Origin of the sequence: Micromonospora sp. DT228 (genome assembly GCF_049841595.1) — a bacterium.
Classification (GTDB): domain Bacteria; phylum Actinomycetota; class Actinomycetes; order Mycobacteriales; family Micromonosporaceae; genus Micromonospora.
Genome location: NZ_JBNCKO010000015.1, coordinates 57,672 through 148,220, shown reverse-complemented (window position 1 = coordinate 148,220; position 90,549 = coordinate 57,672). Strand labels below are relative to the sequence as shown.

The window sequence follows — 90,549 nt, the reverse complement described above, 5'->3', positions numbered from 1 at the left end:
GCAGGCCCTCGACCACTACCACCAAGCCCTCCCCATCCGGCGGGAGGTCGGCGACCGGGCCGGCGAAGCCACCACCCTCAACAACATCGGCCTCGTGTACAACCGGTTGGGGGACCGGCAACGGGCCCTCGACCACTACCACCAAGCCCTCCCCATCCTGAGGGAGGTCGGCGACCGGGCCGGCGAAGCCACCACCCTCAACAACATCGGCCTCGTGTACGACCGGTTGGGGGACCGGCAGCAGGCCCTCGACCACTACCACCAAGCCCTCCCCATCCGGCGGGAGGTCGGCGACCGGGCCGGCGAAGCCACCACCCGCTACAACATCGCGATGGCCCACCGGGCGGGCGGTGACCTCGACCAGGCGATCCGGGAACTCGAACACGTCGTTGACCTCGACCGGCAGGTCGACCACCCCGACCTCGAAGCCGACACCGCCATCCTCGAACAACTCCGCCAACAACGCGCGGAAGGCCGGTAAGGGATGACCTCCTGTCAGTTGCTTTCGGCACAGGAAGGGTCCCAACCCGGCCGCCACCTGACCCACGGGCCACGAGCACCACGACCGCCACCAGCGCCCAGTCGGTCAGCGGCACCAAGGACTTCGGCCTGCGGCTGCGGTTCCGGTACGGCGTGACGCACTCCTGAAACGAACGTCTCCGAAACCCCTCGACGCAGCAACCCCGGCCCGCCGGAGATGGGAGCCGGGGCAGGTCACTGTCTCATCCAGTACGGAGAGGCAGCGTCAGTTGCTCTTGAGGGAGTCGATGAACGTGCGCCAGCCCTGGGCGTCGAAGGCCAGCGCCGGGCCGGCCGTGTCCTTGCTGTCTCGGACGGCCACCCCGTCACGGAGGTCCGCCACCTCGACACACGCGCCGCCGTTGCCGTCGCTACGGGTGGACTTCCGCCACATCGCGCCGGTGAGGTCCGGATTCGTCATGTCTTCCTCTACTTCATCTCGCCTGCGATCCGCAGGATGAGCCTGCGGGATTCCGCCGGCCCCAACGCCGCAGCCCGGAGACGGTCCCAGTGCCGATTGTAGGCCCGGATTGCCTCGGGGCTGTCGAGGTAATCCGCGTCCGTGAACGTCTCCAGGTAGACGACGTCCGACGCGACCTCCTCCCCGAATCGGAGGATGATGAAGTTGAACGAGGAGACCACGTACGTCTCGGCGTCAAGCGGAAACACCTGGATGGTGACGTTCGGGCGGTTGGCGAGCGTGGCGATATGGGATAGCTGCTCCCGCATGGTCTCCCGATCGCCGAGGTTCCGCCGGAGCGCGGACTCGCTCAGGATGAAGTTCAACTCCGGCCCGTCCGGGCGATCGATGACCTTCTGTCGCTCCAGGCGCACTGCGGTCTGCTGCTCCACGTCCTCCCTGTCGATGATCGCCCGGATGTAGGGCTCGATCTGGAGAACGCCGGGGATGACCTCGGATTGGTACCAGCGGATCTCCGCCGCGTCCGCCTCCAGGTCGAGGTACTGCCGGAACCAGTCCGGCACCACGTTCCGGTACCCGCTCCACCGGCCCCGCTGCCTGCCGGCGCGGGCGAGGTCCCGCAGCGGTTCGGCCTCCTCGGTCGGCACGCCGTAGAAGTCGAGCAGCAGCTTCAGGTCGGTGAGCCGGATGCCGGACTGGCCCAGCTCCAGCCGACTGATCTTGCTCGATGCCGAGTCGATGACCTCCGCGGCCTCTTCCTGGTTCTTGCCCGCCGCCTCGCGAGCTCGCTTGAGGGCGTTGCCGAGGCGCCGTCTCTGGATCGTCGGGGTGACCATCCGCCGAGTATCCCGCCCCTCCGGCCACCGGTCCGGCGACACGCCGTGGATTCCCAAAACAGGTATCAGGCCCTAGCCTTCCTTTCTAGGTTCCTATTTTAGGTAACTGGAGGATTCCTCGGGAGGTCTCATGGCTCGGCATGCGAAGAACCCGACGCGCCCCGGTTTGCTGCGAAGGCTCTGGCCGTGACGACGCGGCGAACGTCGGATTGCGAGGACCGGGGCGAGCAGATCCAGGCGGCGGAGCATGAAGCGGCGCGGCAACGGCTTCTCGACCAGGCCGAGGCGGAGCGGATACCGCCAGAGGAGACGACCCGGGCGGTGCCGGATCGGCGGTGGCGGCGTGGACAGCAGTGAGCTGCTGCCGATCGGCCGGCGGGTGGCGTACTGGCGGAGGCGGCGGGGGTTGTCGCAGCAGGTGTTCGCCGATCGACTCGGCAAGTCGAAGTCCTGGGTCGACAAGGTCGAGCGGGGCGTCCGGGCGCTGGACAAGGTGTCGACGTTGCGGGACATCGCCGCTGCCCTACGGATCGACACCGCCGTCCTGCTCGGCCGGGACGTTCAACCCGCGCTGGTGGCCGAGCGGGTCGAGGGGGTGGAACGGATCCGGGAGGCCCTGTCGGCGTACGACATTGTTTTGGGGCGGCCGGCGGCGCGCGGCGTGGTGCTGCCCGCGGACCGGTTGGTCCGGGATGTCGAGCATGCGTGGGTCATGTTCCAGCATGCCCGGTATCCGCAGGTGGTCGCCGTGGTGCCGGGACTACTCGCCGGGATGCAGCGTGCCGTCGCCGACGATCCCGGGTGGGGTCGCCCGCTGCTGGTGGAGGTGTACCGGTTGGCCGCGTCGCTGTTGGTGAAGCTTGGCGAGGTCGAGCTGGGCTGGCTGGCCGCCGACCGGGCCATGGCCGCCGCGACCGGCGATCCCGTGCTGGTCGCCGCCGCCACGGTGCAGCTCGGCCAGGTGTTCCGCGCTGCGGGGCGGGCGCGGACGGCGCAGTCGGCGACGCTGGCCGCCGCGTACCGGATCGCCCCACCCGATCCGAACGACAGTGCACCCGGCGCACTGTCGTTGTGCGGGACGTTGCTGGTGCAGGCCGCCCTGGCGGCAGCCCGCCGGGGCGACGACCACGCCACGGCCGAACTCCTCGACGAGGCCGCCGGCATGGCCGCACGGGTGGGCGAGGGCCACGATCACCACCGGACGGCGTTCGGGCCGACGGCGGTCGACCTGGCCCGTGCCGCCGCAGCCCTCGACCTGGGCGACGCGGGCGAGGCGGTGGCCTGGCACGAGAAGGTGACCAAGCGGGACGCCTGGCGGTGGCTGCCGGTGGAGCACCGGGCAGCGCACCTGGTCGATGCCGCCCGCGCCTACCTCCAGGGCGGCGACCCGGTCAGCGCGGGCCGGGCACTTGTCGACGCCGAGCGGATGGCGCCGGCGGAGGTACGCCACCGCCCGGCCGTCCGCGAGGTGCTCGCCCAGGTGGCCCGCGACCCGCACGCCCCGGGCACGATCATTCAACTCGCCGTCACCCTCGGGGTGACCTGACCATGACCGCGCCGTTCCTGCCGTTGGCGCAGATCCGCAACCGACTGACCCTCACCGCCCGAGCGGTCCTCCGCGCCCACCGGGCCGGCCCGGACGGTCACTGCAGGGTCTGCCGGATTCCGGATTGCCGGTTGTCCACCGCAGCCCGCAACGTCATCGAGGCCGCCGCTGCTCGCGCGGCACCACCCAGCCAGCGGTGCCGGTGACCACGCCGGCCGGCAACGGCGTCGGCCCGCCCTCACCCCGCCCGCGCCCGCGCCCGCGCCCGCGCCCGCGCCCGCGCCCGCGCCCGCGATCTTGCACTTACTGTCCCCGCATATCGGGCATTCCACAGGTATCGGCGACAGAAAGTGCAAGATCGGCGCGGTCAAGCACACCCGCGGCGCGGTCAAGCACACCCGCGGCGCGGTCAAGCACACCCGCGGCGCGGTCAAGCACACCCGCGGCGGGACGGGTTCAGACTTTGGTGGGGGTTCGGGCTACCCCGGCGTAGATGTCGATGAGCTGCTTGGTGACCACGTCGGGGTGGAAGGTGCGCTCGTAGCGGGCGCGGGCGGCCACCGCCAGTCCGGCCGCGCCGGCGCGGGCGACCGGTAGTGCGGCGGCCAGCGCGGCCGGCTCCGGTGCGACCACCCAGCCGGCCTCGCCCGTCCCGATGCCGGCGGGCATTGGCGACCCGCCGCCGACGACCGCGGAGGCGACCTCGGCCGGGCCGGTGCCGGCGGGCTCGTGCGGGGCGTCGGCTCCGACCAGGTACGGGATGCCGCCCAGCGCCGTGCCGAGCACCGGTCGACCGCTCGCCAGGGCCTCGATGATCACGGTCGGCAGCACGTCGTGCCACATGGAGGCGGCGATCACCACCGCGCTCGCCTCGACCGCGGCCTGCACGCCGGCCCGGTCGAGCTGACCGAGGTAGACCACGTCGGGTCGCTCGGCGGCGGCGGCCTCCACGAGCGGGCGCAGTTCGCCGTCACCGGCCACCCGCAACGTGCCCAGGGCACCCACCGGGTGCCGGCGCCAGGCGTCCAGCAGCAGGTCGACGCCCTTCTCCGGGGAGAGCCGAGCCATGTAAAGGAACCCGTCACCCAGCGGCGCCGGCCGACCCGGGTCGGGGACGGAATTCGGCTTCACCACGATCCTGTCGTCCGGAATGCCGTAGTCGCGGAGGTGGTCGGCGATCGCCGAGGTGAGCGCGATGTACCGATCCACCGACCGCCAGGTCCCCCGGTGCACGGCCAGGGTGGTCGCCATCAACGCGCTCTGCACCGCCGAGTCGCGGTAGCAGCGATGCTTGATCGCCGGCACACCCAGCGCCCGCCCCTTGCAGTCCTGACAGATCACGCCGTCGCGGAAGTAGATCCCCGACGAGCAGACCTGCCGGTAGTTGTGCACCGTCTGCACGACCGGCACGCCGTGGCGGTGCGCGGTCCGCACCACCCAGGGCGACAACAATGGGTACGGGTTGTGCAGGTGCAGAACGTCCGGCCGGTGCTCGGTGAGCAGCCGGCTCAGGTCGTGCTGGGCGCGCGGAGCCCAGATCGGCGAGATCGGCAGCAGCGCCTTCGCCGCCTTCGACATCGACGGGATCTCGTCCGAGCTCCGGATGAAGGGCAGCACCTCGACGCCAGCGGCGGTGAGCTGAGCGATCTCCGAGTCGACGATGGTGTTCTCGCCGGACGGTTGGGCTTCCCGGTACCGGTTGTGCGCCACCACGATTCTCACGGGAAAGAAGGCTACCGTTGACCGGTGCCCGAACTACCGGAGGTTGAGGCGCTCGCGGGTTATCTGCGACAGCGCGCGGTGGGCCGGCGCGTCGATCGGCTGGAGATCGCCGCGATCAGCGCCCTGAAGACGTACGAACCGGCACCGACAGCCGTCGCCGGCCGGGCGGTGGTTGACGCCAGCCGGCACGGCAAGTTCCTCGACGTGCTCTTCGAGGGCGACCTGCACCTGGTGGTGCACCTGGCCCGGGCGGGCTGGCTGCACTACCGGGAGGCGTTCCCGGCCACCACGCCGCTGCGCCCCGGCAAGGGTCCGATCGCGCTGCGCGTACGCCTGGACGACGGCTCCGGGTTCGACCTCACCGAGGCCGGCACCCAGAAGAAGCTGGCCGCGTACCTGGTCACCGACCTGGCGGCGGTGCCCGGGGTGGTCAAGCTGGGTCCGGACGCGCTCGCCGCCGATCTGCCCACCTTCGCCGAGCGACTGCGCAGCCGGCGGGGGCAGGTCAAGGGGGTGCTGACCGACCAATCGGTGCTGTCCGGGGTGGGCAACGCGTACTCCGACGAGATCCTGCACGCCGCGAAGCTGTCGCCGTTCGCGATCACCGATCGGCTCACCGACGCCCAGATCGCCACCCTGCACGCGGCCACCCGGCAGGTCCTCGGCGACGCGGTCGAACGGTCCCTCGGTCAGCGGGCCGCCGAACTGAAGGGCGAGAAGCGCTCCGGGTTGAAGGTGCACGCCCGCACCGGGCTGCCCTGCCCCGTGTGCGGGGATTCCGTGCGTGAGGTGTCGTTCGCCGATTCCAGCCTCCAGTACTGCGCGACGTGCCAGACCGGCGGCAAACCGCTCGCTGACCGTCGGTTGTCCCGCCTTGTACGGTGAGTAATCCCACTCGACGACTACGGAGCGGAATCGCCCACGCTGAGCGGAAGCTCCGGTCCGCCGTTCTGGTCACGCGCGTATCCATCGGTATAGTGGCCCGGTCCCCGGCTTCTGAAATGGTGCGGAGCCGGCCAGATCGCACCGGCACCATCGCTCGCCAATCTCCTTCGGGGCGGCGACCGGTCGGAGCTTGCGTGGGAGACTGGGACGGTGGGCGACCCGGGCCCTCACGCCGAGTGAGCGGCCCGTGTCATGCGGGAGGACATGGGTGAGGTGACGGCAAGCCTCCAGCGCCCGGTATCCAACGAAGGCCGGAGCAGACTCGTGCGGCACGTCGACAGCTTCGAGATCCAGCCGCCGACGCCGCCGTCTCACAACGGCGTCCCCCGGTCGGCGTGGACCAGGTCGCGTCGCCGGGTCTCCCGCTGGCACCGCCCCTACATCGCCATCCTGCTGCTGCTCGACTTCGGCGCGGCGGCGTTCGCCAGTTGGATCGCGATCCAACTGTTCGACCAGGCCGCCTCCGGGTTCTCCGACCTCAAGCAGGACCCGACCTGGTTCCACACCGTCTCCTACCTGCTGCTCCCGCTCGGCTGGGTGGTCATCCTCTGGAGCAACCGGGGGTACGACCGGCGCTACCTGGGGCTGGGTCCGGACGAGTTCAAGCGGGTGATCCGGGCCGGCGTGACGGTCGCCGCGAGTGTCTCGTTCCTCGCCTTCGCCACCAAGACCGAGTTGTCCCGCTGGACGGTCGGCACGGCCCTGCTCGGGGCGCTGCTGCTGATCCTGTGGGGCCGGTTCGTGGCCCGCTGGGCGCTGCACTACATCCGGCGGCGGGCCGGCCAGGCCGCCCACCGAATGGTGCTGGTCGGTACCCTGCCCGAGTGCCTGGAGGTCTACGCGGCGGTCACCCGCAGCCCGGCCGCCGGGCTGATGCCCGTCGCCATCCACATCACCGACGGGTACGCGGCGGCCCGGGGCATGCCGACCCCGGTTCCGGTGTACGCCGGCCGCGACGTCCTGGCCCTGGTCCGTGAGGTCGGCGGGGACACCATCGCCGTCTGCGGGTCGGCGAGCGCCGAGCCGGGCGAGTTGCGCCGGCTGGCCTGGCAGTTGGAGGGCTCCGGCGTCGACCTGGTGGTCGCCCCGCAGTTGACCGACATCGCCGGCCCTCGGGTGCACATCCGCCCGATCGAGGGTCTGCCGCTGCTGCACGTCGAGGAACCGACCCTCTCCGGGCCGGCGCTGCTGGCCAAGAACCTGATGGACCGGGTCGCCGCCGGCCTCGGCCTGCTGCTGCTGGTCCCGCTCTTCCTGGCCATCGCCGTGGCGATCCGGATCTCCGACCGTGGGCCGGTCTTCTTCCGCCAGCCCCGGGTGGGGCACGAGGGGCGCACGTTCCGGGTGTGGAAGTTCCGGACCATGTACGTCGACGCGGAGGATCGGCTGGCCAGCCTTGTCGACCGCAACGAGACCGACGGCATGCTCTTCAAGATGAAGCAGGACCCTCGGGTCTTCCCGGTCGGTCGTTTCCTCCGGGCCACCTCGCTCGACGAGCTGCCGCAGTTGATAAACGTGCTCTGGGGCGAGATGTCGCTGGTCGGGCCCCGCCCGCTGCCGGCCGACGACGGTGACTTCCTGGGTGACGTGCGCCGCCGCCTGCTGGTCCGCCCCGGCATGACGGGTCTCTGGCAGGTCTCCGGCCGCTCCGACCTGTCCTGGGACGAGTCGGTCCGACTGGACCTCTACTACGTCGACAACTGGTCGTTGGCGTACGACCTGAGCATCCTGTGGCGCACCGTCGGGGTGGTGCTCGCCCGCAAGGGCGCGTACTAGGGTCTTGGCGCGCCGGCTCGCAGGGGCGAGGATCCCTGCGTGGCTGCCAACCTCTCCGCCGTGGTCGGCGTCGTCTCACTCGTCACCGCGCTGACCGCGGCCCTGTTGGCGGTGCTGCGGCTGCGGGCCCGCCGTGGCATCGCCACCGCCACCCAGCGGGCCACCTACGAGGTGCTGCACACCGCCGGCCTGGCCGCCGAGCCGCTGCGGGCGGGGCTGAGCGCGGCGGGCGCGGCGAAGGCCGTACGTCATCTGCGGGCCCTGGTGGGCGCGGTCGGGCTGGCGCTCACCGACGCCGACCAGCTGTTGGCCCTCGACGGGCGCGGCACGCACCACGGCGACCAACTGCTCGCGGCGGCCCAGCGGACGGTGGGCGCCGGGCGGTCGACGGTGCTCGGCGAGCAGGAACTGCACTGCGACCGGGTCGACTGCCCGGTCCGCGGTGCGGTGGTCGCGCCGTTGCAGGGGGCGGACGGCCGGGTGGTCGGCGCGCTGGTGGCGATCGCCGACAGCCCGCCCCCGCCCGGGTTGGTGCAGGCCACCCTGGAGACCGCGCACTGGGCCGGCAACCAGCTCGCCCTTGCCGAGCTGGACTCGTCGCGGGAGCGGCTGGCCCGCGCCGAGATCCGCGCGTTGCGGGCGCAGATCAGCCCGCACTTCATCTACAACGCGCTGACCGCCATCGGCTCTTTTGTCCGCACCGACCCGGAGCGGGCCCGGGAGCTGATCCTGGAGTTCGCGGAGTTCACCCGCTACTCGTTTCGGGCGCACGGGGAGTTCACCACCCTCGCGGAGGAGCTGCGCTCGATCGACAGGTACCTGACGATCGAGCGGGCCCGGTTCGGCGACCGGTTGCAGGTGCGGTTGCAGATCGCCCCGGAGGTGCTGCCGGTGACGCTGCCGTTCCTCTGCCTTCAGCCGCTCGTGGAGAACGCCGTCCGCCACGGGTTGTCCCGCAAGCCGGGCACGGGCATGGTGAGCATCGAGGCTCGGGACGCGGGCGCCGAGTGCCACATCACGGTGGAGGACGACGGAGTGGGAATGGACCCGACCACGCTGACCGCCGGCATCGCCGAGCTGGCCCGGGGCACCGGTGACCCGGGCGACGACCCGGGTCAGCACGTCGGCCTCTCCAACGTCGACGAGCGGCTGCGGTCGGTCTTCGGGGACCGGTTCGGCCTGGTGGTGGAGACCGGGTTGGGCTCGGGCACGAAGGTGAGCATGCGGATCCCGAAGTTCCACCCGGGCGTACGGGCAGGCTCGTGACTACTGGCTTTCTCCGGGTCCTGGCGGTGGACGACGAGCCGCCCGCGCTCGACGAGTTGGCGTACCACCTGCGGGCCGATCCCCGGGTGGCCCGGCTGCACACGGCCGGGGACGCCACCGAGGCGCTGCGGCTGCTGCGAGACGGTGACGTGGACGTGGTCTTCCTGGACATCCGGATGCCGGGCCTGGACGGGATGGAGTTGGCCCGGGTGCTGCGCCGGTTCGCCCGGCCACCGGCGATCGTCTTCGTCACCGCGTACGACGACGGCGCGGTGGATGCCTTCGACCTGGGTGCCACCGACTACGTGCGCAAACCGGTGCGTGCCGACCGGCTGGCCGAGTCGCTGCGGCGGGTGATCGGATCGCGGGTGGTGCCGTCGCATCCGGCGGCGCTGGCCCGCGCGGAGGAGGATCCGACGATTCCCATCGAGTTGGCCGGCACCACCCGGATGCTGCCCCGCTCGGCGGTGCGGTGGGTGGAGGCGCAGGGCGACTACGCCCGGTTGCACACCTCGGACGGGTCGCACCTGGTGCGGGTGTCGCTGGCCACGCTCGCGGAGCGGTGGGCCGATGCCGGTTTCGTCCGGGTGCACCGGTCGTACCTGGTGCAGTTGAAGTTGATCGCGGAGCTGCGGCTCGTCAACTCCGGCTATGTGGTGGTGATCGACGCCACCGAGCTGCCGGTGAGCCGGCGGCACACCCGGGAGCTGAAGGACAAGCTGGTCCGGGCGGCGAAGCAGGACTGGGGCCGCTGACCAGGCTTCCCCTCGTCGTGCCGGGAATAAGCGCGCTCCCCCGTACGTAGTACGGTACGTTGCTTATCGACGAATGGAGCTGCCGTGTTCGACGCCGCCACCGAGTTCGACAGTCAACTCGACCGCCTGGTGCACCTCGGCTACCCCGCGCTGGCAGGGCTGCCCGAGAGTGCCTTCCGCGAGCTTGTCGCACCGCTGCGAGCCAGGGCGATCGAGGGTGCCGCCGGCCTGCCCGCCCCCACCGACGCCCGGGTGCCGTTCCTGTTGGTCATCACCCGGGACCTGATCGGGGTGGTGGAGCGACTGGAGCTCACCACCCTGGCCGGCAAGCGCAAGCCCGGCGTCCTCGACCGCAACTACGCCGACGACGACCTGCCCCGCTTCGACCCGATCAAGGAGCTGGAGGTGCCGACCGGGCCGGCGTACCTGCTCTTCGACGTCGACCGGGGCGAGGAGTACCGCAATCTGGCCCCGGCCACCGCCATGGAGGGGATCACCGCCCAGGGCCGGCTGCCGCTCAGCATCGACGAGGGTCTCGCCCTCGTCACGCTGCATCCGGCCGCGCTGGCCAGCAACAGGTGCTTCTCGCTCGTCGGTTCCCGCTGCGGCGACAAGCGGGTGCCGGCGATCTGGATCAGCCAGGGGGCGCCGAAGCTGGGCTGGTGCTGGTACGGCAACCCGCACACCTGGCTCGGCTCCGCCTCGGCCCGGCCGGAGCGCGTCGGCCCGGAGTGACCGTCCGCTGAGGAGGATGACCGGTCGTCCGAAACCGCCCGACCGGCTCTGCCGACACATATCGCCGTTGGCCTATTCTCCTGCTACCGATTCCCGTACGGGGCGCAGGGTCGGTGTGGGCGAAGCCTGCTCAGGTCGCCCCACCACCCTCACATTGGGACATCGATGCAGCTAACCACAGCTCGCCGCGCCCTGCTGGCCGGTGCCCTCGTGGCGGCACTCGTGCTGCCCGGCGCCACCCCGGCTCAGGCCGCCGCCACCGGTGCGATCAGCGGACGACTGACCACAAGCACCGGTGCCGCCGCCGCCGAGGTCCAGGTGCTGGTCTACGACCCCGACAGTTACAACTACGTCGACGACACCAACACCGACGCCGACGGCAACTTCACACTCGCCGGGCTGCCCGCGGGCCCGTACCTGGTGGGCTACTTCCCGCTCGAGCAGCCTGGGCAGTACTACCGCCAACAGGCGACGATCTGGACCGCCGATCCGGTGACCGTCACCGCCGGTGGCACCGCCAGGGCCGACGACCAGCTCTTCGCCGTCGGCACCCTCACCGGTCAGATCGTCAACACCGCAGGCGACCCGTTGCCGAACCTGTTCGTCAACGCCCGCGAGGTCGACACGGGCGCCGCGACCGGCGGCCGGACCGACGACCAGGGTCGGTACACCTTCGCCACCCGGCCGGGCCGCTACGTGCTGAGCCTCAAGCCGATCGAGGGCGTCGACCAGGTGCAGTACGTGCCCGGGAAGCTCGACCAGGAGAGCGCCACCGTCTTCCAGGTGAAGGCGGACGAGGCCACAGTGGTAAACGAGACCGCGCTGCCGACGGGCACCCTCAGCGGCCGGTTCACCACCGCCGCCGGTGCCCCGCTCGCCGACGCCCAGGTCAGCATCAGCACCGGCGGCGGCGCCAGCGGGGCATACACGGAGACCGACGCGAACGGTGAGTTCAGCGTGCAGCTACTGCCGGCCTCCTACCTCGTCGGCCTGTACGCAGGTGATCGCCAGCAGTACTACCGCGGCAAGTTGACCTCCGAGGACGCCGACCGCGTCGAGGTACGCGGCGGGCAGCAGACGAGGATCACGGACAGCCTGCTCGGCACCGGTTCGGTCACCGTGCGGGCGGTCGACTCGGTAAGCGGAGCCCCGATCGCCAACTTCTGCGCCCAGTCGGTCTGCAGCAACGGCACCGGCACGGTGACCGTCACCGGCCTGCCGCAGGGCACCCACACCATCTACCTGGACGCGGAGGACCGGCTGCACTTCAACCGCGAGGTGACCGGGGTACGGGTGAAGGCGGACCGCGACACCAAGCTGACCGTGAAGATGCGGCCCGGCGCGCTCATCAGCACCACTGTCGTCGACCGGCAGACCGGCACGCCCGTGCCGGACATCTGCCTGGACACGTTCCTGCCGAAGCAGGCGAAGCTCTCGGACGGCTACGGCTACTGCAGCGACCAGACCGGCAAGATCACGGTGGGGCCGTTCGCCGCCGGCAGCTACAAGCTCTTCGCGGTGCCGCGGGACAGCAACTACGGCCGCCAGTGGGTGGGCGTCGACGGCGGCAGCGGCGACGAGCGGGAGGCAGCAGTCGTCACCGCGACCGCCGGCCAGGTAGCCACCGGCCCGCAGATCAGGCTGGACCGGGCCGGCACGGTCACCGGTGTGGTCACCGACCCGGCCGGCAAGCCGGTGCCGGACGCCAACGTGTCGGTGCTGACCGCCCACCCCGGGGTCGGCGCGCAGGACGCCCGCACCGACGAGCACGGCGTCTACACCCTCGAACGGCTCGGCCCGTACGCTTGGCCGGTGGTGGTCGGCGCCTACCCGTACGCGAGCGAGTGGTCCGGCGACAAGCCCAGCCGGTTCACCGCCACCCCGGTGCCGGTGACCGCCGGTGCGGCCGCCACCCACAACGTCCAGCTCGACCAGGGCGTGCAGGTGACAGGCACCTTCCAGACGCCCGACGGCACCCCCTTCACAAGTGGGTTCGTCCTCGCCCGCAGCGTCGACACCGGCGACATCGCGGGCAGCGGCTGGCTGACCGACGGGCGGTACAACTTCCGCCTCAAGGGGCCGCAGCAGGTCTTCTTCACCTACAACGTCTCGCTCGGTGAGAAGCAGTTCGAGGGTCGCTACCTGACGACCCAGCCGGACGGCACCCGCAAGCTGGCCCGGTTCCCAGTGCCGGCAAGCGGCAGCATGACAGTGGATCTGGTCGTACCGACAAGCTGACGGTTCGACGCAGCGGGGCCGGTGGCACGACGCCACCGGCCCCGCCCCGTACCCGCGCTCAGTCCGGGAGCGGGAAGCGCGTCCAGGATGCGCCGTCGCCGGTGACCTGCACGTGGTCCGCACCGCCTACCGCCAGGTCGTCCCGGCCGTAGAGCCAGGCGTATCCGGGCGCGGCACCGACGCGCCCGTCGCGCCGGTCGTACTCGCGGACGGTCTTGAAGTGTCGCCCGGCATCGAAACTGATCATGGCCGTGGACCTGTTGTTGGAGGGCTCCCTGTTTCCCGTCTCGACGAGCAGCAGGGAGCCGTCCGAGCCGACGACCAGGCACCGGTTCTCCAACGCGTGGGGCAGGTTGGTGCCCACGTCAGCCCAGGTGCGCCCCCCGTCCGTGGTACGCAGCAACTGCGATGTGCCCTCGGCCTCCGTCGGCTGGGGCCCACCCGGTGGTGGCAGCGCGATCAACAGGTACGCCTCCTGCGCGCTGACCCCGGCTATCGCGATCACGTTCGCCCCCTCGTCCGACTGCCAGGTTGTCCAGGTGGCTCCCCGGTCCACGCTCCGAGCCACCACAAAGGCGCTGCGGTAACCCGGCCAGTAGGTCGCCCAGATGGTTCCGTCCACACTCGGATAGATGTTCGCGGGTGGATAGGGCGACGGCGGCTCGCCTTCGAGCCGGTAGACAGTTCCCGTCGGAGAGACCGCCACCGGTTCACGGAGCGCCCCGCAACCCTGGCTCCACTGACAGAAGACCGGCTGCGCCTTCGCCGGAAAGGCCGGCACCGTCACCATCGCCTGCTCGGCGTCCCGCCAGGTGCGGCCGTAGTCGGTGGAGAGCCGGAGCTGGTCACCATCCCGGACCAGGTAGGAGCGCTGGCCCAGCACCGAGAACTCCGGGTTGCTCAGCGGATTTCCCTCGGCGTCCTTTCCGCAGGTGCTGGTGCGGTAGCGGGTCATCTCGTCATCGGTCCAACTCCGCCCGCCGTCGTCGGTGTGCCGGAACCGCACCGTGAAGCAACCGTCGTCGGCGTCCCACACCCCCGCGACGACTGCCGACTCCGGCCCGGTCAGGAAGAGCTGGCCGCCGCGGTCCGGCGTGACCGGCGGCTGGTCCGGACCTGTCCACCCACCCCGGCCGGTGGTGCCGAACAGCGGCAGCATCGCCACTCCGGCCACGGCGACAACCAGAACAAGCGCCACCCCGCTGGTACGCCGCCGACGTCGGGCCCGCGCTGCCGTCCGCATGTCGTCCAGGGGTGGCTGGCGGACCGCGTCGGCGACGGTGTCGACGTCGAATCCCGTGAACTCACGTGTGGACATCGATCCTCCCGATGATCATGCTCTCGCCGATCTCTGAGTCGCTGAGCAGCGCTTTCAACGCCTGCCGGCCCCGGGACAACCGGGACTTCACAGTGCCCGGCGAAACGCCGAGCGTCGCCGCCACCTCGTCGATCGGCAGGTCGACCAGGTAGTGCAGGGCCAGCGCGTGCCGCTGCCCCGCGGGCAGTTCGCGCATCGCGGCGAGCAGCGCCAGGTGCTCGGGCGAGCGGTCGGCAACCGTCGGAGGCGGACCGATCCGACGCAGCAGCCGGTCCAGCACCCGCCGCCGCCGGTGACGACTACGCGCGACGTTCACCGCGACCCGGCGCAGCCACGCCTCCGGGTTGTCGAGGCGGGCGAGCCGACCGGGCGCCGTCAGCGCCCTGGTGAACGCCTCCTGGACCGCCTCCTGCGCCTCGCACAGATCGCCGGTCACCGCGTAGAGCTGCACCACGAGTCGTCGGAAACAGCCCGCGTAGAGCTCGGCGATCAGATCAGCGTCGGACACCCTCACCACCCCTCTTCACCTGTCCCACTCCTGGGCGGAGGGAAAGGTTCCGAGCGACGGTCAGAAGATGTCGGCCAGCGGCAGGGCGAGAGGGAACGGCTCCTCGGTGCGGTAGGCCTCGCCGAGGAGGAGAACGGCCTGCTCGCGGTAACCACCAGCGCCGTTCGCCAGCACGGTCAGAGTCTGCTTACGGGGCTCGACCAGCCAGTAGAGCGGGATGCCGACGGCCGCGTACTCGTGACGTTTGAGCACCAGGTCGCGGCCCGCGTTGCTCGGTGAGATCACCTCGACGACGAGGAGCACGTCGGCCGGGTCGAGCGCGGCACCGCCGCTGTCCAGGGCGCTCTCGCTTGCCACGAAGAGATCCGGCACGAAGTACGACGAGCGCTTGGCACTGACGCCGATGTCCTGACCGACGAGCACACCGGCGGGGGCCTGCCGGTCGAGGATCCGGCGGAGGCGGTTGGCGACCGCGCCGTGGAAGACGTCCGCATGGGGGGACACGAGCAGGCTCCCGTCGAAGATCTCGTAGACCTGGTCGTCCGCGGGGAGGCTCTGGAGGTCGTCCACCGTCCAGGCGTCGCCCCAGCCGGGCCGGGCAGGGTTCGTCACCGTCACACCTCCTCTCTACCGGACCACCCTGACAGCTCGGTCGGTCGTCCACAACGAGCCTCGGGAGTTCCCGCTCCCCAGCGGGCTTGGTGGCGGAGTTATCCACAGGCATGAGCGGTTCTCCACAGGTTGTTCACAACGCGACCCACTGATCTCCACGGCCGCTCCCTACAGTCGGGACCCATGAAGGAACGTCGGATACTGGTCGTCGAGGACGAGCGGACCATCGCCGATTCCATCGCCGCCCGTCTGCGGGCCGAGGGTTTCACGGTGCAGGTCGCGGCGGACGGGCCCAGCGCCGTCACGCAGTTCCGCACCGGCCAGCCGGATCTCGTCGTCCTCGACGTGATGCTGCCCGGCTTCGACGGCCTGGAGGTGTGCCGCCGGATCCAGGCCGACCGGCCGGTGCCGGTGCTGATGCTCACCGCCCGGGACGACGAGACCGACCTGCTGGTGGGGCTCGCGGTCGGCGCGGACGACTACCTCACCAAGCCCTTCTCGATGCGAGAGCTGGCCGCTCGGGTGCACGTGCTGCTGCGCCGGGTGGAGCGGGCCGCGGCCCCGACGCCGCCCGCGATCCGCCTCGGCGACATCGAGATCAACGAGGCCGAGCGGCGGGTCCGCCGGGCCGGCGTCGACGTGCACCTCACGCCGACGGAGTTCGACCTGCTGGTCCACCTCGCCGGGCGGCCCCGCACGGTGCTTCCCCGGGAGCGGCTGCTCGCCGACGTGTGGGGATGGGTCGACGGCAGTGGCACCCGCACGGTGGACAGCCACATCAAGGCGCTGCGCCGCAAGCTCGGCGCCGACCTGATCCGGACCGTTCACGGCGTCGGGTACGCCCTGGAGGTGCCCGCGTGACCGGCCGGCTGGTGGACTGGCTGGATCGGGCGTTACCCCGTCCACTGGACCCGGTCCGCTCGATCAAGATGAAGCTCGGCGTCCTGCTTGTCGCCTCCTGGGCCGTGGCCTTCGGCTACTTCTGGTACGGCATCGGTTGGCTTCCCACCGGTACGTCGATCACGGCGATCTGCATCGCGCTCGTCACCTCGCAGGTGCTCGCCCACGGGATGACCTCGCCGCTGCGCGAGATGACGGCGGCGGCCGGCGCGATGGCCCGTGGCGACTACACCCGGCGCGTACGCGCCACCTCCCGGGACGAGGTCGGCGAGCTGGCTCAGGCGTTCAACAAGATGGCCGAGGATCTGCACGCCGCGGACCAGCGCCGACGTGAGTTGATCGCCAACGTCTCGCACGAGCTGCGGACACCGATCACCGCCTTGCAGGGCGTGTTGGAGAACATGGTGGACGGGGTCGCCGATGCCGAACCAGCGGCGCTGCGCTCGGCGCTGTCCCAGACCGAACGGCTCGGGCACCTCGTCGCCGACCTGCTCGACCTGTCCCGCCTCGACGCCGGGGTGGTGCCGCTGCGCCGGGTGCGCATCGACGTAAATGACTTCCTGGACGAGGCGGTGGAGCACGCCACCGCCAGCGCGTCCGGAGCGGCGCTCGACGTGCGCTTCGAGCTCCGCGAACTGCCGGCACCGCTGACCGTCCACGCCGACCCGTGGCGGCTGCACCAGGTCTTCGCGAACCTGCTCGACAACGCGGCACGGCACAGCCCACCCGGCGGCACGGTGCGGCTGAGCGCCGAGGAACACGCCGACCAACTCCGCTTCGAGGTCAGCGACGAGGGTCAGGGCATTTCACCAGGCGAGCGGTCCCGGGTCTTCGAGCGGTTCACCCGCGGCGATCGGGCCGCCGGTGGCGGGACGGGGCTCGGCCTGGCCATCGCTCGCTGGGTCGTCGAACTGCACGGTGGCCGGATCGCTGTCCTCGACCCCGTCAAACCGCACCGGGTCGATCGGCCCGGCTGCCGCATCCAGGTCACCATCCCGAGCGACGGGCCACATCGGAAAGAGGTCGCATGACCAGCCCTGGCACCACCCCGCTTCCGGCCACCAGGCCGACCGGACCGACCGGACCGACCGGACCGACCGGACCGACCGGACCGACCGGACCGACCGGACCGACCGGACCGACCGGACCGCAGGTCCTTCCGAGCGTCAGACCGGGCCCGACCGCCGGCCCTCCCCAGGCATGGCCCGGTGCGCCGGCCGTACCCAGGCCACCGTCGGCGATCGCGCGGCGCTGGCCGGGGCCGTCCGGCTCCGCCCGTCCACTGGTTCTGGCGGCGTTGACGGCGGCGGCGGTCGTCGGCGCGGCCACGCTCACGATGGTGCGTCCCGGCCTCGGTTGGCTGGTGGCCACGCTCGCCGGCGCGGCTGCCGTGGTCACCGCTTGCGTCGTCCGTTCCAGGCCATCGCCCCCGCCGACAGGCGTCAGCGCGCCGGCCGCGCCCAGCGCAGCGGCGGCCGGGCCGACGACGCCGACCACCACGCCGGCCCCACCCAGCGCCGCAGCGGCCGGGCCGACGACGCCGACCACCACGCCGGCGGCTACCGCGACCACGCCAGCACCGCCGCCTGCGGTGGCGGCCGTCCGTCCCGGTGCCACGGGGGCACCGGGGCGGGCGGCACAGGTCGCCTGGGCCGTCGCGACGATCGCGTTGGTCGCCGTCGGCACGGTCCGGGCCGCCGGCTGGCTCTTCGCGCTCTGCCTCGTCGCGGCCGCGGTGACCGGGACACTCGCGGTGACCGGCGGGCGAAGCCCGCTCGGGATGCTTGTCGCCGCGACGCTGCCGCCGGCCGCGACGGTACGGGCGCTCCCCTGGGCGGTACGCGGACTGGGCGACACCCGCCCAACCGGGGCGGGGATCGGCGTCGGGCGCATCCTGAAAAGTTTGGCGATCTCCGCTGGCCTGCTGATGCTGTTCGGCCTGCTCTTCTCCTCCGCCGACGCGATCTTCGCCGATCTGGTCACGGGTCTCCTGCCCGACATCTCGCTGGCTGGTGTCGTCGGCTGGCTGCTGCGTCTGGTGCTGATCGGCGGTGGTCTGCTCGGTGCCGCGTACCTGGTCAGCCGACCCCCCGACCTGGAGGGCCTGCGGCCGGGGCCGGCCCGACCGGCCCACCGGCTGGAGTGGACCCTGCCGCTGGTGCTGCTGGACGCCCTGTTCGCGGCGTTCGTGCTGGTCCAGCTCACAGTGTTCTTCGGCGGCGCGGATCACGTGCTGCGCACCGGCGGGCTCACCTACGCCCAGTACGCCCGTGGTGGCTTCTGGCAGTTGCTCGCCGTCACCGCGCTCACCCTGCTGGTGATCGCGGTCGCCGCCCGCCGGGCGCCGACGACCACACGCGTGGACCGGCTGCTGGTTCGCGCGCTGCTCGGCACGCTCGCCGCGCTCAGCCTGGTGGTCGTCGCCTCCGCGCTCTACCGGATGCAGGTCTACGCCGACGCGTACGGCGCGACCCGCCTCCGGCTCTTCGTGACGACAGTCGAACTCTGGCTCGGGCTGCTCTTCGTCCTGGTCGGGGTGGCGGTGGTGCGGCTGCGGGCGGCCTGGCTGCCCCGGCTTGTGGTCGGCACGGCGGTGCTGGCGCTGCTCGGGTTGGCGCTGGTCAACCCGGATCGGCTGATCGCCGACCGGAACGTCGACAGGTACCTGGAGACCGGCCGACTGGACGTCAGCTACCTGTCCGGGCTGTCGGCGGACGCCGTACCGGCCCTGACCCGGTTGCCCGAGCCGATGCGCGTCTGCGCGCTGGGGCAGATCGCCGCCGAGCTGCCCCGGGACGGTCTCTGGGAGGCGAACCTCGGCCGGGAGAGGGCACGCCGGGACCTTGCTGCGATCCCGACGACCAGCGCGCTGACGGACTGCCCCGGTACGCGACGCTGGTGAGCGACACCGCTTGACAATCCGGCGCGGCGGGCCAGACTGCCGGGGTGGCCAAGCAACTCCCTGACGTGGGGTCGGGCGGTAAGGTGCCGCCGCCCCGGCGGGCCCGGATCGTGCTGGCCGAGATCAGCCGGCAGGACACCCGTGCCGAGCGGACCCGCGCCGAGCTGGCCCAACAGACCCAGGTCGGCGAGGCGCTGGTCCGCGGCCTGGTCCGGGCGCAACTCGCGCTGGCGCTGCGGCTCTCGCTCGTGGTGGCCATCGGGTTGGGTGGGCTGCCCCTGCTGTTCGCCATCGCGCCCTCGCTCGGCCGGACCACGGTCGCCGACGTCAACCTGCCGTGGCTGCTGCTCGGGGTGGCCTCGTTCCCGTTCCTGATCGGGGTGGGCTGGGCGTACGTGCGGTTGGCCGAGCGTAACGAGCAGGACTTCACTGATCTGGTGCAGCGGCCGGAGCGCTGAGGTGGGCAACGAGTTCGTGGTCCCGGCCATCGTCGCGGTCACCCTGGTCACCGTCGGGATCGGCTTCTACGGGCTGCGGTTGGCCCGGACCACGTCCGACTTCCTGGTGGCGTCCCGGGCGATCAGCCCGACGTGGAACGCCGCCGCCATCGGGGGTGAGTACCTGTCGGCGGCGAGCTTCCTCGGCATCGCCGGTCTGGTCCTCAAGTACGGCGTGGACGTGCTCTGGTACCCGGTCGGTTTCGCCGCCGGCTACCTGGCCCTGCTGCTCTTCGTGGCGGCGCCGCTGCGCCGCTCCGGCGCGTTCACCCTGCCCGACTTCTGCGAGCTGCGGCTGGGGTCCCGTCGGCTGCGCATCCTGGCCACCGCATTCGTGATCTTCATCGGTTGGCTCTATCTGGTGCCGCAGCTCCAGGGCGCGGGGCTGACCCTGGCCACGGTCGCCGGCTCCCCGTACCCGGTCGGCGCCCTGCTGGTGTCCGCCGTGGTCACCGCGAACGTGGCGCTGGGTGGGATGCGGGCCATCACCTTCGTGCAGGCGTTCCAGTACTGGCTCAAGCTGACCGCGCTCGCCGTACCGGTGATCTTCCTGGCGTTGCAGTGGCAGGCCGACGGCCGCCCGGCGGTGACGCCGCCCGACGGGCCGACGTTCCGGACCGCGACCACCGTCGTGGTCGAGCACCGCGCGACCCTCACCCTGCCCGACGGCGACATCCGCGAGGTACGCCCCGGCGACGAGCTGACCTTCGCGGCCGGCGACCCGGTGCCGGACGTGTCCGGGGTGGCCACCGCCGCCAGCGACTGGCTGCTGCCCAGCGCCGCGGGCAACGACGACCGAGGGCTGTTCGCCACGTACTCGCTGATCCTGGCCACGTTCCTGGGCACCATGGGCCTGCCGCACGTACTGGTCCGCTTCTACACCAACCCGGACGGCGCGGCGGCCCGCCGGACCACACTTGTCGTGCTGGCCCTGGTCGGCGCCTTCTACCTGCTACCCACCCTGTACGGGGTGCTCGGGCGGATCTACACGCCGCAGTTGCTGGTCAGCGGGCAGACCGACGCCGTGGTGGTGTTGCTGCCCGGTGCGGCCCTCGGCGACGGCGCAACCGGGCGACTGCTCACCGCGCTGGTCTCGGCGGGCGCGTTCGCGGCCTTCCTCTCCACCTCGTCCGGGCTGCTGACAAGCGTCGCCGGGGTGATCTCGACGGATGTGCTCGGCCGGGGCTCGGTGCGCGGCTTCCGGTTGGCGACGGTGATCGCCGGAGCGGTGCCGACGCTGCTGGCGCTGCACGTCTCCGGACTTGACGTGTCGCAGGTGGTCGGGTTGGCCTTCGCGGTCGCCGCGTCGAGTTTCTGCCCGCTGCTGGTGCTCGGCATCTGGTGGCGTGGGCTGACCGACGTGGGCGCCGCCGCCGGTGTGGTGGTGGGCGGCGGGGCGGCGATCGGGGCGGTGTTGCTCACCGTGCTCGGCCCACCGCTGTCCGGCTGGCCGGCCACGCTCACCACCCAGCCGGCCGCCTGGACGGTGCCGCTGGCCTTCACCGTGATGGTCGCGGTGTCGATGGCGACCCGGCGTCGTGCCCCGGCCGACGTCGCGGCCATCATGCTGCGCCTGCACACCCCCGAAACCGTCCGCCTGTGAGGACCGCTGTCCCCCCTGGGTATGACGGCGCGTCCGCCTGCCGCCGGAAGGCACAACTGGCGGGCGACGGATAACGTCAGCTCCATGACTGTTGCGCACCCCGCGCTCGCACTGCGTGGCCTGGCCAAACGCTTCGACGGCACGATCGCGGTGGCAGGTGTCGACCTGGACGTCCCCGCCGGCTCCTTCTACGGCCTGCTCGGCCCGAACGGCGCCGGCAAGACCACCACCCTGTCGATGGCGGTCGGGCTGCTGCGGCCGGACGCGGGATCGGCGTGGGTGCTCGGGCACGACGTCTGGCAGGACCCGGTGGCCGCCAAGAGGCTGCTCGGCGTGATGCCCGACGGGGTTCGCCTGTTCGATCGGCTGACCGGGGCGGAGCTGCTGGCGTACAACGGGTTGTTGCGCGGGATGGACCCGGCGGTGGTCGACCAGCGGGCCGCGGAGTTGCTCGACGTGTTGGCGCTCGGCGACGCCGGTCGGACGCTCGTGGTGGACTACTCGGCGGGCATGAAGAAGAAGATCGGTCTGGCCTGCGCACTGTTGCACGGGCCCCGGGTGCTGGTGTTGGACGAGCCGTTCGAGGCGGTCGACCCGGTCTCCGCCGCGCTGATCCGGGACATCCTCACCAGGTACGCGGCCGGCGGCGGCACTGTGGTCTTCTCCAGTCACGTGATGGAGGTCGTGGAGCGACTCTGCTCGCACGTGGCGATCCTCGCCGGCGGCACCATCAAGCGGGTCGGCACGCTTTCCGAGGTGCGCGGGGAGCGCTCGCTGGAACAGGTCTTCGTCGAGGTGGTCGGGGGTCGCACCGCGACTGGTGAGGAGCTGTCGTGGCTCTCCCAGTGAGCGTGGCCGCCGAGCCGTCCGCGCCGGTGCGGCAGGTCTCGGCCCGGCACTTCGTGCGGCTCAAGCTGCGGGTGATGGGCAACAACTTCCGGGGTCAGGGTTGGCGGATCGCCCTGTTCATCGGCGGGGCCCTGATCGGGCTCTGGTTCGCCGTCGCTGGCTTCTTCCTCTTCGCCGCGCCCGGCCTGGCCGACAACGGCCAGTACGCGGTGCTGGTCGCGGCGGCCGGCGGCGCGCTGCTGGTGCTCGGCTGGCTGCTGCTGCCGCTCGTCTTCTTCGGCGTGGACGAGACGTTGGATCCGGCCCGGTTCGCGCTGTTGCCGCTGTCCCGTCGCACGCTTGTCACCGGCCTGCTCGCCGCCGCTCTGGTCAGCGTGCCGGTGCTGGCGGTTCTCGTCGCGTCGCTCGGGTTGGTGCTCACCGCCTGGTCGTTGGGCGGTTGGTCAGCCGGCCTGGTGGCTCTCCTCGGGGTGCTGGCTGGGCTGCTGCTCTGTGTGGCCGCGAGCCGGGCCCTGACAAGTGCCTTCGCCAGCATGCTGCGTTCGCGCCGGGTGCGTGACCTGGCAGCCGTGCTGCTGGCGGTGATCGCCGCGCTGCTCGGGCCGTTGCAGGTGTTCGGTCTCGCGGCGCTGCGCGACGCGGACTGGGACCGGCTGACCGGGGTGGCGACGGTCGTCGGCTGGACTCCGTTCGGGGCGGCGTGGACCGCAGGCATCGACGTGGCGCAGGGCCGGGTCTGGGCCGCCCCGGTCAAGTTGCTGATCACGGTGGTGGCGATCGGCGCCCTGCTGCTCTGGTGGTCCCGGTCGCTGGAGTCGGCGATGGTGGGTGCGGCGAACGCCGGCAAGGCGCCGGCACAACGCGCGGCCACCGGCGGCGCGGTCGGTCAACTGTTTCCGCGACTGGCCGGCTGGGCGCGGCGGGACCGGTTCGGCGCGCTTGTCGCCCGGGAGACCCGCTACTGGTGGCGGGACGCCCGCCGCCGGGCCAACCTGATCACGATCGCGGTGGTCGGCATCTTCGTACCCGTGTTCGTAAACGTCACGGGCGGGGACTTTGCGGCCATGGAGAACGGCGGGTTGACCGCGGCGGCCAGCGACAGCTCACCGGTGGTAGTCACCATCTCCATGGTTCTCGTGGGCGTACTCGCCGCGGCCACCCTGGCCAACCAGTTCGGCTTCGACGGCAGCGCGTACGCCGCGAACGTGGTGGCCGGGGTGCCCGGTCGGCTGGAGCTGCGGGCGCGGATGACGGCCTTCTCGCTTTACGTGCTGCCGATGCTGGCGTTCGTGTCGGTGGTGCTGTCGGTGTTGCTCAGTCGACCGGGTTGGATCGGGCTCACCTTCGGCAGCCTGGTCGCCACCTACGGTGCCGGGCTGGCGGTGAACAGCCTGGTCTCCGTGCTCGGGGCGTACTCGCTGCCGGAAACCAGCAACCCGTTCGCGATGAACAGCGGTGCGGGCCTCACGAAAGGGCTGCTCACTCTGCTGACCATGATCACCTCGGCGGTCGCGGCGGTGCCGATGGTGGTGGCCGCGGCACTGCTCGGTGACGCCTGGCTCTGGTTGGCCCTTCCGGTGGGCGCGGCGTACGGGTTGGGCGCGGCGTTGCTGGGCGCGTACCTGGCCGGCGACGTGCTGGACCGGCGTCAGCCGGAGCTGCTGTCCACGGTCACGCCACGCCGTTAGCCGACCGCCGTCAGTCCACCCGGATCCGGTAGACCAACTCGTACCGACCGCGCGGGAGCACGATGTCCGCCGTCTCGACCGGCACGCCAGCGGCGTAGTACGTCCGACTGATCTCGTACACGTCCGCCGGCCGGCCGGGCAGCCCCAGCGCTTCCGCCTCGGCGTCCGACGCGGGCCGGGAGTTGATCCGCTCTTCGAACTCGTCGACGTGCTTTCCGATCGCGTCCATCCGAGCGACCACACCGACCGCGGCTCCCGCCTCCGGCCACTCCACAGGTGTGCCACCGGTGACGCCCAGCGGCTCATACGACGTCGACAGCTGGATCGGATCGCCGTCGCTGAGGAACCGGTATGCCGTGCGCATCACCGGCGCTCCCGGCTCCACGCCGAGCCGCACCGCAATCAGGTCGTCGGCCAGGTCGTGGCGGCTGTCGTGTTCCCAGGTGGCCTGCTGACCCGCGCGGGCCGCGTCCCGGGCGAACGGCGATGTAGGGCCCGGGCCGCCGCGCATATCGCGGCCGTGAGCGTGTCGAACCAGTTGCCGGGCGGCCCGGACGTAGACGCCCGACCCGGCTCGCCCCTCGACCAGCCCCTCACCCTTGAGCACGGCAATCGCCCACTTCGCGACAGTGCGGCTCACGCCGAACTGGTTCATGAGCGTGGTTTCGCTGGGAAGCTTCGCGCCGGCCGACAGCGTGCCGGACTGGATCTCCGCGCGCAGCTCCGCTGCGATCGCCAAATAGGCAGGCGTCTTAGCCATGGGGTAAACCTCCGGTCAGCCCACCCAGTCGATCACAGACAACCTGGTGTGCCAAGTTTGCGCGACACCCTTGCCCGACCAAACCTAGTGTACTAGCTTTTCGGGTAGCTCCCCGCTATCGCTCGGCTCCGGTCAGCAACCACTGCTGGCGGTAGCGGGGAGTCCCAGACGCCGCGCAGTCGGCCAGCAGCTCGCCCCGCCGCGGCTCATCCACTCGGAAGGGATGTCGATGTGGCGCAACCTGATCAACCGCATCTCCCGCATGATCCGCCGGCGGCGCGGGCCCTCCGCGAGCCAGGCTTGGGAAGCCGCCGACCGCCTGGCCGCTCACCAGCGACTGCTCGACCAGGCGCGGCACAGATCGGCCGCGCACCGCTACGACGACAGGCCGGCCTGACGGTGGTCGAGGAACCCACCATCGTCCAGGCGGCCATGAACAGCCGATACGAGCAGGCCCTACGGGAGATCGCCGCGGTCGAAGCCCGTCTCGCGGACCAGCACGTGCCGCGCCGTCCCGAGTGGACATGCCAGTCGTGCGAGCCCGACACCTCCTGGCCGTGTGTCCCCGCGCAGGTACGCCTGGCCGAGCAGTACCGCAACGACCGAATCGGCCTGTCGATGCACGTCGGCAGCCTTTACTACGTGGCCGTCAACGAGCGCCCGGACGAGGACGCCGCCGTGCTGTACGAGCGGATCGTCGGATGGATCCGTGAGCCGTAGCCCAGCAACCCGTCCACGATGGAGTTGCTGGCCACGGCCACGCCCCGCCGTTAGCCGACGCGCTGACCGAGGGCCTAAGCCATGTTGGCGAAGAAGCCACGCCAGGCGGCCGACGCGGAGGTGAGCGCGGTGGTCGTACCGGAAAGGAAAGCCGGCGGGACCGGCGGCAGTGCCGGGCACGGAGAACTCGACGGGCGCGCCCGCTCGGCCGCCCGTGCCCGACGCTCGTCCCAAGATCCGCGCAACATCAGGGTTGTTGGTGTCTCCCGCGTATCGGAGGCAGCAACATCGGGGAAGTCGCTCGGATCTTGACGTGGGCCTGACTCCTCCTGCCGATGCGCCCGCTCTGGCGGTGTCGCGGCTGCGGCGCGCACTGGCCGTGCCAGCCGGCGCGGCTGACGCTGCTAGCCGAGTACCGGCACGATCGCGTGGCGCTGCTGATCTACCTGGGCGCCCTGATGACGGAGGCGGGTGATCAGCTTGCCCGGCTCGGTGGCCGACCCACCGACCTGCACGAGCGCTTCGTGGGCTGGGCGCGGGGTCGGGGCGGCACAATGTTTCACGTGAATCATCAGCCGGGTGCCGAGATCCATTCCACCGATCCGTTCGCGGTGCCGAGCGGGCAGCGGTCGCCGGTCCGCCGACTGCGCGGCCGGCTCGCCGCGCCGGTGACGCTCTGGACGGCGCCCGGCCCGGCCGGGCTGACGGTGTCGTCCACGCTTGTCGCCGAGGGGGAACCCGACCGGCTGCTCGGGCTGATCGACCCGGAGTCGGACCTCTGGGCGGCGGCGGAGGAGGCGGGCCGGTTCGCGGTCACGCCGCTCGGCCCGCCGCACCGACAGCTCGCGGACCGGTTCGCCGGCCTCTTCCCCGCTCCGGGCGGGCTCTTCGCCGGCGGCGAGTGGATCGACACGCCGTACGGGCCGGTGCCGGGGGACGCCGGCGGCTGGGCCGGCTGCCGACTGGACAACGCCCGGGAGTACGGCTGGGGCCTGCTGGTGGAGGCCACCATCGAGGCGGTCGAGCTGACCGGGGAGGCGGCTCCGCTGCTGCACTACCGCGGTCGGTACCACGAGCTGCCGACCTGAGCGGGCGCTCGCCCGACCCGACCGGTCACCGGGGTGATCTGGGTCACTTGGCGCACGCAACCAACCGCTCGGCGCAGTCGCCTACCGGTGTCGATCTCAGCCTTCCCTGTCGGGGGAGCGCGCTCCTACGGTGCGCGAAACTCCTCTGACGCCTGTGAAGGTGGTGATCCACAGATGTCCACGGACACACCCGCTCCGGCCGCTTCCCAGTCGGACAAGTACCTGGCCGTACAACGGTCGGACGAGTTCGCCGGGCTGCGGCGTGCGCTGCGCGGCTTCGTCTTCCCGATGACCGTCGCGTTCTTCCTGTGGTATGCGCTCTACGTCATTCTCTCCGCGTACGCCCGGGACTTCATGGGCACGAAGCTGTTCGGCAGCAACATCAACGTCGCACTGGTCTTCGGCCTGCTCCAGTTCGTCTCCACGTTCCTGATCGCCTGGCTCTACTCCCGGTACGCGGACCGGAAGATCGACCCCATCGCCGACCGGATCCGCGCCGAGATCGGGGAGGTGACCCATGAAGACGGTCCACGCGGTTGAGACGGTCCTCGCGGCCGAGGCGGGCAACCACACCGCCCGCAACCTGACCATCACACTGTTCCTGGTCTTCGTGGCGGTGACCCTGGCCATCACGATCTGGGCCAGCCGGCAGACCAAGACGGCGACCGACTTCTACGCCGGCGGCCGGTCCTTCTCCGGTTTCCAGAACGGCATGGCGATCGGCGGCGACTACATGTCGGCCGCGTCGTTCCTCGGCATCGCCGGCATCATCGCGCTCTACGGCTACGACGGCTTCCTCTACTCGATCGGCTTCCTGGTCGCCTGGCTGGTGGCCCTGCTGCTGGTCGCGGAGCTGCTGCGTAACTCGGGCCGGTACACGATGGCCGACGTGCTGGCCTTCCGGATGCGTCAGCGTCCGGTGCGTACGGCGGCGGCGGTCTCCACCATCACGGTGTCGATCTTCTACCTGCTCGCCCAGATGGTGGGTGCCGGCGCACTCGTCGCGCTGCTGCTGGGCATCCGGCCGGGGACGACGTTCCTCGGCATGGACGCGTCCACCGCGAAGATCGCCACCATCGTCATGGTCGGCGCGCTGATGATCATCTACGTGACCGTGGGTGGCATGAAGGGCACCACGTACGTGCAGATCGTCAAGGCGTTCCTGCTCATGGGCGGCGCGCTGCTGATGACGATCCTGGTGCTGGCGAAGTTCAACTTCAACCTGTCGGCACTCCTGGGCCAGGCGGCCGAGGCGTCCGGCAAGGGCAGCGCGTTCCTCGAACCCGGGTTGCGTTACGGCGTCGAGGTCGCCGGCAACTCGACGCAGACCTTCTACAACAAGGTGGATCTGCTCTCCCTGGGCATCGCCCTGGTGCTCGGCACCGCCGGTCTGCCGCACATCCTGATCCGCTTCTACACGGTGCCGACCGCGAAGGCGGCCCGCAAGAGCGTGCTCTGGGCGATCGGCATCATCGGCACCTTCTACCTGCTCACCCTGGCCCTCGGCTTCGGTGCGGCGGCGTTGGTGGGCAGCAAGGCGATCACCGCCCAGGACAAGGCCGGCAACACCGCGGCGCCCCAGCTCGCCGAGGCACTCGGCATCGAGTTCTTCGGCGGCGACCTGGGCGGGGCGGCCCTGCTGGCGATCATCGCAGCGGTCGCCTTCGCCACCATCCTCGCGGTGGTGGCCGGGTTGACCCTGGCGTCCTCGTCCAGCCTCGCGCACGACTTCTACGCGAACGTGCTGAAGAAGGGTGAGACGTCGGAGCGGCAGGAGGTCCGGGTCGCCCGGATCTCCGCCCTGGTGATCGGCGCGGTGTCGATCGCCCTGTCGATCTACGCGCAGAACCTCAACGTGGCGTTCCTGGTGGCGTTGGCCTTCGCGGTCGCCGCCTCGGGCAACCTGCCGGCGATCCTCTACAGCCTCTTCTGGCGGCGGTTCAACACCTCCGGCGCGGTGTGGGCGATCTACGGCGGTCTGCTCTCGGCCGTGCTGCTGGTGTTCTTCTCGCCGGTGGTCTCCGGCGCGGCGACGTCGATGTTCCCGGACCACGACTGGCAGTGGTTCCCGCTGTCCAACCCGGGCATCCTCTCCATCCCGTTCGGTTTCCTGTGCGGGTGGATCGGCACGATCATCTCCAAGGAGCACGACGAGGACAAGTACGCGGAGCTGGAGGTGCGCGCCCTCACCGGCGCCGGCGCCCACTGATCCGAGCGCTTGTCACGAGGAGGCCCCCTGTGCGCAACAGGGGGCCTCTTCGTGCAAACCCGTGTCGGTAGGCTGACCGGCATGAAGGTTGCTGAGCGCTTCGGTCCTGGTCACCGCGTTCTCGTCACCGGCGGCGCCGGTTTCGTCCCGTCGCACCTGGTGGATTCGCTGATCGCCCGGGGCTGCACGGTGGTGGCGCTCGACAACTTCGTGACCGGCTCCAAGGAAAACGTCGCCCACCTGCTGGACCGGCCGACCTTTACGCTCGTCGAAGCGGACATCTCCGATGGTCTGCCGGCCCACCACCCGGCGTTGGCCGAGCGGTTCGACGCGATCCTGCACATGGCCTCGCCGGCCAGCCCCACCGACTTCGCCCAACTGCCGGTGGAGATCCTCCGGGTCGGTTCGGTCGGCACCCTGCACCTGCTGGAGCGCGCGGTCGCCGACGGCGCCCGGTTCCTGATGGCCTCCACCTCCGAGGCGTACGGGGACCCGAAGGAGCACCCGCAGCGCGAGACCTACTGGGGCAACGTCAACCCGATCGGGGTCCGCAGCGTCTACGACGAGGCGAAGCGCTTCTCCGAGGCCGCAACGATGGCGTACCACCGCTACCGCGGGCTCGACGCGGCCATCGTCCGGATCTTCAACACGTACGGGCCGCGGATGCGACCGGATGACGGCCGCGCCATCCCCACCTTCATCTCCCAGGCGCTGCGCGGCGAGCCGATCACCGTGCACGGCACCGGTGACCAGACCCGGTCCATCTGCTTCGTCGAGGACCTGGTGCGGGGCATCCTGCTGCTGCTCGACTCGACCGAGACCGGCCCGGTCAACTGCGGCACCGAGCACGAGTTGTCCATGCGGCAACTCGCCGAGTTGATCGTGTCACTCTCCGACAGCACCTCGGCGGTGACCTACGTCACTCGCAGCTCGGACGACCCGGAGATGCGCCGGCCCGATCTCACGCTCGCCCGCGAACTGCTCGGCTACGAGCCGACGGTGGCGCCCGAAGATGGCCTGCGACGCACGATCGCGTACTTCCGGGCGCGGCTGGGGTAACCAGTTCGTCGACGCCCGGTGGTCTCTGAGTGTCGGCTGAAGGCGGCGGTGGCTTGGGCTACGTACCCTGAGTGACATGTCTGCGACCTCGTCTGCCGGCGTCCCGCATCCGCACCTGCACCGCAGCGCCGGGCGCGCGTCGGTCCCCGGCCCCGACCGGGGCGCCTCCGGGCGCGCACGTCCGACCGAGGCGCGCTTCTACCCGCCGTACGACGAGGAGCAGCCCAAGCCCGGCGGTCCGGCCGGGCCCCGAGGGCCCGGCGGCCCGGGTGGCCTCGGCGGGTCGGGGCGGCGTGGGCCGCGACCCCGGTGGGGTCGGATCGCCCTGGTGTCGGGCGTCGCGGTCCTGGTGCTGGCGCTGCTCGGCGGCGTGGGCGCCTGGTTGTACGCCCGCAACCTCAACGGCGACCTGGCCCGCACCGACCCGTTCGCGGAGATCACCGGTGGCCGGCCGGCCAAGACGGTGGACGGCGCGCTGAACATCCTGCTGGTCGGCAGCGACTCGCGGGACCCGGACGCGCCCGTCGACAGCAAGAGCCAGTGGCGCGCGGACACGGTCATCGTGATGCACATCCCGGCCGACCACCAGGAGGCGTACCTGGTCTCCATCCCGCGTGACCTCTACGTGCCGATCCCGGAGAGCGCCGGCGCGGCCTGCGACTCCGGACAGCGCGCGAAGATCAACGCCGCGTTCGCGTTCGGCGGGCTGCCGCTGGCGGTCCGCACCGTGGAGTGCTTCACCGACGTCCGGATCGACCACGTGATGGCGATCGACTTCGGCGGTTTCAAGGAGGTCACCGACGCCCTCGGCGGGGTCGACCTGAAGGTGGAGCGGACCATCACCTCGATCCACAAGCCGTACCGGACGTTCACCAAGGGCACCAACCACATGGACGGCGCGGAGGCGCTGGACTGGATCCGGCAGCGCAAGCAGTTCCCGGAGGGGGACTTCGCCCGGATGCGGCACCAGCAGGAGTTCCTCCGGGCGTTGATGGACAAGGCGGCGAGCAGCGGCACGCTGGCGAACCCGGGCAAACTCAACAACTTCCTCAAGTCGGTGACCGCGGCCGTAACCGTCGACCAGGATTTCTCGGTTACCGATATGGCGCTGCAGTTCCGCAACCTGCGCGGCCAGAACCTGACCTTTGTGACCAGCCCGAACTCGGGCAGCGACACCATCAACGGCGAGTCGGTGGTGGTGTCGGACCGGGAGAAGGCGCTCGCGATGTACCGGGCCATGACGGCGGACACCATGGCGGAGTGGGTCAAGGCCAACCCGCCGAAGAACAAGGACGGCGGCTGACGCAGCGGTCGGCCCGGTGGTCCGCCGGGCCGACCGTCAGCAGGCCGTTCGGGTCATCGAGACGCACCGATCGACCCGATTCGTGTCAGTCGGCGCCGGGATTGACCCGGGATGAACTCGCCAAGTCGATTTGATGTACGTACAGTGGTGCCGCCGCCCCCTCCTGATCACGAGCTGGAGCACGCATGCCGGTTCAGGCCAGTCGCCGCCTTCCTTCCCCCGGGTCCGCCGCCCCCAGCGGCCGTGCCGCCGCGGCCATACCGGCGCAGGCGCACCCCTCGCGTGGCGGGCCGGGCGGTCGCCCGCCCGGCGGCGGCAACGGCGGCCGGGTGGGTGGCGGCGGGTCGGCGAAGAAGCGGACCAAGCGCAAGGACCCGCTGTGGGCCCGGTTGACAGTGGTATTCGGGGCGGTGCTGATGCTCAGCAGCGGCGTGGGCATCGTCGGCGGCAAGGTGCTGATCGGCCAGGCGACAGGTGACATCGCGCAACGAAACCTGCTCGGCGACGCGAGCAAGTCCGACGCCGAGGGCGGGGCCAGTCTGGACGGCCCGATCGACATGCTGCTGCTCGGTGTGGACGCCCGGGAGCGCTGGGCCGCCGACAACGTCCGCTCGGACAGCATCATCATCCTGCACATCCCGGCCACGCACGACCAGGCGTACCTGATCTCCATTCCCCGGGACACCGAGGTGCAGATCCCGGCCCGCCCGAAGAACGGCTGGTCCGGCGGCAGTGGGAAGATCAACGCGGCCTTCGAGGTGGGTGCCCGCAACGGCGGCGGCTGGGAGGGCGGCGCCCAGTTGATGGCCGAGACGATCAAGGGACTCACCGGCGTCAGCTTCGACGGCGCGGCGATCATCAACTTCGGCGGCTTCAAGAACGTCATCGACACCCTCGGCACCGTGCGGATCTGCGTGAGTCACGAGGTCAAGTCGCACCACATGTCGATGGTCGACGGCAAGCCGATGTGGAACGCCGACGCCAAGAAGACCGGCAAGTCGCGCACCGCGGTCGTGCACAAGAAGGGCTGCCAGCAGATGGAGGGCTGGGCGGCGCTCGACTACTCCCGGCAGCGCTACGGGTTGCCCGGTGGCGACTACGACCGGCAGCAGAACCAGCAGCAGCTCATCAAGGCGATGGCCAAGAAGGCCACCGACGGCGGGATGCTCACCAACCCGACAAAGCTCCAGCAGCTGATCAAGGCGGCCGGCAAGGCGTTCGTGCTGGACACCGGCGGCGCGTCGATCGAGAACTTCATCTTCACCATGCGCGGGGTGACCGCGAACGAGCTGACCATGCTCAAGACCAACAACGGCACCTACAACGCCGCCGGCAACGGCACCGAGGCGTTGAACGACGTGACGAAGGACATGTTCCGGGCGGTCAAGCAGGACAAGCTCGCCGAGTTCGTCTTCACCCACCCAGAGGTGATCTCCACCCGCAAGTGAGGTGCGGTGGCCGGAAGTCCCGGAAAGCCGGCGACCACCCCGTCACCGCCCGTAGCCTGACGTGAGCAGGTTTCGCGTATCGGCTGCGGGGAGGCGGTCACGTCCAGGTGGGGACGGAACGTGGCGGGCCGGGCCAACGCGGCCCCGCCCTCCCGAGCACGCCGCGCCCGAGGGTCGCGGATCATGCTCGGCATCGGCCTGACCCTCGTCCTGTTGGCCGGGCTCGCCGTGGTCGGGCTCAGGACGCTGAGCCACAGGTACGACCGCACGGTGACCAAGGAACAGTTGCTCGACCCCGACGCCCGCACGGGCCGCACCGACCTGGACGGGCCGCTCAACTATCTCCTGGTCGGCTCCGACCGCCGCCCCGGTGGCAGCGGACCGGACCAACGCTCCGACACCATCCTCATCGTGCACGTGCCCGCCGGGCAGCGGGAGGCCTACCTGGTCTCCGTCCCGCGTGACCTGCTGGTCGCCATCCCGCCCGCGAACGGCTTCGGGGGCGGTCAAGACAAGATCAACGCGGCGTACGAGCACGGCGGTGGCGGACCGGCCGGCGCCCAACTGCTCTCCGCCACCCTCAACCGGCTCACCGGAATCCGGTTCGACGGTGCCGCGCTCATCGACTTCTCCGGCTTCCGGAAGGTCATCGACCTCCTCGGCGGGGTGCGGATGTGCGTGGACACCGAGGTCCGCTCCATCCACACCAACCGGGTCTTCCCCGTCGGCTGCCAACAGATGGACGGCGCGCAGGCCCTGGACTACGTCCGGCAGCGCTACGACCTGCCCGGGGGCGACTACGACAGGCAGCACCACCAGCAGCAACTGCTCCGGGCGATGCTGGACAGCGCCGGCAGGGCCGATCTGCGGAGCAACCCGGTCAAGTTGGATCAGGTACTCCGGGCGGTGGGCGGCTCGTTGACCGTCGACACCAACGGCGTACCCCTGTCCGACCTGCTCCTCGCGCTCCGCGCGCTGCCGCCCGACGGGATGCGCGGCGTCCAGGTGCCGTCGTCCCCGCAGACCATCGACGAGGTCTCGTACGTGGTGCTGGACAACGGGGGCAATGGGCTGTTCGAGGCGGTTCGCGGCCGACAGATGCCGTCCTGGGCGCAGGCCAACCCGCGCTGGGTGACACGGTTGTGACGGTGCCGACGGCCAGGTCGGTGCCGAACCGGTCGACGAGGATCTAGTGTTGCTTCCTGTGTTCGGACCCCAGGTTCCCACCGTGCCCGTGACCGAGATCGCCGACGAGACCTACCTGCTGGATGTGCGGGAGGACGACGAGTGGGCGGCCGGCCACGCGCCGAATGCCCACCACCTGCCGATGATGGAGCTGCCTGCTCGAATCGCGGAGGTGCCCACCGACCGGGAGGTGGCGGTCGTCTGCCGCTCCGGGGGGCGTTCCGCCCAGGTCGTCGCCTACCTGGTCAACAACGGCTGGGAGCAGGTGCGTAACGCCGACGGCGGCATGCGCCAGTGGGCTGCGGTCGGCCGCCCGGTGGTCGACGCGAACGGGCAGCCCGGCCAGGTCATCTGAGGCGGCCGGGATGGGTGGTCCACTTGTCTTCGCGCACCGCGGCGCCTCGTACGACCTTCCCGAGCACACCCTCGCCGCGTACCTGCGGGCTCTCGACGAGGGCGCCGACGGCCTGGAGTGCGACGTCCGGCTGACCCGCGACGGGCACCTGGTCTGCGTGCACGACCGACGACTCGACCGCACCAGCAACGGTCGCGGTCTGGTCAGCGCGCGTACGCTCGCCGAACTGGACGCGCTGGACTTCGGCTCGTGGCATCCGGGCAGCGCGCCGACCGGCGACCTGCCGCCGGACGACTCGCACACCCGGCTGTTGACCCTGGCCCGGCTGCTGGACGCGGTGCTCGCCGCCGGGCGGCCGGTCCGGTTGCTCGTGGAGACGAAGCACCCGTCCCGCTACGGCTCGAACGTCGAACGGCGACTCGTCAGCCTGCTGCGTCGGTACGGGCTGGCCGACCCGACACCCGACGACCCGGTGCAGGTCACCGTCATGTCGTTCTCCCCGCTGGCGGTCCGCCGGGTGCACGAACTGGCGCCGAAGCTGCCCACGGTGCTGCTGCTGGAGGTGTTGCCGCGCTGGCCGCGGTTGGGTCGGCTGCCGTTCGGCACCCGTATCGCGGGGCCGGGCATCGGCCTGGTCCGGGCCCGCCCGCAACTGCTGCCCGCGCTTCGCACGGCCGGCAACCAGGTGTACGTCTGGACGGTGAACGAGCCGACCGACCTAGAGCTGGTGCTGGCGGCCGGGGCGGACGGGATCATCACCGACCGGCCGGGGTACGCACTCGCCCGGCTGGCCCGCTGACCAGGCAGGGGTGCCAAATCCCGGTCGGCGGGGCAGACTCGGCACATGCCGGAGCGTATCGATTTCCCCGCTCTCCTCACCGGTCAGACCGTCGTCATCGAAATGATCAACTCGGGGGAGGCAGGGCTTCCGGTCCTCACCCAACTGCTCCGGGTGGCCCAGCCGGCCCTCGGCGCGACCGGGATGGCGTTCGTCGAGTTCGGTCCCACAGGTGGTCGTGTGATCGTCGCGACCGGCGCGGCGGCATGGGCCCTCGGCCGTCCCCTGGCGGTCGACGACCCGGACACGGTGTGCCTGCTCAACGGGCCACGGGTGCGCAACGTGCTGGTGGGCAGCCTGAACGGCAAGTTGGCCGGCGAGCTGGCCGGCAGTGACCTGCGCTGGATGGCGGTCTCGCGGGCCGAGATCGGCGGCCACACCGTCGGCAGCCTGCACGCGCTCTATCCCGGCGACGACGAGCCGGACGCCGAACGGCAGGGGGTGGTCGCCTACCTCGCGTCCTGCATCGCCCACATGTACGGCGACCAGAGCGGCCTGCCAGTGCACGGTGACGGCCCGGTGGTGGCGGCCCTCGCCGACGGGCTGGCCGTCGTCGACCGGGACGGGAACGTCCGACTCTGGAACCCGGCCGCCGCCCAGGTCACCGGCCGCCCGGTCGAGCAGGCGCTGAGCCGTCCACTGCCGTTCCCGCTGCCGCCCTCCGGTCAGGTACGCGACCACCGGATGCCGGACGGCCGCTGGCTGCGGATCACCTCCGGCGAGTTGCCCGGTCCGGCCACGCTGCGGGTGGTCACCTTCCGTGACATCACCGACCAGCAGCGCCGCGACCACGACCGGGAGCTGTTCGTCGCGGTGACCAGCCACGAACTCCGTACCCCGGTCACCGTGATCAAGGGGTACGCGGACACCCTCACCGACCACTGGGACTCGCTGACCGACGTCGACCGACGGCAGGCTGCCCGGGTGATCGGGCAACGCGCCAACGAGCTGGCCCGACTTGTCGACCGTCTCCTCAGCTCGGCGGCCGAGGCCGGGCCGGGCGACGATCCGCCCACCCCGTTCGACCTCGGCGAAGCGCTGCGCTCCGCGGTCCTGGACCTGCCGACGGAGCTGCGTCGCCGGTTGGTGCTCCGCCTCCCGGCCGACCTGCCCAAGGCGCTCGGCCACCGGCCCAGCCTGGCCACCGTGCTGACCGAGCTGACGACGAACGCCGGCAAGTACTCGCCACCGGAGTCGCCGATCGAGATCGCCGCCTCGGTGGACGGTCAACTGGTGGCGTTCCGGGTCAGCGACCGGGGCATCGGCATCCGACCGGAGCATGTGGAGCGGGCGTTCGACAGGTTCTGGCAGGGCGAGTCCGGCGACCGGCGCGGCTACCCCGGGGCGGGGCTCGGCCTCTATCTCGTCCGCCGGATCGTTGAACAACAGAATGGATGGGTATCCCTACGTCCAAGGACCGACGGCGGTACGGTCGCAGAGGTGCGGCTACCGCGCGGTTGACCGAGGTGGCGGGACGTGGAGGCGACGGTGGCAGCGGCAGCGGCAGCGAGGGATCAGGCGTGGTGCGTGGTGGTTCCCCACCACCCCGCCGGGGCACGGCTGGCCCGGCACCGGCTCGCCAGTGAGCTGGCGGGTGTCGTACCCCCGATGCTCCTCGCGGACCTGATCGCGGTTCTCGCGGAGCTGGTGGGCAACGCGGTGCGGCACGCCGGGCCGCTGCCCGGCGGAGTGGTCCGGGTGGCCTGGCGGTTGCGGCCCTCGGCGCAGGGCCCGTCGATCCAGCTCGGCGTCACCGACGGCGGCGCGAGCACCACGCCACGGCTCCGGACGGCCAGCGCGGACGCGTCAGACGGGCGAGGGCTGCACATCGTGGCCGGTCTGGCGACCCGCTGGGGTGTCGAGCGGGACGGCATGGGCCAGCGCGTCTGGGCGGAGTTCGACCCAACCCCAGCACCCCGCCCCAACCTGGTGCCGGCGGGCTGACCTCGTTGATCATGGAGTTATTGCCACGACACGCCGCGGGCGGTGACAACAATTCCATGATCAAGAAGCGATGGGACGGGGTGGGTGGGTCCGGCACCCGGCGGACCGGTTGGGGCTCTAGGCTTTGACGCCGTGAGTAAGCGTCGAAAGAGCCAGCGCACCGCCACCGACTCCGCCCCCCGCCGCGACAAGGTTCGCGACGTCTTCGTGCCGCGTCCGTTCGACGGGCTGGTCGACGAGGCCGAGTGGATCGCGCTGCGCGAGTTGGTGCCCGCCGCCTCCGCGCCGCTTCGGCTGGCGCCCGCCCTGGTTGAGGAGTTCGGAGACCGGCCGGCGACGCTCGCCACGGTGCTGCCGATGGCCGCCCCGGCGATCACCAAGCCGGACGGTCGGGTGCTCATCGGTCTCCAACGCCACCAGCAGTCCGGCGACGTCTCGCGGGATCTGGCCGAGGCGCTGCTCAGCGCGCTGCGCACCGAGCCCGGTGGCGAGGTGACCGTGCCGCCGCTGCCCGGCCCCGGACCCCGCTTGCAGGACGTTCTCGTGGACGGCCCGCTGGAGATCACCATGCACGAGGGGTTCGAGTTCTGGCTCGACCCCGGGGCCGCCGACGATCCGACCGTCCAGGCGTCGCTGGAGCGGGCGAACGCGGCCATCTACCCGACCGTGCGGCTGACCGCGGCGAAGGCCGCGTACTGGTGTCGGGTCCCGGAGAAGGCCCACGTGCGGTGGGTGCTGCCGGACGACGAGGACGCCGCCCTGGACGCGCTGGCCCGCCTCGGCGCGGCCGGCTCGCTGACGCTCGGCGAGCAGACCAAGTTCGCCGGCATGTTCCGCGCGCACGGTCGGCTGGCGCCGGTCTGGGACCTGCCGGAGGCGACTCCGGCCGCCGACTGGGAGGAGCCGGTGGCGCAGTTCGCCAAGCGGTACGCCGAGGCGCTGGCCGCCACCGACCCGCTCGACGCCGCCGGCCGGCGCTCCCGCCAGGGGCTGGTCGGCCGGCAGCTCACCCTCCGCTGACCTGTGCGTGGGCGCCTTCTTGAGGAGAAGGCGCCCACTCTCACAACGGGTCGCGGGTGATCGGGCAGGACATGCAGCGCGGCCCGCCACGACCGGAGCCCAACTCGGAGCCGGCGATCGGGATCACCTCGATGCCGGCGCGCTCCAGTTGGGCGTTGGTCTCGGTGTTGCGCTCGTAGCCGACGCACAGCCGGGGCGCCAGGGCGAGGGTGTTGTTGCCGTCGTCCCACTGTTCGCGTTCCGCGGTCACCGGGTCCAGCCCGGTGTCGATGACCCGCAGCAGGTCGAGGTCCATCGCGTCGGCGGCGGCCCGCAGGAACGGCGCGGGCCCGTCCACCCGCGGGTCCGCACCGTCCGCGCCGGCGATCACCGTGTACGCGGACAGCGTGCTCGCGATGTTGGGATACATCAGCACGGCGTCCACGTCGACCATCGTGCAGACCGTGTCGAGGTGCATGGTGGCGCGCTTCTGGGCGATCGGCACCACCAGGATGGTGTGCGCCAGGCCGGCGGCGAAGACCTGCCGGCCGAGTCGTTCCGCGCCGGCCGGCGTGGTCCGTTCGCCCACCCCGACCGCCAGCACCCCGGGGGCGAGCAGCAGCACGTCCCCGCCCTCCAGGTGCTCCAGGTTGGGGCGGTAGACGAATTCGGTGCCAGCGAAGCGTGGGTGATGGCGGTAGATGGCGTCGGTCAGGGTGGTCTCGCGGCGGCGGGCCGGCATGGCCAGGCTTGTGACACCGACCCGGTCGCCGATCCACAGCGACGAGTCGCGGGTGAACAGCAGGTTGGGCAACGGGTCGATGACGAAGTCGTGTCGGTCCATCAGCGTGTAGACGAGTCCGCCCGGCCGCTCCGAGCTGATCCGCAGCTCCTCGTGGGCCAGCCCGGCGGTGAGCACGTCGGCCAGGGCGGCCGGGTCGAGGTAGGAGAGGTGGTCGGCGACGCGGGCCCGCAGGGTGTCGCCGAGCCGCCGGGAGCGCAGCACCTCTTCGGTGAGCTCGGCACGGGCGTCCGCCACGGCAAGCGTCTCGGTCAGCAGGGTGGCCAGGTACAGCACCTCGACTCCACGGTCGCGCAGGGCGGCGGCGAACGCGTCGTGTTCCTCCTGGGCTCGTCCGACCCAGGGGATCGCGTCGAACAGGAGCGAGTCGTTGTTGCGAGGGGTGAGCCGGGCCAGTTCGGGGCCGGGCCGGTGCAGCAGAACGGTGCCGAGCCGGCCGACTTCACTGTCGACGTAGTGGGTCACTCCCGCAGCGTAGGGCAGGGTTTGGCGGCATCCGAGAAAAGAACTGTGGATGAATATGGCATTCATCCGTAGTCACTCCGGCGTTCCGGCTTGCCGAACACCGGTAGTGGCAACGTAGGGTAGTGAGGACATAACTTCGAGGGACCTTTTGCCGGAGGTCGCGATGACTGTCTTTCCCGCACGACGAGCCGTACCGTCCGCTCGGGCACTGCCGCCCGTGGCGGTGCCACACCCCCGCGTCGAGTCGCCGGGGGTTCTCGAACCGGTCCGTCCGACACCGCTCGAATGGGCTCGCCGCCGTCGTGCCGAGCGGGGTGCGCGCCGCCTGGAGGCGGCCGGGGCGCGGGCACTGGGTCAACTCGACCACCTCGGGCCCGCCTGGCACGTCATCGAGTGGCCGCGCACGGACGTCACAGACGTCCTCGACTGCGGTCAGGACGAGCGCGCCGGGTTCCTCGCCATCGGGCCGAGCGGTCTCTTCGCCGTGACCATCGCCGACCACGGCCGGGCGAGGGTGCTCGTCGCCGGGGACGTCGTGCAGATCAACGGCAAGCGTCCGCCGTACGTGGCCGAGTCCCGCCGGGACGCCAAGCGGGCCAGCAAGGCACTCTCTGACGCGGTGGGGCTGCCCGTCCCGGTGACGCCGGTGCTGACCTTCGTCGGCTCCGGCGTGATCAGCGTCTACGGCCTTCCGAAGGACTGTCTGATGGCCACCCACCGAGAGCTGGACCGGCTCCTCGTGGCCGGTGGCAGCCGAATCAGCCCGGCCACCGCCGAAAAGCTTTCCCGGGTCGCACAGCATCCCGGCACCTGGCTGAACGGCACGTACCGTCCACCAGCCGACTACCGGTGGTATGACGAGGGCCGAACGGCCGCTGACAAGCCGGCTCGTCGCCGGTAACGTCACCGGCGACGCCACGCGGCTCCGGCCCCCCTTCGACCTCACCGGTTTCCGCGCCGTCACCGACCGCCCCGGTTCACGCTGCGCGGTTCGGTGACCCGGTGCGCTCGGTGATTCCGTCGGCGACCCGCTAGCGTGGACAGTCGATCGGTGCACATAGGAGGCGCGGTGGCCCACGTCGAACTTTCGCTCTCAGAAGCGTTCGTGCCGGCGGCGCGGGCCTTGACAGAGCCGGAGTCCGGCAACGTCGGCCAGTGGTCCTCGACGGTCTCCCGGGCCGACGAGCCGTGCCTGCTGATCGACGCCGACACCCTGGTGTTGGCGATCTCCACCGCTGGCTGCGAGCTGCTCTGCCTGGGCGAGCCGGACGGCCTGATCGGGCGACCGCTGCTCAACGGCGGGCTGCGCCTTCTCGACTTCACGGCCAACCGGGGCGAGCTGACCGAGGCCGAGATCGACAAGATCCCGCCCCTGCTGGCGCTCACCTCCGGCCGCCTCGCCCGCGGGTTACTCCGGGTGCAGGGCGCCTCCGCGGACAGCTCCGACGCGACAGTCGACGCGATCTCCACCCCGGTGCTCACCGACGGTGCCGTGGCCGGCTCGCTCACCTTCTTCTCCGAGGTCTGACCAGCGGCGAAGCCGCGCACGGCGTTGCTGGCTCAGCCTTGCGCGAGGAAGCCGTAAGGTGCCCTCATGCTCAATATCGCCGTGCTGCCAGGGGAATACGCTGTGTGTCGGCTGGCCGCCGGCACCGCCCTGCCGTACGCGTTGTCGAGCGGGCTGAGCGGCACCGACGTGGTGACGGTGAGCTGGACCTCCGACGGGATGTCGGTGATCTGCCCGGCAGACCGGGTGCCGGCGCAGGCCGTGGTGGAGACCGTCTGGCGCTGTCTACGGGTCACCGCGCCGGTAGAGTTGGCAAGCACCGGCAGCCTGGCCGCGCTCGTCGACCCGCTCGCCGAGGCACGGGTCAGCGTGCTCACCTTCTCCACCTTCGACACCGACTATCTGCTGGTGCCGGCCGTCCGGCTGACCGAGGGCACGGCCGCGCTACAGCGCGCCGGGCACCGCGTCACCGGCTGACCTTCACCCGGTCGGCCGCTGACCCTACGATGGGCTCGGCCAACCCCGGCCGCGACGAATCTCCGATGTCCCGAGGATCGGCCCGTGCCGTTCACCCCACCCCGCCCCTCGTCTCCCCCACGACGGGCGACGTCCCACATCCCACCGGCGGCTCCCGGCCGGGCATCCGATCACGCCCCGGCGCGGCCCGCGATCCGGATCCGACCGGTAGCTCTCGCGGTGCTCGCCGTCGCGGTACTCACCGGCTGTGGCGCCCCGCCCCAGTTGTCGGAGCCCACCGCCGCACCGACCCGCACCGCAGCCCCGACGGCATCCGGCCCGAGCACACCACCCACCGGCCCGCCGGCCAGCGCACCACCACTCGGCACGGTTACGCCCACTCCGGACGCCGGGCTGGTCGCGACGGCCTGCCGGAACGGCCCGACCGGTCAACGGGTGGTGCAACTGCTGCGGGGCCGGGCCGGAGTGCTGCCGGCAAACGTCCGGGTCCAGGTCCGCACCGGGCCGCTCTGCGCCGCCGAGTGGCAGTACACAGTCCTGACGGTGACCGGCCACGAGGAGCTCCAGGTGGTCACCCGGGGCCGGGCCGACGCACCGACCCTGGTCACCGCCGGCACCGACGTCTGCACCATCGAGGTACGCGCCACCGGCCCGGCCGGGATCCGGGCCCTCGCCTGCGACGCCGTTCCGACCCTCCGGCCGAGTGCGTAGGCTGATCGCCATGCCGGGAACACCGCCGACACACTTCGTCTACCTCGGGCCGGAGGGCACCTTCGCCGAGCAGGCCCTGCGCTCCCTCCCCGCCGCCGAGCGGGGGACCCGCACGCCTGCCCGCAGCGTCGGGGAGGCGCTGGACAACGTCCGGACCGGAGACGCCGACGCGGCGCTGGTGCCGCTGGAAAACTCGATCGGCGGCGCGGTGGGCGTCACCCTTGACGAGATGGCCGAGGGCGAGCCGTTGGTGATCACCCGAGAGGTGATCCTGCCTGTTGATTTCGTGCTCGGTGCTCGGCCCGGCACTTCACTGACCTCGATCCGCACCGTGGCGGCCCATCCGCAGGCCTCCACCCAGTGCCGGGGCTGGCTGCGCGACAATCTGCCGGACGCGGTGGTGGTCGATGTGCTCTCCAACGGCGCGGCCGCCGCGGGCGCGGGTGCCGGCGCGTACGACGCGGCGATCTGCGCGCCGATCGGGGCAGCCCGGCACCGGCTCACGACACTCGCCGACAAGATCGCTGATCACCCCGACGCGGTGACCCGGTTCGTGCTGGTGTCCCGTCCCGGGCCACCCCCGCCGCCGACCGGCGACGACCTCACCTCGCTCGCGGTCTACATCGCGCACGACCGGGTCGGCGCGCTGCTGTCGGTGCTGATGGAGCTGGCCGTCCGGGGCGTCAACCTGACCCGGATCGAGTCCCGCCCCACCGGGGAGGCGCTGGGCCGGTACGTCTTCTTCCTGGACTGCACCGGGCACGTGGCCGACGTACGACTGGGCGAGGCGTTGCAGGGGCTGCGCCGGGTCTGCGCGGAGGTTCGCTTCCTGGGCTCGTACCCCCGGCACCGGTGGGCCGAGGCGGCGGCCGATCGGCCGGTGCCCGCGCCGGCGGGCCTCTCCGACGCCGACTACGTCGACGCGGCGGCCTGGCTGGTCCGACTGCGCACGGGTGAGCTGACCTGACCGGTGCGGGCGCCCCTCCACACGGGGAGCGCCCACACCGAGGTGGTCAGCTCAGCAGACCGCCGAGCAGGCCGCCCTCCTGCTGCTGTTGGCCGCTGCCCAGGACCGGCGGCTCCTCGGACGGCTGCACCACCACGAAGCCCTGGCCGGCGAAGCTCATCGTGAACGACTCGCCGGTGCGTCGGCCCAGCAGCGTGCCGAGGCCCAACTGCTCGGCCCGGTGGTAGCCGGTCTGCAGGTTGGCCGACCAGCAGACCGCGGCCTGCGGGTCGACGTAGGTCGGGGCGTCCACGTTGAGCACGACGGGAGTGCCCTTGGTGGTGATGGCGATCCGTCCGTAGCCGCTGAACACACAGTTGAACAGGCCGGACGACGAGGCCATCCCGGCGCCGCCGACCATCCTGATGTCGTACTGGAGGGTCGAGTCGAAGGCGAGCACGCTGGACCCGTTGATGGAGAGGGCGTCGCCCGGCTCCAGGTCGATGATGTGCACGTCCTTGGCGAGTTCGGCGAGGAAGACGTCACCGTGACCGGAGACCTTCATCAGGGGGACACCCTCGCCGGTGAGCTTCTGCTTGAGAAACTTGCCGAGCCCGCCCGAGCCCAACGCCTGAAACTGCACATTTCCCTGGTAGGCGACCATCGACCCGACCCGGGCCATCGCCTCACCGTTGAGTTCGATCTTCAACATCTTGGAGTTCTGCAGCCGCATGCCGGGCTGCGCGGACTCCTTCTCCAGATTTTCGGCGGAGAACAGCTCACTGCGCATGAAAGGGTGCCTCCTGACAGGGTTGCGGTCGCTGCACCGAAGGTAGGCGACCGGAGCAACCACGGGCCATCGGCCGAGCGGCGACCGCGCGGCTGCCGGTGGGCTCAGCCCCAGCCCAACGCGTGCAGCCGTTCGTCGTCGATGCCGAAGTGGTGGGCGATCTCGTGCACGACTGTCACCGCGACCTCGTCGACGACATCGTCGTCGTTGTCACAGATCCGCAGGATCGGGCGCCGGTAGATGAAGATCCGGTCCGGCAACACGCCGGCGTAGTCCCAGCCGCGGCTGGTGAGGGCGTGACCTTCGTAGAGGCCGAGCAGGTCGGCCTCGCCCTGCGGCGGGTCGTCCTCGACGAGGATGACCACGTTGCTCATCAGGCCGAGCAGCTCCTCGGGCACCTCGTCGAGGGCGTCGGCAACCAGTTCCTCGAAGCGCTCACGGGTCATCTCCACCGGCACGTCACCCATTCTGCCCGATGCCGGACCCGGCGGGCCCCTCGTGACGTGCCGCTGGCCCGCCCCGCAGGCTCACGGAGAGAGCGACCGCCCAGGGGTGGGCGGCTGCTCTGTCCGTGAACGAGCGGTTGTGGGTCGACCGGCAGTTGTGGAGCGATCGGCTGTTGTGGGTCGACCGCTCAGGACGCCAGGCGCGCGCTGAGGGTGATCTCGGCACCCGGCGAGAGCAGGCGGGAGATCGGGCAGTTGGCCTTGGCTGCCTCGGCGAGCTTCTGGAACTCCGCGTCGTCGATCCCCGGGACCTGGCCGACGGTCTCCAGGTCGATCCGGGTCACGGTCATGCCGGCGTCGGTCTTGTCCAGGTGGACCTTGGCGGTGGTCTCGACCGAGGTGGCCGTCGAGCCGGCGTCGGCAAGCGCCTTCGAGAACGCCATCGAGAAGCAGCCCGCGTGCGCGGCGGCGATCAGCTCCTCGGGGTTGGTGCCCTCGCCCTCCTCGAAGCGCGACTTGAAGGAGTAGTTGCCCGACAGGCCGCCCTTACCGGTGCGGACCGTGCCGGCACCCTCGGTGAGATTGCCCTGCCATTGTGCTGAAGCGGTACGGATAGGCATGAGGAGAACGCTAGCGGAAAGGTGACCGTCGAGCGACCGACCGGCACGGACGCCTGCCGTGCGATCCCTGTCACCACGGGCTGGCTGTGCCATGATGCGACCAGGTCCGTGACCGGCGGAGGGATGGCCGATGTCCGACGAGCTTCCGATCCCGCGGCAGGGCGACCGGTCCGAAGGGCCGGCCGTGATCGAGTGGGGTGCTGTCGACCCGGCCCCACGCCGCCGTTTCGGCTGGTCCCTGGCCGGTCTCGCCGGTGACCCCCGGCTGCCTCTGCTGCTCGCCGGACTCGGGGCGGTGGCCGGTGTCGCCTCGCTCGTCGGCGAGTGGCTGGTGATGAGCCTGCCGAACGGCGGGCCCGAGGGTGAGAGCACGATCGAGGTGCCGGCCGGGGTGTCCGAGGTCGGTGGCTTCGGGGTCGGCTACCTGGTCGGGCTCCTCGGTCTCGTCTGCACCGTGGCGCTGGCCCTGCGGGGCACGGCGGCCGTCCGACCGAACGCCCGGCTCGCCGGTCTCACCCTCGCCGGCGCCCTGCTGGCGCTGCTGGTCGCCGCCATGGCCACCCTCGACGACCCCGGTCAGCGCAACTTCTTCTACTCGCCGCAGGACGGCTTCCGGGCCGAGTACGGCCGAGGCGTGGTGATGGCGTTCGCCGCCTGTGTGCTGTTCGCGGCTGCCCTGCGGCTGGCGCCTACCGCACCCCCGGGCGCGTTCGCCGGGCCACCGGACGATGACCCGTCCGCCGACGCGCCACCATCACGACCCTGGCGCCGCCGCCTCCGCAACCCCGACCCACTCGACGACGGCCCACCCGCCCCAGCCGACCTGACGGTCACCCCCGCCGCCCCCTTCGCCCGCCCCGACACCCAGCCCTGACCCGCGCACCCGCTCGCTGCGCCGATCTTGCACTTTCTGTCCCGACATCAGGTGCATCCCACGCATAACGGCGACGGAAAGTGCAAGATCGCGCGAGGGGGGTTTGTTCGCGTCCGATTCGTCTGGAAGCCATGGATGCGACCCGTTCCGCGAGGTACGGTTGCTGCCCGCCGTGACGCCAGGGTCTCCTCACCAGAAGGGGACAGCAGGCGCGACGGCGGTGGGCGAAGGAGGAACGATGACCCGCCCGGGACTGCCCAAGCTGATCGCCACCGACCTCGACGGGACGCTGGTCCGCAGCGATGACACCGTCTCCGCGTACACCCATGGGGTGCTCGACCGGGTGCGGGCCGCCGGAATTCCGGTGGTCGGCGCGACCGGTCGCGGCCCTCGGCTGACCGAGTTGACCCGCAACGACATCCGGGCCGCCGACTTCCTGGTGCTGGCCGGTGGTGGCCGGGTGGTCGACCAGAGCGACCCGGCCGGCCCGGTGGTGCTCCGCGACGAGCGGCTGCCCGCCGAGGTGCTGGCCCGGCTGCTCGCCGACCTGGAGGCCGAGGTCGGCCCACTGACCGTGATGGTCGAGGCGTCCGACGAGCACGACGCCCCGCTCTGGGGTGACTACCACGAGAGCTGGCCCTACCAGGACCGGTTCGAGGCACGCAGCCGCGCGGAGTGCCTCTCCTGCGACGTGATCAAGGCGTTCGCCCGGACCGCGGACCACCACGTGGACGAACTGCTCGCGGTGGCCCGCCGGATCATCTCGCCGCAGGTCGCCACGCTCACCCAGGCCGGGCTCGGCTTCATCGAGATCTGCCCGCCGGGCGTGGACAAGGCGACCGGGCTGACGGTGGTGGCACAGAGCCTCGGGGTGGACCCGGCCGATGTTCTCGTCTTCGGTGACATGCCCAACGACCTGCCGATGTTCGAGTGGGCCGGCTGGTCCCGGGTGGCGGTGGCCAACGCGCACCCCGACCTGCGTGCCGCCGCCGACGAGGTGACCCTGCGCAACGACGACGACGGTGTGGCGGTGTATCTGGACCGGCTACTGTCCCGGTGATGGGAGAGACGCCTCGCCTGATCGCCACCGACATCGACGGCACGCTGATCCGCGACGACCACACAGTCAGCGCACGCACCGCCGACGTGCTCGCGCGGATCTCCGCGCGCGGCACGCCGGTCGTCCTGGTCACCGGCCGTCCGGTCCGCTGGCTCAAGATGGTGTACGACCAACTGGCCGAGCCGTTGCCGGCCGTCTGCGCCAACGGCGCGGTGGTCTACGACCCGTTCTCCGACGAGGTACTGCGAGCCGACCCGCTCGCGCCGCACCACCTGGCCGAGGTGGCCCGGAGGCTACGGGCCGAGGTGCCCGACATCAGCTTCGCGGTGGAGATCCTGGACAGCCGGGAGATGCGGCACGAGGCGCACTACCCGCTGCGGTGGGACGTCGACCCCGTGGGCATCCGACCAATCGAGACGCCCGAGGAGTTGCTCTCGGTGCCGGCGGTGAAGCTGCTCGCTCGAGCCGGCGAGCAGGACCCGGACACGTTCGTCGAGTTGATCGCCGCTGCGGTGGCGGGGCTGGCGGAGGCCACGCACTCGTCGTCCTCCGGTCTGGTGGAGATCTCCGCGGCCGGGGTGACCAAGGCGGCCGGGCTGGCCTGGTACTGCGACCGGCTCGGGGTACGCGCCGCGGACGTGGTGGCCTTCGGTGACATGCCGAACGACGTGCCGATGTTGAGTTGGGCCGGCCGGGGCGTTGCGGTGGCCAACGCGCACCGCGCCGTCCTCGCGGTCGCCGACGAGGTGACAGCGGCGAACACCGAGGACGGCGTGGCGGCGTACCTGGAGAAGGTTTTCGGGGTGGACTGAGCCGGTTACAGGTACTGGCCGGTGTTGTGGCCCTCCCCGCCGCCCGGCTGGCCGATGCCCGACACCCCGGGGACGATTCCGCCGGGGCCGCTGGGCAGCGCCTGCCGGCCGCCGCGCATCTGCTCCAGTTGGACCCGGGCGGCCATCTGCTGGGCCACCAGGGCCGCCTGGATGCCGTGGAACAGGCCCTCCAGCCAACCGACGAGCTGGGCGTGCGCGATCCGCAACTCGCCCTCGCTGGGGGCCTTGTCCTCGGTGAAGGGCAGCGAGATGCGCTCCAACTCGTCGCGCAGCTCGGGGGCGAGGCCCTCCTTGAGCTCGACGATCGACCGCTCGTGGATCTCCCGCATCCGGTTGCGGCTCGCGTCGTCGAGAGGTGCGGCTTTCACCTCCTCCAGCAACTGCTTGATCATGCTGCCGATCCGCATCACCTTGGCCGGCTGTTCGACCAGGCGGGTCGGGTCCTCACCCTGGCCCTCGTCGGTCTGCATCGTCCCGATCGGCCGGCCGTCCGGACCGACCACCACAACAGTGCCGGGGTGGCCGGAGTCGTCGGTGCCCGGCTCGTCGTCGTGTCCAGCTGAGCGCGCTTCGGTCATGGGGTCCATCTTTACCCAGCGGGCGGGACCCGTGGCACCCGGGACCGGCTACCGGGCCCGAAACACCCGCGCGGGCGCGCTACCGTCGCCCCATGCCTGCCGACCCGCGTGCCGTGTTGACCCGGCCCGCAGCGGAGCCCGACCTCACCGTGGCGTACGGCCACCACGCGGACCAGGTGGCCGACCTGCGGCGCCCGTCGGGAGCTGGCCCGGCGCGCCCGCTCGTCGTCGTTCTGCACGGCGGTTTCTGGCGGGTCGAGTACGACCGGCGGCACACCGACCCGCTGGCTGCCGCGCTCGCCGCCGGTGGCTACCCGGTGGCCCAGCTGGAATACCGGCGGACCGGGCAGCCGGGAGGTGGTTGGCCGGGCACGTTCACCGACGTGCTGAGCGGGGTGGCCGAGCTGCCCGCGCTGGCCGCCGAGGCCCTGCCCGGCCGGGTGACCGGGGCCGCGCCGATCCTGGTCGGGCACTCCGCCGGCGGCCATCTGGCGCTCTACGTGGCGGCCACCGCCGCGGCGACGGTGGGTGGGGTGCTGGCCCTGGCCCCGGTGGCCGACCTGGGTGAGGCGTACCGGCGGGACCTGGACTCGGGTGCGGTCGCCGCGTTGCTCGGTGGCGGCCCGGCCGAGGTGCCGGACCGGTACGCGGTGGCGGATCCACGATTGTTGGTACCCATGCGGACACGGACGGTAGTTTTGCACGGCTCGGAGGATCAGCAGGTTCCGGTGGAGATGAGCCGGGCGTTCGTCGCGGAAGCAACCGCCGCAGGATCCGATATCTCCCTTCTTGAACTGCCCGAATGCGAGCATTTCGGGCTGATCGATCCGGAGTCCACGGCGTGGCCTCAGGTCCTTGCCTCGTTGCGGTCCCTGCACGTTGATCACTAGCCATTGACGCAGCGTCGCGGACCAGGTAGAACGCCGGAGGGGCGGTGTTCAGCCCTGCAACGCTCCCTGGAAGGAACTCGGTGTCAGAGATGAATCGCAGGCGCGCGCTCCAACTGTTGGCCGCGCTCGGTACCACCGGATTCGTCGCGGGGTGCGCCTCCGACACCGACGCGCAGCCGACCGTCAACCGCGGCCCGGTCAAGATCGGGCTGATCACGCCGAAGGCCGGCGGTTTCAAGAGCATCGGTGACGACATCACCAACGGCTTCCAGCTCTTCCTCGACCTGCACGACAAGCGGCTGGGCGGCCACCCGGTGGAGCTGCTGACCGCCGACGAGGGCGACACCGCGAAGACCGGCAAGGCCGCCGTCGACGGGCTGCTCAAGCAGGGCGTGCTGGCGCTCACCGGGGTGGTCAACTCGGCGGTGATGGTCGGCATCCGGGACACCGTCGAGCAGGCAAAGGTCCCGCTGATCGGCTCCAACGCCTCGCCGAGCAGCCTGCAGAGCGTCTTCTACATCTGGCGGACGTCGTACGTGCTGGACGAGGCCGGGCGGGCGCTGGGCCGCTACCTGCGCGACCAACTGCCGTCCAACGGTCGCGTCGCGATCATCATGCCGGAGAACGTCGGCAGCCCGGACGTGGTGCGTGGCTTCCGGCAGGAGTTCGGCGCGACCGACCCGCGGATCAGCGACCCGGTCACCTACACCAGCGCCAACCCCAACCCCGGCAAGACCACCTTCGCCTCCGACATCAGCAGGGCGTTGGCCAAGGAGCCCACCGCGGTCTTCTGCTTCTTCGCCGGCGCGGCCGCTGTGGAGTTCATCAAGCAGTTGCGGGAGAAGTTCAGCGGGCCGGTCTACGCGCCCGGCTTCCTCACCGAGGGCAACGTGCTGGAGAACCTCAAGGAGAACGCGCTGGGCATCCAGACCGCGCTCAACTACTCGGCCGACCTGAACAACACGTCGAACCGGGTCTTCGCCTCGGCCTACCGCAAGAAGTACCAGGTCACGCCCACCACGTACGCCATGGCGTCGTACGACGCGGCGCAGGTGCTCGACCAGGCGATCCAGCTGACCGGCGGCTCGCCCAGTCCACAGCAGGTCAACCTGGCGCTCGGCAAGATCGGCCAGATCGACAGCCCGCGCGGCATCTGGCAGTTCAACCAGCCACGCACGCCCCAGCAGAAGTGGTATCTGCGCGAGGTGCAGCGTGACGGCCAGGTCATGTCGAACGTGCTGATCAACGAGCTGGCCACGCTTGGCTGACGCCCGCCGGCGGCACGATTCGGGGCCGGTCTCCCACTGGGAGGCCGGCCCCGACGCACGAGCGGATCAGTGCCGCAGCTCGGCGATGCAGCACTTCACACTGCCGCCGCCCTTCTTCAGCTCGGCCAGCTCGACGGGGACCGGGGTGAAACCGGCGGCCTTGAGCTTGCCGGCCAGCCGGGTGGCCTCGCTGTTGAGCACCACGTTCGCGCCGTCGCTGACCAGGTTCAGCCCGAAGGCCAACGCGTCGGCGTCGTCGGCGATCACCGCGTCCGGGAAGAGGTGGGTGAGCACCCGCTGGCTCGCCGCGGAGAACGCGCCCGGGAAGTAGATGACGTTCGAGTCGTCGAGGGCCGCCAGCGCCACGTCCAGGTGGTAGAAGCGGGGGTCGACCAGCCGCAGCGACACCACCGGGCGGCCCAGCGCCTCCTGCGCCTCGGCGTGCGCCGGAAGCTCGGTGCGGAAGCCGTGCCCGGCGAGGATGAGGCCGCCGTGCGCCTCCGGCACGTACGCGAAGTCACCCTCGCCCTCGTTGGTCTCGCTCGGCGCCACGAACCGCCAGCCCTGCGACTCGTAGAAGGCGTGGTGGACCGCGGCCTCGGCGGCCCGCTGCTCGTGCTTGAACCGGGCGCCGTACACGCTGCCGTCCACGACGAAGGCGCCGTTGGCGGCGTAGACCAGGTCCGGCAGGCCCTGCTCGGGCGTGAGCACGTGCACCTCGTGGCCGAGGCCGACAAGCGTCTCGCGCAGCCGGTCCCACTGTTTGACGGCCAGGTCCCGGTCCACCGGGGTGGTCACGTCCATCCACGGGTTGATCGCGTACTCGACCGCGAAGTGCTCGGGCGAGCACATGAGATATGTCCGCTTTCGCGAGACTCGGTGCTGGTTCACGGTCACTAACAGTAGGTACCGTTGAACTTTGGTAACAGCCACAACCGTTGCTTCCCAGAGGCGGAACGTTGCAGATAGACGCGGTAGACCAGCGGATCATTGCGTTACTCGTCGCCGACGCCCGCGCGTCGTACGCCGACATAGGCACCCGGGTGTCACTCTCCGCCCCGGCCGTCAAGCGTCGCGTCGACCGGCTGCGCGCCACGGGCGTGATCAGGGGATTCACGGCCGTGGTTGATCCCGCCGCCGTCGGGTGGACCACCGAGGCGTTCGTCGAGCTGTTCTGCGCCGGCCGGACCACCCCCGCCCAGATCGGCGTGGCCGCCCGGCGGCACCCGGAGGTGGTCGGGGCGTACACCGTCTCCGGGGAGGCGGACGCGCTCGTGCACCTGCGCGCCGCCGACATCGCCCACCTGGAGGCAGCGCTGGAACGGTTGCGGGCGGAGTCCTTCGTGACCTCCACCCGCAGCACTATCGTGCTGTCCCGCCTGGTCGAGTCCCCCGGCGTCGGCCCGTCCTCCCGCACCGCTTGACCTCAACCCTGGTTGAGGAGATGAAGTGGTCGGGAGCGTGGGCACGCCGCCCACCGCAGCCGAGGGAGACGTGATGCGTGCGGTCTGGTTACGTGAGTTCGGCGGGCCCGAGGTGCTGGTGCCCGGCACCGCGACCGACCCGACACCCGGCCCCGGTCAGGTGCTGATCGACGTCGCGCACGCGAACATCACCTTCGTCGAGACGCAGCAGCGCGCCGGCCGCCCCGGGCCGTTCCGGGTCACCCCGCCCCTGATCCCCGGCAACGGCGTGGGCGGGGTGATCGCCGCCCTCGGCCCGGACGTCGACCCGGCACTGCTCGGGCGGCGGGTGGTCAGCGCGACCGGCGGCTCCGGCGGATACGCCGAACGCGCGGCGGTCGACGCCTCCGCGCCGATCGAGGTGCCCGCCGAGCTGGCCCTGGACGAGGCGGTGGCACTGCTGGCCGACGGGCGTACCGCCACCATGCTTGTCGAGGCGGTCGGCATCCACCCCGGTGACCGGGTGCTGGTGGAAGCGGCCGCGGGCGGCGTGGGCAGCCTGTTGGTACGGCTCGCGGCCCAGGCCGGTGCACGGGTGATCGGCGTCGCCGGTGGGCCGCGCAAGGTGGACCTGCTACCCGGCCTGGGTGCCGACCTGGCCGTCGACTACCTCCAGCCAGACTGGGCCGACCGCGTTCGGGCCCCACTGGGCGGCGTCGACGTGGTGTTCGACGGGGTCGGCGGCGCGGTGGCCCGAGCGGCCTTCGACCTGCTGGACCCGGGCGGTCGCATGGTCAGCTTCGGCCTGGCGAGCGGGGAGTGGTCCCCGGTGTCGGCGGAGGCCGCCACGGCACGGCAGGTCACCCTGGTACGGCCGGACACGTCACCCGCACAACTACTGGCGTACACCCGGCAGGCCCTGGCCGGCGGCGCGGCCGGCCGCCTGCGCCCGCTCATCGGCCAGCGATTCCCGCTGGAACGCGCCGCCGACGCGCACGCCGCCATCGAGGCGCGCGCGACGGTCGGCAAGACTCTGCTGGACGTCGCCTAGAGATACATGCCGGTGCGGTGCTCCGAGTCGTCGCGCCGAACCGGCTTGTCGCCCTCACCGAAGAACCGCTTGCCGCCGAACTCACCGTGCAGCCGGTCGTCCAACTCGTCGGCGAGACCGGTCATCACCTGCACCGCCAGCATCAGGTGGGTGGCCTGGAAGTTGCGGCCGAAGACCGGGATGGACGCCCAGACCGTGTCGTCGGCGCAGTAGAGGCGGCCGATCGGCATCCGGTTGGTCAACTCGGAAAGCTTGACGTAGAGCCGCTCGGTGGGCTCCACCTCGGTGAGCACCGGGGAGAACACGTCCACAAGCGGCGGATTGTCCCGTACCCGCACGAAGACCATCGCCGAGCCGGCCCGGATGGTGATGTCGCCGTCCGAGTCGACCTGCAACCGGTCGGTGTCCGACTTCAGCATCGTGGAGACCACGGTCCGGACCCGATCAGCCAGGTCGAGCACGTCGTCCCGCTCGGCCTGCGCGGAGGCCGCCTCGGCCAGCGCCTCCTCCAGGTCGCCCTCGACGTCGGCGTCCGGGCCGAACTCGCTGCGCGCCGTGCCCAACGGGTCCACGGCCAGCGGCTCACCCTCGGCGTCCTGCACCAGGTAGACGAGGAACGCCGGATGCGGGGCGCCGTAGACGTCCCGCAGCGTCCGGGAGAGCAACGCGGCGACCCGGGTCGACTCGCTCGTCTCCCCGTCCAGCCCGAAGAAGCCACCGGAGCCGGCGACCACCCCGGGCGGCGACCAGCCGAGCGCGACCATGTCCGCCACCGCGCTGCGGTCCAGCCGGTAACCCGCCGGCAGGGTGGCGTTTCCGACCGCCCGCGCGGACAGCCCGCCGCCGTCGCGCACCTCCACGCTCACCGAGTAGACGGCGTCCCCGGTGCCGGAGGCGGTCGGGTCCAGGGTCACCTCCAGGTGCGCGCCGACGGGAAGCTCCCGCAGCCGCACGGCGAGCGCGCGGGCGAACTCCTGCCAGGCCTCGGTCACCTTCGCCCGCAGGTCGGTCGTGCTGGGTTCGTCGAGCAGGATCGATTCCGCCGGCTCAGTCGTAGCGCCGGGCAGGTCACCGAGCGGCGCCGAGGGGTGGTCAGCCGTCATGATCGCCTCCGTCCGTCCCGATCACCCTACCCACGCCGCCCTCGGGCCCCGTCAGCCCGGACCGGGATCGGACAAGGGCAGTCAGGGGGCCGTCGGGTTCGCCGGGTCCGCGCCCAGCTCGACGGGCCAGGCGCCGGCCAGGGCGCTGAGCCGGGCCGCGGCGTCCGCCGGGTCGGCACCCCGGCCGACCGCCAGCCCCAGCAGGTACGCGGTGACCGGCGCGCCCGGCCGCAGCACCTGGTGGGCGACGTCGCGGGCCACATCGAGCACCGCCTCCACGGGCACCCCGGCCGGGTCCAGATCCAGCTCGGCGCACGCCGCCGTCACCCAGTCGTCCATCACCGTCATCGCGCCCACTCCTCCGCCCGGCGTACGTCCTCGTCAGTGTCGCAGTCGAACCAGGGCGGCGGGCCGTCGCCGGACCAGGGCACCTCCCGCACGACGAGCCCGGCCAGCAGCGCCCGGACCGGGGCTCCGGACAGGCTGCCGCCCCGCTCGCCGGTCAGGCGGTCCAGCCCGGCCCGCAGCGCCGCGACCCGCCAGACACCGCAGAGCGACTGTCGCCGCCCGTCCCCGTCGACGAAGCACGCCCCGTCGGCGTTTTCGTCGGTGAGGTGGGTCAGCAGGTCGCCGATCGCCGCCCGGGTGAGCAGCGGCAGGTCAGCGGCGAGCAACGCGACCAGGACGATGTCGGTCTCCAGCAACGCCAGGCCGGCAGCGGCGGCGGCGACCGGCCCCCCACCCGGCGGATCCTCCCGGACGACAAGCACACCCGCCGGCACGGAGTCGGCCGCACCGACAAGCACCCGCGGCGTCGCGTCGCCGACAGCGGCCAGCACCCGGTCACGCATCGGCCGCCCGCCAACGGAAAGCCCGGGCTTGTCGACCCCGCCCATCCGTCGAGCGGCCCCACCCGCAAGCACCACAGCGGCGTACGTCCCCACCCAGCCACCGTAACCGTGCCGCCGCCCAAACGGGCCAACCCGACCCCGCGCCCCGGTGATCATGAGGTTATCGCTCGACACGCCGACGACACGCGCGGACAACGTCATGATCAACGCGCCGGGTATGGGGTGGGTGGAGGATGGCGGGATGGGACGGGCTACTGATCGGCGGGGCGTACTTCGGATCGACCTGGACGCGGCGACCGTCGGGCGCGGGTCCATCCGTCGACCGGACACGCTCGCGGTGGAGGAACCGCTGGAGATCCGGGTCGGCGCGGCCGGACCGGGCCGACGAAAGCCCCTGGCCGTGACCATGCGTACCCCCGGTGACGACCTCGATCTGGCCATCGGGTTCCTGCTGACCGAAGGGCTGATCCGGTCGACCGACGACGTGTTGACCGCGCAGCTCTGCGCTGGCGCGGAGACACCCAACACGTACAACGTGGTGGACGTGACGCTCGCCCCCGGCGTGCCGGAGCCGACGACCGACCCGTCCCGCAACTTCTACACGACAAGTTCCTGCGGCGTCTGCGGCAAGGCCAGCATCGACGCGATCCGCACCCGGTCCCTGTTCCCGGTCGCCGACGATCCGCTCAGCGTGCCCGCCGCGCTCCTCGCCGAACTGCCCGACCGACTACGCGCCGCCCAGCGTGGCTTCGACCGGACCGGTGGGCTGCACGCGGCGGGCCTCTTCACCCCCGGCGGAGAGCTGGTGGTGCTGCGGGAGGACGTGGGCCGGCACAACGCGGTGGACAAGGTGATCGGCTGGGCGGTGCGCGAACGTCGGCTGCCACTGGCCGGGCACCTGCTGCTGGTCTCCGGCCGGGCCAGCTTCGAGCTGACCCAGAAGGCGTGGATGGCAGGGCTACCGCTGCTGGCCGCGGTGTCCGCACCGAGCACGCTCGCCGCCGAGCTGGCGGACGAGGCGGGGATGACACTCGTCGGTTTCCTACGCGGCCGGACCATGAACGTCTACACCGGGCCGCACCGGATCACACTGGAACAGTCGGCCTGACGCTCAGCGACCGATCAGATCGAACAGGGCCAGCCGCGCGGCGGCGTCGCGGGCGATCAGGAAGCCGGCGATGCCGAGGATCCAGCCCAACGCACCGCCCGCCTTCGCGACGATCCAGGCGTTGAGGCGGGCCAACACCGGCTCGACAAACGCCGGGCGGGCCACCCTCGCACCCAGCAACACCACCGCCGGCAGCACCATGACCAGGCAATATCCGGCAAGCAGCGCCACCACGGCCACCGCGCCCACCCCCGAGGTCGCCAACAGACCAACCGCGCCGAGGTACGGCAGCATTGTCGCCACCTCGGCGAGCGCGGCCAGCAACGCCAGCCCGACCAGCCAGCGGGCCGAGGAGTCCCCGGCGGTGGCCCGGTCCCGCCACCGCAGCACACCACCGGTGCGGGGCCGCCGTTTGCCGTCGTAGCGGAAGCTGAGCGCCAGCATCGCGACACCCAGCACCAGTTGCGCCCAGAGGACAGCCCGGTTGTCCAGAGCACCGCCCAGCGCGTCACCCAACCTGCTGCCGCCCCACACCAGCAGCAGCCCCACCGCGAGATAGAACGCCGCGATGGTGGCGAGGTAGCCCAGGATCCGCCGCGCGTTGACCGGCCCCGGGGCGAGCAGCAGCCAGACCGGGATGAAGAGGGTGCCGATGCTGGTGCTGTCCACCAACGCCAGCCCGGCCAACGAGAGCAGCAGTTCGGGGGTCACTCGATCATTGTCGGCCGGCGTACGCCCCGCCGAGTCGGCCGCGATCAGGAGAAACGCGTACATCGTTCGACGGAGTCGCACGGGCGGGACCCGCCCCGGGTGATCGACTCGGGTTTGCTGATATCGGGGTGTCCCGGTAGCGGGGACACCCCGACTTCCAGGAAACCGAGTCGATCGCTCGTCAGCGGCGGCCACGTCGCCTCCGCTTGCGCGGACGGATGACCCCTGGCATCCCGGCCGACGGCCACCCGTCCAGCTCGGACGGGGGCACACCGCGCCGGAGCATGTCGTCCAGCAGCATGGCGAGCGCGTAGTCAGGGTGCAGGCTCAGCGTGCACTCCAGCGCGACCGCCGCCAACGCCCCCTGCCCCGCACGCCAGGCCGCGAACGCCAGCAGCGCGCCCGGCGCGGCGGCAAACTTCGGCTCGGCCCGGCGCAGCACGTCGGTCCAGAGGGCGATGTCCCGATCCCGGCCGTCGGTGCGTTCCCAGGCGTGATCGCGGATCGGCAGGTGGAGCATCAGCACGCTCAACCAGGCCACCTCGTCGTCGTCGAGCCGCTCCCCGCGGCGCTGCCGACGCTGGGCCTCGCGGACCGCCACGACCCCGGCGGAGCACATCGTCCGGTTGCCGAGCAGGTCGCTCGAGGGCGCCTGCTCAAGCAGGTCGGCCAGGCGCAACTCGGCGCGGGCGGTGGCCGCTCGCGCCGCGTCCCGGGACGGCCCGTCCACGGGCGCCACCTGAGCCACGAGGGCCGCGCGGTCGGGGAGCGCGACCTGGCCGGCGAAGACCGCCGAGGCGGTCACCGGGTTGACGGACGGGTCGTAGCGCCGGCCCTCGGGTGGGCAGCAGTCGGGCTCGGCGCAGAGGTAGGACCACCACCGGCCCTCGGTCACCCGCAGCGCGTCGAGCACCTCCAGCCCGGCGGCGACCAGTGCGGCGCGTACCGCGTCCACGGCCGGCGTCACCCGATCGGGTGGACCGTAGCCGACCACGGTGGCGGCCTCCGCGCCCTGCCGGCGGATCACCCCGGCCAGGTGCCGGGCCCGCTCCACGGGATCAGCCGACGGGTCGGGCAGGTCCGCCCGAGCGGCGAAGATGATCTGCCGCCCGAGCAACGCCACCGCGACCACGCTGTCGGCGGGATGGAAGCCGAGCAGGTACGGCACAGCGGCGATCAGGTCGGCGGGCGAGCGGACGGCGAGCTGGGGGCGTTCGGTCGAGGCCATGTCGGAAGCCTGCGGCGGGTTCGCCCGGCCCAACAGGCCCTGTGGACGACACGCGGTTTATCCACAGTTACTTACCGTGTTTTCGCTGCTCAATCGATTTCTACGAGTGCCGAAAGAGGCCCGATGTCATCGGGCGGCACCGTGGCGTCACAGGGAGCGGTTACCGTGCGCTGATGGACCTGGCGTACCTGCGCGCGCACCCGGCACACCTGCCGACCTTCCGGACCCACCAGCGGATCCGGGAGACGCCGGTCGCCGGTGGGCACATCTGCGCCGCCGCCCGGCTCACCCTCGACGACGGCCACTCCGTCTTCGCCAAATCCTGGCCCGAGGACGCCGGCCGACCGGCGCCGGAGGGCTTCTTCGCCGCCGAGGCGGCCGGGCTGCGCTGGCTGCGGGAGGCCAGGGCGATCGCCGTACCCGAGGTGATCGTGGCGTTGCCGGACCTGCTGGCGCTCGACTGGGTGGAGCCCGGCGAGCCGACGCCGGAGGCCGCAGAACGCTTCGGCCGGGAGTTGGCCGACCTGCACCGGGCGGGCGCACCCACCTTCGGTGCGACCTGGCCGGGGTTCATCGGGTCGCTCCCCCAGGACAACACCCCCGCCGACGGGCCCTGGTCGACGTGGTTCGCCGAGCGACGCCTCGTCCCCTACCTGCGACGCTCGGTCGACGGTGGCGCGCTGACCAGCGCCGACGCCATGGTCGTCGAGCAGGTGATCGGTCGGCTCGACGGGCTCGGCGGCGACGAGCCACCGGCCCGCATCCACGGCGACCTGTGGCCGGGCAACGTGCTCTGGGGCGCCGCGGACCGGGCCTGGCTGATCGACCCGGCGGCGCACGGCGGGCACCGGGAGACAGACCTGGCCCAGCTCGCCCTCTTCGGCGGCATCCCGCACCTGGACCGGATGCTGGCCGCCTACCGGGAGAGGTGGCCGCTGCCGGACGGCTGGCGCGACCGGGTGCCCCTGCACCAACTGCATCTGCTGCTCGTGCACACCGCGCTCTTCGGCGGCGGCTACCGAGACGCGGTCCTCCAGGCTGCCCGCGCCGTCCCGGCCCGCGCTACGGTCGACAGGTGAGCGCCGCCCCGAGGACCGATGGCGTCCTCGTCGACAGGTACGACCGCGTCGCCCGGGACCTGCGCGTGTCCCTCACCGACAAGTGCAACCTGCGCTGCACCTACTGCATGCCGGCGGAAGGGCTGCCCTGGTTGGCGGGCCCCGAGCTGCTGACCGACGCGGAGATCGTCCGGCTGGTCCGGGTGGCCGTCGAGCGGCTCGGCGTGACCGAGGTGCGGTTCACCGGCGGCGAGCCGCTGATCCGGCCCGGCCTGGTCGGCATCGTGACCGCGGTGGCCGCGTTGCGGCCCCGACCGCGGGTCTCGCTGACCACGAACGGCATCGGGCTCGACCGGCTGGCCCCGGCGCTGCGCACGGCCGGCCTGGACCGGGTGAACGTCTCACTTGACACTCTGGACGCGGACCGGTTCACCCAACTCACCCGCCGTCCCCGCCTCGACGCGGTGCTGGCCGGGCTCGCCGGGGCGGCCGCCGCCGGGCTCAACCCCGTGAAGATCAATTCTGTGCTGATGCGCGGTGTCAACGAGGACGAGGCGCCCGCCCTGCTCCGCTTCGCCGTCGATCACGACTACCAGTTGCGGATCATCGAGCAGATGCCGTTGGACGCCCAGCACGGCTGGGACCGCGACACCATGGTCACCGCCGAGGAGATCCTGGCCTCCCTGCGTACCGTCTTCGATCTCAGCCCCGACCCGGCCGAGCGCGGGGCGGCGCCGGCGGAGACCTGGCTTGTCGACGGAGGCCCCGCCCGGGTTGGCGTGATCGCCAGCGTCACCCGGCCGTTCTGCGGAGACTGCGACCGCACCCGGCTCACCGCGGACGGCCAGGTCCGCGCCTGCCTCTTCGCCACCGAGGAGTCCGACCTGCGCGCGGCGCTGCGCACCGGCGCGGACGACGACGAGTTGGCCCGACGCTGGCACACCGCGATGTGGGGCAAACGCGCCGGGCACGGCATCGACGACCCGACCTTCCTCCAGCCGACCCGGCCGATGTCCGCGATCGGGGGTTGAGGCGTGGCCCCCACACCGCTGACCGTCCGCTACTTCGCGGGTGCCCGCGCCGCTGCCGGGCACGCCGAGGAGGTCCTACCCGCCGGCCGGTCGCTCGACGACCTCACCGCCGAGTTGGTACGGCGACACGGTGACCGCCTCTCCGCCGTGCTGCGAGTGGCGAGTTTCCTGGTGAATGGCGTCACCTGTCATGATCGTGATGCACCCCTGCCGGCCGGGGCCACGATCGATGTTCTGCCCCCGTTCGCGGGCGGCTGAGGAGGCGCACATGTTGGCGGTTCTGGGGTTCGTGGGCGTCCTGGCGCTGACCACCAGCCTCATCCACCTCTACCTGTGGAAACGGCTCGTTCGGGACACCACGACCCCGGGCCGCTGGCGGCGGGTCGGCGGGATTGCCGCCCTGGTACTGGCGCTGCTCGTGCCGGCCACCCTCGCCGGGACGCAGGCCGGTCTCTACTGGCTTGCCTGGCCGGGCTACCTGTGGCTCGCCGTGATGTTCTACCTGCTCGTCGTGCTTGCCGTCCTCGAAGTGCCGATGCTCGTCACCCGGCTGGTGCTGCGCCGCCGGCTCACCGCCGCCGAGCCGACCACCGCCGCGCCCGAACCGGTGCTCGTCGCCACCGCCGAGCCGACCACCGCCGCGCCCGAGCCGGTGCTCGTCGGCGCCGCCGGGCCCCCCGAGTCGCCGGCCACCGACGCCGTCAGGGCCCCCGACCACGACCCGGCCCGCCGGCTGCTGCTGGCCCGTGGGGCGGCCATCTTCGCCGGCCTCACCGCCACCGGCATCACCGGGTACGGCGTACGCACCGCCCTCGGCCCGCCACGCCTCGACCGGGTGCAGATCCCCCTCGCCAAGCTCCCCCGCAGCATGGACGGCCTGCGCATCGCGACCGTCTCCGACATCCACCTCGGCCCACTGCGCGGCCGGGCACACACCGAGCGGATCGTCGCCGCGATCAACCGGCTCGACGCCGACCTGGTCGCGGTGGTCGGGGACCTGGTCGACGGCTCGGTCGCCGAACTCGGCCCGGCCGCCGCGCCGCTGCGCGACCTGCGCTCCCGCTACGGCAGCTTCTTCGTCACGGGCAACCACGAGTACTACTCCGGTGTGGAGGAGTGGGTCCAGGAGGTCGACCGGCTCGGCCTGCGGGTGCTCCAGAACCAGCGGCAGGAGATCCGGGCCCGGGGCGGCGTACTCGACCTGGCCGGCGTGAACGACCTGGACGCCACCGGGAGCACCGGCCTCGCCGCCGGGCCCGACTTCGCCGCCGCCCTCGGCGACCGTGATCCGAGCCGTCCCGTGGTGCTGCTCGCCCACCAGCCGCTGGCAGCCGTCGAGGCCGCCCAGTACGACGTCGACCTGCAACTGTCCGGGCACACCCACGGTGGGCAGGTGGTGCCGTTCAACCTGGTCGTCCGGCTGGCGCAGCCGGTGGTCAGCGGCCTCGGCGAGGTCGACGGCACAAAGGTCTACGTGACAAACGGCGCCGGCTTCTGGGGGCCGCCGGTCCGGGTCGGCGCGGAGCCGCAGATCAGTCTCGTGGAGTTGCGCTCGGCATAGCGGACGTCACGTCCGCGCGTGGCGGCCGTCGGCCGGCGCGGCGGGCGTGACAGGATGCGGCGTGCCCCCGTTCAGTGCCGTACCCTCCGGTGGCCTCTCGCCATTCGTCGCGGACCTGCACATCCACTCGAAATACTCGCGCGCGTGCAGCCGCGACCTCACCCTGCCGAACCTCGGCTGGTGGGCGCGTCGTAAGGGCATCGGCCTGCTCGGGACCGGCGACTTCACCCATCCCGCCTGGTACGACCACCTGCGGGAGACCCTGCGCCCGGCGGAGCCGGGGCTGTACCGACTCGACGCCGAGGCGGAGCGGGACATCGCCCGGCGGCTGCCGCCCCGGCTCGCCGGGGCGGCGGAGGCGGACCCGGTCCGGTTCATGTTGAGCGTGGAGATCTCCACGATCTACAAGCGGGACGACCGGACCCGCAAGGTGCATCACCTGATCTACCTGCCGGATCTGGACGCGGTGGCCCGGTTCAACACCGCCCTCGGCCGGATCGGCAACCTCGGCTCGGACGGCCGGCCGATCCTCGGACTGGACTCCCGCGACCTGCTGGAGATCACCCTGGAGGCCAGCCCGGACGGCTACCTGGTGCCGGCGCACATCTGGACACCGTGGTTCTCCGCGCTGGGCTCGAAGTCCGGCTTCGACGCGATCGCGGACTGTTACGCCGATCTGGCCGAGCACATCTTCGCCGTGGAGACCGGCCTCTCCTCCGACCCTGCGATGAACTGGCGGGTCGGCAGCCTGGACGGCTACCAGTTGGTCTCCAACTCGGACGCGCACTCGCCGCCCGCCCTGGGCCGGGAGGCGACGGTGCTGACCGCCGAGCGGGACTACTTCGCCGTCCGGGAGGCGCTGCGGACCGGTGACGGTCTGGCCGGCACCATCGAGTTCTTCCCGGAGGAGGGCAAGTACCACGCGGACGGGCACCGGCTCTGCGGGGTCAACTGGTCCCCGGAGCGCACCCGGGCGGCCGGCGGGCGCTGCCCGGAGTGCGGCAAGCCCCTCACCGTGGGTGTCCTCAGCCGGATCGAGGAGCTGGCCGACCGGCCGGCGGGACACCGGCCGGCACAGGCTCGCGACGTCACCCACCTGGTCCCGCTGGCCGAGATCCTCGGTGAGATCAACAAGGTGGGCGCGAGGTCGAAGAAGGTCGAGGGGCGACTCAACGAGCTGCTCGCCGCGCTCGGCCCGGAGCTGGAAATCCTGACCACGACGCCGCTCACCGACATCGCGCAGGCCGGCGGCGAGCTGCTCGCCGAGGGCATCGGGCGACTGCGACGAGGCGACGTGCGCCGGGTGCCGGGCTACGACGGCGAGTACGGGGTGATCACGCTCTTCGACCCGGCGGAGCTGGGCGCGCAGGAGACCCTGTTCGACGTACCGGTGCCGGCGCAGCGCCGACCCGCGGAGCCGGCGGCCCGGTCGACGGCCAAGCGTCCGGCGGCGAAGGCGGAGCCGAAGCGGAAGCCGATCCCGGCTCCCGCGCCGCCGATCGCGTCGCCGCCGTCCCCGCACGAGCCGTTCGAGCCGATGCTCTCCGGCATGGAGGAGGTCGGCACCGGCCTGCTGGACCGGCTGGACGCGATGCAGCGGGTGGCTGCCTCCGCTCCGGGCGGACCGCTGCTGATCGTGGCCGGGCCGGGCACCGGCAAGACCAGGACGCTCACGCACCGGATCGCGTACCTCTGCGCGGAGCTGAACGTCTTCCCCGAGCACTGCCTCGCGATCACGTTCACCCGCCGGGCCGCCGAGGAGCTGCGACACCGCCTCGACGGCCTGCTCGGCCCGGTCGCCGAGGACGTCACAGTGGGTACGTTCCACGCGCTGGGCCTGACCATCCTGCGGGAGAACGCCGACGCGGCGGGCCTGCCGGCCGACTTCCGCATCGCCGACGACACCGAACGGGCGGCGGCCCGGGCCGCGGCCGGCGACGACGATGCCGCCTACGTGTCGCTGCTGCGCAAGCAGGACCTGGTCGACCTGGACGAGCTGGTCACCCTACCGGTGGAGCTGCTGCGCGCCGACCGGAAGCTGGTCGAGGGATACCGGGACCGCTGGCGGTGGATCTTCGTCGACGAGTACCAGGACGTCGACGAGGTGCAGTACGAGCTGCTGCGGCTGCTCAGCCCGGCGGACGGCAACCTCTGTGCGATCGGCGACCCGGACCAGGCGATCTATTCGTTCCGGGGCGCCGACGTCGGCTACTTCCTGCGTTTCTCCGAGGACTTCACCGACGCCCGGTTGGTCCGGCTCAACCGCAACTACCGCTCGTCGGCGCCGATCCTGGCCGCCGCCGTGCAGGCCATCGCGCCGTCCTCGCTGGTCCGTGGCCGGCGGCTGGATCCGGCCCGACTCGACCCGGAGGCCCCGCTGGTGGGGCGCTACCCGGCGGCGTCGGTGGCCGAGGAGGCCGACTTCGTGGTGCGAACGGTCGACGAGCTGGTGGGCGGGCTGTCCCACCGGTCGCTGGACTCGGGTCGGATCGACGGCCGGTCCACCTCGCTGTCGTTCTCCGACATCGCCGTGCTGTACCGCACCGACGCACAGGCCGCGCCGATCGTCGACGCTCTGGCCCGCGCCAACATCCCGGTGCAGAAGCGCTCACACGACCGGCTGCGGGACCGGCCCGGGGTGGCGGCCATCGCCCGCGAGTTGCGGCACGCCGACGGGTTGGCCGGCTCGCTGGCCGCCCGGGTGCGGTTGGCCGGCCAGGTGGTCGCCGAGCGGTTCGCGGTGCCCACCCTGGATGGCACCGGCACGGTACGCCCCGAGGCCGTCCGCTCCGCCGTGGACCTGCTCACTCCGCTGGCCCGGCGCTGCGGCGACGACCTGGAGGCGTTCCTGTCGCAGCTGGCCACCGGCGCGGAGGTGGACGCGCTCGACCCCCGTGCGGAGGCGGTCACGCTGCTCACCCTGCACGCGGCGAAGGGCCTGGAGTTCCCGGTGGTCTTCCTGGTTGGTGTGGAGGACGGGTTGCTGCCGCTGCGCTGGCCGGGCGCGACGCCCGACGAGGACGCGGTCGCCGAGGAGCGCCGCCTCTTCTTCGTGGGCCTGACGCGGGCCCAGGACCGGCTGTACGTCAGTCACGCCGCCCGCCGCACCCGGCACGGCGCGGAACGCGACTGCGCCCCCTCGCCGTTCCTCGGCAGCATCGACCCGGGCCTCTTCGAACGCTTCGGCGAAGCCGAGCCCCGCCGCCCCAAGGACCGCCAACTCCGCCTGATCTGATCGGCCCCACCCATTCGCCGCACGGTCGTGCGTTTTCGGTCGTCGTCATGCGTGGGATGCACCTTGTGTCGGCGCGGAAGGTGCAAGATCGACGAGGAGTGGGTGCGCGCGTCAGGCTTGCAGTAGGGCTAGCCAGGCACCGACGAGCAGGGCTGGGCCGAGTGGCAGCAGGGTGTCGCGGCGTACCCGCCCGGTGGCGAGCAGGCCGAGCACCAGACCACCGTGCAGCAGATGTGGCAGGACCAGCCCGACGATCAGCGCGTCCCGGCCCATCCATCCGAGCGGCAGGCCGAGAACGGCCGCGAGCTTCACGTCCCCGAACCCCAGCCGGGAGCCCGGCAGCAGGGCCAGCAGCACGTGCGCCACACCGGCGACAGCCGCGCCGGCCAGCGCGCCGAGCAGCCGGCCAGGAGTGCCGGACAGCAGCGCCGCCGCGGCCAGCCCTCCGAGGGCCAGCAACCCGGCGACGAGGACCAGCGGGTCGGGCAGCCTCAGGCAGGCCAGGTCGACCCGCGCCAGCACCAGACCTACCGCCGCGACCGCGAGGAGAACGGGCAGCGCCGGGTCGGCGCCAACAGCGACGGCAAGGCCGACAAAGACGCTGGCCGCCACCATCGGATCGACCCAGGGCCGTCGGACCGGCTGCGGCCCCGAAAACGCCCATGGCCGGGCGTCCGCCGTGGCGAAGCGCCGCGACACCAGCGGTACGACGAGACCGACAAGCGCGCCGAGCAGCGCGACCGGCACCAGCGCGACGGCCGACATGGGCCGGACGTTACCTCCGGTCGCGCGCCGGCGCGGCCCCCGATCGTGCTGTCGTGCCGTTGCGGCGGGGTCGTTCGGTGCTCACCACCAGAGCGACTCCGGCGACGATCACCGCACCGCCGAGCAGCACCTGTGTGGTGATCGGCTCGGCCACCAGCAGCGCGCCGAGCGCGACCGCGACCGCCGGGTTGACGTAGGCGTACGTCGACACCAGCGAGATGGGCGCGTTGTGCAGCAGCCAGACGTACGCGGTGAAGGCCACAAGCGAGCCGGCCACCATGAGGTAGCCCAGCGCCAGCCACGATCGGGTGCTGACCTCCGTCGGGTGAAAGTCGCCCAGCTCGCCCCGACCGGCGGCGACGACGGCCAGCACCAGCGCGCCGGCCATCATCTCGTACACAGTGGCCACGAACGGGTCGGCGGGCATCCGGATCCGGCCGGACAGGAACGACCCGACCGACCAGGCGACGGCCCCCACGACCACGACCAATGCCCCGAGCAGCGGAACCGCGTCCGCGCTGCCGGCGGGCAGCACCAGCAGGATCAGGCCGACGAAGCCCAGGGTGACCCCGGCGAACGTCCAGACGGGCGGCCGGTCCCCCGTGCCGGTGCGCAACAACACCACGAGCAGTGGCACGGTCGCCACCAGCAGCGCGGCGATCCCGGACGGCACCGCCTCCCCGGGGGGCCCGGATTCGGCGAGCACCACCAGGCCGTTGCCGCCGGCGAGCAGGAGCACCCCGACCAGCGCCGCCGAGCCGAGTTGCCGCAGATCCACCCGCAGTGCGCCGGGGCCTCGGCGCAGCCGCAGCACCACCGCCAGGACCAGGCCGGCGACGGCGAACCGCAGTGCGGCCGACAGCAGCGCCGGCAGCGTCTCCACGGCGATCCGAATGGCCAGGTAGGTGGAGCCCCAGAGCAGGTAGACCACGATCAACGCGGTCCAGATCAGGGTCGGCGCGACGCTTGCGGGGCGGCCGACGACGGCTGCCGCGCTCGGTGGAGGTGAGCTCATCAGTGGACCACGCTACGGTGACGTCGGAGTCGGCGTCGCGTACCGGTGGCCGGACTCACCACTTCGGGCAGGAGGGCGGCATGACCAACTACGGACCACCCGGAGGCGGCGACCCGGGACCGTGGCGCGGGCAGCGACCCGACGAGACGCCCGGCCGACCGGTGCAGCAGCCCTACCCGCCGGCACCCGGGCCCTATCCGCCGCCCGGCCAGCCGTACCCGCCACCGGGCCAGCCGTACCAGCAGCTCGGCCAGTCGTACCCGCCGTCGAACCAGTCGTACCCGCCGCCGGGGCCGCCGTACCCGCAGGCGCCCCAGGAACGACCCGGCCCGTACGGCGGCCCACCGAACGCGCCCTACGGGGGCGGTGCGGGAACGCCCTACGGCGGTGCGCCCGCAGCGCCGTACGGCGGCGCGTACCAGCCGGCCGGGGCGAGCACGGGCTACGACCAGCAGCCGTACCGGCCCGACGAGAACCCGTACGGCCCGGACCCCACACCGGCACCGGGCCGGCGCGGTCGGGGGCCGCTGATCGCGGTGCTGGCCGTGGTGCTGCTGCTGGCGGCTGTCGGCGGTGTGTTCTGGTTCCTTCGCGGGCAGGACGACCCAGCCCCGGCGGCCGCACCCACCGCCTCGACCGCCGCCGTGGAGCCCAGTGCGGACGCCGACGAGGCCGAGCCGCCACCGAGCGACCCGGCCCCGGAGTCGTCGGCCGATCCCCGGTTCGCCAAGGTTGGTCAGTGCGTCCGCAATGACGCCGCGGCGGACGGCAAGCCCAAGCTGCTGATCAGCGAATGCGCCGCGAAGTCGTACGAGGTGTTGCGCCGGATCGACGGCGCGACCAGCGGGGAGCGTGACGCCGAGACGAAGTGCGACAAGGTCCCGGGTTACACCAACTGGTACTTCTTCGACAGTGAGCTGGACACTCTCGACTTCGTCCTCTGCCTGAAGCAACGCTGAGACCACCCACCCTTGGGATGACATGACGACCTACGGACCAGCGGGCTCCGATCAGCCGGACGACCCGTACCATCGCCCGCTCGGCGAGGATCCGACCAGGCAGCAGTGGGGCCCGCCGCCACCCGACGCGGAGCCGCCAACCGTGCCGATGTGGGCACCGCCGCCGACCCAACCGGAGCCGCCGACCCAACCCGAGCCGCCAACCGCACCGATGTGGGCGCAACCGCCGGCCTCGGGCCCCGGTTATCCGCCGCCCCCGGACCCGGGTCAACCGCCGGCCTCCGGCCCCGGTTACCCATCGGCCCCAGACCCGGGATACCCGCCGGCCTCCGGCCCCGGTTACCCGCCGCCCGGGCCGTTTCCGCCGGCCGGACCGGTGCCGGGTCCACCGCCTGGGCCGTGGGGGCAGCCGCCGCCTGGCGGCTACGGGATGCCGCCCGTCGCACCGGTGAAGAAGACCGGCCGCAAGATCGCCCTCATCATCGTGCTTGTGGTGGTGCTCCTGCTCTGCCCGTGCCTGGGCCTGGCCGCTTGGGCTGTCTGGAGGGTCGCCGACGCCGGCAACGACGTCCGTACGCCGTCGACGAGCGCCCCGGTCGTCCCGCCGATCCTGCCCAGCGGCGCGCCGAGTTCGGCCGCGCCGACGCGGGACACCGCGTTCGCCACAGGCGACTGCCTGGTGAACGAGGGCACCGAAGACGCCGCGGAGCTGCGCAAGGTGCCGTGCGGCCCGAACACCTACCGGGTGTTGCTGCGGATCCCGGCGACCACCGACTCGGCCCGGTGTGACGCGCTTCCACCCCCGATAAGCGCGACCTACGTCCACGACAACGACGTGGACCTGTTCGACTACGTGCTCTGCCTGCGGAAGCAGTAGCTCCGATTGCCAAAACTAGGGCTGTCTAGCGTGGACGCTAGACAGCCCTAGTTTTGTGTCGACGACCCTTGACCCTGTCCACGGCCCCGACACGCCGGTAGCCCCATCTATCCATGTCTAGCCTCGCAGCTAGAGGGCCCGATACTCTGCGATGCGTGGATCCGGTCCGCAACCCGTACGCGCCGGGCGCCGGCCAGCGTCCGCCCGAGCTCGCCGGGCGGGGGCGGGAGCTGGACGTCTTCGACATCGTGCTCGAACGCATCGCGCGGGGACGACCCGAACGCAGCCTGATGCTCACCGGGCTGCGTGGCGTCGGCAAGACGGTCCTGCTCAACACGCTCCGGTCGCAGGCGATCAACCATCTCTGGGGCAGCGGCAAGATCGAGGCACGCCCGGATCAGTCGTTGCGCCGCCCGGTCGCCGCCGCGCTGCACATGGCGGTCCGGGAGCTGGCGCCCCGACACCGCGCACCCGACCGGATCGACGCGTTCCTCGGCGTCCTCAAGGCGTTCGCCCAACGGTCCACCCCGACCGGCCGGGCCGGTGCCGCCCCGAAGCTGCGCGACAGGTGGCAACCCGGCATCGACGTGCCGGCCGCCAGCGGCCGGGCCGACTCCGGCGACATCGAGATCGACCTGGTCGAGTTGCTCACCGACGCCGCGGCGGTGGCCAGTGACGTCGGCACCGGCATCGCCATCTTCATCGACGAGATGCAGGACCTCGGTCCGGAGGACGTGTCGGCGCTCTGCGCGGCCTGCCACGAGCTGTCCCAACTCGGCGCGCCGCTGATCGTCGTGGGCGCCGGCCTCCCGCACCTGCCGGCGGTGCTCAGCGCGGCCAAGTCGTACTCCGAGCGGCTCTTCCGCTACCAACGCATCGACCGGCTCGACCGGATCGCCGCCGACCAGGCGCTCTGCGCGCCTGCCGAGCGGGAGGACGTCGAGTACGAGCAGAAGGCACTCGACCTGCTCTACGAGAAATCCGGCGGTTATCCCTACTTCGTCCAGGCGTACGGCAAGGCGACCTGGGACCACGCGCCGCGCTCGCCGATCACCGCCGCGGACGTGCGCGTCGCCGCACCCGAGGCGGAGGCCGAGCTGGCAGTCGGGTTCTTCGGCTCCCGGTTCGAGCGGGCCACCCCCGCCGAACGCGAGTACATGCGGGCGATGGCCATGATGTCCGCGGTCGAGGACGAGTCCGGGGCGGTGACCCGCGACGACATGGACGCCGCGGTGCCCACCGCCGAGATCGCCCGAGCCCTCGGCCGCAAGCCCGCCAGCCTCTCCCCGGCACGGGACGCGCTGATCAAGAAGGGGCTGATCTACTCCGGCGAGCGGGGCACCGTCGCCTTCACGGTGCCGCACTTCGGCAGATATCTGCGCACCCAGCCGGCCTGACCGCCGATGGTGTCGAAGCGGTCAGACCTTCGACCAGGGCGCCGGAAAGAGCACCTCACCGCGTGGCGGGGTGCCCTCCTCGCTTGTCGACGGCGGCAGCACCAACGCCTGCCAGGGTTCACCGAGACCGGCCCACGGGCTGGTCAGGCCCAGTTCCGTCGCCGGGCTGAAGCCGAACCGGCGATAGAAGGCCGGATCGCCGAGGACCACGACCAGCCGCTCACCCAGCTCGGTAGACGCGTCGAGTGCTGCCTGCACGACCGCCGTGCCGTGCCCGACGCGTTGTCGGTGCGGCGCGACAGCCACCGGACCGAGCGCCAGGGCGGGCACGTCCGAGCCTCGCTCCGGCCGCACCCGCACCCGGGTGAGCAGCGCGTACCCGACCACCTCGCCGCCGTACTCGGCGACCATGGCCAGCCGCGGCAGCCAGGCGGCGGTGCCGCGCAACTCGTCGACAAGGCTCACCTCGGGCGGCGTCGCCACGTCGGGGCGGGCGAAGGCGGTGGCCAGCACGCGGCGCAGCGGACCGGCGTCGGCCGGGTCCTCGGGGCGTAGCCGCAGCGTGGTCACCCGCGCGACGCTACCCGCCCGGGCCGGTCCATCCGTGACTGTCGCTCGAATCGGCGTGGCGCACGCGTGTATGAACACCGATCCGATCCGACGGTTGCCGGGGTAGCAAACGCCGCGAGGGGGTATGACTGATCCATGACGCCCGTACGTTCCCTCGCCCGCGCCATGTTGAGCGGCATCTTCGTGGTCAGCGGGTATCGCAACCTCCGCAACCCGGCGCGGCTGGCGCAGGCCGCCGCACCGGTCACCGACAGGGTCGCGCCGCTGTTGAAGAAGGCGCACCCGAGCTTCCCCACCGAGACCGAGACGTTGATCCGACTCAACGCGGCGGTGCAGGTCAGTGCCGGATTGATGCTGGCTACCGGGCGGTTCAGTCGACCCGCCGCGCTGGTCCTCGCCGGCACGCTGGTGCCGGTGACCATCGCCGGGCATCCCTTCTGGAACAACGACGATCCGATCGCCAAGAACAACAACCAGATTCACGCCCTGAAGAACCTCGGTCTCCTCGGCGGTCTGCTGTTGGCCGCTGCCGACACCGGCGGCAAGCCGGGTCTGCGCTGGCGGACGGGTCATCGCATCGGCCACTCTCGACGTTCCATGCAGCGCGCCGTCCGTACCGCCCGACGAGAAGCCCGGATCGCCGTCCGATCCGCGTCCACCGCACGTCGACTGCCCGGCTGAACTGCGTCGATGCCTCTCCGCGTCACCCCCACCCCCCGCTAAGGCCGCGAATTACCTGAACCACCCGCTAGGCGTTAACGCGGTGGAAATGTCAAAAACATGTGTGGGATCGGACACGGTCGCATAACGCGGGAGGCACTGACGTGAGGCGCCGTTCTAGGCTCCGTGCAGGACCTGGACGGGTAGGACGACCTTGGTACGGGGGTGGCCACGCCATGCCGACGGCTGTCGGTAGTCGGGCGGACCGCCTCGCCCCAATCCAACGCGTGTCACGCGGGATCGACCGCGTGACGCGTCGGATCGATCGCAAGAACGTCGTACGGGGCGCCATCGTGGTCGCCGTCGCCTACGCCGCATGGCTCGCCATCGGCACTTTCGGGCGGCCGTACAACTTCTTCGACATGAAGATCTACCACGGTGCCGTGGTGTGGTGGGCGAGCGGTCACGAGCTCTACGAGTTCATCGCGCCCGGAACCACCCTCGGTTTCACCTACCCGCCGTTCGGTGGGCTGGTCATGCTGCCGATGGCGCAGCTTCCGATCGACGCCGCCGGCATGGTCAACGCCGTCGCCAGCATTGCCGCGTTGGCGCTGGTGCTGGCCGGGCTGCTCCGCCCCATCGTGGACCGGCTGGGGTGGCCACTGTGGTTCACCGTGGCCGTGGCGGTGCCGCTCGCGGTCGCCATCGAGCCAGGTCGGGAGACGCTCGGCTACGGCCAGGTCAACATCCTGCTGTTCGCATTGATCATGGCTGACCTGATCGGCCTGCGCTGGCGCTCCCGCCGGGGCACCCACTACGCCGCGACGGACGGCCCCCTGCTGCGCTTCCTCTACGGCGGGGCCTGGGCCGGCGCCGGCATCGGCCTGGCCACCGCGGTCAAGCTCACCCCGGCGCTCTTCATCGCCTACCTGCTGATCACCCGTCAGTGGCGGGTGGCGGCCACCGCGATCGGCACCGCGATCGGCGTGACGGTGGCAACCTTCGGGATCGTCGGTGACGAGTCGCGGACGTACTTCGGCAGCGTGCTCTGGCAGACCGAGCGCGTCGGCGCGGCGGACATGACGCCGAACCAGTCACTCGCCGGCCTGCTCGCCCGCCTGTACGACTCGATCGAGACCCCCGGGCTGCTCTGGCTCGCATTCTCGGTGTTGATCCTGGCGCTGGGCCTGTCCCGGGCGGCCAGCTCCCGCGCCGACGGTGACGAGTTGACCGCGTTCACACTCGTCGGCCTGACCGCCAACGTGATCAGCCCGATCTCCTGGACGCACCACCTGGTCTGGGTGATCCCGGCGATCATCGTGCTTGCCGACGCCGCCGTACGCCGCCGGGAGGCGAGCCGGACGATGCCACCGCGCGCCGGCCAGGGGACCGTGTTCGGCGGGGTGCCCGGGGTCAACGGGCTCCGCCCGCCGATCTGGTATCCAACGCTGACCGGGCTCCGGCACGGCGGTGCGGCGATCGGGCTCTACCTGCTCTTCCTGATCTCCCCGATCTGGCCGTACGAGCACCAGCTACCGGAGATGTCGCACTACCAGGACGGTCTCTTCGGGGCGCTCATGGAAAACTCGCTCGCGCTGGCGCTCATCGTGCTTGTCGCCGCACTGCCCTGGCGTCCGGGTGCCGAACCAGCGTTCTACGGTGACCGACTCGCCCGGACAGTGGCGCTCAACGGCCGCCGCTGAGCGGTCAGGGGCAGTTGACCCATTCCTCGGTGCCATCGGTGAAGACCTGCCGCTTCCAGATCGGCAGGCGCGCCTTGGCCTCGTCGACGAGCCGGGCGCAGGCCGCGAAGGCTGCCGCTCGGTGCGCGGTGCTCACCGCGGCGACGAGCGCCACGTCACCGATCGCCAGGGGGCCGACCCGGTGGGAGACCGCCACCGCGTAGACGTCGGGCTCCGCGGCGATCTCGGCGGCCACCTCGCGCAGCACCTGCGCGGCACTCGGGTGTCCTTCGTATTCCAGGCTGGTGACCTGCCGGCCGTGATCGTGGTCGCGGACCACGCCCTGGAAGGAGACCACGGCGCCGGCCCGGCGGTCGGCGACGGCCGCCTCGTGCGTGGCGAGGTCGAGCGGCTGGTCGGTGATCTCACCGAAGGTGATGGTCGGTGCGGTCATGACGAACGCTCCCCGGGCAGCAGCGGCAACGGCACGATCGGCACCCGGTCGCCCGGCGCACCCCTGGTGCCGGGCCGGATGACGGCGAACCCGTCCGCGCCGGCCAGGCCGCGCAGCATCGCCGAGCCGACGTGTCGCACCGGGGACGCGGTCCCGGCGGCCCGGTCCAGGCGGACCAGGGCGAGGTGGGTGTGGTCACCGCGACCGGGCACCGCCTCGGCCAACGTGGCGTGCGGCAGCACCGGCATCGAGCGACCCTGTAGGCCGGCGAGCAGCGGCGCGACAAGCGACACGAGCGCGACGATCGCGGACTGCGGGTTGCCCGGCAGCCCTGCCACGAACCGGACCCGCCCGTCCTGGCCGGCCAGCCGGGCCAGCAGCATCGGGAAACCCGGGCGAACCGCCACCGTGTTGACCACGTAGTCGGCGCCGAGCGCTTCCAGGGTCGGATGCAGGTGGTCGACCGGGCCGTTCATCGTGCCACCTGTGGTGCAGACCAGGTCGGCGGTGGCAAGTGCCGCCCGCAGGGCCGCCACGTGGGCGGGCAGTGTGTCGGCCACCGGGCCGACCACGTCCGATGGGCGGACCTGGCAGCCGTAGCGCCGCAGCCACGCCGGCACGGCAGGACCCAGCGCGTCGCGGACCCGACCGGCGGCGGGCGGGCCGGCGGTCAGCAACTCGTCGCCGAAGACCAGCAGCGCGGCGCGCGGCGCCCGCCGGACCCGCAGCGTGTCGTGCCCACAGGAGGCGGCCAGGCCGATCACCGCCGGGTCGACAGGCGTGCCGGCCGGCAACAGCTCCTCATCTGCGTACGCCTCCTCGCCGGGCTCGCGCCACTCCGGCGTCTCCCGGGGGGTGCCGCGCACCAGTCCGTCGACGATCGTGGACTCCTCCACCCGCAGCACAGCGGTGGCGCCCTCGGGCACCATGGCCCCGGTCGCGATCTCCACGGTCGTGCCGTCAACGGTGAGCGGCGTTGGGGTGCTGCCGGCCAACACCCGGCCGACGATGCGCCACGGGCCGGCGCCGCACACCGCCCACCCGTCCACGCTGGAGGTGGGGAAGGCGGGCAGGTCGGTGCGTGTGGTCAACGGCTCGGCCAGGGTCGACCCGTCGATGTCGGCAAGTGGTCGGGCGACGGCGGGCAGCGCGGCGGCCAGACCGACCGCGTAGACCCGCGACCGCGCCTCCTCCCACCCGGCTGGTGGAGGGGCGGCGACCCGATCCGCGGTGGGTGCGGTTTCCGTGCTCACCGACCGAGCCTATCGGCACGGGCCGACACCCGTCGGGGCCTGGCGTGGACTGAAGTCGGCGGTTCCCGTCGCGGACTTCAGTGGTCCCCACCGCGAAGCTGGTCGACGGTGTGCCCGAGGATCGGCCCGAGCACCGCCAACCCGTCCCGGGCGCCACCTGTCGAGCCGGGCAGGTTGACCACAAGCATCCGGCCGGTGACGCCGGCCAGGCCACGGGACAGCACCGAGGTGGGCACCCGGTCGCGGCTGTGCGCGCGGATCGCCTCGGCGATGCCGGGGATCTCGTAATCCAGCAGATCCCGGGTGACGTCCGGTGTCCGATCCGTCGGGGTCACTCCGGTGCCACCGCTGGTCAGCACCACGTCGACACCGTCGGCGTGGGCGGCCCGCACGGCGGCGCCGACCGGCTCACCATCGGGCACCACGACCGGCTCGTCGACCTGGCACCCCAGCTCGCGCAGGCCGGCGACGAGCAGCGGCCCGCTGGTGTCGGCGTAGACACCGGCCGCGGCCCGGTTGGACGCGACGATCACCCGGGCCCGGATCACGGCCGGTCCTCCGGCCGGACCCACTCGCCGGTCTTGCCGCCCTCCTTGCGCAACACCCGGACCGCCTCCACCGAGGCCGCCGGATCGACCGCCTTGACCATGTCGACAAGTGCGAGACCGGCGACGGCAACCGCGGTCAGCGCCTCCATCTCCACGCCCGTCCGGTCCGCCGTGCGGGCGGTGGCCGTGATCTCCACGGTGTCGGCGGTCAGTTGCAGGTCGACCGTGACGCCGTGCAGGGCGATCGGGTGGCACAGCGGGATCAGATCGGGGGTGCGCTTCGCCCCCATGATCCCGGCCAGCCGACCGACAGCCAACGCGTCCCCCTTGGGTAACCCGTCACGATGCAGCAGGTCGATGACCTCGGGCGTGGTCCGCAGACGACCGGCCGCGACGGCCAGCCGGCCCGTCACCGCCTTGGCGGAGACGTCGACCATGCGGGCCGCGCCAGCACGGTCGACGTGGCTGAGCTGTGCGGGGTCGGTCACGGCGGTGAGCCTATCGGTGCGGTACGACGGCGGTCGGAAGGAGCGGCATCACGCTGACCGCAGCGCCGGGGTGCTGCCGGCGCACCGGTCGGACGCCGCTCCTTCCTCCCCGCCCCGCCGCCGAGGTCGCTGGGGGGGACCTGGCGACGGGGACGTCTCGACGACCCGGTTCTGCCCAGGGGCAGAACCTCCCCCGTTCGTCGATACGGCGGAAAAGCTACCGGGCCTGCCGATAAGAAATCGATAAGCGCCGTTCAGGCTGGTCAGCATTCCGCGTCTGCGGCTCCGTCACTCAACTCGGCAAGGCTGCGCTCGACGTCGAAGCGTTCCGGTACGCCCATCCGGCGGAAGATCGCCAACGCCCGCCCCAAGTGCCGCCTGGCCTCGACCGGGTCGACGCGGGCAAAGTGCTCGGCGAGCCCGGCCAGGGCACGCCCCTGCTCGTACGGGTTCGAGACGCGTTCAGCAAGCTGTAGGCCCTGGCGGTGAGCTTCAAGGGATGCCGGCCCGTCCCCGCTCGCCAACAGAGTCCAGCCAAGATCATTGAGGGCCATACACTGCGCGTGCCGCTCGCCCGACTCAACGGCCAACTCCAAGGCGGCCAGGTGGTGCCGTCGGGCGGTGGTCAGCTCGTTGAGCCCCCGATACGCGACTCCCAGGACGTTGCGGGCCTCGGCCTCGCCGTACCGGTGGCCGGTTCGACGGAACAACGACAGCGAGGATCTAAGCAACGCCACGCTCTCCCTGTGCTGCCCGAGGCGAACGCGCACCGCCGCGAGATGGCTCAGAGCGTTCGCCAAGTGGTAGTAATCCTGATTGAGCCGCGCCTGAAACAGGTGCTGTCGGTGAATTTTGAGCGCTTCGTCCCATCGGCCCAGCAATGCCAACGCGATACCCAGATTCGGCAGGGCCAACGGCACGCGGTTGTCGTAGAGGCGACCGGCCAGGCTCTGCGATCCCAGGGCCACAGCCAGCTCAAGGTTCCCGCTGAGCAGGTGGACGACGCTCAGATTCGAACGGAGTCGGGCCAACTGCCGCCATTCGCCAGACTCACCGCACAGCGCTATGGCCGCGTCGAGATGAGTCGACGCAAGACGGTGAGAGCCTGTCTTCACCAGAGCGGATGCAAGATAGTTGTGCATCGACACGATGGCGGATTGATGCTGGAGCGCCAGCGCCGAGGCGAGACCGGCCCGATGGATGGCAAGAATATCGTCGAAATGTCCCCGCACGTGTAGAAAGCGCCATAGGGCCCGGGCGAGCTTCCACACCTGGTCGTGGAGTCCATGATCGGCACCGAGGCCCACCAACATGCCGAGATTCGTGCGCTCCCGCTCAAGCCAGTCAACCCCGAACACCCTCTCCGGGCCGATCAGGTCGGGACGCGGTGGCGGACCAGCACCGATCTCCCTGGAGACGTCGACGGACTGGTGCAGCTCCGAGGCGGCCCGCAGAGTGGCGTGCAGAGCGAAGTCCAGCAAACGCGCCACAGCCGATGTGACGGCTTCGGACGTCTCAGAAACCAGGCACTGTGCTCGCGAGTACTGCCGCAGCAGGTCATGGAGTCGGTATCGGCCACCCTCAACCTCGTCGACCAGGTGCAGGTCCACCAGATCATCGAGCAGCCGGGCGGCGACATCGGGCGGAAGGTCGAGCAGGGCCGCGACCATCTCCACGCTGTGCTCACCGCGATGAAGACTCAACATCCGGAAGGCCCGTCTGGCGGGGGCAGGCAAGGGCCCGTACGACGTTTCGAAAGCCCGCGCCAGGGTCCGATCACCGACCTTGAGCTGGTTCAGCGCTGGAGAGTCGGCCGCCAGGAGAGCCGCCAGATCCGCGACCCTGCGCGTGGGTCGATGAGCGAGACGTGACCCAGCGAGCCGGATCGCCAACGGGAGGTGTCCGCAGCGACGCACGACCTCCGCGGCCGCCTCCGGCTCCTCGGCGATCCGCTCGACGCCGGCAGTCTGCGCGAGCAGTTTCAGCCCTTCCTCGAGAGTCATCAGGGGCAACGACTCCGGTGGCCCGACATCCAGGTCAGCCAATCGTCGACGAGAAGTCACCAGGACGACCGCGCCCGGCGACGCGGGCAGGAGGGGGAGGACCTGGTCACTGCCCGCCGCGTTGTCGAGCACGACTACCGATCTCCGGCTTTCGAGTTCGCGGCGCCACAGCTCCGCCTTTCCGTCGAACTCGACAGGCATCCGCTCCGGCGGAACTCCCAACTGCCGGAGCAGTGTGACGAGTGCCGCCGCCGGTTCGATTCGAGTCGTCTCGCCCTCGCCATGCAGGTCGATAAACAAGCTTGCGTCCGGGTATCGGTCCGACAGGCGGCGAGCCAGATGCACAGCCAGGGCAGTCTTTCCGCTGCCTGCCATGCCGTCGATCGCATGCACCGCCGAGACTCGTTCCTCGACTCGGCGGGTCTCTGTCAGCAACCGCGACACCACCTCCTCCCGCCCCACGAAGTCGGTCACCCCTCGAGGGAGGTGATCGACAGGCGCTCGCCGTTGCCGCTCGCCGGATAGGGCGGGCGCGTCTGCGGCGAGCCAACGCCCCGGGATCGCACGGGGTGAAACGCTGACCACCGAAGCACCCACCGGAGCCTCGGTGATGATCTTCAGGTAGAAGCCCTGGATTTCTGGTCCCGGTTCGACGCCCAACTCCTTGGCGAACGTTGTCCGGACCGCGTCGTATACAACAAGAGCTCCTGCGTGATCTCCACGCTCGCACAACGCTCGCATGATGAGGACGTACGCCGGCTCCCGGAGGGGATGACGAACAATGACCTCCCGCAGCAGCGGTATCACCGAATCGTTTCGCCCTGATCTCAGTTGGGCGTCGGCGAGAAGCTCTACGGTCAACAGCCGTTTCTCCTCGGCAGCGACGGCTCGGGAGCTGAGGACGGGCCCGAGGGGGACGCTGGCGAGCATCGGACCCCGCCACCGAGCCAAGGCGCGCTCCAGCAACTCGCGCGCAGGGTCCAGGCGACCAGCCATCAGCGCTTCCCGACCCGCGTTCCGTTCCCGTTCGAAGCAGAAAACGTCGACCCGTTCCGGCTCCACAACGAGTCGATAGCCGTTGCGTTGGCGTTCGATGGCACCGCGACCGACTGGGAAGGACTCAAAGGTTCGGCGCAGATTGGCGGCGTAGGTTCGTACGTTCGCCACTGCGGAGCGTGGTGGGCCGTCTGGCCACAGTTCGTCGATGAGGTCGTTGACGGTCACCACTTGCCCGGGTCGGACGGCCAGCATCGCGAAGACAGCCTGCTGTTTAGGTGTCCCCAAGTGCAGCGTGCGACCCAGTAGGTGCACCGAAGGGCCGCCCAGAAGTTGAATCTCCACCCGTCCCCCTGCTCCAGCGGGGTATTCAGCCGATCACGCCACGAAGCTTACGGGCAACGGACGTAACGCCCGACGTCAATCAAGTAGCTGATGCGTACACTCCTGCGGTCGCGGACTGCGACGGGATCGACGAGGGCGCTGCGAACAGTGCATGAACCATCCCTTTCCACTGGTCCACCGCCTGCCTGAGTCACTCTTCGGCTGATCTCGGAGAACCCTGCGGGGCGATGTTCTGCGTTTCCGAAATCTATGGGGTCGCTTCGGTCCGGGTCGAGTCGCAGACGGTAGCCATTCCGCTGCCGATTCAGAAGAGCCGTGCCCGATTCCGCCGATTCGAACACACGTCGGAATTTGGCGGCACAGCCACGCGCGTTGGGCACGGCCGAATGTGGGGTCTGTTGCTTCGGCGTCCCGGGGTGCAACTTGACACCGGCAAGCCGCACGTTGAGCCCACCCAACACGTTGATCTCCAACGGCCCTCCGATCCAGGATCTCTGAGTGTCCAAGTGATCACTCGGGAGAAAGGCTGGCGGCGACAGATTCGACGTCGAAGCCGTTAGCGTCGAACCCGGGACCGGCGACATTCCGGCAGGTAGCGCAAAATTCATCCCGCAGGACCTACGCTGAGCCGAACTCCGGATGAGGTCGATGAGTTTGCTCGTTCAGACTGGGGAATGAAGGTGGCCGGAACGCGGACCCGAGCGCGGCTTCCGGCGATGACCCGCAACGTGCGACCTGCAGACTGATCAGTGCGACCGCGCTCCGCACAGGAGTCATGGACACAACGTTACAAAACCCTCTATCTTGGCTTATATTGCGCATACCGACATTTATTGCTGCTAACCGCATCGACTTCGCCTTAGGCTCTCGCCACGAAATACCGCCCGAGACACAGAACCAAGTCCCGGGGTACGAGAGTGGAGGGAGCGTGCAATGCGCGGCAGCGACTGGCACTGACACTCCAGAGATACACAGCGGTAGGCTCCTGTCGTCAACATGTAACTGTCGGCAACGACAGGAGCCTCATGAGCCGGGTTTCATCCGAAGGCACCACGAGCGCAGACCGGCGACTTTTGTTGCTCGTCGGCTTCATCGTCGTACTGGCCATTGGTCCGACGCTCATCGCCATCGCCGATCTACTGGCCCACCCGCCCGTCTCGGTGGGCGATGGGGCGACGATCGTCGCGCTGACGTGCATAACGGCCCTCGGCACGATCATCAAGGCACCGATCCGCATCCGCTCGACCACGCACGCAATCACCTGGATCGAGGCGGCGATCGTGATCGGCCTCGCGGCGGCTCCGCCTGCCTGGGTGTTGCTGGCAACCGGGGCGGGCGTCGGCATCGCGTCAGCGATCATGAAGCTTCCCTCCATCAAGACCGCCTTCGGCGTCAGCAAGAACATCCTCGTCGCCGGTGGAGCGAGCGCCGCCGTGCTGGCGGTCCACTGGCAATGGCCGCCCGTGGGGATGATGGACCTCATCGTCCTGTTGGGAGCCATCTACCTGGTCGCCGCACTCCTGGACGACCTGCTGGCCATCCCGGTGATCGCGCTGGCGACCGGCACCCGGATTTCCCGTCAGTTCCTCAACAACCTTGACCTCCGGCTCGCCGGTTTCGGCGTACGCTTCGTCGTCGCCCTCTGCACGCTGTTCATCCTCTGGGCGGACCCCCGGCTGCTGCTCGCCGTCCCGCCCCTGGTCCTGAGCCTGCACCTCGCCTACTCCGCACGGATCCGAGGCCGCACCGAGCAGCAGGCGTGGCAGCGGCTGGCCCGCACCACCGACGCACTCAACGTGGTCGGCCTGGACAACGTCCTCACCACCGCCGTCACCCAGGCCGCCGAGCTGTTCTCCGCCGACGAGGTCGAGATCGAGCTGCGCGACGGCGACCGCGCCGTGCGCGGCGGCACCGGCGGCATCACCTTCGACGGCCCCATCGGCACACCCACCGACGTGGACGGCACCGTCGTCCCCACCCCGCTCGAAGGGCACGACCGCACCGTCGACGTCGGCGTGCTCCGACTGCGCTTCCGCGGCCCGGTGCAGCTCTCCGAACGGGAGCGGTACACCCTGCGCACCTTCGCCTCCGCGCTCTGCACCGCTGTGCGCAACGCCCAGGCGTACGCCGAGCTGGCCCGGGTCGCCGACGAGCACGCGTACGCGGCCTCGCACGACGCGCTGACCGGCCTGGCCAACCGCCGACACCTCCTCGACGAGGGCACCGAGCAGTTGAGCACCCGCCACGCCGACGGGGTGACCGCGCTGGTGCTGATCGACCTCAACCACTTCAAAGAAGTAAACGACACGCTCGGTCACGCCGCCGGCGATCAGGTGCTGGTGCAGGTCGCCGACCGGTTACGGGGCGCGGCGCGGGCCAGCGACCTGGTGTCCCGCCTCGGCGGCGACGAGTTCGCCGTACTCCTGCGCGGGCTGCCGGCCCCGGCGGTGGCCGCGCACCGGGCCGAGACGCTGCTCGCCGCCCTGCACGAGCCGTTCGAGCTGGACGGCATGCGGATCAGCGTCGAAGCCAGCGGCGGCATCTCCGTCGCCCCGTCCAGCGGTGGCATGGCCGAGCTGTTGCGCCGCGCCGACGTGGCGATGTACCAGGCGAAACGTGCCGGGCAGAAGATCTCCACGTACGCCGCGACCCGCGACACCGCTGACCTGGGCCGTCTCACCCTCGGCGGCGACCTGCCCCGGGCGGTCGCCGACCACGAGTTCGTCGTCAACTTCCAACCGATCGTCGACCTGGGCACCGGCGAGGTCACCAGCGCGGAGGCGTTGGCCCGCTGGCGTCACCCCACCCACGGCATGATCGACCCGCTGCGCTTCCTGGAGGCGGTGGAACGGTCCGGTCTGCTGCCAGCCTTCGCCGAGGCGATCCTCGACCAGGCACTGATCGCGGCCGCCACCTGGCGGGACGCCGGCTTCGACGTACCCGTCGCGGTCAACGTGTCCCCCCGCAGCCTGCTCGACGCGCGGTTCCCCAGCTCCGTGCTGGCCCGTCTGCGCGCCCACGACCTCCCAGCGGACCGGCTGGTGCTGGAACTGACCGAGACGCTCACGCTCAGCCAACTCGACGTGGTCGACCGTGTGCTCAGCCGGCTGCGCGACGAGGGAGTCCGGTTGGCGTTGGACGACTTCGGCACCGGCTACTCCTCGCTCTCCCTCCTCTCCCGCATCCCGGTGCACGAGCTGAAGATCGACCGAAGTTTCGTGACGACTATGGAAAGCTCAGCGGAGGCCGCCGCGGTCATCCGCTCCACGCTCGACCTGGGTCGCAGTCTCGACCTGGTGGTGGTGGCCGAGGGGGTGGAGAGCGAGCCGCAACGGCGGGCCCTCTGGGGGTTGGGCTGCGTCGCCGGCCAGGGCCACCTGTTCTCGCGTCCGGTGCCCGCCGGCACCCTGCTCGCGGCGATGCAGCGCGGCTTCGGCGGACGTCCCGGCGCCCTCGTCGCGCCACTGCACGACGCCGGCGCGGTGATCCGGTTGAGCCAGACCCGCCGCCAGGCCGGCCGCGCCCGCCTCCCGCACCTGCCCGCCTGACCGAGCACCGGCCGACCGCGCCACACGGTCCGGTGCAGGTGCCGCCCGGTCTGCCAGACTGGCGCCCGTGATCGCCGACGTCCCGACCGCCCGCCACCGCCGCTGGCACTGGCGGGCGCTCGACACCGCCGCCGGCGGGCTCGCCGTCGACCTCAGCCTCTACGCCGTCTCGACCATCTTCGCCGCGATCACCGCGGTCACGTCGACCCTGCTCCCGCACCGGGCCTGGGGCGCGGTCGCCGCCGTCGGCTACCTGGTGGCGACGCTGGCGGTGCTCACCCAACTCCTGCTCCGCCGGCACCACCCGACCGCACGGCTGGTCGGTCTCGGAGCCCGCTGGACGATCACCGGTCTCACCTGGGCGAGCACCGCACTGCTTCCCCTGCTCTGGCAGAGCATCGAGCGGGCCAACGGACGCACCGACCGGGCACAGGAAGAAGTCCTGGTCGTGGAGCACGCCGGCACCCGCCTCCTGGAGCACGGCACCCCATACCTCGGCCCCGACGCGATCGCTGCCCTGCCACCCGGCGAGCAACTGCTCGGCTACACGCCATACCAACCTGGCATGGCGATCTTCGGCCTGCCCAGGGCACTGGTCGACACCTGGTGGACAGACTCCCGGGTCTGGTTCGCGGTGGGCACCGCGCTGGCGCTCACCCTGGCCGTGACCGCCCTGCGCAAAAACCCGGCCATCGCCGTCCCCGCCCCGGCGACCCCCCGACGGGACGCCGCACTGCTGCGCGGCGTGCAGGCCGCCACCGTACTGCCCATCTGTGCCCTCACCCTCGCCACCGGCGGCGACGACCTGCCCGTACTCGCGCTGTGCCTGCTGGCCCTCGCACTCGCCGCCGCCGACCGACCCGGCCGGGCCGGCCTCGCGGTCGGGCTCGCCGGCGCGCTGAAGCTCTTCGCCTGGCCGGTCGCCCTGGTCCTGATCGTCTGGGGTCTGACCCGGCGCGCCGGCACCCGGGTCGCCGCCGGCGCCATCGGCCTGCCCGTCGCCGCCGGAATCCCCGCGATCCTCGTCGACCGCGACGCCCTCACCGAAAACGTGCTGCGCTTCCCTCTCGGCCACGGCCTGGTCACCAGCCCCGCGCAGTCCCCGTTCCCCGGCCACCTGATCGCCACCGCACTACCCGCCGGCCGGCTGGTCGCCGCCGCGCTGCTGGTGGCCGCCGGCGTGGCCATCGCCGTCCGGCTCGCCCGCCGCCCGCCCCGCACCGCCGTCACCACGGCACTGATCTGTGGGTACGGGCTCCTCGCCGCCATCGCCCTGATGCCCTCGACCCGCTTCGGGTACCTGCTCTACCCCGTGGCCCTGCTCACCTGGGCACCCGCCCTGCACCGCCCGGTCGACACGCCGACCACCACGCGTCCCGACCTGCCCGCTCGGACCACATCGGTGTAACTGCCGGGCGGACCGCCCCGCCAGGGCGTAGACCTGAAGGCATGACGACGTACCGCGACCGGGCCGACGCCGGCCGGGTGCTCTCCGAGCGGCTCACCGCACTCGTCGGCGACCCGGACGTGGTCGTCCTCGGCCTGGTCCGCGGCGGCGTGCCGGTCGCCCGGGTCGTCGCCGAACGACTCGGCGCACCACTCGACGTGCTTGTCGTCCGCAAGCTCGGCATGCCGTGGGCTCGGGAGGTCGCCTTCGGCGCGCTCGGGCCGGGCGGGGTCCAGGTGCTCAACGACGTGTTGGCCAGCCGACTCAGCAGCGACGACATCGCCGAGGTCAGCCAACGGGAGCAGGCCGAACTGGCCCGGCGGGAGCGGCTCTACCGAGGTGGTCGCGCACAGGTGGACCTCACCGGGCGGACCGCGCTGATCGTCGACGACGGCCTGGCCACCGGTGCGACAGCCCGCGTCGCCGTGGAGGTCGTCCGCCAACTCGGGGCACACCGGGTCGTGGTCGCCGTCCCGGTCGGCGCACAGGAGGCGTACGAACTGCTCGCCGCCGAGGCGGACCAGGTCATCTGCGCCCAACGCCCACCTGACTTCGGCGCGGTGAGCGTCTACTACGACGACTTCCACGAGGTGTCCGACGACGAGGTCACCGAAGCGCTCACAGCAACCGCTTAGGTCGACCAGGTACCGTCGGGAGATGAATAGTCTCACCTGTCCCAAGTGTCACGGAGAAATGCGCCAGTACGAGCGCAGCAACGTCGTGATCGACCAGTGCGGTGAATGCCGCGGCATCTTCCTGGACCGCGGCGAGTTGGAGAAGCTGTTCGAGGCGGAGGCCAACTGGAGCCGCCAACAAACCGGTGGTGCGCCGCCCCAACCCACCCACCAGCCGGCCGGCTATCCGCCCCCGCCGCCCCCGCCCGGATACGGTGCCGTCCCGCCGCCGCCCCCGCCCGCCCACGGCTACCCGCCGCAGCCGGCCTACGGCCACCAGCAGCAACAGCACCACGGCTACCACGGGCACTACCGGCAGAAGAAGCGCAAGGGCTTCCTCGACGACATGTTCGGCTGAGCCGGGACTGACAAGCAGCCCGGGTCGATCACGCGTCGACCCGGGCGCAGCGCCTACCCGGCAGACGGTTGGCGGGCGGGGCGGTCCGTGCCAGGCTGCATCGCATGACCACGACCCGACCGGTTGAGGCGCTGGCCCAGGCGTACGCCGGAATCACCGCGGTGGTCGGCGACCTGGACGACGCCGGCCTGCAACGAGCCACCCGCTGCCGAGGCTGGCTGGTCGCGGACCTGCTCCTGCACGTGCTCGGCGACGCCCAGCGCGCACTTGTCGCACTGGCCAGCCCCGTCGACGGGCCGGCCGACGTCGACGACGTCAGCTACTGGCGCGACTTCCCGTCCGGCGACGACGAGGGCAACAGACACGCCTGGTGGGTCCGCCGATCCGCCGCCGCGTTCGACCGTCCGACCGGGATCGTTCGGCTCTGGCGGGACACCGCCCCGGCCGCGGTCCGCGCCGCCGGGTCAGCCAACCCCGAGGGGTACGTGACCACGCAGGGGCACGTGCTGCGCGTACCCGACTTCCTCGCCACCCTGACCACCGAGGCTGTCGTCCACCACCTGGACCTGACCCCGGAGCTTCCCGACGCGCCGCCGCCCGGCCCGCTGGCCGCGCGTGTCGCGGTGACCACCATGGAGGGCCTGCTCAGCGACGACACGGTGCGCCCCGCCGGCTGGGACGACCAGGACTTCCTGTTGAAGGCCACCGGGCGCGTCCCGCTCACCGATCGAGACCGGTTGGAGTTGGGCGAATCGGCGGGCTGGTTCCCGCTGCTCGGCTGACCGACGGCGGGTGCCGCGCCGGTCAGCCGATGGCCATGTCGACGAAGCGGGACAGGTGCAGCTGGGCCGCGACGGTAACCGTGTCGGTGGGGCCATTCCGATGCTTGGCGATTATGAAATCCGCCTCGCCCGCCCGCGGCGACTCCTTGTCGTAGTAGTCGTCACGATGCAGAAGTATGACAACATCGGCATCTTGCTCAATTGACCCAGATTCCCGCAAATCGGACAACTGGGGTCGCTTGTCGGTACGTTGCTCGGGGCCACGGTTCAGCTGGCTCACCGCGATCACCGGGCACTCGACCTCCTTGGCCAGCAACTTCAGGCCACGGGACAGGTCGGCGACCTCCTGCTGGCGGCTCTCGGTGCGCTTGGGCGAGGTCATCAGCTGGAGATAGTCGACGACGATCATCTTGAGGTCGTGCCGCTGCTTGAGCCGCCGGGCCTTGGCCCGGATCTCCATCAGGTTCATGCTCGGTGTGTCGTCGACGAAGAGCGGCGCCTCGCTGATCTCGCCCATGCACCGGGCCAGCTTGGTCCAGTCGTCGTCGGAGAGCTGCCCGCTGCGCAGCACGTGCAGTGGCACCCGCGCCTCGGCGGAGAGCAGTCGCATGACGATCTCGACCTTGCTCATTTCCAGGGAGAAGATCGCGGCAGCCTGATTGGCGCGAATAGCAGCATTTCGGGCAAAGTCCATGCTAGCCGTGCTGTTGTGCGTCGGGATCATGGCCCGGCCGGCCAGGTACAGGTGATCGTCGTTATCAACAGTCACGCACCGCACCGGCACGCTGGGGACCGGGCGGACGTCGACGATGAACCGCGACGTCGTCCGCACGTCGGAGGTGGTGTGGCAGCGCTCGGCGTGCGCGTCCTGCTTCCGCCTGAGGCGGAAGACGACATCCGGTGTGGAGAAGTTCAACGTGTACGCGACGGACGACTCGGGGGTGCGACCACGGACCGGCTTCACGTTGACCGTGCAGCGGTAACCGAGGCTGACGATGAGTTCGCGGACGTTGTCCGCCAACCGCTTCGAGGTCGACGTGTACTGCAGGTTGCCGGAGGGGGCGACGGTCCCATCGGTGTCCATCAGCCCAGCGAGCAACGCCCTGCGCTGAGCCTCCGAGGCGCGCAGATAGACACCCGGGATGTGCTTGTTTCCCGCTACCCCGACCTGACGCAACAGGCCGAGGAAGGAACCGTTCCGGTGACGGCAGTCGGCAGACTTCCTGGTCGCTGAGTTCTCACGCAACGCCCTGGTGGAAACGCCACAGTCCACGCAGACTCCGTTTCCCGGAGCAGCGGACGTGGGCTGCAGCAGAATGGTGTAGATCATCGGCCCGCTGGGCCGCACGACGAAGCCGTCCGCCTCGACGTGTGTGACCATCTCCGGATCTGCCGTGGTGAAGCGGCTGGCGTCGCTGTGCCCGTCGCCGAGCCAGGTCCCCAGGGTGTAGGGCGGGACCAACAGATCCCGATCCGGAAGGTGGAGAGGAGCGCTGTTCAGGACGGCATGGTTGAGCCGTTGGTCAGTGCCCGTACGCAGCGTGGCCGCGATCTGCGCGGTAGTGACGACACCGTCGTGGTCGGCCCGAGCGTCGGCGTTGACCGCCCGCTCGGCCCGATTGAGGAGTGCGGTCAGGAGGGAACCGGACGGATAACCGGGGGCGGTCCAGTTCCGCGTCCTACCGCCGCGAACGATGGAGCGGCTGATCCGGCCAATCGACCCGACCTCTTGGGCAACGGTGTGCAGGACGTGTCGGAACTCCGGCCCAACCTGCGCGATCGTGTCGAAGAGTGTGATCGGCTGGTTGTGCGCGGCACCGAGCCTGTCGTGTGCCGTACGCACGTTGGCCAACGACGACTCGGGCCAGTGCCGCCGCTGCCGCGCCGGCCCCTGTCGCCGGCTCGCTCGGCTGGTCGTCTTCCACAGGTGCTCCGCGTCGGCCACTATGACAGTGCCGTCGGAGAACTCCACCTCATAGCAGGGGCGGTCGTGCATGACGTCGAAGGCGTGTGTGACAGTGGTGGGTCTGCCGTCCGCCGCGAGAAGTTGATCGCCGGCCTTGACCTCGCCCATGGTGGTCCAGCCATCGGGGGTCGGCAGGGGTGTGTCGAGCGCGAGCGCCTTTCCCAGACCGGGCCGGCCAGCGACAATAATCAACTGTCCGGCGTGCAGGCCGTTGAGCAGTCGGTCCAGGTCGCTGAAGCCGGTCGGTACGCCGGTCATCATCCCGCCCTGCGCGCCCACCGCCTCGATCTCGTCAAGCGTCGGCTGCAACATGTCGGCCAGGATCACGAAGTCCTCGCTGACCCGCCGTTCGGTGACGTCGTAGACGGCCTGCTGGGCGAGGTCCACGACGTCGTCGACGTCGCGACTGCCGCCGCTGGCGGTGCCGTAGCCCAGTTGCACGATCTTGGTGCCGGCCTCGACCAGCCGGCGCAGCACCGCGCGTTCGCTGACGATGCGCGCGTAGTAGGCCGCGTTCGCCGCGGTGGGCACGCTGGCGATGAGGGTGTGCAGGTAGGGCGCGCCGCCGATGCGGGCCAGATCGCCGGAGTCGGTCAGGGCTGCGGCCACGGTGATCGGGTCGGCCGGCTCACCCCGGCCGTAGATGTCGAGGATGATGTCGAAGATGGTGGCGTGCACCGGCCGGTAGAAGTCGTTGGTCTTGAGGATCTCGACGACGTCGGCGATGGCGTCCTTGGAGAGCAGCATGCCGCCGAGGACGCACTGCTCCGCGGCAACGTCCTGGGGTGGGGTCTTGTCGAACTGGCCGTCTCGCGGCGCGGGTGGCTGGCCGCCACCGGATCGTGACTCCGCCCGCCTGTCGTCGGTGACCGACACGGGTCCCCCTCCACTGCGTCGGATCTGATTCCAGCTCTACCACTGGGGTCTGACGGTTCCGTCCGACCGGGCCGGTCGATCGGGGGCCATCGCGCCGGCGGTCGGGGGCCAACCATACGGACCCCGAGGTCAGAGACTCAACAACGCCGGTGGACAAGCCTCGGGACAACCTGTGGACGCCGGTGGCGATGATGTGCGCAGGGTGTGCACAGCCTGTGGATAACCATTGGGGAATTCTTGACCTTAGCCCGTTGACCTGCGAAAACGTGCTCCCCAGCCTGTGGAGGAGAATATTTCGGTCGGGCCTGTGACACGATCGTCCCGTACTATCTCCAGCGAACGGCTACACCTGGACAGCGGATTCCGCTTTCGGTTCAGAAGGGTCACACTCCGGCCGTGAGTTACCGGGACTGGGGACGCGGGGATGGCAGCCCGCGCGAGCGCCAGCCGACCGCCTCGTGGGGTGAGCGCGCGGCGTCTCTTCCGGTTGATCCGTACGACGAGGACGGTCGCTACCGCACCTCCAGCCGGCGGCGCGCGTTGGACCGCGGCCAGGACGAGCCCGTCGACGCCTACCTGCCCCGGTGGGCGCTGGAGTCGGGTGTTCGGCACGCTGACGGCGGCGGTCGCCATGCTGCACCGGACGACGACGAGGACGAGCCCGAACGCGAGCCCGAGCGGCCGAGTTCCGGTGCCGGCCGGCGGTCCATCGAGTCGTCGGGCAGCCGGCGGCGGGGCAGCGACACGAGTTGGCGGGAGCAGACGGCGATCGGCGCGGCTCCCGAGTCGGACCACACCCGGGAGTGGACGCTCGACCGTCCGCAGGAGCAGGGGTACGCCGGCCGCCGACGCGCCGACGCCGGGGAGGACGAGCCGGTTTCCGGTGCTGTCCCGGACCGCCGTCCCCGTCGCGCGCCGGCCGGCCGCCCGCAGGTGGTCTGGTCGGGCGGGGATCTGGAGTCCGCTCCGAGCGAGCCGGTGCCGGGCCCGGAGGTGAGCCGTCCCACCCGGCGCAGCCGCCGTGCGGCGGAGGAGTCGTGGTCCCGGCCGGCGGCCGACCCGTGGGCACGTGGGTCGGGTCGGGTGGCTGAGCCCGAGCCGTCGTACCCGCCCGCGGTGGATCCGTGGGACGCCTCTGGGGTGCACGGGTGGCCGCCGGGGCCGGGTGCGGACGGCACGGATCTGAGCGAGCAGTGGTCGGCGGTGGAGAGCGTCGGTGGCTGGGAGCGGTCCGACCGCACCGGTCAGTGGGAGCGGTCCGCGATCGAGGACGACAAGTGGGACCAGACACTGCCGCCGCGCTCCGACCGGGGTGCCGCGGCGGAGGGTTGGCCGGCCCGGGACGACGGGTTCTGGTCCGGCACTCGGCTGGCCGGCGATGATCCCCGGTGGACGGATCCGCTGCCGTCTGCGCCCCGCTCGCCGGTGGTGGGCTACACGGCTCCGAGGCCGCGCAGCACGGCGGTGCCGCCGGTGGGTGCGCCACGGCGTCGGGCGGATCGGCCGGCCGCCGGGACGGCGTCGGTGCGTCGGCGGGTCGAGTCGGCGGCCACGGGCGCCTGGGCTCGCCGCCTGGAGGACGACCTGCTCGACCCGGATCCGGGTGGGCCCTTCCGGCCGCTGCTGTACACGGCGGCCTGTTATCTGACGCCGGCGGTGCTGATCTTCGTGTGGTTGTTGACCTTGGACAGTCAGGCGCCGGCTGGTTGTGTGACGGACATCAGCGGGGGTGGGTGCGACTCGCCTCGGTCCCGCGCGTTGGAGTCGTTGCTGGCTGGCTCGCCGCGCTTCGGGTTGGCGCTGGTGAGCAGTCTGGTGGTGGCGGCGCTGCTGCGTCGGGTGGGCACGACCTGGCGTTCGGCGACAATCGCGCTCGCCGCGGCGGTGGTGGGCGGCGGCCTGTCCACGGTGCTGATCAGCGCGGTGACCGGTCAGCCGATCGGCTGACCGGCCGGCGCGCCGGGCCGCGGGCGCGCCGGGCCGCGGGCGGGAGCGAGGGCGGACGACCTACGCACGAGGGCCCGCACCGATAGCTCGGTGCGGGCCCTCGTGGTGGTGTTGCGGACGTCAGCCCTGAAGGACGTTCAGGTTGAACGACGCGGTCACGTCGGGGTGAAGCTTGATCTTCACCGGGTAGGTGCCGGTCGACTTGATGTGACCGGCCACCTCCAGTCGGCGACGGTCGAGGACCGGGCCGCTGGCCGCCTTGACGGCGTCGACGATCTCGGCCGGAGTGACCGAGCCGAAGAGCCGTCCGCCGTCGCCGGCGCGGACCTTCAGGTTGACCTTGAGACCCTCGAGCTGAGCCTTGACCTCGTTGGCGTGGTCGAGGTCGCGGATCTCGCGAGCCCCACGGGCCCGCTTGATGACCGTGACCTGCTTTTCCGCGCCCTTGGTCCAGGCGATCGCGAAGCCCTGCGGGAGCAGGTAGTTACGGCCGTAGCCGTCCTTGACCTCGACGACGTCGCCCGGGGCACCGAGGCCGGACACTTCCTGAGTCAGGATGATCTTCATATCGGTGCCTCCTCTCAGCGGGTGGTGGCCGTGTACGGCAGGAGCGCCATCTCACGGGCGTTCTTGACCGCACGGGCGATCTGGCGCTGCTGCTGCGAGGTAACGCCGGTCACCCGACGAGCGCGGATCTTGCCGCGATCGGAGATGAACTTGCGCAGCAGCGCGGTGTCCTTGTAATCGATGTAGGCGATCCCGTCCTTGTCGAGCGGGTTCACCTTCTT

Annotated in this window: 89 protein-coding genes and 1 pseudogene (1 of these 90 cut by a window edge); 60 read left to right on the top strand and 30 right to left on the bottom strand. The window is 71.3% G+C overall.

What is annotated here, in order from left to right; all coding sequences use genetic code 11:
* Nucleotides 1-481 (top strand): tetratricopeptide repeat protein (locus ACLQ29_RS26355; protein WP_425774130.1); only part of this gene is annotated, 481 nt, incomplete at its 5' end.
* A 264-nt stretch (nt 482-745) separates the two neighbouring features.
* Here ACLQ29_RS26355 and ACLQ29_RS26350 read toward each other — a convergent pair.
* Both ACLQ29_RS26350 and ACLQ29_RS26345 read right to left on the bottom strand, forming a co-directional pair.
* Nucleotides 746-940, bottom strand: coding sequence for a DUF397 domain-containing protein (locus ACLQ29_RS26350; protein ID WP_425774128.1), 195 nt, complete (start codon nt 938-940; stop codon nt 746-748).
* 8 nt (nt 941-948) lie between these two features.
* Nucleotides 949-1,776 (bottom strand): helix-turn-helix domain-containing protein, encoded by an 828-nt coding sequence (locus ACLQ29_RS26345; RefSeq protein ID WP_425774127.1) that lies wholly within the window; start codon nt 1,774-1,776, stop codon nt 949-951.
* 186 nt (nt 1,777-1,962) lie between these two features.
* Between ACLQ29_RS26345 and ACLQ29_RS26340 the strand changes: the two genes are divergently transcribed.
* The 3 genes from ACLQ29_RS26340 to ACLQ29_RS26330 are packed head-to-tail and all read left to right on the top strand — an operon-like array spanning nt 1,963 to nt 3,528.
* Complete coding sequence (locus ACLQ29_RS26340) at nt 1,963-2,133, top strand: hypothetical protein (RefSeq protein ID WP_425774126.1); 171 nt, start codon at nt 1,963-1,965, stop codon at nt 2,131-2,133.
* On the top strand, nt 2,120-3,322 hold the full coding sequence (locus ACLQ29_RS26335; protein ID WP_425774125.1) for a helix-turn-helix domain-containing protein: 1,203 nt from the start codon (nt 2,120-2,122) through the stop codon (nt 3,320-3,322). Before ACLQ29_RS26340 ends, ACLQ29_RS26335 begins: the two co-directional genes overlap by 14 nt.
* Nucleotides 3,323-3,324: 2 nt before the next feature.
* Nucleotides 3,325-3,528, top strand: coding sequence for a hypothetical protein (locus tag ACLQ29_RS26330; RefSeq protein WP_425774124.1), 204 nt, complete (start codon nt 3,325-3,327; stop codon nt 3,526-3,528).
* 250 nt (nt 3,529-3,778) lie between these two features.
* On the opposite strand, the gene ACLQ29_RS26325 is transcribed toward ACLQ29_RS26330, so the two are convergent.
* The gene (locus ACLQ29_RS26325; RefSeq protein ID WP_425774123.1) at nt 3,779-5,044 is read right to left on the bottom strand and encodes a glycosyltransferase; all 1,266 of its coding nucleotides are present in this window, start codon (nt 5,042-5,044) and stop codon (nt 3,779-3,781) included.
* A 24-nt stretch (nt 5,045-5,068) separates the two neighbouring features.
* Between ACLQ29_RS26325 and ACLQ29_RS26320 the strand changes: the two genes are divergently transcribed.
* The 6 genes from ACLQ29_RS26320 to ACLQ29_RS26295 all read left to right on the top strand — a co-directional run bounded on the left by ACLQ29_RS26320 (nt 5,069) and on the right by ACLQ29_RS26295 (nt 12,759).
* Nucleotides 5,069-5,929, top strand: coding sequence for an Fpg/Nei family DNA glycosylase (locus ACLQ29_RS26320; RefSeq protein ID WP_393364784.1), 861 nt, complete (start codon nt 5,069-5,071; stop codon nt 5,927-5,929).
* A 264-nt stretch (nt 5,930-6,193) separates the two neighbouring features.
* The gene (locus tag ACLQ29_RS26315; RefSeq protein WP_425774181.1) at nt 6,194-7,765 is read left to right on the top strand and encodes a sugar transferase; all 1,572 of its coding nucleotides are present in this window, start codon (nt 6,194-6,196) and stop codon (nt 7,763-7,765) included.
* A gap of 39 nt (nt 7,766-7,804) precedes the next feature.
* Nucleotides 7,805-9,031, top strand: coding sequence for a sensor histidine kinase (locus ACLQ29_RS26310; RefSeq protein WP_425774122.1), 1,227 nt, complete (start codon nt 7,805-7,807; stop codon nt 9,029-9,031).
* Nucleotides 9,028-9,786: a LytR/AlgR family response regulator transcription factor gene (locus ACLQ29_RS26305; protein WP_393364790.1), complete on the top strand. Its 759-nt coding sequence runs from the start codon at nt 9,028-9,030 to the stop codon at nt 9,784-9,786. Before ACLQ29_RS26310 ends, ACLQ29_RS26305 begins: the two co-directional genes overlap by 4 nt.
* Before the next feature lie 84 nt (nt 9,787-9,870).
* On the top strand, nt 9,871-10,521 hold the full coding sequence (locus ACLQ29_RS26300) for a DUF5701 family protein (RefSeq protein ID WP_425774121.1): 651 nt from the start codon (nt 9,871-9,873) through the stop codon (nt 10,519-10,521).
* 165 nt (nt 10,522-10,686) lie between these two features.
* Nucleotides 10,687-12,759, top strand: a complete 2,073-nt coding sequence (locus ACLQ29_RS26295) for a carboxypeptidase regulatory-like domain-containing protein (RefSeq protein ID WP_425774120.1) — start codon at nt 10,687-10,689, stop codon at nt 12,757-12,759.
* Between the two features lie 58 nt (nt 12,760-12,817).
* Here ACLQ29_RS26295 and ACLQ29_RS26290 read toward each other — a convergent pair whose 3' ends face one another.
* The 3 genes from ACLQ29_RS26290 to ACLQ29_RS26280 are packed head-to-tail and all read right to left on the bottom strand — an operon-like array spanning nt 12,818 to nt 15,197.
* Nucleotides 12,818-14,077, bottom strand: a complete 1,260-nt coding sequence (locus tag ACLQ29_RS26290; protein ID WP_425774119.1) for a WD40/YVTN/BNR-like repeat-containing protein — start codon at nt 14,075-14,077, stop codon at nt 12,818-12,820.
* Nucleotides 14,064-14,585, bottom strand: coding sequence for an RNA polymerase sigma factor (locus ACLQ29_RS26285; RefSeq protein ID WP_425774118.1), 522 nt, complete (start codon nt 14,583-14,585; stop codon nt 14,064-14,066). Before ACLQ29_RS26285 ends, ACLQ29_RS26290 begins: the two co-directional genes overlap by 14 nt.
* A gap of 60 nt (nt 14,586-14,645) precedes the next feature.
* Nucleotides 14,646-15,197, bottom strand: coding sequence for a Uma2 family endonuclease (locus ACLQ29_RS26280; RefSeq protein WP_425774117.1), 552 nt, complete (start codon nt 15,195-15,197; stop codon nt 14,646-14,648).
* 183 nt (nt 15,198-15,380) lie between these two features.
* Here ACLQ29_RS26280 and ACLQ29_RS26275 point away from each other — a divergent pair, with 183 nt between their 5' ends.
* Together ACLQ29_RS26275 and ACLQ29_RS26270 are read left to right on the top strand one after the other, a co-directional pair.
* Nucleotides 15,381-16,058, top strand: coding sequence for a response regulator transcription factor (locus ACLQ29_RS26275; RefSeq protein WP_425774116.1), 678 nt, complete (start codon nt 15,381-15,383; stop codon nt 16,056-16,058).
* Nucleotides 16,055-17,128, top strand: coding sequence for a HAMP domain-containing sensor histidine kinase (locus ACLQ29_RS26270; protein ID WP_425774115.1), 1,074 nt, complete (start codon nt 16,055-16,057; stop codon nt 17,126-17,128). The genes ACLQ29_RS26275 and ACLQ29_RS26270 overlap by 4 nt, the downstream gene beginning before the upstream one ends.
* On the opposite strand, the gene ACLQ29_RS26265 is transcribed toward ACLQ29_RS26270, so the two are convergent.
* The gene (locus ACLQ29_RS26265; protein WP_425774114.1) at nt 17,085-17,669 is read right to left on the bottom strand and encodes a hypothetical protein; all 585 of its coding nucleotides are present in this window, start codon (nt 17,667-17,669) and stop codon (nt 17,085-17,087) included. The two genes, ACLQ29_RS26270 and ACLQ29_RS26265, sit on opposite strands and share 44 nt — an antisense overlap.
* A gap of 19 nt (nt 17,670-17,688) precedes the next feature.
* On the opposite strand from ACLQ29_RS26265, the gene ACLQ29_RS26260 reads away from it, so the two are divergent.
* The 5 genes from ACLQ29_RS26260 to ACLQ29_RS26240 all read left to right on the top strand — a co-directional run bounded on the left by ACLQ29_RS26260 (nt 17,689) and on the right by ACLQ29_RS26240 (nt 23,636).
* The gene (locus ACLQ29_RS26260) at nt 17,689-18,999 is read left to right on the top strand and encodes a DUF4153 domain-containing protein (protein ID WP_425774113.1); all 1,311 of its coding nucleotides are present in this window, start codon (nt 17,689-17,691) and stop codon (nt 18,997-18,999) included.
* 44 nt (nt 19,000-19,043) lie between these two features.
* The gene (locus ACLQ29_RS26255) at nt 19,044-19,457 is read left to right on the top strand and encodes a hypothetical protein (protein ID WP_425774112.1); all 414 of its coding nucleotides are present in this window, start codon (nt 19,044-19,046) and stop codon (nt 19,455-19,457) included.
* A gap of 1 nt (nt 19,458) precedes the next feature.
* Complete coding sequence (locus tag ACLQ29_RS26250; protein WP_425774111.1) at nt 19,459-21,099, top strand: cation acetate symporter; 1,641 nt, start codon at nt 19,459-19,461, stop codon at nt 21,097-21,099.
* An 84-nt stretch (nt 21,100-21,183) separates the two neighbouring features.
* Nucleotides 21,184-21,948 carry an ABC transporter ATP-binding protein gene (locus ACLQ29_RS26245; protein ID WP_393364830.1) on the top strand — a complete coding sequence of 255 codons (765 nt, stop codon included), beginning with the start codon at nt 21,184-21,186 and terminating at the stop codon, nt 21,946-21,948.
* Entirely contained in the window at nt 21,933-23,636 is a 1,704-nt protein-coding gene (locus tag ACLQ29_RS26240) for an ABC transporter permease (protein WP_425774110.1), read from the top strand. Before ACLQ29_RS26245 ends, ACLQ29_RS26240 begins: the two co-directional genes overlap by 16 nt.
* Nucleotides 23,637-23,646: 10 nt before the next feature.
* On the opposite strand, the gene ACLQ29_RS26235 is transcribed toward ACLQ29_RS26240, so the two are convergent.
* Nucleotides 23,647-24,396, bottom strand: coding sequence for a GntR family transcriptional regulator (locus tag ACLQ29_RS26235; protein ID WP_425774109.1), 750 nt, complete (start codon nt 24,394-24,396; stop codon nt 23,647-23,649).
* 223 nt (nt 24,397-24,619) lie between these two features.
* Between ACLQ29_RS26235 and ACLQ29_RS26230 the strand changes: the two genes are divergently transcribed.
* The 14 genes from ACLQ29_RS26230 to ACLQ29_RS26165 all read left to right on the top strand — a co-directional run bounded on the left by ACLQ29_RS26230 (nt 24,620) and on the right by ACLQ29_RS26165 (nt 37,565).
* Nucleotides 24,620-24,793 carry a hypothetical protein gene (locus ACLQ29_RS26230; RefSeq protein ID WP_425774108.1) on the top strand — a complete coding sequence of 58 codons (174 nt, stop codon included), beginning with the start codon at nt 24,620-24,622 and terminating at the stop codon, nt 24,791-24,793.
* Nucleotides 24,794-24,828: 35 nt separating this feature from the next.
* Nucleotides 24,829-25,116 carry a hypothetical protein gene (locus tag ACLQ29_RS26225; protein ID WP_425774107.1) on the top strand — a complete coding sequence of 96 codons (288 nt, stop codon included), beginning with the start codon at nt 24,829-24,831 and terminating at the stop codon, nt 25,114-25,116.
* A gap of 335 nt (nt 25,117-25,451) precedes the next feature.
* Complete coding sequence (locus tag ACLQ29_RS26220; RefSeq protein ID WP_425774106.1) at nt 25,452-26,204, top strand: flavin reductase family protein; 753 nt, start codon at nt 25,452-25,454, stop codon at nt 26,202-26,204.
* A 174-nt stretch (nt 26,205-26,378) separates the two neighbouring features.
* Complete coding sequence (locus ACLQ29_RS26215; protein ID WP_425774105.1) at nt 26,379-26,744, top strand: DUF485 domain-containing protein; 366 nt, start codon at nt 26,379-26,381, stop codon at nt 26,742-26,744.
* The gene (locus ACLQ29_RS26210; protein ID WP_425774104.1) at nt 26,722-28,413 is read left to right on the top strand and encodes a solute symporter family protein; all 1,692 of its coding nucleotides are present in this window, start codon (nt 26,722-26,724) and stop codon (nt 28,411-28,413) included. Before ACLQ29_RS26215 ends, ACLQ29_RS26210 begins: the two co-directional genes overlap by 23 nt.
* Nucleotides 28,414-28,494: 81 nt before the next feature.
* A complete protein-coding gene (locus ACLQ29_RS26205) occupies nt 28,495-29,472 on the top strand; it encodes an NAD-dependent epimerase/dehydratase family protein (RefSeq protein WP_425774103.1) in 978 nt (325 codons plus the stop codon).
* Between the two features lie 76 nt (nt 29,473-29,548).
* Nucleotides 29,549-30,775: an LCP family protein gene (locus tag ACLQ29_RS26200; protein WP_425774102.1), complete on the top strand. Its 1,227-nt coding sequence runs from the start codon at nt 29,549-29,551 to the stop codon at nt 30,773-30,775.
* A gap of 185 nt (nt 30,776-30,960) precedes the next feature.
* Nucleotides 30,961-32,223: an LCP family protein gene (locus tag ACLQ29_RS26195; protein ID WP_425774101.1), complete on the top strand. Its 1,263-nt coding sequence runs from the start codon at nt 30,961-30,963 to the stop codon at nt 32,221-32,223.
* 183 nt (nt 32,224-32,406) lie between these two features.
* Nucleotides 32,407-33,369 carry an LCP family protein gene (locus ACLQ29_RS26190; RefSeq protein ID WP_425774100.1) on the top strand — a complete coding sequence of 321 codons (963 nt, stop codon included), beginning with the start codon at nt 32,407-32,409 and terminating at the stop codon, nt 33,367-33,369.
* Between the two features lie 58 nt (nt 33,370-33,427).
* On the top strand, nt 33,428-33,763 hold the full coding sequence (locus tag ACLQ29_RS26185; protein WP_393364860.1) for a rhodanese-like domain-containing protein: 336 nt from the start codon (nt 33,428-33,430) through the stop codon (nt 33,761-33,763).
* 10 nt (nt 33,764-33,773) lie between these two features.
* On the top strand, nt 33,774-34,562 hold the full coding sequence (locus tag ACLQ29_RS26180; protein ID WP_425774099.1) for a glycerophosphodiester phosphodiesterase: 789 nt from the start codon (nt 33,774-33,776) through the stop codon (nt 34,560-34,562).
* A 45-nt stretch (nt 34,563-34,607) separates the two neighbouring features.
* The gene (locus ACLQ29_RS26175) at nt 34,608-36,062 is read left to right on the top strand and encodes a PAS domain-containing sensor histidine kinase (RefSeq protein ID WP_425774098.1); all 1,455 of its coding nucleotides are present in this window, start codon (nt 34,608-34,610) and stop codon (nt 36,060-36,062) included.
* Nucleotides 36,063-36,128: 66 nt separating this feature from the next.
* Nucleotides 36,129-36,545 (top strand): ATP-binding protein, encoded by a 417-nt coding sequence (locus tag ACLQ29_RS26170; RefSeq protein ID WP_425774180.1) that lies wholly within the window; start codon nt 36,129-36,131, stop codon nt 36,543-36,545.
* A gap of 132 nt (nt 36,546-36,677) precedes the next feature.
* On the top strand, nt 36,678-37,565 hold the full coding sequence (locus ACLQ29_RS26165) for a DUF5926 family protein (protein ID WP_425774097.1): 888 nt from the start codon (nt 36,678-36,680) through the stop codon (nt 37,563-37,565).
* A gap of 40 nt (nt 37,566-37,605) precedes the next feature.
* Here the strand turns inward: ACLQ29_RS26165 and ACLQ29_RS26160 are convergent, their stop codons facing one another.
* On the bottom strand, nt 37,606-38,811 hold the full coding sequence (locus ACLQ29_RS26160) for an arginine deiminase (RefSeq protein WP_425774096.1): 1,206 nt from the start codon (nt 38,809-38,811) through the stop codon (nt 37,606-37,608).
* Between the two features lie 163 nt (nt 38,812-38,974).
* Here ACLQ29_RS26160 and ACLQ29_RS26155 point away from each other — a divergent pair, with 163 nt between their 5' ends.
* From ACLQ29_RS26155 to pheA, 5 genes are all read left to right on the top strand, one after another.
* Nucleotides 38,975-39,712 carry a hypothetical protein gene (locus ACLQ29_RS26155; RefSeq protein WP_425774095.1) on the top strand — a complete coding sequence of 246 codons (738 nt, stop codon included), beginning with the start codon at nt 38,975-38,977 and terminating at the stop codon, nt 39,710-39,712.
* A 168-nt stretch (nt 39,713-39,880) separates the two neighbouring features.
* On the top strand, nt 39,881-40,339 hold the full coding sequence (locus ACLQ29_RS26150; RefSeq protein WP_393364878.1) for a hypothetical protein: 459 nt from the start codon (nt 39,881-39,883) through the stop codon (nt 40,337-40,339).
* A gap of 66 nt (nt 40,340-40,405) precedes the next feature.
* Entirely contained in the window at nt 40,406-40,795 is a 390-nt protein-coding gene (locus tag ACLQ29_RS26145) for an ACT domain-containing protein (RefSeq protein WP_425774094.1), read from the top strand.
* 219 nt (nt 40,796-41,014) lie between these two features.
* Nucleotides 41,015-41,506: a hypothetical protein gene (locus tag ACLQ29_RS26140; protein WP_425774093.1), complete on the top strand. Its 492-nt coding sequence runs from the start codon at nt 41,015-41,017 to the stop codon at nt 41,504-41,506.
* A 10-nt stretch (nt 41,507-41,516) separates the two neighbouring features.
* Complete coding sequence (gene pheA / locus ACLQ29_RS26135) at nt 41,517-42,473, top strand: prephenate dehydratase (protein ID WP_425774092.1); 957 nt, start codon at nt 41,517-41,519, stop codon at nt 42,471-42,473.
* 46 nt (nt 42,474-42,519) lie between these two features.
* Here the strand turns inward: pheA and ACLQ29_RS26130 are convergent, their stop codons facing one another.
* The 3 genes from ACLQ29_RS26130 to ACLQ29_RS26120 all read right to left on the bottom strand — a co-directional run bounded on the left by ACLQ29_RS26130 (nt 42,520) and on the right by ACLQ29_RS26120 (nt 44,308).
* Nucleotides 42,520-43,242, bottom strand: a complete 723-nt coding sequence (locus ACLQ29_RS26130) for an AIM24 family protein (RefSeq protein WP_357065944.1) — start codon at nt 43,240-43,242, stop codon at nt 42,520-42,522.
* Nucleotides 43,243-43,346: 104 nt separating this feature from the next.
* Entirely contained in the window at nt 43,347-43,694 is a 348-nt protein-coding gene (locus tag ACLQ29_RS26125) for a metallopeptidase family protein (RefSeq protein WP_425774179.1), read from the bottom strand.
* Nucleotides 43,695-43,876: 182 nt separating this feature from the next.
* Nucleotides 43,877-44,308, bottom strand: a complete 432-nt coding sequence (locus tag ACLQ29_RS26120) for an OsmC family protein (protein ID WP_110564777.1) — start codon at nt 44,306-44,308, stop codon at nt 43,877-43,879.
* A 130-nt stretch (nt 44,309-44,438) separates the two neighbouring features.
* Here ACLQ29_RS26120 and ACLQ29_RS26115 point away from each other — a divergent pair, with 130 nt between their 5' ends.
* From ACLQ29_RS26115 to ACLQ29_RS26105, 3 genes are all read left to right on the top strand, one after another.
* Nucleotides 44,439-45,182, top strand: coding sequence for a hypothetical protein (locus ACLQ29_RS26115; RefSeq protein WP_425774091.1), 744 nt, complete (start codon nt 44,439-44,441; stop codon nt 45,180-45,182).
* 238 nt (nt 45,183-45,420) lie between these two features.
* Nucleotides 45,421-46,242 carry an HAD family hydrolase gene (locus ACLQ29_RS26110; RefSeq protein WP_425774090.1) on the top strand — a complete coding sequence of 274 codons (822 nt, stop codon included), beginning with the start codon at nt 45,421-45,423 and terminating at the stop codon, nt 46,240-46,242.
* Complete coding sequence (locus tag ACLQ29_RS26105; protein ID WP_425774089.1) at nt 46,242-47,054, top strand: HAD family hydrolase; 813 nt, start codon at nt 46,242-46,244, stop codon at nt 47,052-47,054. The genes ACLQ29_RS26110 and ACLQ29_RS26105 overlap by 1 nt, the downstream gene beginning before the upstream one ends.
* A 5-nt stretch (nt 47,055-47,059) precedes the next feature.
* On the opposite strand, the gene ACLQ29_RS26100 is transcribed toward ACLQ29_RS26105, so the two are convergent.
* Entirely contained in the window at nt 47,060-47,662 is a 603-nt protein-coding gene (locus ACLQ29_RS26100) for a bacterial proteasome activator family protein (RefSeq protein WP_425774088.1), read from the bottom strand.
* 83 nt (nt 47,663-47,745) lie between these two features.
* On the opposite strand from ACLQ29_RS26100, the gene ACLQ29_RS26095 reads away from it, so the two are divergent.
* Nucleotides 47,746-48,543 (top strand): alpha/beta hydrolase family protein, encoded by a 798-nt coding sequence (locus ACLQ29_RS26095; RefSeq protein ID WP_425774087.1) that lies wholly within the window; start codon nt 47,746-47,748, stop codon nt 48,541-48,543.
* A gap of 80 nt (nt 48,544-48,623) precedes the next feature.
* Nucleotides 48,624-49,811 (top strand): ABC transporter substrate-binding protein, encoded by a 1,188-nt coding sequence (locus ACLQ29_RS26090; RefSeq protein WP_425774086.1) that lies wholly within the window; start codon nt 48,624-48,626, stop codon nt 49,809-49,811.
* Nucleotides 49,812-49,877: 66 nt separating this feature from the next.
* Here the strand turns inward: ACLQ29_RS26090 and ddaH are convergent, their stop codons facing one another.
* On the bottom strand, nt 49,878-50,702 hold the full coding sequence (gene ddaH, locus ACLQ29_RS26085) for a dimethylargininase (protein ID WP_425774085.1): 825 nt from the start codon (nt 50,700-50,702) through the stop codon (nt 49,878-49,880).
* A gap of 68 nt (nt 50,703-50,770) precedes the next feature.
* Here ddaH and ACLQ29_RS26080 point away from each other — a divergent pair, with 68 nt between their 5' ends.
* Together ACLQ29_RS26080 and ACLQ29_RS26075 are read left to right on the top strand one after the other, a co-directional pair.
* Nucleotides 50,771-51,235 carry an Lrp/AsnC family transcriptional regulator gene (locus ACLQ29_RS26080; RefSeq protein ID WP_393364909.1) on the top strand — a complete coding sequence of 155 codons (465 nt, stop codon included), beginning with the start codon at nt 50,771-50,773 and terminating at the stop codon, nt 51,233-51,235.
* A gap of 25 nt (nt 51,236-51,260) precedes the next feature.
* On the top strand, nt 51,261-52,265 hold the full coding sequence (locus ACLQ29_RS26075) for a zinc-binding dehydrogenase (protein ID WP_425774084.1): 1,005 nt from the start codon (nt 51,261-51,263) through the stop codon (nt 52,263-52,265).
* Here ACLQ29_RS26075 and ACLQ29_RS26070 read toward each other — a convergent pair.
* The 3 genes from ACLQ29_RS26070 to mobA form a co-directional block, all read right to left on the bottom strand.
* Nucleotides 52,262-53,368 (bottom strand): T3SS (YopN, CesT) and YbjN peptide-binding chaperone 1, encoded by a 1,107-nt coding sequence (locus ACLQ29_RS26070; RefSeq protein WP_425774083.1) that lies wholly within the window; start codon nt 53,366-53,368, stop codon nt 52,262-52,264. The two genes, ACLQ29_RS26075 and ACLQ29_RS26070, sit on opposite strands and share 4 nt — an antisense overlap.
* A gap of 81 nt (nt 53,369-53,449) precedes the next feature.
* The gene (locus ACLQ29_RS26065; RefSeq protein WP_425774082.1) at nt 53,450-53,716 is read right to left on the bottom strand and encodes a DUF6457 domain-containing protein; all 267 of its coding nucleotides are present in this window, start codon (nt 53,714-53,716) and stop codon (nt 53,450-53,452) included.
* On the bottom strand, nt 53,713-54,375 hold the full coding sequence (gene mobA / locus ACLQ29_RS26060; RefSeq protein WP_425774081.1) for a molybdenum cofactor guanylyltransferase: 663 nt from the start codon (nt 54,373-54,375) through the stop codon (nt 53,713-53,715). The genes ACLQ29_RS26065 and mobA overlap by 4 nt, the downstream gene beginning before the upstream one ends.
* Before the next feature lie 85 nt (nt 54,376-54,460).
* On the opposite strand from mobA, the gene fdhD reads away from it, so the two are divergent.
* The gene (gene fdhD, locus ACLQ29_RS26055) at nt 54,461-55,327 is read left to right on the top strand and encodes a formate dehydrogenase accessory sulfurtransferase FdhD (RefSeq protein WP_425774080.1); all 867 of its coding nucleotides are present in this window, start codon (nt 54,461-54,463) and stop codon (nt 55,325-55,327) included.
* Between the two features lie 3 nt (nt 55,328-55,330).
* On the opposite strand, the gene ACLQ29_RS26050 is transcribed toward fdhD, so the two are convergent.
* Together ACLQ29_RS26050 and ACLQ29_RS26045 are read right to left on the bottom strand one after the other, a co-directional pair.
* Complete coding sequence (locus ACLQ29_RS26050; protein WP_425774079.1) at nt 55,331-56,101, bottom strand: GAP family protein; 771 nt, start codon at nt 56,099-56,101, stop codon at nt 55,331-55,333.
* A gap of 118 nt (nt 56,102-56,219) precedes the next feature.
* Complete coding sequence (locus tag ACLQ29_RS26045) at nt 56,220-57,266, bottom strand: DUF4192 domain-containing protein (RefSeq protein ID WP_425774078.1); 1,047 nt, start codon at nt 57,264-57,266, stop codon at nt 56,220-56,222.
* 173 nt (nt 57,267-57,439) lie between these two features.
* Here ACLQ29_RS26045 and ACLQ29_RS26040 point away from each other — a divergent pair, with 173 nt between their 5' ends.
* From ACLQ29_RS26040 to ACLQ29_RS26020, 5 genes are all read left to right on the top strand, one after another.
* Entirely contained in the window at nt 57,440-58,345 is a 906-nt protein-coding gene (locus ACLQ29_RS26040; protein WP_425774077.1) for a fructosamine kinase family protein, read from the top strand.
* On the top strand, nt 58,342-59,355 hold the full coding sequence (gene moaA, locus ACLQ29_RS26035) for a GTP 3',8-cyclase MoaA (RefSeq protein ID WP_425774076.1): 1,014 nt from the start codon (nt 58,342-58,344) through the stop codon (nt 59,353-59,355). The genes ACLQ29_RS26040 and moaA overlap by 4 nt, the downstream gene beginning before the upstream one ends.
* A 3-nt stretch (nt 59,356-59,358) precedes the next feature.
* Complete coding sequence (locus ACLQ29_RS26030) at nt 59,359-59,613, top strand: MoaD/ThiS family protein (protein WP_425774075.1); 255 nt, start codon at nt 59,359-59,361, stop codon at nt 59,611-59,613.
* Between the two features lie 10 nt (nt 59,614-59,623).
* Complete coding sequence (locus ACLQ29_RS26025; protein WP_425774074.1) at nt 59,624-60,916, top strand: metallophosphoesterase; 1,293 nt, start codon at nt 59,624-59,626, stop codon at nt 60,914-60,916.
* 61 nt (nt 60,917-60,977) lie between these two features.
* Nucleotides 60,978-64,151 carry a UvrD-helicase domain-containing protein gene (locus ACLQ29_RS26020; RefSeq protein ID WP_425774073.1) on the top strand — a complete coding sequence of 1,058 codons (3,174 nt, stop codon included), beginning with the start codon at nt 60,978-60,980 and terminating at the stop codon, nt 64,149-64,151.
* A 111-nt stretch (nt 64,152-64,262) separates the two neighbouring features.
* Here ACLQ29_RS26020 and ACLQ29_RS26015 read toward each other — a convergent pair whose 3' ends face one another.
* Nucleotides 64,263-64,916: a prepilin peptidase gene (locus ACLQ29_RS26015; protein WP_425774072.1), complete on the bottom strand. Its 654-nt coding sequence runs from the start codon at nt 64,914-64,916 to the stop codon at nt 64,263-64,265.
* 10 nt (nt 64,917-64,926) lie between these two features.
* Complete coding sequence (locus ACLQ29_RS26010; protein ID WP_425774071.1) at nt 64,927-65,931, bottom strand: EamA family transporter; 1,005 nt, start codon at nt 65,929-65,931, stop codon at nt 64,927-64,929.
* 464 nt (nt 65,932-66,395) lie between these two features.
* Here ACLQ29_RS26010 and ACLQ29_RS26005 point away from each other — a divergent pair.
* The 3 genes and pseudogenes from ACLQ29_RS26005 to ACLQ29_RS25995 form a co-directional block, all read left to right on the top strand.
* Nucleotides 66,396-66,890 (top strand): annotated as a pseudogene (locus ACLQ29_RS26005) (LppU/SCO3897 family protein); the annotation flags it as partial.
* Nucleotides 66,891-67,320: 430 nt separating this feature from the next.
* Nucleotides 67,321-67,767: an LppU/SCO3897 family protein gene (locus ACLQ29_RS26000; RefSeq protein WP_425774070.1), complete on the top strand. Its 447-nt coding sequence runs from the start codon at nt 67,321-67,323 to the stop codon at nt 67,765-67,767.
* 155 nt (nt 67,768-67,922) lie between these two features.
* A complete protein-coding gene (locus tag ACLQ29_RS25995) occupies nt 67,923-69,164 on the top strand; it encodes an ATP-binding protein (protein WP_425774069.1) in 1,242 nt (413 codons plus the stop codon).
* A 21-nt stretch (nt 69,165-69,185) separates the two neighbouring features.
* On the opposite strand, the gene ACLQ29_RS25990 is transcribed toward ACLQ29_RS25995, so the two are convergent.
* Complete coding sequence (locus tag ACLQ29_RS25990) at nt 69,186-69,734, bottom strand: GNAT family N-acetyltransferase (protein WP_425774068.1); 549 nt, start codon at nt 69,732-69,734, stop codon at nt 69,186-69,188.
* Nucleotides 69,735-69,869: 135 nt separating this feature from the next.
* Between ACLQ29_RS25990 and ACLQ29_RS25985 the strand changes: the two genes are divergently transcribed.
* Nucleotides 69,870-70,415, top strand: a complete 546-nt coding sequence (locus ACLQ29_RS25985) for a DoxX family protein (RefSeq protein WP_393364959.1) — start codon at nt 69,870-69,872, stop codon at nt 70,413-70,415.
* 215 nt (nt 70,416-70,630) lie between these two features.
* Complete coding sequence (locus ACLQ29_RS25980) at nt 70,631-72,097, top strand: glycosyltransferase 87 family protein (RefSeq protein WP_393364962.1); 1,467 nt, start codon at nt 70,631-70,633, stop codon at nt 72,095-72,097.
* 4 nt (nt 72,098-72,101) lie between these two features.
* Here ACLQ29_RS25980 and ACLQ29_RS25975 read toward each other — a convergent pair whose 3' ends face one another.
* The 5 genes from ACLQ29_RS25975 to ACLQ29_RS25955 all read right to left on the bottom strand — a co-directional run bounded on the left by ACLQ29_RS25975 (nt 72,102) and on the right by ACLQ29_RS25955 (nt 78,163).
* Nucleotides 72,102-72,530, bottom strand: coding sequence for a molybdenum cofactor biosynthesis protein MoaE (locus ACLQ29_RS25975; RefSeq protein WP_357411229.1), 429 nt, complete (start codon nt 72,528-72,530; stop codon nt 72,102-72,104).
* Nucleotides 72,527-73,783, bottom strand: a complete 1,257-nt coding sequence (locus ACLQ29_RS25970) for a molybdopterin molybdotransferase MoeA (RefSeq protein WP_425774067.1) — start codon at nt 73,781-73,783, stop codon at nt 72,527-72,529. The genes ACLQ29_RS25975 and ACLQ29_RS25970 overlap by 4 nt, the downstream gene beginning before the upstream one ends.
* 77 nt (nt 73,784-73,860) lie before the next feature.
* A complete protein-coding gene (locus ACLQ29_RS25965; protein ID WP_425774066.1) occupies nt 73,861-74,331 on the bottom strand; it encodes a MogA/MoaB family molybdenum cofactor biosynthesis protein in 471 nt (156 codons plus the stop codon).
* Nucleotides 74,328-74,819 carry a cyclic pyranopterin monophosphate synthase MoaC gene (gene moaC / locus ACLQ29_RS25960; RefSeq protein ID WP_425774065.1) on the bottom strand — a complete coding sequence of 164 codons (492 nt, stop codon included), beginning with the start codon at nt 74,817-74,819 and terminating at the stop codon, nt 74,328-74,330. The genes ACLQ29_RS25965 and moaC overlap by 4 nt, the downstream gene beginning before the upstream one ends.
* 263 nt (nt 74,820-75,082) lie before the next feature.
* The gene (locus tag ACLQ29_RS25955) at nt 75,083-78,163 is read right to left on the bottom strand and encodes an AfsR/SARP family transcriptional regulator (protein ID WP_425774064.1); all 3,081 of its coding nucleotides are present in this window, start codon (nt 78,161-78,163) and stop codon (nt 75,083-75,085) included.
* Nucleotides 78,164-79,188: 1,025 nt separating this feature from the next.
* Here ACLQ29_RS25955 and ACLQ29_RS25950 point away from each other — a divergent pair.
* The 5 genes from ACLQ29_RS25950 (at nt 79,189) to ACLQ29_RS25930 (ending at nt 84,972) form a co-directional block, all read left to right on the top strand.
* Complete coding sequence (locus ACLQ29_RS25950; RefSeq protein ID WP_425774063.1) at nt 79,189-81,711, top strand: putative bifunctional diguanylate cyclase/phosphodiesterase; 2,523 nt, start codon at nt 79,189-79,191, stop codon at nt 81,709-81,711.
* 67 nt (nt 81,712-81,778) lie between these two features.
* Complete coding sequence (locus tag ACLQ29_RS25945) at nt 81,779-83,119, top strand: glycosyltransferase 87 family protein (RefSeq protein WP_425774062.1); 1,341 nt, start codon at nt 81,779-81,781, stop codon at nt 83,117-83,119.
* A gap of 41 nt (nt 83,120-83,160) precedes the next feature.
* Complete coding sequence (locus ACLQ29_RS25940; protein WP_425774061.1) at nt 83,161-83,793, top strand: phosphoribosyltransferase; 633 nt, start codon at nt 83,161-83,163, stop codon at nt 83,791-83,793.
* 22 nt (nt 83,794-83,815) lie between these two features.
* Complete coding sequence (locus tag ACLQ29_RS25935; RefSeq protein WP_425774060.1) at nt 83,816-84,190, top strand: zf-TFIIB domain-containing protein; 375 nt, start codon at nt 83,816-83,818, stop codon at nt 84,188-84,190.
* Between the two features lie 104 nt (nt 84,191-84,294).
* Complete coding sequence (locus ACLQ29_RS25930) at nt 84,295-84,972, top strand: maleylpyruvate isomerase N-terminal domain-containing protein (protein ID WP_425774059.1); 678 nt, start codon at nt 84,295-84,297, stop codon at nt 84,970-84,972.
* 22 nt (nt 84,973-84,994) lie between these two features.
* Here the strand turns inward: ACLQ29_RS25930 and dnaB are convergent, their stop codons facing one another.
* On the bottom strand, nt 84,995-87,814 hold the full coding sequence (gene dnaB, locus ACLQ29_RS25925) for a replicative DNA helicase (RefSeq protein WP_425774058.1): 2,820 nt from the start codon (nt 87,812-87,814) through the stop codon (nt 84,995-84,997).
* Between the two features lie 396 nt (nt 87,815-88,210).
* Between dnaB and ACLQ29_RS25920 the strand changes: the two genes are divergently transcribed.
* Entirely contained in the window at nt 88,211-89,761 is a 1,551-nt protein-coding gene (locus ACLQ29_RS25920; protein ID WP_425774057.1) for a hypothetical protein, read from the top strand.
* 120 nt (nt 89,762-89,881) lie between these two features.
* Here ACLQ29_RS25920 and rplI read toward each other — a convergent pair whose 3' ends face one another.
* Nucleotides 89,882-90,328: a 50S ribosomal protein L9 gene (gene rplI, locus ACLQ29_RS25915; RefSeq protein ID WP_425774056.1), complete on the bottom strand. Its 447-nt coding sequence runs from the start codon at nt 90,326-90,328 to the stop codon at nt 89,882-89,884.
* 14 nt (nt 90,329-90,342) lie between these two features.
* Nucleotides 90,343-90,549, bottom strand: partial view of a 30S ribosomal protein S18 gene (gene rpsR / locus ACLQ29_RS25910; RefSeq protein ID WP_051723758.1) — the 3' portion only. It continues 75 nt past the right edge of the window; 207 of the gene's 282 nt are visible here — the last part of the coding sequence; the start codon falls outside the window, past its right edge — the gene reads right to left on this strand; it ends in the stop codon at nt 90,343-90,345.

Coding starts and splice junctions, on each gene's coding strand:
- ACLQ29_RS26200 (WP_425774102.1), top strand. CDS start 29,549: ATGTCTGCGACCTCGTCTGCCGGCGTCCCGCATCCGCACCTGCACCGC.
- ACLQ29_RS26215 (WP_425774105.1), top strand. CDS start 26,379: ATGTCCACGGACACACCCGCTCCGGCCGCTTCCCAGTCGGACAAGTAC.
- ACLQ29_RS26180 (WP_425774099.1), top strand. CDS start 33,774: ATGGGTGGTCCACTTGTCTTCGCGCACCGCGGCGCCTCGTACGACCTT.
- ACLQ29_RS26110 (WP_425774090.1), top strand. CDS start 45,421: ATGACCCGCCCGGGACTGCCCAAGCTGATCGCCACCGACCTCGACGGG.
- ACLQ29_RS26000 (WP_425774070.1), top strand. CDS start 67,321: ATGCCGCCCGTCGCACCGGTGAAGAAGACCGGCCGCAAGATCGCCCTC.
- ACLQ29_RS26040 (WP_425774077.1), top strand. CDS start 57,440: ATGGACCTGGCGTACCTGCGCGCGCACCCGGCACACCTGCCGACCTTC.
- ACLQ29_RS26175 (WP_425774098.1), top strand. CDS start 34,608: ATGCCGGAGCGTATCGATTTCCCCGCTCTCCTCACCGGTCAGACCGTC.
- ACLQ29_RS25940 (WP_425774061.1), top strand. CDS start 83,161: ATGACGACGTACCGCGACCGGGCCGACGCCGGCCGGGTGCTCTCCGAG.
- ACLQ29_RS26350 (WP_425774128.1), bottom strand. CDS start 940: ATGACGAATCCGGACCTCACCGGCGCGATGTGGCGGAAGTCCACCCGT.
- ACLQ29_RS26330 (WP_425774124.1), top strand. CDS start 3,325: ATGACCGCGCCGTTCCTGCCGTTGGCGCAGATCCGCAACCGACTGACC.
- ACLQ29_RS26210 (WP_425774104.1), top strand. CDS start 26,722: ATGAAGACGGTCCACGCGGTTGAGACGGTCCTCGCGGCCGAGGCGGGC.
- ACLQ29_RS26115 (WP_425774091.1), top strand. CDS start 44,439: ATGTCCGACGAGCTTCCGATCCCGCGGCAGGGCGACCGGTCCGAAGGG.
- ACLQ29_RS26225 (WP_425774107.1), top strand. CDS start 24,829: ATGAACAGCCGATACGAGCAGGCCCTACGGGAGATCGCCGCGGTCGAA.
- ACLQ29_RS25980 (WP_393364962.1), top strand. CDS start 70,631: ATGCCGACGGCTGTCGGTAGTCGGGCGGACCGCCTCGCCCCAATCCAA.
- ACLQ29_RS26025 (WP_425774074.1), top strand. CDS start 59,624: ATGTTGGCGGTTCTGGGGTTCGTGGGCGTCCTGGCGCTGACCACCAGC.
- ACLQ29_RS26230 (WP_425774108.1), top strand. CDS start 24,620: ATGTCGATGTGGCGCAACCTGATCAACCGCATCTCCCGCATGATCCGC.
- ACLQ29_RS26345 (WP_425774127.1), bottom strand. CDS start 1,776: ATGGTCACCCCGACGATCCAGAGACGGCGCCTCGGCAACGCCCTCAAG.
- ACLQ29_RS25985 (WP_393364959.1), top strand. CDS start 69,870: ATGACGCCCGTACGTTCCCTCGCCCGCGCCATGTTGAGCGGCATCTTC.
- rplI (WP_425774056.1), bottom strand. CDS start 90,328: ATGAAGATCATCCTGACTCAGGAAGTGTCCGGCCTCGGTGCCCCGGGC.
- ACLQ29_RS26315 (WP_425774181.1), top strand. CDS start 6,194: ATGGGTGAGGTGACGGCAAGCCTCCAGCGCCCGGTATCCAACGAAGGC.
- ACLQ29_RS26045 (WP_425774078.1), bottom strand. CDS start 57,266: ATGGCCTCGACCGAACGCCCCCAGCTCGCCGTCCGCTCGCCCGCCGAC.
- ACLQ29_RS25930 (WP_425774059.1), top strand. CDS start 84,295: ATGACCACGACCCGACCGGTTGAGGCGCTGGCCCAGGCGTACGCCGGA.
- mobA (WP_425774081.1), bottom strand. CDS start 54,375: ATGATCACCGGGGCGCGGGGTCGGGTTGGCCCGTTTGGGCGGCGGCAC.
- ACLQ29_RS26065 (WP_425774082.1), bottom strand. CDS start 53,716: ATGACGGTGATGGACGACTGGGTGACGGCGGCGTGCGCCGAGCTGGAT.
- pheA (WP_425774092.1), top strand. CDS start 41,517: ATGCCGGGAACACCGCCGACACACTTCGTCTACCTCGGGCCGGAGGGC.
- ACLQ29_RS25935 (WP_425774060.1), top strand. CDS start 83,816: ATGAATAGTCTCACCTGTCCCAAGTGTCACGGAGAAATGCGCCAGTAC.
- ACLQ29_RS26220 (WP_425774106.1), top strand. CDS start 25,452: ATGCGCCCGCTCTGGCGGTGTCGCGGCTGCGGCGCGCACTGGCCGTGC.
- ACLQ29_RS26070 (WP_425774083.1), bottom strand. CDS start 53,368: ATGACGGCTGACCACCCCTCGGCGCCGCTCGGTGACCTGCCCGGCGCT.
- ACLQ29_RS26275 (WP_425774116.1), top strand. CDS start 15,381: ATGAAGGAACGTCGGATACTGGTCGTCGAGGACGAGCGGACCATCGCC.
- ACLQ29_RS26010 (WP_425774071.1), bottom strand. CDS start 65,931: ATGAGCTCACCTCCACCGAGCGCGGCAGCCGTCGTCGGCCGCCCCGCA.
- ACLQ29_RS25950 (WP_425774063.1), top strand. CDS start 79,189: ATGAGCCGGGTTTCATCCGAAGGCACCACGAGCGCAGACCGGCGACTT.
- ACLQ29_RS26015 (WP_425774072.1), bottom strand. CDS start 64,916: ATGTCGGCCGTCGCGCTGGTGCCGGTCGCGCTGCTCGGCGCGCTTGTC.
- ACLQ29_RS26195 (WP_425774101.1), top strand. CDS start 30,961: ATGCCGGTTCAGGCCAGTCGCCGCCTTCCTTCCCCCGGGTCCGCCGCC.
- ACLQ29_RS26155 (WP_425774095.1), top strand. CDS start 38,975: ATGACTGTCTTTCCCGCACGACGAGCCGTACCGTCCGCTCGGGCACTG.
- ACLQ29_RS26245 (WP_393364830.1), top strand. CDS start 21,184: ATGACTGTTGCGCACCCCGCGCTCGCACTGCGTGGCCTGGCCAAACGC.
- ACLQ29_RS25975 (WP_357411229.1), bottom strand. CDS start 72,530: ATGACCGCACCGACCATCACCTTCGGTGAGATCACCGACCAGCCGCTC.
- ACLQ29_RS26095 (WP_425774087.1), top strand. CDS start 47,746: ATGCCTGCCGACCCGCGTGCCGTGTTGACCCGGCCCGCAGCGGAGCCC.
- ACLQ29_RS26235 (WP_425774109.1), bottom strand. CDS start 24,396: ATGGCTAAGACGCCTGCCTATTTGGCGATCGCAGCGGAGCTGCGCGCG.
- ACLQ29_RS26130 (WP_357065944.1), bottom strand. CDS start 43,242: ATGCGCAGTGAGCTGTTCTCCGCCGAAAATCTGGAGAAGGAGTCCGCG.
- ACLQ29_RS26105 (WP_425774089.1), top strand. CDS start 46,242: ATGGGAGAGACGCCTCGCCTGATCGCCACCGACATCGACGGCACGCTG.
- ACLQ29_RS26295 (WP_425774120.1), top strand. CDS start 10,687: ATGCAGCTAACCACAGCTCGCCGCGCCCTGCTGGCCGGTGCCCTCGTG.
- ACLQ29_RS26205 (WP_425774103.1), top strand. CDS start 28,495: ATGAAGGTTGCTGAGCGCTTCGGTCCTGGTCACCGCGTTCTCGTCACC.
- ACLQ29_RS26290 (WP_425774119.1), bottom strand. CDS start 14,077: ATGTCCACACGTGAGTTCACGGGATTCGACGTCGACACCGTCGCCGAC.
- ACLQ29_RS26145 (WP_425774094.1), top strand. CDS start 40,406: ATGCTCAATATCGCCGTGCTGCCAGGGGAATACGCTGTGTGTCGGCTG.
- ACLQ29_RS26190 (WP_425774100.1), top strand. CDS start 32,407: ATGCTCGGCATCGGCCTGACCCTCGTCCTGTTGGCCGGGCTCGCCGTG.
- fdhD (WP_425774080.1), top strand. CDS start 54,461: ATGGGACGGGCTACTGATCGGCGGGGCGTACTTCGGATCGACCTGGAC.
- ACLQ29_RS26050 (WP_425774079.1), bottom strand. CDS start 56,101: ATGTACGCGTTTCTCCTGATCGCGGCCGACTCGGCGGGGCGTACGCCG.
- ACLQ29_RS26120 (WP_110564777.1), bottom strand. CDS start 44,308: ATGCCTATCCGTACCGCTTCAGCACAATGGCAGGGCAATCTCACCGAG.
- ACLQ29_RS26100 (WP_425774088.1), bottom strand. CDS start 47,662: ATGGACCCCATGACCGAAGCGCGCTCAGCTGGACACGACGACGAGCCG.